This window comes from Escherichia sp. E2562, assembly GCF_005781075.1.
Lineage (GTDB): Bacteria > Pseudomonadota > Gammaproteobacteria > Enterobacterales > Enterobacteriaceae > Escherichia.
Genome location: NZ_VATM01000006.1, coordinates 1 through 113294 on the forward strand (window position 1 = coordinate 1; position 113294 = coordinate 113294).

120 protein-coding genes, 8 tRNA genes, 5 pseudogenes, 1 riboswitch and 1 other annotated feature (1 of these 135 running past the window's edge) are annotated in these 113294 nt (G+C 48.7%); of the genes and pseudogenes, 59 read left to right on the plus strand and 74 right to left on the minus strand.

The annotated features are described in order from the left end of the window. The 5 genes and pseudogenes from FEK43_RS11470 to wzzB all read left to right on the plus strand — a co-directional run. A pseudogene (locus FEK43_RS11470) lies at positions 1–259 on the plus strand (hypothetical protein); the annotation flags it as partial. A gap of 54 nt (positions 260–313) precedes the next feature. Then, positions 314–1942 (plus strand): sulfatase-like hydrolase/transferase, encoded by a 1629-nt coding sequence (locus FEK43_RS11475; protein ID WP_240780242.1) that lies wholly within the window; start codon positions 314–316, stop codon positions 1940–1942. Positions 1943–2075: 133 nt separating this feature from the next. Beyond that, on the plus strand, positions 2076–3482 hold the full coding sequence (gndA, locus tag FEK43_RS11480) for an NADP-dependent phosphogluconate dehydrogenase (protein WP_131161053.1): 1407 nt from the start codon (positions 2076–2078) through the stop codon (positions 3480–3482). Between the two features lie 245 nt (positions 3483–3727). After that, positions 3728–4894 carry a UDP-glucose 6-dehydrogenase gene (gene ugd, locus FEK43_RS11485; RefSeq protein WP_135407167.1) on the plus strand — a complete coding sequence of 389 codons (1167 nt, stop codon included), beginning with the start codon at positions 3728–3730 and terminating at the stop codon, positions 4892–4894. Positions 4895–5038: 144 nt separating this feature from the next. Next, positions 5039–6019 (plus strand): LPS O-antigen chain length determinant protein WzzB, encoded by a 981-nt coding sequence (gene wzzB / locus FEK43_RS11490; protein WP_131161202.1) that lies wholly within the window; start codon positions 5039–5041, stop codon positions 6017–6019. A 181-nt stretch (positions 6020–6200) separates the two neighbouring features. Here wzzB and hisIE read toward each other — a convergent pair whose 3' ends face one another. From hisIE to hisL, 9 genes are all read right to left on the minus strand, one after another. Next, positions 6201–6812, minus strand: a complete 612-nt coding sequence (gene hisIE / locus FEK43_RS11495; RefSeq protein ID WP_072650398.1) for a bifunctional phosphoribosyl-AMP cyclohydrolase/phosphoribosyl-ATP diphosphatase HisIE — start codon at positions 6810–6812, stop codon at positions 6201–6203. Next, entirely contained in the window at positions 6806–7582 is a 777-nt protein-coding gene (gene hisF, locus FEK43_RS11500; protein WP_000880156.1) for an imidazole glycerol phosphate synthase subunit HisF, read from the minus strand. The genes hisIE and hisF overlap by 7 nt, the downstream gene beginning before the upstream one ends. After that, a complete protein-coding gene (gene hisA, locus FEK43_RS11505) occupies positions 7564–8301 on the minus strand; it encodes a 1-(5-phosphoribosyl)-5-[(5-phosphoribosylamino)methylideneamino]imidazole-4-carboxamide isomerase (RefSeq protein ID WP_131161055.1) in 738 nt (245 codons plus the stop codon). Before hisA ends, hisF begins: the two co-directional genes overlap by 19 nt. Then, positions 8301–8891 carry an imidazole glycerol phosphate synthase subunit HisH gene (gene hisH / locus FEK43_RS11510; protein WP_130208705.1) on the minus strand — a complete coding sequence of 197 codons (591 nt, stop codon included), beginning with the start codon at positions 8889–8891 and terminating at the stop codon, positions 8301–8303. The genes hisA and hisH overlap by 1 nt, the downstream gene beginning before the upstream one ends. Further along, the gene (gene hisB / locus FEK43_RS11515) at positions 8891–9958 is read right to left on the minus strand and encodes a bifunctional histidinol-phosphatase/imidazoleglycerol-phosphate dehydratase HisB (RefSeq protein WP_000080085.1); all 1068 of its coding nucleotides are present in this window, start codon (positions 9956–9958) and stop codon (positions 8891–8893) included. Before hisB ends, hisH begins: the two co-directional genes overlap by 1 nt. Then, entirely contained in the window at positions 9958–11028 is a 1071-nt protein-coding gene (gene hisC, locus FEK43_RS11520) for a histidinol-phosphate transaminase (RefSeq protein WP_135407166.1), read from the minus strand. The genes hisB and hisC overlap by 1 nt, the downstream gene beginning before the upstream one ends. Beyond that, positions 11025–12329 (minus strand): histidinol dehydrogenase, encoded by a 1305-nt coding sequence (gene hisD, locus FEK43_RS11525; RefSeq protein WP_135407164.1) that lies wholly within the window; start codon positions 12327–12329, stop codon positions 11025–11027. The genes hisC and hisD overlap by 4 nt, the downstream gene beginning before the upstream one ends. Before the next feature lie 5 nt (positions 12330–12334). After that, on the minus strand, positions 12335–13234 hold the full coding sequence (gene hisG / locus FEK43_RS11530) for an ATP phosphoribosyltransferase (RefSeq protein WP_135407161.1): 900 nt from the start codon (positions 13232–13234) through the stop codon (positions 12335–12337). Positions 13235–13280: 46 nt separating this feature from the next. Next, positions 13281–13404, minus strand: a sequence feature (His leader region). Continuing rightward, entirely contained in the window at positions 13380–13430 is a 51-nt protein-coding gene (gene hisL, locus FEK43_RS11535; RefSeq protein ID WP_001364200.1) for a his operon leader peptide, read from the minus strand. It overlaps the preceding feature by 25 nt. A gap of 283 nt (positions 13431–13713) precedes the next feature. Between hisL and yefM the strand changes: the two genes are divergently transcribed. From yefM to plaP, 6 genes and pseudogenes are all read left to right on the plus strand, one after another. Continuing rightward, positions 13714–13965, plus strand: a complete 252-nt coding sequence (yefM, locus tag FEK43_RS11540; protein ID WP_001259255.1) for a YoeB-YefM toxin-antitoxin system antitoxin YefM — start codon at positions 13714–13716, stop codon at positions 13963–13965. After that, a pseudogene (gene yoeB / locus FEK43_RS11545) lies at positions 13962–14217 on the plus strand (type II toxin-antitoxin system mRNA interferase toxin YoeB). The gene yefM and the pseudogene yoeB overlap by 4 nt, the downstream one beginning before the upstream one ends. 82 nt (positions 14218–14299) lie before the next feature. After that, on the plus strand, positions 14300–15124 hold the full coding sequence (locus tag FEK43_RS11550) for an SDR family oxidoreductase (RefSeq protein ID WP_130208695.1): 825 nt from the start codon (positions 14300–14302) through the stop codon (positions 15122–15124). Positions 15125–15169: 45 nt separating this feature from the next. After that, on the plus strand, positions 15170–16099 hold the full coding sequence (locus FEK43_RS11555; protein ID WP_135407159.1) for a LysR substrate-binding domain-containing protein: 930 nt from the start codon (positions 15170–15172) through the stop codon (positions 16097–16099). 214 nt (positions 16100–16313) lie between these two features. Continuing rightward, a complete protein-coding gene (gene yoeI, locus FEK43_RS11560; RefSeq protein WP_010723108.1) occupies positions 16314–16376 on the plus strand; it encodes a membrane protein YoeI in 63 nt (20 codons plus the stop codon). Then, positions 16366–17724, plus strand: coding sequence for a putrescine/proton symporter PlaP (gene plaP, locus FEK43_RS11565; RefSeq protein WP_000019197.1), 1359 nt, complete (start codon positions 16366–16368; stop codon positions 17722–17724). The genes yoeI and plaP overlap by 11 nt, the downstream gene beginning before the upstream one ends. A 75-nt stretch (positions 17725–17799) precedes the next feature. Here plaP and sbcB read toward each other — a convergent pair whose 3' ends face one another. Beyond that, the gene (gene sbcB / locus FEK43_RS11570) at positions 17800–19224 is read right to left on the minus strand and encodes an exodeoxyribonuclease I (protein ID WP_135407157.1); all 1425 of its coding nucleotides are present in this window, start codon (positions 19222–19224) and stop codon (positions 17800–17802) included. Positions 19225–19435: 211 nt separating this feature from the next. Between sbcB and dacD the strand changes: the two genes are divergently transcribed. From dacD to FEK43_RS11590, 4 genes are all read left to right on the plus strand, one after another. Next, entirely contained in the window at positions 19436–20602 is a 1167-nt protein-coding gene (gene dacD, locus FEK43_RS11575; protein WP_135407155.1) for a serine-type D-Ala-D-Ala carboxypeptidase DacD, read from the plus strand. 116 nt (positions 20603–20718) lie between these two features. Further along, positions 20719–21192 (plus strand): DNA gyrase inhibitor SbmC, encoded by a 474-nt coding sequence (sbmC, locus tag FEK43_RS11580; RefSeq protein ID WP_131161063.1) that lies wholly within the window; start codon positions 20719–20721, stop codon positions 21190–21192. A 181-nt stretch (positions 21193–21373) separates the two neighbouring features. Beyond that, complete coding sequence (locus FEK43_RS11585) at positions 21374–22432, plus strand: FUSC family protein (protein WP_135407152.1); 1059 nt, start codon at positions 21374–21376, stop codon at positions 22430–22432. 171 nt (positions 22433–22603) lie between these two features. Then, positions 22604–22933, plus strand: a complete 330-nt coding sequence (locus FEK43_RS11590; protein ID WP_000450409.1) for a DUF496 family protein — start codon at positions 22604–22606, stop codon at positions 22931–22933. A gap of 109 nt (positions 22934–23042) precedes the next feature. Here the strand turns inward: FEK43_RS11590 and FEK43_RS11595 are convergent, their stop codons facing one another. From FEK43_RS11595 to pduA, 19 genes are read right to left on the minus strand one after another with little or no spacing between them, the layout of a single operon-like run. Next, positions 23043–23486, minus strand: a complete 444-nt coding sequence (locus FEK43_RS11595; protein WP_135407150.1) for a EutP/PduV family microcompartment system protein — start codon at positions 23484–23486, stop codon at positions 23043–23045. A 4-nt stretch (positions 23487–23490) separates the two neighbouring features. Beyond that, on the minus strand, positions 23491–23841 hold the full coding sequence (gene pduU / locus FEK43_RS11600) for a propanediol utilization microcompartment protein PduU (RefSeq protein ID WP_130259978.1): 351 nt from the start codon (positions 23839–23841) through the stop codon (positions 23491–23493). Next, on the minus strand, positions 23841–24395 hold the full coding sequence (gene pduT, locus FEK43_RS11605; RefSeq protein WP_135407148.1) for a propanediol utilization microcompartment protein PduT: 555 nt from the start codon (positions 24393–24395) through the stop codon (positions 23841–23843). The genes pduU and pduT overlap by 1 nt, the downstream gene beginning before the upstream one ends. Before the next feature lie 2 nt (positions 24396–24397). Further along, positions 24398–25741, minus strand: coding sequence for a 4Fe-4S dicluster domain-containing protein (locus FEK43_RS11610; protein WP_138158551.1), 1344 nt, complete (start codon positions 25739–25741; stop codon positions 24398–24400). Beyond that, on the minus strand, positions 25738–26850 hold the full coding sequence (locus FEK43_RS11615) for a 1-propanol dehydrogenase PduQ (protein WP_138158553.1): 1113 nt from the start codon (positions 26848–26850) through the stop codon (positions 25738–25740). Before FEK43_RS11615 ends, FEK43_RS11610 begins: the two co-directional genes overlap by 4 nt. A gap of 10 nt (positions 26851–26860) precedes the next feature. Then, positions 26861–28246: a CoA-acylating propionaldehyde dehydrogenase PduP gene (gene pduP / locus FEK43_RS11620; protein ID WP_135407145.1), complete on the minus strand. Its 1386-nt coding sequence runs from the start codon at positions 28244–28246 to the stop codon at positions 26861–26863. Beyond that, positions 28243–29250 carry a two-domain cob(I)yrinic acid a,c-diamide adenosyltransferase PduO gene (pduO, locus tag FEK43_RS11625; protein WP_135407143.1) on the minus strand — a complete coding sequence of 336 codons (1008 nt, stop codon included), beginning with the start codon at positions 29248–29250 and terminating at the stop codon, positions 28243–28245. Before pduO ends, pduP begins: the two co-directional genes overlap by 4 nt. Positions 29251–29261: 11 nt before the next feature. Further along, positions 29262–29537, minus strand: coding sequence for a EutN/CcmL family microcompartment protein (locus FEK43_RS11630; protein WP_130208669.1), 276 nt, complete (start codon positions 29535–29537; stop codon positions 29262–29264). A 3-nt stretch (positions 29538–29540) separates the two neighbouring features. Next, positions 29541–30032, minus strand: coding sequence for a microcompartment protein PduM (gene pduM / locus FEK43_RS11635; RefSeq protein WP_135407141.1), 492 nt, complete (start codon positions 30030–30032; stop codon positions 29541–29543). Next, positions 30029–30661 carry a phosphate propanoyltransferase gene (locus FEK43_RS11640; RefSeq protein WP_135407139.1) on the minus strand — a complete coding sequence of 211 codons (633 nt, stop codon included), beginning with the start codon at positions 30659–30661 and terminating at the stop codon, positions 30029–30031. The genes pduM and FEK43_RS11640 overlap by 4 nt, the downstream gene beginning before the upstream one ends. A 2-nt stretch (positions 30662–30663) precedes the next feature. Then, positions 30664–31086 carry a BMC domain-containing protein gene (locus FEK43_RS11645; RefSeq protein WP_165488980.1) on the minus strand — a complete coding sequence of 141 codons (423 nt, stop codon included), beginning with the start codon at positions 31084–31086 and terminating at the stop codon, positions 30664–30666. Positions 31087–31109: 23 nt separating this feature from the next. Beyond that, complete coding sequence (pduJ, locus tag FEK43_RS11650) at positions 31110–31385, minus strand: propanediol utilization microcompartment protein PduJ (RefSeq protein ID WP_001057752.1); 276 nt, start codon at positions 31383–31385, stop codon at positions 31110–31112. Positions 31386–31404: 19 nt separating this feature from the next. After that, complete coding sequence (locus FEK43_RS11655) at positions 31405–31755, minus strand: glycerol dehydratase reactivase beta/small subunit family protein (protein WP_135407136.1); 351 nt, start codon at positions 31753–31755, stop codon at positions 31405–31407. Next, positions 31745–33577, minus strand: coding sequence for a diol dehydratase reactivase subunit alpha (locus FEK43_RS11660; protein ID WP_135407133.1), 1833 nt, complete (start codon positions 33575–33577; stop codon positions 31745–31747). The genes FEK43_RS11655 and FEK43_RS11660 overlap by 11 nt, the downstream gene beginning before the upstream one ends. Before the next feature lie 9 nt (positions 33578–33586). Next, a complete protein-coding gene (gene pduE / locus FEK43_RS11665; protein ID WP_131161073.1) occupies positions 33587–34105 on the minus strand; it encodes a propanediol dehydratase small subunit PduE in 519 nt (172 codons plus the stop codon). A gap of 14 nt (positions 34106–34119) precedes the next feature. Beyond that, positions 34120–34788, minus strand: coding sequence for a propanediol/glycerol family dehydratase medium subunit (locus FEK43_RS11670; protein ID WP_138158555.1), 669 nt, complete (start codon positions 34786–34788; stop codon positions 34120–34122). A gap of 9 nt (positions 34789–34797) precedes the next feature. Continuing rightward, positions 34798–36462, minus strand: coding sequence for a propanediol dehydratase large subunit PduC (gene pduC / locus FEK43_RS11675; RefSeq protein WP_130259966.1), 1665 nt, complete (start codon positions 36460–36462; stop codon positions 34798–34800). 18 nt (positions 36463–36480) lie between these two features. Next, on the minus strand, positions 36481–37293 hold the full coding sequence (gene pduB, locus FEK43_RS11680; protein ID WP_064529394.1) for a propanediol utilization microcompartment protein PduB: 813 nt from the start codon (positions 37291–37293) through the stop codon (positions 36481–36483). Then, positions 37290–37574, minus strand: a complete 285-nt coding sequence (pduA, locus tag FEK43_RS11685) for a propanediol utilization microcompartment protein PduA (protein WP_001183614.1) — start codon at positions 37572–37574, stop codon at positions 37290–37292. Before pduA ends, pduB begins: the two co-directional genes overlap by 4 nt. Positions 37575–38085: 511 nt before the next feature. Here pduA and pduF point away from each other — a divergent pair. The 7 genes from pduF (at position 38086) to ldtA (ending at position 44446) form a co-directional block, all read left to right on the plus strand. Then, a complete protein-coding gene (gene pduF, locus FEK43_RS11690; protein ID WP_130257612.1) occupies positions 38086–38895 on the plus strand; it encodes a propanediol diffusion facilitator PduF in 810 nt (269 codons plus the stop codon). A 204-nt stretch (positions 38896–39099) separates the two neighbouring features. Next, a complete protein-coding gene (pocR, locus tag FEK43_RS11695; protein ID WP_135407131.1) occupies positions 39100–40014 on the plus strand; it encodes a regulatory protein PocR in 915 nt (304 codons plus the stop codon). Positions 40015–40097: 83 nt separating this feature from the next. Next, a riboswitch (cobalamin riboswitch) is annotated at positions 40098–40273 on the plus strand. Positions 40274–40490: 217 nt separating this feature from the next. Next, a complete protein-coding gene (locus FEK43_RS11700; RefSeq protein ID WP_135407129.1) occupies positions 40491–40925 on the plus strand; it encodes a cobalamin biosynthesis protein in 435 nt (144 codons plus the stop codon). A gap of 134 nt (positions 40926–41059) precedes the next feature. Then, complete coding sequence (cobU, locus tag FEK43_RS11705) at positions 41060–41605, plus strand: bifunctional adenosylcobinamide kinase/adenosylcobinamide-phosphate guanylyltransferase (protein ID WP_130222270.1); 546 nt, start codon at positions 41060–41062, stop codon at positions 41603–41605. Continuing rightward, on the plus strand, positions 41602–42345 hold the full coding sequence (gene cobS / locus FEK43_RS11710) for an adenosylcobinamide-GDP ribazoletransferase (RefSeq protein ID WP_135407126.1): 744 nt from the start codon (positions 41602–41604) through the stop codon (positions 42343–42345). The genes cobU and cobS overlap by 4 nt, the downstream gene beginning before the upstream one ends. A 24-nt stretch (positions 42346–42369) precedes the next feature. After that, complete coding sequence (gene cobT, locus FEK43_RS11715) at positions 42370–43449, plus strand: nicotinate-nucleotide--dimethylbenzimidazole phosphoribosyltransferase (protein ID WP_135407123.1); 1080 nt, start codon at positions 42370–42372, stop codon at positions 43447–43449. A gap of 61 nt (positions 43450–43510) precedes the next feature. After that, a complete protein-coding gene (ldtA, locus tag FEK43_RS11720; protein WP_130259961.1) occupies positions 43511–44446 on the plus strand; it encodes a L,D-transpeptidase in 936 nt (311 codons plus the stop codon). A 55-nt stretch (positions 44447–44501) separates the two neighbouring features. On the opposite strand, the gene FEK43_RS11725 is transcribed toward ldtA, so the two are convergent. Next, positions 44502–44577 (minus strand) — tRNA-Asn (locus FEK43_RS11725). A gap of 324 nt (positions 44578–44901) precedes the next feature. On the opposite strand from FEK43_RS11725, the gene nac reads away from it, so the two are divergent. Together nac and cbl are read left to right on the plus strand one after the other, a co-directional pair. After that, entirely contained in the window at positions 44902–45819 is a 918-nt protein-coding gene (gene nac, locus FEK43_RS11730; protein WP_130208639.1) for a nitrogen assimilation transcriptional regulator NAC, read from the plus strand. 101 nt (positions 45820–45920) lie between these two features. After that, a complete protein-coding gene (gene cbl / locus FEK43_RS11735) occupies positions 45921–46871 on the plus strand; it encodes an HTH-type transcriptional regulator Cbl (protein ID WP_130208637.1) in 951 nt (316 codons plus the stop codon). A gap of 36 nt (positions 46872–46907) precedes the next feature. On the opposite strand, the gene FEK43_RS11740 is transcribed toward cbl, so the two are convergent. Continuing rightward, a tRNA-Asn gene (locus FEK43_RS11740) sits at positions 46908–46983 on the minus strand. Between the two features lie 160 nt (positions 46984–47143). Between FEK43_RS11740 and yeeO the strand changes: the two genes are divergently transcribed. Continuing rightward, positions 47144–48601: a toxic metabolite efflux MATE transporter YeeO gene (yeeO, locus tag FEK43_RS11745; RefSeq protein ID WP_286364556.1), complete on the plus strand. Its 1458-nt coding sequence runs from the start codon at positions 47144–47146 to the stop codon at positions 48599–48601. A gap of 130 nt (positions 48602–48731) precedes the next feature. Continuing rightward, positions 48732–48807, plus strand: a tRNA-Asn gene (locus FEK43_RS11750). A 94-nt stretch (positions 48808–48901) separates the two neighbouring features. Here the strand turns inward: FEK43_RS11750 and amn are convergent. The 3 genes from amn to FEK43_RS11765 form a co-directional block, all read right to left on the minus strand. Next, the gene (gene amn, locus FEK43_RS11755) at positions 48902–50356 is read right to left on the minus strand and encodes an AMP nucleosidase (RefSeq protein ID WP_135407118.1); all 1455 of its coding nucleotides are present in this window, start codon (positions 50354–50356) and stop codon (positions 48902–48904) included. A 101-nt stretch (positions 50357–50457) separates the two neighbouring features. Beyond that, positions 50458–51774 (minus strand): shikimate transporter, encoded by a 1317-nt coding sequence (gene shiA / locus FEK43_RS11760; protein ID WP_130259959.1) that lies wholly within the window; start codon positions 51772–51774, stop codon positions 50458–50460. A 307-nt stretch (positions 51775–52081) separates the two neighbouring features. Further along, positions 52082–52171: transfer RNA gene (locus tag FEK43_RS11765), tRNA-Ser, on the minus strand. A 93-nt stretch (positions 52172–52264) separates the two neighbouring features. Here FEK43_RS11765 and mtfA point away from each other — a divergent pair. Then, positions 52265–53062 (plus strand): DgsA anti-repressor MtfA, encoded by a 798-nt coding sequence (gene mtfA, locus FEK43_RS11770; RefSeq protein WP_130259958.1) that lies wholly within the window; start codon positions 52265–52267, stop codon positions 53060–53062. A 100-nt stretch (positions 53063–53162) separates the two neighbouring features. Further along, positions 53163–53238 (plus strand) — tRNA-Asn (locus tag FEK43_RS11775). 83 nt (positions 53239–53321) lie between these two features. On the opposite strand, the gene FEK43_RS11780 is transcribed toward FEK43_RS11775, so the two are convergent. Beyond that, positions 53322–54386: a glycosyltransferase family 9 protein gene (locus FEK43_RS11780; RefSeq protein WP_135407270.1), complete on the minus strand. Its 1065-nt coding sequence runs from the start codon at positions 54384–54386 to the stop codon at positions 53322–53324. A gap of 291 nt (positions 54387–54677) precedes the next feature. Continuing rightward, a complete protein-coding gene (gene hchA / locus FEK43_RS11785) occupies positions 54678–55529 on the minus strand; it encodes a glyoxalase III HchA (protein WP_131161099.1) in 852 nt (283 codons plus the stop codon). A 691-nt stretch (positions 55530–56220) separates the two neighbouring features. Here hchA and FEK43_RS11790 point away from each other — a divergent pair. Continuing rightward, positions 56221–56625, plus strand: coding sequence for a universal stress protein (locus tag FEK43_RS11790; RefSeq protein WP_130208625.1), 405 nt, complete (start codon positions 56221–56223; stop codon positions 56623–56625). A gap of 89 nt (positions 56626–56714) precedes the next feature. Here the strand turns inward: FEK43_RS11790 and ompC are convergent, their stop codons facing one another. Further along, positions 56715–57896 carry a porin OmpC gene (gene ompC, locus FEK43_RS11795; protein ID WP_130208623.1) on the minus strand — a complete coding sequence of 394 codons (1182 nt, stop codon included), beginning with the start codon at positions 57894–57896 and terminating at the stop codon, positions 56715–56717. 648 nt (positions 57897–58544) lie between these two features. Between ompC and drpB the strand changes: the two genes are divergently transcribed. The 4 genes from drpB to vsr are packed head-to-tail and all read left to right on the plus strand — an operon-like array spanning position 58545 to position 61497. Continuing rightward, positions 58545–58826, plus strand: coding sequence for a cell division protein DrpB (gene drpB, locus FEK43_RS11800; RefSeq protein ID WP_246769576.1), 282 nt, complete (start codon positions 58545–58547; stop codon positions 58824–58826). A gap of 39 nt (positions 58827–58865) precedes the next feature. After that, a complete protein-coding gene (locus tag FEK43_RS11805; protein WP_135407115.1) occupies positions 58866–59585 on the plus strand; it encodes a phosphohydrolase in 720 nt (239 codons plus the stop codon). A 42-nt stretch (positions 59586–59627) separates the two neighbouring features. After that, positions 59628–61046 (plus strand): DNA-cytosine methyltransferase, encoded by a 1419-nt coding sequence (dcm, locus tag FEK43_RS11810; protein ID WP_135407114.1) that lies wholly within the window; start codon positions 59628–59630, stop codon positions 61044–61046. Then, the gene (vsr, locus tag FEK43_RS11815; RefSeq protein ID WP_130259948.1) at positions 61027–61497 is read left to right on the plus strand and encodes a VSPR family DNA mismatch endonuclease; all 471 of its coding nucleotides are present in this window, start codon (positions 61027–61029) and stop codon (positions 61495–61497) included. Before dcm ends, vsr begins: the two co-directional genes overlap by 20 nt. On the opposite strand, the gene yedA is transcribed toward vsr, so the two are convergent. Further along, positions 61486–62406, minus strand: a complete 921-nt coding sequence (yedA, locus tag FEK43_RS11820) for a drug/metabolite exporter YedA (protein WP_135407112.1) — start codon at positions 62404–62406, stop codon at positions 61486–61488. The two genes, vsr and yedA, sit on opposite strands and share 12 nt — an antisense overlap. A gap of 171 nt (positions 62407–62577) precedes the next feature. Between yedA and FEK43_RS11825 the strand changes: the two genes are divergently transcribed. The 3 genes from FEK43_RS11825 to dgcQ all read left to right on the plus strand — a co-directional run bounded on the left by FEK43_RS11825 (position 62578) and on the right by dgcQ (position 65766). Beyond that, the gene (locus FEK43_RS11825; protein ID WP_130216453.1) at positions 62578–63495 is read left to right on the plus strand and encodes a DUF808 domain-containing protein; all 918 of its coding nucleotides are present in this window, start codon (positions 62578–62580) and stop codon (positions 63493–63495) included. Positions 63496–63573: 78 nt separating this feature from the next. Then, on the plus strand, positions 63574–63756 hold the full coding sequence (locus FEK43_RS11830) for a DUF2158 domain-containing protein (protein ID WP_130208609.1): 183 nt from the start codon (positions 63574–63576) through the stop codon (positions 63754–63756). A gap of 315 nt (positions 63757–64071) precedes the next feature. Beyond that, positions 64072–65766, plus strand: coding sequence for a cellulose biosynthesis regulator diguanylate cyclase DgcQ (gene dgcQ / locus FEK43_RS11835; protein WP_130208607.1), 1695 nt, complete (start codon positions 64072–64074; stop codon positions 65764–65766). Here dgcQ and FEK43_RS11840 read toward each other — a convergent pair. Both FEK43_RS11840 and yodD read right to left on the minus strand, forming a co-directional pair. Then, entirely contained in the window at positions 65763–66578 is an 816-nt protein-coding gene (locus FEK43_RS11840) for a mannosyl-3-phosphoglycerate phosphatase-related protein (RefSeq protein ID WP_135407110.1), read from the minus strand. The two genes, dgcQ and FEK43_RS11840, sit on opposite strands and share 4 nt — an antisense overlap. Positions 66579–66874: 296 nt before the next feature. After that, positions 66875–67102 (minus strand): peroxide/acid resistance protein YodD, encoded by a 228-nt coding sequence (yodD, locus tag FEK43_RS11845; RefSeq protein WP_000844800.1) that lies wholly within the window; start codon positions 67100–67102, stop codon positions 66875–66877. Positions 67103–67265: 163 nt separating this feature from the next. On the opposite strand from yodD, the gene dsrB reads away from it, so the two are divergent. After that, a complete protein-coding gene (gene dsrB, locus FEK43_RS11850) occupies positions 67266–67454 on the plus strand; it encodes a protein DsrB (protein ID WP_000867217.1) in 189 nt (62 codons plus the stop codon). 43 nt (positions 67455–67497) lie between these two features. Here the strand turns inward: dsrB and rcsA are convergent, their stop codons facing one another. The 14 genes from rcsA to fliF all read right to left on the minus strand — a co-directional run bounded on the left by rcsA (position 67498) and on the right by fliF (position 78861). Next, on the minus strand, positions 67498–68121 hold the full coding sequence (gene rcsA, locus FEK43_RS11855; protein WP_130208603.1) for a transcriptional regulator RcsA: 624 nt from the start codon (positions 68119–68121) through the stop codon (positions 67498–67500). Between the two features lie 289 nt (positions 68122–68410). Then, positions 68411–69196 carry a flagellar biosynthetic protein FliR gene (fliR, locus tag FEK43_RS11860; RefSeq protein ID WP_135407108.1) on the minus strand — a complete coding sequence of 262 codons (786 nt, stop codon included), beginning with the start codon at positions 69194–69196 and terminating at the stop codon, positions 68411–68413. Positions 69197–69204: 8 nt separating this feature from the next. Beyond that, entirely contained in the window at positions 69205–69474 is a 270-nt protein-coding gene (fliQ, locus tag FEK43_RS11865; protein WP_000187358.1) for a flagellar biosynthesis protein FliQ, read from the minus strand. A gap of 9 nt (positions 69475–69483) precedes the next feature. After that, a complete protein-coding gene (fliP, locus tag FEK43_RS11870) occupies positions 69484–70221 on the minus strand; it encodes a flagellar type III secretion system pore protein FliP (RefSeq protein ID WP_130208599.1) in 738 nt (245 codons plus the stop codon). Beyond that, positions 70221–70586, minus strand: a complete 366-nt coding sequence (fliO, locus tag FEK43_RS11875; RefSeq protein ID WP_135407268.1) for a flagellar biosynthetic protein FliO — start codon at positions 70584–70586, stop codon at positions 70221–70223. The genes fliP and fliO overlap by 1 nt, the downstream gene beginning before the upstream one ends. Positions 70587–70588: 2 nt before the next feature. After that, complete coding sequence (gene fliN, locus FEK43_RS11880; RefSeq protein WP_130259942.1) at positions 70589–71002, minus strand: flagellar motor switch protein FliN; 414 nt, start codon at positions 71000–71002, stop codon at positions 70589–70591. Then, entirely contained in the window at positions 70999–72003 is a 1005-nt protein-coding gene (gene fliM, locus FEK43_RS11885) for a flagellar motor switch protein FliM (protein WP_130216469.1), read from the minus strand. Before fliM ends, fliN begins: the two co-directional genes overlap by 4 nt. A 4-nt stretch (positions 72004–72007) precedes the next feature. Then, complete coding sequence (fliL, locus tag FEK43_RS11890; RefSeq protein ID WP_135407106.1) at positions 72008–72472, minus strand: flagellar basal body-associated protein FliL; 465 nt, start codon at positions 72470–72472, stop codon at positions 72008–72010. A 104-nt stretch (positions 72473–72576) separates the two neighbouring features. Further along, positions 72577–73704 carry a flagellar hook-length control protein FliK gene (locus FEK43_RS11895; protein WP_135407103.1) on the minus strand — a complete coding sequence of 376 codons (1128 nt, stop codon included), beginning with the start codon at positions 73702–73704 and terminating at the stop codon, positions 72577–72579. Beyond that, the gene (gene fliJ, locus FEK43_RS11900) at positions 73701–74144 is read right to left on the minus strand and encodes a flagellar export protein FliJ (protein ID WP_130208591.1); all 444 of its coding nucleotides are present in this window, start codon (positions 74142–74144) and stop codon (positions 73701–73703) included. The genes FEK43_RS11895 and fliJ overlap by 4 nt, the downstream gene beginning before the upstream one ends. Positions 74145–74165: 21 nt before the next feature. Then, positions 74166–75536, minus strand: a complete 1371-nt coding sequence (gene fliI / locus FEK43_RS11905) for a flagellar protein export ATPase FliI (protein ID WP_130208589.1) — start codon at positions 75534–75536, stop codon at positions 74166–74168. After that, entirely contained in the window at positions 75536–76222 is a 687-nt protein-coding gene (fliH, locus tag FEK43_RS11910) for a flagellar assembly protein FliH (protein WP_130216477.1), read from the minus strand. Before fliH ends, fliI begins: the two co-directional genes overlap by 1 nt. Continuing rightward, positions 76215–77210 carry a flagellar motor switch protein FliG gene (fliG, locus tag FEK43_RS11915; protein WP_032184453.1) on the minus strand — a complete coding sequence of 332 codons (996 nt, stop codon included), beginning with the start codon at positions 77208–77210 and terminating at the stop codon, positions 76215–76217. The genes fliH and fliG overlap by 8 nt, the downstream gene beginning before the upstream one ends. Continuing rightward, the gene (fliF, locus tag FEK43_RS11920; protein WP_135407100.1) at positions 77203–78861 is read right to left on the minus strand and encodes a flagellar basal-body MS-ring/collar protein FliF; all 1659 of its coding nucleotides are present in this window, start codon (positions 78859–78861) and stop codon (positions 77203–77205) included. The genes fliG and fliF overlap by 8 nt, the downstream gene beginning before the upstream one ends. Positions 78862–79075: 214 nt before the next feature. Between fliF and fliE the strand changes: the two genes are divergently transcribed. Further along, entirely contained in the window at positions 79076–79390 is a 315-nt protein-coding gene (fliE, locus tag FEK43_RS11925; RefSeq protein ID WP_135407098.1) for a flagellar hook-basal body complex protein FliE, read from the plus strand. A 17-nt stretch (positions 79391–79407) separates the two neighbouring features. On the opposite strand, the pseudogene FEK43_RS23085 reads toward fliE, so the two are convergent. The 3 genes and pseudogenes from FEK43_RS23085 to FEK43_RS11940 all read right to left on the minus strand — a co-directional run. After that, positions 79408–79614, minus strand: a pseudogene (locus tag FEK43_RS23085) (integrase); the annotation flags it as partial. 128 nt (positions 79615–79742) lie between these two features. Continuing rightward, complete coding sequence (locus tag FEK43_RS11935; RefSeq protein WP_135407095.1) at positions 79743–80279, minus strand: DUF5384 family protein; 537 nt, start codon at positions 80277–80279, stop codon at positions 79743–79745. A gap of 15 nt (positions 80280–80294) precedes the next feature. After that, positions 80295–80813 (minus strand): glycine zipper 2TM domain-containing protein, encoded by a 519-nt coding sequence (locus FEK43_RS11940; protein WP_138158557.1) that lies wholly within the window; start codon positions 80811–80813, stop codon positions 80295–80297. 733 nt (positions 80814–81546) lie between these two features. Between FEK43_RS11940 and FEK43_RS11945 the strand changes: the two genes are divergently transcribed. Further along, entirely contained in the window at positions 81547–82224 is a 678-nt protein-coding gene (locus tag FEK43_RS11945) for a hypothetical protein (RefSeq protein ID WP_130259936.1), read from the plus strand. Between the two features lie 471 nt (positions 82225–82695). Here the strand turns inward: FEK43_RS11945 and FEK43_RS11950 are convergent, their stop codons facing one another. From FEK43_RS11950 to yedE, 4 genes are all read right to left on the minus strand, one after another. Then, positions 82696–83163 carry a DUF2846 domain-containing protein gene (locus FEK43_RS11950; RefSeq protein ID WP_130259935.1) on the minus strand — a complete coding sequence of 156 codons (468 nt, stop codon included), beginning with the start codon at positions 83161–83163 and terminating at the stop codon, positions 82696–82698. 551 nt (positions 83164–83714) lie between these two features. Next, positions 83715–84119, minus strand: a complete 405-nt coding sequence (locus tag FEK43_RS11960; RefSeq protein ID WP_130259933.1) for a DUF1398 domain-containing protein — start codon at positions 84117–84119, stop codon at positions 83715–83717. Between the two features lie 189 nt (positions 84120–84308). Next, a complete protein-coding gene (yedF, locus tag FEK43_RS11965) occupies positions 84309–84542 on the minus strand; it encodes a sulfurtransferase-like selenium metabolism protein YedF (RefSeq protein ID WP_000790504.1) in 234 nt (77 codons plus the stop codon). After that, positions 84539–85744, minus strand: coding sequence for a selenium metabolism membrane protein YedE/FdhT (gene yedE, locus FEK43_RS11970; RefSeq protein ID WP_135407093.1), 1206 nt, complete (start codon positions 85742–85744; stop codon positions 84539–84541). Before yedE ends, yedF begins: the two co-directional genes overlap by 4 nt. A gap of 185 nt (positions 85745–85929) precedes the next feature. On the opposite strand from yedE, the gene yedD reads away from it, so the two are divergent. Beyond that, positions 85930–86343 (plus strand): lipoprotein YedD, encoded by a 414-nt coding sequence (gene yedD, locus FEK43_RS11975; protein WP_064529329.1) that lies wholly within the window; start codon positions 85930–85932, stop codon positions 86341–86343. 120 nt (positions 86344–86463) lie between these two features. Here yedD and amyA read toward each other — a convergent pair whose 3' ends face one another. From amyA to fliD, 4 genes are all read right to left on the minus strand, one after another. Further along, positions 86464–87951, minus strand: a complete 1488-nt coding sequence (gene amyA / locus FEK43_RS11980) for an alpha-amylase (protein ID WP_130259932.1) — start codon at positions 87949–87951, stop codon at positions 86464–86466. A 70-nt stretch (positions 87952–88021) separates the two neighbouring features. Beyond that, positions 88022–88420, minus strand: a complete 399-nt coding sequence (fliT, locus tag FEK43_RS11985) for a flagella biosynthesis regulatory protein FliT (RefSeq protein WP_130208573.1) — start codon at positions 88418–88420, stop codon at positions 88022–88024. Further along, positions 88420–88830 (minus strand): flagellar export chaperone FliS, encoded by a 411-nt coding sequence (gene fliS / locus FEK43_RS11990; protein WP_130208571.1) that lies wholly within the window; start codon positions 88828–88830, stop codon positions 88420–88422. Before fliS ends, fliT begins: the two co-directional genes overlap by 1 nt. A gap of 15 nt (positions 88831–88845) precedes the next feature. After that, on the minus strand, positions 88846–90261 hold the full coding sequence (gene fliD / locus FEK43_RS11995) for a flagellar filament capping protein FliD (protein WP_130208569.1): 1416 nt from the start codon (positions 90259–90261) through the stop codon (positions 88846–88848). Between the two features lie 246 nt (positions 90262–90507). Here fliD and FEK43_RS12000 point away from each other — a divergent pair, with 246 nt between their 5' ends. The 4 genes from FEK43_RS12000 to tcyJ all read left to right on the plus strand — a co-directional run bounded on the left by FEK43_RS12000 (position 90508) and on the right by tcyJ (position 94340). Then, entirely contained in the window at positions 90508–91818 is a 1311-nt protein-coding gene (locus FEK43_RS12000; protein WP_135407091.1) for a FliC/FljB family flagellin, read from the plus strand. A gap of 317 nt (positions 91819–92135) precedes the next feature. After that, positions 92136–92855 (plus strand): RNA polymerase sigma factor FliA, encoded by a 720-nt coding sequence (gene fliA / locus FEK43_RS12005; protein WP_064529323.1) that lies wholly within the window; start codon positions 92136–92138, stop codon positions 92853–92855. Between the two features lie 45 nt (positions 92856–92900). Continuing rightward, positions 92901–93452, plus strand: coding sequence for a flagella biosynthesis regulatory protein FliZ (fliZ, locus tag FEK43_RS12010; protein ID WP_130260045.1), 552 nt, complete (start codon positions 92901–92903; stop codon positions 93450–93452). An 87-nt stretch (positions 93453–93539) separates the two neighbouring features. Then, entirely contained in the window at positions 93540–94340 is an 801-nt protein-coding gene (tcyJ, locus tag FEK43_RS12015) for a cystine ABC transporter substrate-binding protein (RefSeq protein WP_130208565.1), read from the plus strand. Between the two features lie 21 nt (positions 94341–94361). Here the strand turns inward: tcyJ and FEK43_RS12020 are convergent. From FEK43_RS12020 to FEK43_RS23090, 3 genes and pseudogenes are all read right to left on the minus strand, one after another. Next, positions 94362–94611, minus strand: a pseudogene (locus tag FEK43_RS12020) (IS3 family transposase); the annotation flags it as partial. Positions 94612–94630: 19 nt separating this feature from the next. After that, entirely contained in the window at positions 94631–98602 is a 3972-nt protein-coding gene (locus tag FEK43_RS12025; RefSeq protein WP_138158559.1) for an autotransporter outer membrane beta-barrel domain-containing protein, read from the minus strand. A 439-nt stretch (positions 98603–99041) separates the two neighbouring features. Then, positions 99042–99173: pseudogene (locus FEK43_RS23090) on the minus strand (integrase); the annotation flags it as partial. Positions 99174–99412: 239 nt separating this feature from the next. On the opposite strand from FEK43_RS23090, the gene dcyD reads away from it, so the two are divergent. The 4 genes from dcyD to sdiA all read left to right on the plus strand — a co-directional run bounded on the left by dcyD (position 99413) and on the right by sdiA (position 102783). Continuing rightward, a complete protein-coding gene (gene dcyD / locus FEK43_RS12035) occupies positions 99413–100399 on the plus strand; it encodes a D-cysteine desulfhydrase (protein WP_135407089.1) in 987 nt (328 codons plus the stop codon). A gap of 14 nt (positions 100400–100413) precedes the next feature. Next, positions 100414–101082: a cystine ABC transporter permease gene (tcyL, locus tag FEK43_RS12040; RefSeq protein ID WP_130223595.1), complete on the plus strand. Its 669-nt coding sequence runs from the start codon at positions 100414–100416 to the stop codon at positions 101080–101082. After that, the gene (gene tcyN / locus FEK43_RS12045) at positions 101079–101831 is read left to right on the plus strand and encodes an L-cystine ABC transporter ATP-binding protein TcyN (protein ID WP_130218658.1); all 753 of its coding nucleotides are present in this window, start codon (positions 101079–101081) and stop codon (positions 101829–101831) included. Before tcyL ends, tcyN begins: the two co-directional genes overlap by 4 nt. A gap of 229 nt (positions 101832–102060) precedes the next feature. Further along, positions 102061–102783 (plus strand): transcriptional regulator SdiA, encoded by a 723-nt coding sequence (sdiA, locus tag FEK43_RS12050; RefSeq protein WP_130208555.1) that lies wholly within the window; start codon positions 102061–102063, stop codon positions 102781–102783. A gap of 66 nt (positions 102784–102849) precedes the next feature. Here sdiA and yecF read toward each other — a convergent pair whose 3' ends face one another. Further along, positions 102850–103074, minus strand: a complete 225-nt coding sequence (gene yecF / locus FEK43_RS12055) for a DUF2594 family protein YecF (RefSeq protein WP_000106474.1) — start codon at positions 103072–103074, stop codon at positions 102850–102852. After that, positions 103061–103195, minus strand: coding sequence for a hypothetical protein (locus tag FEK43_RS12060; RefSeq protein ID WP_240731141.1), 135 nt, complete (start codon positions 103193–103195; stop codon positions 103061–103063). The genes yecF and FEK43_RS12060 overlap by 14 nt, the downstream gene beginning before the upstream one ends. Positions 103196–103533: 338 nt before the next feature. Between FEK43_RS12060 and uvrY the strand changes: the two genes are divergently transcribed. From uvrY to yecA, 7 genes are all read left to right on the plus strand, one after another. After that, positions 103534–104190 (plus strand): UvrY/SirA/GacA family response regulator transcription factor, encoded by a 657-nt coding sequence (gene uvrY, locus FEK43_RS12065; protein WP_064529316.1) that lies wholly within the window; start codon positions 103534–103536, stop codon positions 104188–104190. Beyond that, positions 104187–106019, plus strand: coding sequence for an excinuclease ABC subunit UvrC (uvrC, locus tag FEK43_RS12070; protein ID WP_130208553.1), 1833 nt, complete (start codon positions 104187–104189; stop codon positions 106017–106019). Before uvrY ends, uvrC begins: the two co-directional genes overlap by 4 nt. 56 nt (positions 106020–106075) lie before the next feature. Beyond that, complete coding sequence (gene pgsA / locus FEK43_RS12075) at positions 106076–106624, plus strand: CDP-diacylglycerol--glycerol-3-phosphate 3-phosphatidyltransferase (RefSeq protein ID WP_001160187.1); 549 nt, start codon at positions 106076–106078, stop codon at positions 106622–106624. Between the two features lie 151 nt (positions 106625–106775). Continuing rightward, a tRNA-Gly gene (locus tag FEK43_RS12080) sits at positions 106776–106851 on the plus strand. Between the two features lie 54 nt (positions 106852–106905). Further along, positions 106906–106979: transfer RNA gene (locus tag FEK43_RS12085), tRNA-Cys, on the plus strand. Between the two features lie 11 nt (positions 106980–106990). Continuing rightward, positions 106991–107077: transfer RNA gene (locus tag FEK43_RS12090), tRNA-Leu, on the plus strand. A gap of 193 nt (positions 107078–107270) precedes the next feature. Then, positions 107271–107936, plus strand: a complete 666-nt coding sequence (gene yecA, locus FEK43_RS12095) for a UPF0149 family protein YecA (RefSeq protein ID WP_130208551.1) — start codon at positions 107271–107273, stop codon at positions 107934–107936. Positions 107937–108029: 93 nt separating this feature from the next. Here the strand turns inward: yecA and tyrP are convergent, their stop codons facing one another. Further along, on the minus strand, positions 108030–109241 hold the full coding sequence (gene tyrP / locus FEK43_RS12100) for a tyrosine transporter TyrP (protein ID WP_130208549.1): 1212 nt from the start codon (positions 109239–109241) through the stop codon (positions 108030–108032). A gap of 189 nt (positions 109242–109430) precedes the next feature. On the opposite strand from tyrP, the gene FEK43_RS12105 reads away from it, so the two are divergent. Beyond that, positions 109431–109670: a YecH family metal-binding protein gene (locus FEK43_RS12105; RefSeq protein ID WP_130208547.1), complete on the plus strand. Its 240-nt coding sequence runs from the start codon at positions 109431–109433 to the stop codon at positions 109668–109670. 37 nt (positions 109671–109707) lie between these two features. On the opposite strand, the gene ftnA is transcribed toward FEK43_RS12105, so the two are convergent. Beyond that, positions 109708–110205 (minus strand): non-heme ferritin, encoded by a 498-nt coding sequence (ftnA, locus tag FEK43_RS12110; RefSeq protein ID WP_000917207.1) that lies wholly within the window; start codon positions 110203–110205, stop codon positions 109708–109710. A 178-nt stretch (positions 110206–110383) separates the two neighbouring features. Beyond that, on the minus strand, positions 110384–110707 hold the full coding sequence (yecR, locus tag FEK43_RS12115; RefSeq protein WP_130208545.1) for a YecR family lipoprotein: 324 nt from the start codon (positions 110705–110707) through the stop codon (positions 110384–110386). A gap of 253 nt (positions 110708–110960) precedes the next feature. Here yecR and azuC point away from each other — a divergent pair, with 253 nt between their 5' ends. Then, positions 110961–111047, plus strand: a complete 87-nt coding sequence (gene azuC, locus FEK43_RS12120) for a stress response protein AzuC (RefSeq protein ID WP_010723106.1) — start codon at positions 110961–110963, stop codon at positions 111045–111047. Between the two features lie 115 nt (positions 111048–111162). Next, on the plus strand, positions 111163–111414 hold the full coding sequence (gene yecJ, locus FEK43_RS12125; protein ID WP_064529310.1) for a DUF2766 family protein YecJ: 252 nt from the start codon (positions 111163–111165) through the stop codon (positions 111412–111414). 82 nt (positions 111415–111496) lie between these two features. Here the strand turns inward: yecJ and FEK43_RS12130 are convergent, their stop codons facing one another. Next, a complete protein-coding gene (locus tag FEK43_RS12130; RefSeq protein WP_130208543.1) occupies positions 111497–112000 on the minus strand; it encodes a non-heme ferritin-like protein in 504 nt (167 codons plus the stop codon). A gap of 791 nt (positions 112001–112791) precedes the next feature. Between FEK43_RS12130 and araF the strand changes: the two genes are divergently transcribed. Then, positions 112792–113294, plus strand: the 5' portion of a protein-coding gene (gene araF, locus FEK43_RS12135) for an arabinose ABC transporter substrate-binding protein AraF (RefSeq protein ID WP_130208541.1). 487 nt of this gene lie beyond the right edge of the window; 503 of the gene's 990 nt are visible here — the first part of the coding sequence; the start codon lies at positions 112792–112794; its stop codon lies beyond the right edge, outside the window.

Here is a 113294-nt window from a genome sequence, read left to right on the forward strand (position 1 = left end):
CTTTCGTAATCTTGCCCTGGAGAATAAGCTGCACTGGCGTCTGGACGTGGTAATGAATGAAGACGACTGCAAAATCAGAAGAGGAAACGCAGCAGAATTATTTTCAGGGATACGGCACATCGCTATTAATATTTTGACGAATGATAAGGTATTCAAGGCAGGGTTAAGACGTAAGATGCGAAAAGCAGCCATGGACAGAAACTACCTGGCGTCACTCCTGGCGGGGAGTGGGCTTTACCAGTCCTTCCTTGCTCAGTGACAGAATATTAAATGAATAGCATTATGATTATTAAATAATATGGTTTAATTTGACATGAACTTTACAAATATAATTAAAATAATACCACCTTTCTGTATCTTCTTGAGTATTTTACTTTACTCTGGAAGGACAGACTGTGTCTTTTTATTTACTATTGAATACACACTTACAAGTCTGGCAATACTTCTAATAAAAAGAAAGTCCATAAGCAATATCTTGTGGGGAATTTATCTCTCCATTTTAGGTGTGCAGGCAGCATCGCTATTTAGCTCAGGGCAATATTTGATGCCTCTTGCCTTGTCGAATGCCGCAGAAGTTGGATCGCTAGGCATTGGCGAGATAATCAAGGTTTTTTCCATTTTTATTTTATTTGTTATAATTTCATTCGTTACGATGCCTTCTGGCGCTCTAGTCGAACGTATTAAATATTATAAATTTAATCTTTTTTGTATAGTATTATTGCTTGTGTGTTCTTTCATAAGTGCGGGGCCGGTATATTCTTTTTATGAAACAGCAAAATTGTACTATTTACAGCAAACCTTTAAGCCTAGTGAGAAGATTGGTGATGCCGGGAAATCTTTTTTAAAAACAAGTGTTTTTATTAACCCTATACAGAATAACAACAACTTCAAAGGGCGTAATGTTATTGTAATCTTTGCTGAGGGATTTTCATCGGAGATTATTGGTAATTCAAAAACTGACGCATTTTCTATTACTCCTAATTTAGATAAGTTATCTACTGAAGCGCTAAGTTTTAAAAATTATTATAACCATACAGCAGCAACCTTTAGAGGTTTAAGAGGCCAGTTAACTTCTGGCTATCAATTTCGTGATGGGTTAACTGATACTGGTACTGGTATTGCACAATTATCTAACTCAGAAATTAATAATATTTATCTTCATCGTCAAACATCTTTACCGGATATATTGAAAGAGTATGGCTATAAAAGTTATTTTATAGCGTCTACAGAAAAAAATAGCCCACTTAACACTATGTTGAAAACGCTTAATTTTGATAAAGTTCTTGGTATGGGGGATTTTATTGGTTATCAACGCGACAGAATGACTGATAAGCAAACATTTAATGCACTGAAATATTTTTTACGTTCTCAAGAAAATAAAAACGAACACTTCTTTATTGGTGTGTACCCATCTGGTACTCATCATGGTCAAGATAGTCCAAATGAAAAATATTTTGATGGTAGCAACCCACTCTACAATAAATTCTATAACTATGATTTTCAGTTGGGGCAGTTCGTTGACTTTTTTCGGCGCAGTTCATTTTATGGCAATACGTTGTTGATAATAACATCGGATCATTCTACATTTCCTTCGACAGAATATAAGAAATCATTTAATAGCGATTCTCGTTTTTTTGTGGACAAGATACCATTTCTGGTCATTGGGAAAGATATTGCGCCTGAAGTTTTAGATGCAGGAGGTAAAAATTCTTTAAGTTTCGCGCCAACAATATTGCACATGTTAGGGATTCAGTATTCAATGAATTATTTTTTGGGGTGTTCTCTTCTTGATAAGATGTGCACATCACCATTCTCACATCTTTCTGCTATTGGCAGCGATTATTTCAATACAAGCAAAGAAAATCATGTTGAACTAATTCAAAATAATAGTAATAATGAATTAATAAAATTAGCCGAACTTTTTTATAACATTAGTGGTTAAATATAAGGCTGTACAAGTTACAAGCAATTTCCTAATTAGGAAATATATGACTGTAAAAGAAGATATAAATTAAGCTATTCTTTATCTTCAATAAGCCGCAACCCGCGGTGACCACCCCTGACAGGAGTAAACAATGTCAAAGCAACAGATCGGCGTCGTCGGTATGGCAGTGATGGGACGCAACCTTGCGCTCAACATCGAAAGCCGTGGTTATACCGTCTCTATTTTCAACCGTTCTCGTGAAAAGACGGAAGAAGTGATTGCCGAAAATCCAGGCAAGAAACTGGTTCCTTACTATACGGTGAAAGAGTTCGTTGAATCTCTTGAAACGCCTCGTCGCATCCTGTTAATGGTGAAAGCAGGTGCAGGCACGGATGCTGCTATTGATTCCCTGAAACCATATCTCGATAAAGGCGATATCATCATTGATGGTGGTAATACCTTCTTCCAGGACACCATTCGTCGTAACCGCGAGCTTTCTGCAGAAGGCTTTAACTTCATCGGTACGGGTGTTTCCGGTGGTGAAGAGGGCGCGCTGAAAGGACCTTCTATCATGCCTGGTGGGCAGAAAGAAGCCTATGAACTGGTTGCACCTATCCTGACCAAAATCGCCGCCGTGGCTGAAGATGGAGAACCGTGCGTTACCTATATTGGTGCCGATGGCGCAGGTCACTATGTGAAGATGGTTCACAACGGTATTGAATACGGTGATATGCAACTGATTGCTGAAGCCTATTCTCTGCTGAAAGGTGGTCTGAATCTCTCTAACGAAGAACTGGCACAAACCTTTACCGAGTGGAATAACGGTGAACTGAGCAGCTACCTGATCGACATCACTAAAGACATCTTCACCAAGAAAGATGAAGACGGTAATTACCTGGTTGATGTGATCCTGGATGAAGCAGCGAACAAAGGTACGGGTAAATGGACCAGTCAGAGCGCGCTGGATCTCGGCGAACCGCTGTCGCTGATTACTGAGTCTGTGTTTGCTCGTTATATCTCTTCCCTGAAAGATCAGCGCGTAGCCGCGTCTAAAGTACTGTCGGGTCCGCAAGCGCAGCCAGCAGGTGATAAAGCTGAATTCATCGAAAAAGTTCGCCGTGCGCTTTATCTGGGTAAGATTGTTTCTTACGCGCAGGGCTTCTCGCAGCTACGTGCGGCGTCTGAAGAGTACAGCTGGGATCTGAATTATGGTGAAATCGCGAAGATCTTCCGTGCCGGTTGTATCATTCGTGCTCAGTTCCTGCAGAAAATCACGGATGCTTACGCCGAAAATCCTAAGATTGCTAACCTGCTGTTAGCCCCGTACTTTAAGAAAATTGCCGACGATTACCAGCAAGCTCTGCGTGATGTTGTTGCTTATGCGGTGCTGAACGGTATTCCAGTACCTACCTTCTCTGCAGCGGTTGCTTACTATGACAGCTATCGTGCCGCAGTACTGCCTGCAAACTTGATCCAGGCGCAGCGTGACTATTTCGGTGCGCATACCTATAAGCGCATTGATAAAGAAGGTGTATTCCACACCGAATGGCTGGATTAATCTGATTTAATCAGTATTAAACTAAGGCCCGGCATTTATCGCCGGGCTTTTTTTTTACTATCAATCTTATTGATTTAATTTCATTGCTTAATACTAACTTAATAAATAGCAGCTATTCTTATAAAGAAAATCTGAAATGTTTTTCGTTTCGTTGACCAGACATCATCGTGGCGTTAAAACTTTTAACTCTTATCAGGGTGCTAAAACATCATGATTCATAGTTAAGTTAATTCTGAGAGCATGAAATGAAAATCACCATTTCCGGAACCGGTTATGTTGGCCTGTCTAATGGGCTATTAATCGCACAAAATCATAACGTTGTAGCATTAGATATTTTACCAACTCGCGTTGCAATGCTGAATGATCGGATATCTCCTATTGTTGATAAAGAAATTGAGCAGTTTTTGCAATCAGACAAAATACGTTTTAATGCCACGTTAGATAAAAAAGAAGCCTACCGGAATGCTGATTATGTAATCATCGCAACCCCGACCGACTATGATCCTAAAACCAATTATTTCAATACATCTAGCGTAGAATCAGTAATTAAAGATGTTACGGAAATAAACCCTCATGCAGTAATGATTATTAAGTCTACGGTTCCTGTAGGTTTTACGGCCGCGATGCAAAAAAAATTCAAGACTGAGAACATTATCTTCTCCCCTGAATTCCTCCGAGAAGGCAAAGCCCTTTACGATAACCTTCATCCTTCCCGTATTGTGATAGGCGAACGTTCTGAACGTGCACAGCGGTTTGCCGCGTTATTACAGGAAGGGGCGGTTAAGCAAAATATCCCGACTCTGTTTACTGATTCAACAGAAGCAGAGGCCATTAAACTTTTTGCCAATACTTACCTCGCCATGCGCGTGGCGTACTTTAACGAGTTGGACAGTTATGCAGAAAGCCTGGGATTGAACACCCGTCAAATCATTGAAGGTGTTTGTCTTGATCCGCGTATCGGCAATCATTACAACAATCCATCATTTGGTTACGGTGGTTACTGTTTGCCGAAAGATACCAAGCAGCTTCTGGCAAATTACCAGTCTGTGCCAAACAACATCATTTCTGCCATCGTTGAAGCTAATCGCACCCGCAAAGACTTTATTGCCGATGCTATCTTGTCACGTAAACCCAAAGTCGTAGGGATATATCGCCTAATTATGAAGAGCGGTTCAGATAACTTCCGTGCGTCTTCCATTCAGGGGATCATGAAGCGTATCAAAGCTAAGGGGGTAGAAGTGATTATCTATGAACCGGTTATGAAGGAAGAAATGTTTTTCAATTCACGACTGGAACGTGATCTCGCGACGTTTAAGCAAAAGGCTGATGTCATCATCTCTAATCGAATGTCAGAAGAGCTTAAAGATGCAGCAGACAAGGTCTACACCCGCGATCTTTTCGGTAGCGACTAACTATCTGTAATCAGATGATTTTTGGCGGTAGTTGGTATCGATGTTCATGTAATAATTCATTATATTTATTGTTTATCCTATGGCATTCATACTGATTATCGCTAAACTATGGCGACCTGAAATTTTCCGTCTGTTAGGGTAATGATGAGAGTTGAAAATAATAATATTTCTGGGCACAACAATGACCCGGAACAGATTGATTTAATTGATTTACTGGTACAACTGTGGCGCGGGAAGATGACCATTATCGCCACAGTCATTGTGGCTATCGTGTTGGCTATTGGATACCTGGCAGTAGCGAAAGAGCAATGGACATCAACAGCCATTGTCACTCAACCTGATGTGGGGCAAATTGCCGGCTATAACAACGCCATGAATGTAATTTATGGCCAGGCTGCGCCAAAAGTAGCTGATTTACAGGAGGCGTTAATTGGTCGCTTCAGTTCTGCTTTCTCTGCATTAGCGGAAACGCTGGATAATCAGGAAGAACGCGAAAAACTGACTATCGAACCTGCTGTTAAAAACCAGCCGTTACCGTTAGCTGTTTCTTATGTCGGGCACACTGCAGCGGATGCACAGAAAAAGCTGGCTGAATACATTCAACAGGTTGATGACCAAGTGAATGAAGAGCTGGAAAAGGACCTGAAGGATAATATCGCTTTGGGTATGAAAACCTTGCAGGACTCCCTGAAAACTCAGGAAGTGGTGGCTCAGGAGCAAAAAACGCTGCGTATCCGCCAGATTCAGGAAGCGTTGCAGTATGCGAATCAGGCGCAGGTAATAAAGCCGCAGATTCAGCAGACTGGTGAAAATATTACTCAGGACACGTTGCTTTTGTTAGGTAGCGAAGCACTGGAGTCGATGATTAAGCACGAAGCGACTCGTCCGCTTGTGTTCTCGCCAAACTATTATCAGACTCGTCAAAACCTGCTGGATATCGAAAGTCTGAAGGTTGATGATCTTGATATTCATGCCTACCGTTACGTTATGAAACCCACACTGCCAATTCGTCGCGATAGCCCGAAGAAAGCAATTACCTTGATTCTGGCAGTACTGCTGGGCGGCATGGTTGGCGCGGGAATTGTGCTGGGGCGTAATGCGCTGCGTAATTACAACGCGAAATAGTCTTTTCAGCTTTAAATAAAAAGGGCAGGGTGGTGACACCTTGCCTTTTTTGTTGCCGGATGCGATGCTGGCGCATCTTATCCAGCCTACGTGTGCAGAGCGAATAGTAGGCCTGATAAGCTTGCGCATCGGGCAATGGCTCAGGATGCGACAGCTACATCGCATCCGGTCAGCCTGCAACTCACTGATGCCGTTTACGCAGGTTCTCAATCACCGTCGTTAAGTCCAGATCCTGATCCTGCAGCAGCACCAGCAGGTGATACATCAAGTCCGATGCCTCGTTGGTCAGTTCAAAGCGGTCATGTACCGTCGCTGCCAGTGCGGTTTCCACGCCTTCTTCGCCCACTTTCTGCGCAATGCGCTTAGTGCCGCTGGCATACAATTTGGCTGTATAGGAGGTTTCCGGGTCGGCAGATTTGCGTTCGGCGAGCAGTTGTTCCAGTTGATACAGGAATAGCCACTGGTGAGCGGTATCTCCGAAGCAGCTGCTGGTGCCTTTGTGGCAGGTTGGGCCGATGGGATTCGCCAGCACCAGCAATGTGTCGTTGTCGCAGTCCGGCGCAATATTTACTACGTTGAGGAAATTGCCGGACGTTTCACCTTTGGTCCACAGTCGCTGTTTAGTGCGCGAGAAGAAGGTGACTTTGCCGCTTTCGATGGTTTTGTCCAGCGCTTGCGGATTCATGTAGCCCAGCATTAACACTTCGCCGGATACCGCGTGTTGCACAATCACCGGCATCAGCCCGTCGGTTTTTTCCCAGTCCAGTTCGCGACGTTGTTGTTCTGTTAACATATCCTGATCTCCACGCCCTGTGTTGCCAGGTACGCTTTTAATTCACCAATATTGATTATTTGTTTGTGGAATACGGAAGCCGCCAGCGCGCCGTCAACGTCGGCATCGCGGAAGGCTTCGAGGAAGTGTTCCATGGTGCCTGCGCCACCGGAGGCAATCAGCGGGACGTGGCACACTTCACGCACTTTTTTCAGTTGCTCGAGGTCGTAACCGTTACGCACGCCGTCCTGATTCATCATGTTGAGGACGATTTCTCCGGCACCGCGTTTTTGCACTTCCTGTACCCAATCGAGCGTTTCCCACTGAGTGACGCGGGTGCGGCTTTCATCGCCGGTATATTGATTCACATGATATTTACCGGTTTCGGCGTCGTACCAGGTATCAATACCGACCACAATACACTGCACGCCAAAGCGATCAGCCAGGCGAGTAATTAACGTCGGGTCCGCCAGCGCAGGGGAGTTGATAGAGATTTTATCCGCGCCAAAGGAAAGAATTTTCGCGGCGTCATCCAGCGATTTAATTCCTCCCGCCACGCAGAACGGAATATCGATCACTTCCGCCACGCGAGATACCCAGCTTTTATCTACCACACGTCCATCGCTGGAGGCGGTGATATCGTAGAACACTAGCTCGTCCGCACCTTCTTCGGCGTAGCGTTTTGCCAGCGGCACGATATCGCCAATGATTTCATGGTTACGAAACTGTACGCCTTTCACCACCTGACCATCACGAACGTCGAGACATGGGATTATGCGTTTTGCCAGCATGCGATGGCCTCCTTCACGGTGAATTTACCTTCCAGTAATGCCCGACCAACTATTACGCCGCGTACGCCAGTACCACGCAGGGCAGCGACATCATCAATGTCGCCAATGCCGCCGGAGGACTGAAATGCCACCTGCGGATATCTGGCGCAGACTTCCTCATATAAAGAGACGTTAGAACCTGCCAGCGTGCCGTCGCGCGAGATATCGGTACACAGCACATGTTTCAGGCCGACGGGCAGATAGGTTTCCACCAGTTGTTCCAGCGAAACGCCCGAGTTCTCTTGCCAGCCGCTAACCGCCACCTGCTTGTTGCCTTGCTCGTCAATGCGTACATCCAGCGCCAGCACTAACGCATCCGCACCGAAGCGTTCAAACCAGCCTTTCACCATTTCTGGTGATTTCACTGCGGTGGAGCCGACCACCACGCGCGCAACGCCTGCTTCCAGTAACGTCGCCACATCTTCTTCGCTACGCACGCCGCCGCCCACCTGAACCGGAACGTTAACGCCTGCGACCAGCGTTTTAATCAGAGAAATTTGTCGTTTAGCCGGATCTTTTGCCCCAGTCAGATCCACCAGATGCAGCACTTCGGCACCTTGTGCAGCGTAATCCTGTAAACGCGGCAGCGGGTCGTTACCGTAATCGCGCTGTTTGCCGTAATCGCCCTGATGGAGACGCACCACGGTGCCGTCGATTAAATCTAATGCCGGAATAATCATCACATCTCCAGGAAGTTTTTCAGCAACTTAGCGCCAGCGGTACCAGAACGCTCCGGGTGGAACTGCACGCCGTAGAAGTTATCTTTTTGTACCGCCGCGGTGAACGGTTCGCCGTAATTACACTGCGCGATGGTCCACGGATTGACCGGCATTGCGTAGCTGTGAACAAAGTAAAAGTACGCACCGTCTTCAATCCCCTGAAACAGGCGGTTGCCTGCCCGCGGGTAAACGCGGTTCCAGCCCATATGCGGCAGCGGCAGACCAAAGTCGGTCATTTTCGGCACGTCTTCGTCGATGATGCCCAGCAAGTCGACGCCGTTGCTCTCTTCGCTGCGTCGCCCCAGCAGTTGCATCCCTAAGCAGATGCCCAGCACCGGTTGGGTACAGGCTTTGATGAGATCAAACAGCTCGCGCTCACGTACCTGATCCATCGCCGCTTGCGCAGTGCCAACGCCGGGTAAAAACAGTTTATCGGCCAGCAACACTACGTCCGGGTCACGGCTGACTTTGGGTTCATAACCGTGGCGCGCAATGGCTGATTTCACCGAGTTCAGGTTGGCGCAGCCGGTATCCAGGATCACCACGTTCATTACAGCACTCCTTTCGACGAGGGCAGGGTGTCGCCTTCCACGCGGATGGCCTGGCGCAGAGTGCGACCAAAGGCTTTGAACAGGCTCTCTACACGGTGATGATCGTTTTTACCTTTAGTTTTCAGGTGTAACGTCACGCCCATGGTGTAAGAGAGCGAACGGAAGAAGTGCTCGATCATTTCGGTGCTGAGATCGCCTACGCGCTGGTAGGTAAATTCAGCTTTATATTCCAGGTGCGGGCGACCAGAGATATCCAGCGCGCAGCGGGCAAGGCATTCATCCATGGGCAGCACAAAACCAAAGCGGCAAATACCGCGTTTATCGCCGAGGGCTATTTTTAACGCTTCGCCCAGCGCCAGGCCGGTATCTTCGACGGTGTGGTGATCGTCGATATAGAGGTCGCCTTTGACGTTGATTTCCATACGGAAACCGCCGTGGGTGGCGATCTGATCCAGCATATGATCAAAGAAGCCAACGCCGGTGTTAATCTTGCTGCCACCTTCGCGATCCAGCCACACCTGAACGTCAATCTGCGTCTCTTTGGTGTTGCGCACTACATGGGCGTAACGGTCTCGTTTAGTGAGTTGCTCGCCAATCATCGGCCAGTTCAGGATTTCGCGGTCGTAGCGTAAACCATTAATGCCCATGTTTTCCGCCAGTTGAATATCGGTCGCGCGATCGCCAATCACATAACTGTTGGCGCGATCCATCGCTTGCTCAGCCAGATAACGCTCCACCAGTTTTACTTTCGGCTTACGGCAGTCGCACTCATCGGCGGGCAGGTGCGGGCAAATCAGCACTTCATCAAACTGTACGCCTTGCGAAGTGAAGATCTGCATCATCAGGTTGTGCGGGCCATCAAAATCCGCCTGCGGGAAACTTTGTGTTCCCAGACCATCCTGATTGGTGATCATCACCAGCTTATAGCCCGCTTTTTGCAGCTTCAGCAGCTCCGGGATCACGCCCGGTTCAAAGGCGAGTTTGTCAAAACGGTCCACCTGAAAATCACTCGGCGGTTCGCTAATCAGGGTTCCATCGCGATCGATAAAAAGATACTTCTGACTCATCAAACTTGCTCCGCACGTAAGGCGTCAATGACGCGCTGGCTTTCTTCACGGGTTCCGACGGTAATTCGCAGGCAGCCGCTTAAAGAGGGTTGTTTATTCTGATCACGTAAGATAATGCCCTGATCCCACAAAGATTTAAACACTGCGCTGGAGGCTTTAAAGCGCGCCAGAATGTAGTTGGTTTCAGAGTCGAAAACCTGATCCACGCAGGGGATCTCTTTCAGTGCGGCAATCAGGTATTCACGTTCAGCAATAATTTGCGCCACTCGTTCGCTCATGGCGACGATTCCCTGCGGGCTTAACGCCTGGGCCGCAATGTCGGCAACCGGCGTCGAGAGCGGGTAGGGGGCGATCACTTTCATTAGCAGGTTGATGACCTCTTCGTTTGCCAGCGTAAATCCGCAACGAAGCCCCGCCAACGCGAAGGCTTTCGACAGTGTGCGCAAAATAGCCAGGTGCGGATATTCAGCCAGCCAGCCAGCCAGCGATGCCTGCGGGCAAAACTCGATATAGGCTTCATCGGCAACTACAATGGCTTTACCGCGCGTTAACTCCAGCAGGGTGCGAAAATCCTGTGGATTGATCAGTTGCCCGGTCGGGTTGTTGGGGCTGCAAACATAGACCACTTTTACGCCGTCCAGCTTGTCGGAAATGCCCTGTAAGTCCAGTTGCCAGTTGTCCAGCGTCGGCACTATGCGGCACTCGACGCCAATGGTTTCAGCGCTGACGCTGTACATGCCGTACGTTGGCGGGCAGTAGAGGATGGCGTCTTTACCTGGTTCGCAAAAGGCGCGAATCAGCAGTTCAATACCTTCGTCCGCGCCACGGCTGACCAGCACCTGCTCCGGTTTTACGCCTGCATACTGCGCGTAATTTTCAATCACCGCTTTCGGCTGACATTCCGGGTAGCGGTTGAGCGTTTGCTGAGTAAGCTGAAACTCCACGGCTGTGGGGTATTCGTTGGCGTTCAGCCAGACATCGCCGTTACCGCCCAGACGACGCGCCGACTGATACGGCGTCAGGTTGCGGACGTTTTCACGCGCTAAATCGGTAATAGTCACGGTGCTCATGCTTGCTCCTTAAGGGCGTTAACACGCAAAGTAACGGCATTTTTGTGGGCGGTCAGACGCTCGGCGGCGGCCAGTGTTTCAATGGTCGACGCCAGCGCGGAGAAACCTTCTTTCGACAGTTCCTGCACGGTCATACGTTTCTGGAAATCTGCCAGTCCGAGACTGGAACAGGTGGCGGTGTAACCGTAAGTCGGCAGTACATGGTTGGTGCCGGAGGCGTAGTCGCCTGCCGATTCCGGTGACCAGTCACCAAGAAATACCGAACCGGCGCTGGTGATGCCATCGACCAGTTCGCGGGCGTTGCGGGTCTGAATGATCAGGTGCTCCGGGCCGTACTGGTTGGAAATCTCTACGCACTGCGCTAAATCGTTGGTTACGATCAGGCGGCTGGCGCTCAGTGCCTGACGGGCGGTTTCAGCTCTCGGCAGTTCTGCCAACTGGCGTTCGACAGCCTCGGCAACTTGATGCGCCATATCGGCGTCAGGCGTCAGTAAAATCACCTGTGAGTCCGGGCCGTGTTCAGCCTGAGAAAGCAAATCAGAAGCCACGAAATCCGGCGTAGCACCGCTGTCGGCAATCACCAGCACTTCCGACGGGCCTGCGGGCATATCGATCGCCGCACCGTCCAAACGCTGGCTTACCTGGCGTTTTGCCTCGGTGACAAAGGCGTTACCTGGCCCGAAGATTTTGTCTACTTTGGGCACGGATTCTGTGCCCAACGCCAGTGCGGCAATGGCCTGTGCGCCACCGACGTTAAACACATCCTGCACGCCGCACAGCTGCGCCGCGTAAAGGATCTCATCGGCAATCGGCGGCGGTGAGCACAGCACCACTTTTTTACAGCCTGCAATACGCGCCGGAGTCGCCAGCATTAATACCGTTGAGAAGAGCGGGGCGGAACCGCCAGGAATATATAAACCAACCGAAGCTACCGGACGCGTTACCTGCTGGCAACGCACGCCTGGCTGAGTTTCGACATCTACCGGCGGCAGTTTTTGCGCAGTGTGGAAGGTTTCAATATTCTTTACTGCCACCGCCATCGCCTGTTTTAGCTCGTCGCTCAGGCGTTCGCTGGCGGCGGTGATCTCCTCAGCAGACACCTTCAGCGCGGTAACCGTGGTTTTATCAAACTTCGCGCTGTATTCACGCAGGGCGTCATCGCCGCGTGCTTTCACGTTATCGAGAATATCGTTAACAGTGCGGGTAATGCTTTCAGAAGCGGAGATCGCCGGACGCATTAACAACTGGCGTTGTTGCTCCGCAGTACAGCTATTCCAGTCAATGATTGTGTTAAAGCTCATGGCGATCACTCCATCATCTTCTCAATGGGCAGGACCAGAATCGAACTGGCACCCAGCGCTTTCAGTTTTTCCATGGTTTCCCAGAACAGGGTTTCGCTGCTGACCATGTGCATCGCTACGCGCTGTTGATCACCCGCCAGCGGCAGAATAGTTGGGCGTTCGGCACCTGGCAGCAGGGCGATGACGTCATCCAGACGCTCGGTCGGTGCGTGCATCATGATGTATTTCGATTCGCGCGCCTGGATCACACCCTGAATACGGGTCAGCAGTTTGTCGATCAGTTGCTGTTTGGATTCTTCCATTTCGCCATCGCGCTGGATCAGGCAGGCTTTCGAGCGGTAGATAACTTCGACTTCGCGCAGGCCGTTGGCTTCCAGCGTGGCACCGGTGGAAACCAGATCGCAAATCGCATCCGCCAGTCCGGCACGCGGCGCAACTTCGACAGAACCGTTCAGTAAGCAGGATTTAAAAGAGATACCTTTCTGGTCGAGATAACGCTTGAGCAGGTGAGGATAAGAGGTGGCGATACGTTTACCGTTTAAGGAGAGCGGGCCGTCCCAGGCTTCATCAACTGGCGTTGCCAGTGAAAGGCGGCAGCCGCCGAAATCCAGACGACGCAGGGTAAAATAACGCGGATCTTCACCCTGGGCGCGGCGGTTAAGCAACTCTTCTTCCAGCACGTTTTCGCCGATAATCCCAAGGTCTACCACGCCGTCCATTACCAGACCGGGAATGTCGTCGTCACGCACGCGCAGAATATCAATCGGCATGTTTTCAGCCATTGCGATCAGGCGCTGGGTGTGAAGATTAATTTTAATGCCACAGCGCGCCAGCAATTCGCGTGAGTCATCACTTAAACGGCCGGATTTCTGCATAGCTATGCGTAAACGAGAGTTGTCTGTCATTTTCTTTTTCCTCTTTATACCTGTCTGAACCGTTATCAACCGCGCAATAAAAAAGCCCCCGGAAGGTGATCTTCCGGGGGCTTTCTCATGCGTTCATGCACCACTGGAAGATCTGAATGTCTTCCAGCACACATCGCCTGAAAGACTAGTCAGGATGATGGTGATGATGGTGGTGTTTAAATTGAACGCGTGTCATAAAAGTCTCTGTGAATGTTTATTCAACTGATGTCTTTTAACCTAAACCACTTTCACGTTAGAACGCAAGGGCTTTTTTATATATTTTATGTCGATGGATTTGTTTAATGAATGAGCGGGGAAAGGAGGGGGCTAAGAGGACTGTCCTCTAACCTGACGGCACCAAAAATAGCGAAGCCTGGATTTTTCGTCTCGCTGACAATGCTTTGAGCTACTGGCTAATTAATAAATAGTTTATTGCCACTCATCATTGCACAATGAACTGTACAAAAGAGGAGATTGACATGCGTACAATTAGCTACAGCGAAGCGCGTCAGAATTTGTCGGCAACAATGATGAAAGCCGTTGAAGATCATGCCCCGATCCTTATTACTCGTCAGAATGGAGAGGCTTGTGTTCTGATGTCACTCGAAGAATACAACTCGCTGGAAGAGACGGCTTATCTACTGCGCTCCCCCGCTAACGCCCGGAGATTGATGGACTCAATTGATAGCCTGAAATCAGGCAAAGGAACGGAAAAGGACATTATCGAGTGAAACTAATCGGGTCTGAGGAATCAGGGGGATGATTATCTGTACTGGCAGGAAACAGATAAGCGAATTGTTAAAAAGATCAATGAACTTATCAAAGATACCCGCAGAACGCCATTTGAAGGTAAGGGGAAGCCAGAACCCCTGAAACATAATTTGTCAGGCTTCTGGTCCCGACGCATTACAGAGGAGAACCGTCTGGTATGCGCGGTTACTGACGATTCACTGCTTATTGCAGCATGTCGTTATCATTATTGAAGAGATTCATTCATAGAATGAATTGTCAGTTTTGATACGCTGGCGTAGCCTTATAGATCTAAGGTGTATCAGGAGAAAACGGATGAAAAAGGTCGCAATTGTCGGGTTAGGGTGGTTAGGCATGCCGCTGGCGATGTCACTTTCAGCACGAGGCTGGCAAGTCACTGGGAGTAAAACTACACAAGATGGCGTAGAAGCGGCCCAAATGAGTGGCATTGATAGCTATCTGCTTCGCATGGAGCCCGATTTAGTTTGCGACTCTGACGATCTGGATGCCCTGATGGATGCTGACGCGCTGGTCATTACGCTTCCGGCACGCCGCAGCGGCCCCGGCGATGAGTTCTATTTACAAGCGGTACAGGAGCTGGTGGATAGCGCGCTGGCTTATCACATTCCCCGCATTATTTTTACCAGCTCAACATCTGTTTACGGTGATGCGCAAGGCACAGTGAAAGAAAACACTCCGCGTAATCCGCTGACCCATAGTGGACGAGTGTTAAAAGAGCTGGAAGACTGGCTGCACAATTTACCCGGTACTTCGGTTGATATTTTGCGTCTTGCTGGTCTGGTCGGGCCTGGGCGTCATCCCGGCCGTTTCTTTGCCGGAAAAACTGCGCCGGATGGAGAACACGGCGTCAATTTAGTCCACCTGGAAGATGTTATTGGCGCTATCACTCTGTTGTTACAGGCACCTAAAGGCGGGCACATCTATAATATATGTGCGCCAGCTCACCCTGCGCGTAATGTTTTCTATCCACAGATGGCCCGTTTACTGGGACTGGAACCTCCGCAGTTCAGGAATAGCCTGGACAGCGGCAAAGGTAAAATTATTGATGGCAGCCGGATCTGTAATGAATTGGGATTTGAATACCAGTATCCCGATCCACTGGTAATGCCGCTGGAGTAAAGCATCACGCCAGCAGAATGCCGCATACACCGCAAGGGGGCGTGTATGAAACCACTGCTGGACGTGTTGATGATCCTTGATGCCTTAGAAAAAGAGGGCAGTTTTGCGGCGGCGTCAGCCAAACTGTATAAGACGCCATCTGCCCTCAGCTACACTGTTCACAAGCTGGAAAGCGACCTTAATATTCAATTGCTTGATCGTAGTGGTCACCGCGCTAAGTTTACCCGCACCGGAAAAATGTTGCTGGAGAAGGGGCGGGAAATTCTCCATGCTGTGCATGAACTGGAAAAGCAGGCGATCAAACTCCATGAAGGTTGGGAAAACGATCTGGTAATCGGGGTTGATGATACCTTTCCCTTTTCACTGCTTGCGCCACTCATTGAAACCTTTTATCAACATCACAGCGTCACGCGTCTGAAGTTTATCAATGGCGTTCTGGGCGGTTCCTGGGATGCCCTGACTCAGGGGCGAGCGGATATTATTGTTGGCGCGATGCATGAACCACCATCTTCCAGCGAATATGGTTTCTCTCGGTTGGGCTGTCTGGAACAAGTTTTCGCGATTGCTCCTCATCATCCGTTAGCTCTGGAAGAGGAACCGTTAAATCGCCGTATCATTAAACGCTATCGGGCGATTATCGTGGGTGATACCGCGCAGGCTGGCGCATCTACGGCATCACAACTTCTCGACGAACAAGAGGCCATTACCGTATTTGATTTTAAAACCAAACTGGAATTACAAATCAGCGGTCTTGGTTGCGGTTATTTACCGCGCTATCTGGCGCAACGCTTTCTTGATAGTGGCGCGTTAATTGAGAAGAAAGTGGTTGCGCAATCCCTCTTTGAACCCGTATGGATTGGCTGGAATGAACAAACCGCAGGGCTTGCCAGTGCGTGGTGGCGTGATGAGATTTTAGCAAATAGTGCTATTGCTGGTGTTTATGCAAAATATGATGACGGAAAATCAGCCATTTAAATAAAAAATTATATGACAAGCCTCTCATTCTCTTGTCATTTACCCCCCATTTAGGCACAATGCGCCGCTGTCAAAAAATGACTAAAAACCGACGTTTCATCCGCGTCGGTTATTTTTTGCTTCAAACCAATCATTCATACCAAGAGGCCGGGCTTCGTACCGGATAGATATTTACTAAAAATCGACAGTTGTTGTCGCTGAGGAATCCAAAAAAATGGGGCAATTTTTTGCTTACGCGACGGTTATCACCGTAAAGGAGAATGACCATGTCGCATAACGTTACTCCAAACACCTCTCGCGTGGAATTGCGTAAAACGCTTACGTTAGTTCCGGTTGTAATGATGGGTCTTGCCTATATGCAGCCGATGACGCTGTTTGATACTTTTGGTATCGTTTCAGGCCTCACGGATGGTCATGTGCCGACAGCCTATGCGTTCGCATTGATTGCGATCCTGTTTACGGCTCTGAGCTACGGGAAGCTGGTTCGCCGCTATCCTTCTGCTGGCTCTGCATACACTTACGCCCAGAAATCCATTAGCCCGACTGTCGGCTTTATGGTGGGTTGGTCTTCTCTGCTCGACTACCTGTTCGCGCCGATGATCAACATTCTGCTGGCGAAAATCTATTTTGAAGCTCTGGTGCCTTCCATCCCATCGTGGATGTTTGTGGTGGCGCTGGTGGCCTTTATGACCGCCTTTAACCTGCGTAGTCTGAAATCCGTAGCGAACTTCAACACTGTAATCGTGGTGTTGCAGGTAGTGCTGATCGCGGTGATTCTGGGCATGGTTGTGTATGGTGTATTTGAAGGTGAAGGCGCTGGTACGCTGGCGAGCACGCGTCCGTTCTGGTCCGGTGATGCACATGTCATCCCGATGATTACCGGTGCGACGATTCTGTGTTTCTCCTTTACCGGCTTTGACGGCATCAGCAACTTGTCGGAAGAAACCAAAGATGCAGAGCGCGTGATCCCGCGTGCGATTTTCCTGACCGCGCTGATTGGCGGCATGATCTTCATCTTTGCAACTTACTTCCTGCAACTGTACTTCCCGGATATCTCTCGCTTTAAAGATCCGGATGCGTCACAGCCTGAAATCATGCTGTACGTTGCGGGCAAAGCGTTCCAGGTTGGCGCGCTGATCTTCTCCACCATTACCGTACTGGCGTCCGGCATGGCGGCGCACGCAGGCGTAGCGCGTCTGATGTACGTAATGGGTCGTGACGGCGTGTTCCCGAAAAGCTTCTTCGGTTATGTACACCCGAAATGGCGTACTCCGGCGATGAACATTATCCTGGTTGGCGCGATTGCTCTGCTGGCAATCAACTTTGACCTGGTAATGGCAACGGCGCTGATTAACTTTGGTGCGCTGGTGGCGTTCACCTTCGTTAACCTGTCGGTTATCTCGCAGTTCTGGATCCGTGAGAAGCGTAACAAGACGCTGAAAGATCACTTCCAGTATCTGTTCCTGCCGATGTGTGGTGCGCTGACTGTAGGTGCGCTGTGGGTTAACCTGGAAGAAAGCTCAATGGTTCTGGGGCTGATCTGGGCGGCTATCGGTCTGATTTACCTGGCTTGCGTGACTAAGAGCTTCCGTAACCCGGTTCCGCAGTACGAAGACGTTGCATAATCTTTAAATCCGGATGACATAATCATCCGGTAAATCTAAAAAAGCCGGAGTTTATATCGCTCCGGCTTTTTTGTTTCAGACGATCTCTTCCGCGTACTGCCAAAGCGCTTTTAACAACGCTCCTTTCTCTTTGTCATCGGCATATTGTTGTGCCAGCATCTGCAATTCATCAGCATAACCTTGCAAAAATTCTGCTGTGAAGACCTGACGGCGGTGCTCCAGCCAGCGTTGCTGCTCGGCGTAATCCAGCGTCCCCAGGAAGTTACGCGCCCGATAATTGAACAACAGTTTCTCAATACGTTTATCGACAAAGGTGATATCCAGTGCCGGTAAATTACGCGGCTCGGTTTCCAGGACAATTTTCATTGCGGCGCGATCGGCGTCACTGAAAAAGCCATTATAGAGCTGTGCATCGACGTTATCTGAAGGTGTAAATGGTTCGGCTTCAGCAAATATCGCAACCACTTTTTCACGCACTTGCGGGTGTTCACGCAGAATTTTCAGGTTATCGAGACAATGCTGACGATTAATTCCCAACCTGTCGGCATCTTCCGGGCGCAGCGTATTCGCCTGCGCCAGCACCGGGCATTTATTGATATGCACCAGCTTAACCGGGACTGCGGCGTTATCGCCCAGATCGGCCTTTGCGGTATACAGACGCTCGCGCAGCGTGTCGCTGTCCAGCTCCAGGAGTGGCGAGATATCTCCCGCCAAATCCACCATAATCACGGCATTGCGATTTTCCGGATGCCACGCCAGTGGCGCCACCCAGCTGGTATTACCGCGCCATGCGCCAAACATACCGGAAACATGTACCAGCGGTTTCATCTGCGGCACATCAATCAACGCCGTCAGTTTGTGCTTATTACGATGGGTAAAGAGATAATCAAACAGCCGTGGTTGACGTGTTTTCACCAACTTCGCCATCGCAATAGTGGCGTACACATCGGCCATCGCATCGTGGGCGTTGCTATGTTCAATACCATTAGCTTTGGTTAAATGTTCAAGTCGAAAGCTCGGTAAACCATCTTCATTTTCAGGCCAGTTAATCCCCTCCGGGCGCAGGGCATAACAGGCACGCATCACGTCAAGCAGATCCCAGCGAGAGTTATCATGTTGCCAACTCCAGGCATAGGGATCGTAAAAATTACGATAAAAGATATTGCGTGTAACTTCGTCGTCAAAACGCACATTGTTGTAACCAAGAATACAGGTCTTCGGTACGGTAAAAAGCGAGTGAATACGGGCGGCAAAGGCAGCTTCGTTTTCCCCTTTTGCACGCGCTTCCTGTGGCGTGATGCCGGTAATTAACACCGCCCCTGGCTGGGGTAAATAATCGTCCGCAGGCTTACAGTAAAAGACTTCAGGTTCGCCGATAATATTGAATTCGCTATCAGTGCGAATGGCGGCAAACTGCGCTGGGCGATCTAACGCGGGGTGCGTGCCAAAGGTTTCGTAATCATGAAACAAAAAGGTAGATTGTTGCTTACCGTCATTCATCGTTAGGTTAAATCCGTTATTTCTGTTGTAGGCCAGAGTATCAAATATCACCGTGCTAATCAGCTTTAGAGCGATATTTTGGCTGCGTGTGAAAACAGATAATGTCAGATTAAAATGAGATAAATGTCACATTTTCTTGCACTTTATTTCAGCCAGTTCATCAGGATTTCCGTAAAAAGAACAGCTATTGGAAACACCTGAGGATTTGCTGTTGAAACGCCGTCTTATTATTGCTGCTTCTTTGTTCGTTTTTAATTTATCGTCTGGTTTTGCGGCGGAAAAGATTCCCTTTTCACCCCAACCTCCGGAGATTCATGCGGGATCATGGGTTTTGATGGATTACACAACCGGACAGATCCTCACGGCGGGTAATGAGCACCAACAACGTAACCCTGCCAGCCTGACTAAGCTAATGACGGGCTATGTCGTCGATCGCGCTATCGATAGCCATCGCATAACACCAGACGATATTGTCACTGTGGGACGCGATGCGTGGGCGAAAGATAATCCGGTTTTTGTCGGCTCTTCACTGATGTTTTTGAAAGAGGGCGATCGCGTATCGGTACGTGATTTAAGCCGTGGATTAATTGTGGATTCCGGCAATGACGCCTGTGTGGCGCTTGCAGATTATATTGCCGGGGGGCAACGGCAGTTCGTCACAATGATGAACAATTACGCTGAAAAGTTGCATTTACAGGATACCCATTTTGAAACGGTTCACGGTCTGGATGCGCCGGGCCAGCATAGCTCAGCCTATGATTTAGCCGTGCTTTCTCGCGCCATCATCCACGGCGAACCTGAGTTTTACCATATGTACAGCGAAAAAAGCCTTACCTGGAACGGCATCACCCAGCAAAACCGAAACGGGCTATTGTGGGATAAAACCATGAACGTTGACGGCCTGAAAACCGGGCATACATCCGGGGCCGGGTTTAATCTCATTGCTTCGGCGGTGGATGGGCAACGCCGTCTCATTGCAGTGGTAATGGGGGCCGACAGCGCAAAAGCTCGCGAAGAAGAGGCTAGAAAATTACTGCGTTGGGGGCAGCAAAACTTTACTACGGTGCAAATTTTGCACCGTGGGAAAAAGGTCGGTACGGAGCGCATCTGGTATGGTGATAAAGAAAACATCGCACTGGGAACGGAACAAGAATTCTGGATGGTGCTGCCGAAAGCGGAGATCCCTAATATCAAAGCAAAATATACCCTTGATGGTAAAGAACTCACTGCGCCAATTGCTGCTCACAAGCGGGTAGGGGAAATTGAGCTGTACGACCGCGATAAATTGGTTGCGCACTGGCCATTGGTTACCCTGGAATCTGTCGGTGAAGGCGGTATGTTTTCCAGGTTGAGCGATTATTTCCACCATAAATCCTGACCTTTATTTAGCGCCGACTGGCAGGAGTGCGAGTCTGCTCGCATAATCAACACTCATTCCTTGTGGTATTTACATTGCAAAATACACTGTACAAAAAAACAGTGTGTGGAGGCGTCATGAACTACGAGATTAAGCAGGAAGATAAACGTACCGTTGCAGGTTTCCATCTCGTTGGCCCGTGGGAACAAACGGTGAAGAAAGGTTTTGAGCAGTTGATGATGTGGGTAGACAACAAAAAAGTTGTGCCTAAGGAATGGATTGCCGTCTATTACGATAACCCAGATGAAACACCCGCCGAAAAGTTACGTTGCGACACGGTGGTTTCCCTGGAGAACAACTTCACTCTACCGGAAAACAGTGAAGGCGTGATCCTGACGGAAATCTCCGGTGGGCAATATGCGGTTGCCGTTGCCCGCGTAGAAAGCGATGATTTTTCTACGCCATGGTATCAGTTTTTTAATACTCTCTTGCAAGACAGTGCTTATCAGATGTCACCTAAGCCCTGTTTCGAAGTTTATCTTAATAACGGAGCAGAAGACGGCTATTGGGATATTGAAATGTATGTCGCAGTGCAGCCGAAAATGGGTTAATGCTGGTGCAACAACAGGGTGTTAACCTGATTGCTTCGCTGTTTTTCGTCATGTAAAAGGGTAAAATTGACCTTCAGACTTCTGATGATCCCTTCGGGAATGTTCCTGATTACTGGTTGAAAGTCGGCTGGACAGCTGGTTTAGTGTCTGGCCGTTTATCCTTATTTTACGGAGTTGCAGCGTGCGAGCTGATAAGTGCCTTAGTCCGTTTGAAATTCGTGTGTACCGTCATTACCGTATCGTGCATGGTACTCGCGTCGCACTAGCATTCCTGCTGACTTTTCTCATTATTCGCCTGTTTACTATCCCGGAAAGCACCTGGCCACTGGTCACTATGGTGGTGATCATGGGGCCTATCTCGTTTTGGGGTAACGTCGTCCCTCGAGCATTCGAACGTATTGGCGGTACGGTGTTCGGCTCGATTTTAGGTCTTATAGCCCTGCAACTGGAGTTAATTTCGTTACCTCTGATGTTGGTCTGGTGCGCGGCGGCGATGTTCCTTTGCGGCTGGTTGGCGCTGGGCAAGAAACCTTATCAAGGCTTATTGATTGGTGTGACGCTGGCGATTGTTGTTGGTTCCCCGACAGGTGAAATTGATACGGCATTATGGCGAAGCGGCGATGTGATCCTCGGCTCTTTACTGGCAATGTTGTTTACCGGTATCTGGCCACAACGGGCGTTCATCCACTGGCGCATTCAACTGGCGAAAAGTCTGACCGAATATAATCGGGTCTATCAATCAGCATTCTCACTAAACTTACTCGAACGCCCACGTCTGGAAAGCCATCTGCAAAAACTCCTGACCGATGCCGTGAAAATGCGTGGGCTGATTGCACCCGCCAGCAAAGAAACCCGTATTCCAAAATCGATATATGAAGGTATCCAGACGATTAACCGTAATCTGGTTTGTATGCTGGAGCTGCAAATCAATGCTTACTGGGCCACGAGGCCCAGTCATTTTGTGCTACTGAATGCGCAAAAACTGCGCGACACACAGCAAATGATGCAGCAAATAGTGCTGACTCTTGTTCATGCCCTGTACGAAGGTAATCCACAGCCGGTTTTTGCTAATACAGAAAAACTGAACGATGCTGTGGAAGAGTTGCGCCAGTTGCTCGCTAATCATCATGATCTGAAAGTCGTTGAGACGCCGATTTATGGCTATGTATGGCTAAACATGGAAACGGCGCATCAACTGGAGTTGCTGTCAAATCTGATTTGTCGGGCTTTACGCAAATAAATTCCGACCTTCAGAATCAAATTGCTGCTGCTTCGATTCAGCAAGGATAAAGGGTATGATAGTGAATAGGGATAAAAGCATTGTCATCTGCGGCAGCTATGAGTAATGTTGGCCCTAACGAATAGCGGTTGCTTAAACGAATCCGACTCTCACATTATCAGGGGTATAAAAATGGAAACTACCAAGCCTTCATTCCAGGACGTACTGGAATTTGTTCGCCTGTTCCGTCGTAAGAACAAACTGCAACGTGAAATCCAGGACGTTGAGAAAAAGATCCGTGACAACCAGAAACGTGTCCTGCTGCTCGACAACCTGAGCGACTACATCAAACCTGGTATGAGCGTTGAAGCAATTCAGGGCATCATCGCCAGCATGAAAGGCGACTATGAAGATCGTGTTGATGATTACATCATCAAAAATGCTGAGCTCTCCAAAGAACGCCGCGATATCTCCAAAAAGCTGAAAGCTATGGGCGAAATGAAAAACGGCGAAGCGAAGTAATTTCTACTTTATTCAATGAGGATTGCCGGGCAATCCTCATTGTTCATTGATTCTTTTCTCACTGTTGTAAGTCATCATTCCCATCTCATAACATATTGAAATCTCTGGCTTAACGACTGCCTTCTTCTGTATGCAATAAGGCAAGAAGTTCTGCAACCCCGATGTTATCTACCGCACTGGTCATTAACACCTTTCGAGCTCCGGCTTCCCGTAGCCAGCATTTCACCAAAGATATCTGTTCTTCACTGGCTAAATCCACTTTGGTGACTACCCCAATGACCGGGCGATTCATTGACGTGGTAAAGCCTGGCGAAAAAGGGGACCACGGCGCGTCTGCATTAAGCACCAGCGCGATAATGTCCGCTTCGCAGGCACTGACCAGCAGTGCGCTGTAAAGGTTACGGTTTTCGAGGTATTCTCCGGGCGTGTCAATAGTTGCCGGGGACCAGACGATTGCCTGCGTTTTCTGATACTGAATATTCTCCCCGCGCAGGCATTGTGTGAGTGATGTTTTTCCGCACTGGCTGGGGCCAATGAGCATCATGCGTCGCATAGTGTCAGGTCCGAGTAATGGGGCAGGCGGTAAAGTGCATCATTTCGCCCAGCGTGCGGGTGACCTGGCTAAGCGCATATTCGATGGCGGAAACATCGCCAGTCAGAACTACCGCGCCGGTAAAACGATCAAGAAAACCAATCTCTACAGCGCCTGATTTTGTAGCGATATCACATGCGATGATAGATGCTTCGCTGGGGGTAATCGTCAGAATGCCAATAGCAGAAACGGTGTCCGGTAAGCCTAATTTTTTAAACAGATCCTTTCCAGGATTGGCAATAACATGTGCCAACGTGACCTGTTTACCGGGGACATATTCCTGAATCATTCGTTCAGTCGTGTGCTGAGTTGACATTATCCCTCCACCATCTGACGCCACATGGCTTCATGCGGACGGGCAATTACCGAGCGATAGACCAACAAACCTTTTTCCCCCGCTCGCTCGCTGGCGACAGATACCGCGTTATTAACATCAGAAATATCGCCTGCCACTACCATGTAGCATTTACCGCCAATACCAAAGGCCATATGTACCCGTACGAGCGTGACGTTTGCCGCTTTCACTGCACAATCGGCAGCGTCAATGCAGGCCGCTACACTCCAGGTTTCGACTACACCGACAGCCCGTCGCTGGTCAACATGGTTCAGACCGCTGATTGCGGGCAGGATAGTGGGATGAATATTAGGAAGGACCAGACTGTCGACCAGCATTTCACCTGCAAGGGAAGCGCCGCTGCTGATGGCCTGCTGTACTGCACCGACATTGCCTCCGAGCATCAGCAGAAATTTACCGGGGCAAAGCGTTTTGCTGACCAGTAATTCAACGCTGGCGCTTTTCAGCATGGCATCGCCGGTTTCCATCCCTTTCGCGATACTGCTAAGTTCTAAAATACCTACCGCTTTCGACATGGTTAACCTCTCACTATCGTAATCGCGTTTTCTGTCACATCACTGACCATGCCATCAATACTGGCATGAACAGGGGCGCCTAATGTGCCGTGTGGAATTTGACCTACGCACTGCCCACGAACGACGCGATCGCCGTTTTGTACACACGGAATTGCGCTGGCACCGATGTGCTGACGTAACAATAGTGTCACTTTTTCGGGTTGTGGTACGTGTTCAGACAATGGCGCGTCCTGATACCACGTGGCTAATCCCAATCTTGCCACCAGCCGTTTTACTGGAATCAGCCGATAATTTGCCATGGCATCCTCAGGATTTAAGGCACCTTCGTAGCGGAGGTTTTTTGCGCGTAGTTCCTGCTTAAGCAGGCGGTTTATGCGCATGGGTGAAATACCTACCGGGCAGGCAACGTTGGCGCAGACGTTGCACTCCGAACAGGTGAGCGCTGTCAGTAACAGTTGCGGCGTAGCGAGCTGTTGGTAGTTAACTGCACGTACTAACAAATGTGGTGATAGTTCGTGACCAATTAAATGGCGTGGGCAGAGATCGGTACATAAGCGGCATTGTTCACAAACGGTTTTCGCGACGGCAAGTACGCTACGGTCATCCTGCATTCGACGTTGGAGCAGTGAATGAGAGTTGGGTAAAACCAGCAGGCCGCCAGTGGTTTTGCTGACTGGCGTATCGAGCGATGTGATCAAACTCCCCATCATCGGACCGCCATTGATAAAACCAGGATTATCTACCGTTGCGCCTCCCGCCAGCGCCAGTACCTCGCGTAAAGAGATCCCGATGGGAACGGTCACCGTTACGGGTTTAGCAACTGCACCATTAACGGTTAGCGTGCGGCGCGTTACCGGATACTGCTGCTCAACAGCTCTGGCAATATTCAGCACAGTCTGGACGTTATTGACGACTACGCCGACGCTAACGGGCAACGCGGCTGGTGGAACGCGGCGACCTGTTGCCATCCAGATGGTCAGCACTTCGTCTCCTGCGGGGTAAACGTCGGGCAAAATATGCAGGCGGATATCAGGCGGTAGTAATGGTGTGAGGGCGTTTATTGCCAGTTGATACTTTTCTTTCAGCGCGATGATTCCGCTACTGGCCCCGGTGGCTTTCATTGCATAGTGAACACCGCGAAGCAGGCGGCTGGCTTGCTGTGCCATTAACTGCTGGTCCACTTTCAACATGGGTTCGCATTCCGCCGCATTCACCAGGAACGTATCAACACGTGCTTGTAGCTTGATATGTGTCGGAAATCCTGCGCCACCAGCACCAACAACGCCTGCTGCTTGTACTCGCTCGCGGATCGTCTGACCGTCGCAGGACGTAAACTCGACGTTCATAACAACTCCTCAAGCAATTCTGCAATAGCATTGGTATCAGCCACACGTGGGTTGGTACGCAATGTAGCATCCGCCAGCGTCGCCTGAACCATATCGGGAATACGTGATGACCATTCTGCTTTTTTTTCTTTCAGCGCATTGGCGAGAGTCGGTATTGAACACGCTTTTTTGAGCTGTTCAATATGTTGAATGAGTGCATTCAGGCTTGCGGTGTCATTGGCATTGTCCGGGCATAAATGACACGTTTTAGCCAGCCGGGCGTAGCGTTTGGCGGCGCGAGGATCGCCAGCATTAAAACGAATAACTGACGTCAGCAGGAGCGCATTCGCCAGACCGTGGGGCAAATGAAACTGCCCACCGAGTTGATGGGCAATCGCATGATTTAATCCCAGTCCGGCCTGGCTAAAGGCCATTCCGGCAAGTGTAGAGGCATTATGCATTTTACCGCGGGTGGCAATACAATCGCCTTTCTTCACTGCAGTGGGCAGGTATTGAAAAACAATTTGCACGGTTTTTTCGACCAGTGCATCCGTGAAGTCACTGGCGCGGGGAGAAACATAGGCTTCAAGCGCATGGGTTAAAACATCCATTCCGGTATTGGCCGTTATTGCGGGTGGCACGCTGACGACCAGCGAGGGATCGAGGACTGCGATATCCGGATAAAGTGCGTTATCGAAAAGGGGATATTTAATTCCTTTCTCAGGATCGCTGATGACACAGGCGCTGGTCACTTCTGAACCGGTGCCGCTGGTGGTGGGAATAGCGACGCAGGTTTCAATTTCGATAGCACACTGGCGACTAAACCAGACAATTGCTTTTGCGGCGTCCAGTGCAGAGCCGCCGCCAAAACCGATAACCACATCCGGGCGCAAAGTTTGCATCTGAGAGATGCCTTTTGCCACTGTCTGGATAGTTGGATCGGGCGTTATTTCGCTAAAAATACTGAGGCGATTGCTGTCGGGTAGCGCCAGGCGCAAGGTATCAATCAATGGCGATCGCGCCAGAAAGGCGTCGCAAATAATCCAGATGTGCTTATTGGTGAAACGACTAAGCACTTTGAGACTTCCCGGTCCGCTGTATAAACGCGTTTGTAGTGAAAAAGTATTCATTTCCGTTTCTCTAGCGAATGGAAAAGCCGCTGGTTAACACACAGCGTCGTGAGCGGGCAAAAGTCCGGGCTGACGTTGTCCCTTCTCCGGTCGGTGTAGCAATGGTGAAGGTCGTAAAACCTTCGCCACCGACGCCAATACCAGCCCAGGAGGGGCCATTTTTGACAAAGATAGAGGTTTGCATAACGCGCGCAGCAAGGTTGAGCCGTGAGATGTTCTGCGAGTGCATAATTGCGGTGTGATGCAAACTGTCTTCTACATTCAGCGCCAGTGTGAGGGCGCTATCAAAATCGTTGACCTTCACAATGGGTAGCATTGGCATGAGTTGTTCGCTGGTAACCCAGCTATCATCGGCGTCAACAACGGCAATCAGTAAGCGCGGCGCTTTTACCGGCAAAGGGAGGCCTGCGGCCTCGAGCAAGGTTGATGGACTTTTGCCGACCAGTTTTTTGTTGGCGACGCCGTCTGGCAGGCAAACAGCACGCAATTTTTCAGTTTGTTCATGGCTAAGAAGAAGGGCGCCAAAACTTTGCATCTGTTGAAGTAAATAATCAGCCACTGAGGTCACGACGATCAGGCTTTTTTCAGCGATACACGGCAGGTTGTAATCAAACGAGGCTCCATTGATGATGTCTTCGGCAGCTTTCACAATATCTGCCGTTTCATCGACGATGCAGGGGGGATTACCCGCACCGGCACCAATCACTTTTTTGCCACTTTTCATTCCCATGGCGACGATACCCGGACCGCCGGTAATCGCCAGAACGCTGATTTTAGGGTGCACCATCATCTGTTCGGTTGCGGCAAAGGTCGGTTCAGATACAGTAACGATCAGGTTATGAATGCCACTACAGCGAAACGCGATGTCTTCGATTATGGCGATCAATTTCAGCGAGACGTTTTGGGCTCCCGGGTGTGGACTGAAGTAGACGCTATTACCAGCTGCCAGCATGCTGATGCTGTTGTTAATGATGGTTTCCGTGGGATTGGTACTTGGCGTGACCGAGCCAATAACTCCAAACGGGGAGTATTCAAACAAAACCATGCCACCATCACCGGTCAGTGCGGTGGTGGTTAAATCTTCAATTCCAGGTGTGTTATCGAGTGCCGCTTTGTTTTTTAAGTACTTATCTTCTTTATTTCCCATTCCCGTTTCGTTAGCGCTCTCTTCCGCCAGTTCTGTAAGACGGGGCGTTAATTCTTCGCGAATAGCGCTGATAATGGCGCTGCGGGTTTTAAGAGGACACTGTTGAAAACGCAAAAAGGCCTGGTGTGCAGCGCTGATAGCTTCATCGACAGTCTGGAAAATACCGTTTCTTTGCGTTTGTGATGTCGTGGGTGCTAGCTGCTCGCGCAGAATATTGCGGATCAGTGTTTCTAATTCAGAGTTATTCATTGGTTTTCTCCCACGTTAATTGCCGTCATTGCGCTTTGGGCAATATCCATGTCTTGTTCAACGCTACCACCACTAATACCAAGCCCTCCAAGCAGTTTTCCGTCACGCCAGAGGGGGAAGCCGCCACCAAAAGTGACGACTTTGCCTTGCATATGGCTTTCGAGTCCGTAAAGTGGCGCCCCCGGTTGCACGGTATCCGTAAGCTTGTGTGTTGCCGTTTTCATCGCCACGGCGGTCCAGGCTTTTTTCGGTGCCAGTTCACTGCTAACCAGAAGTGCATCAGGCATCCGCCAGGTAACACTTTCTGTTCCGTTGGCATCTACAATGCTGATGACAACGGGAATATGCAGTTCATCCGCGCGCATTGCCGCGCTACGAATGAGCTGATGAAGATCCTGAAAAGTGAGCGACATCGTGCGTTCCTTCAATGCTGGAATGTGGTTGGCTGCGTGATAACGTTTTGTGATTTCCTGAATCATCAGGTTCTGATGAGCAACGTTGTCTTCCACGCGGGCGAGGGCATACAGGCAATCGGAAAGCCGGTTAATATAGTGCAGCAAAACATGGCGGACGGAGGCTTCCGTTGTCAGTTCAACCAGACGCCTTTCAGCTCTCCGGGCCACGGTGCGGGCGAAATGCATGCGGCTCGCGGCTTCACAACGTCCTGGCAGAATGAAACAGTGAACTGGAGGAACAGCGCTCATTGCGCTATCGATCGCTTTTTCAAGTGCGGCAATTTCTTCCGTACTGATGTAACGCTGCTGCGCTGATGGCTGCTCGCTTTCACTGGCGAGTTCGGCGCTAAACCAAAATATCTGTTGCTGAATGGCTTCCAGTAATATGCGATGGCTTTCGATGGCGGTGGCGCAATAACACAGACTGAGTGTCGCGTTCAGTTCATCCAGTGTGCCGTAGGCTTCGACGCGTAGATGAGTTTTACTCACGCGTTGTCCGGTAAATAGAGACGTACTTCCTGAATCACCTGTGCGGGTATAAATCGCCATCTTTCAACTCCTTAGCGCGAAATCGTATCTACAATGCCGACCACTGCCAGGTCGATGGCTTCGTTGGGGCCGCTAAAAACATGTCTGGCGCTGGAGCCGCTGCTGAGGAGTACCAACTCACCGACGCCTGCACCGACTGAATCAACGGCAACTTCGTCACCGGTTAATGGCGTGAGAGGCAGTTCGCCGTCAGCACTGACCCGGCGAACCAGCAGCAGTTTTTTCCCGACCAGGGAAGGCGATTTTTGCGTGGATACCACCGCGCCTGTGACTCGAGCCAGATGCATGGGTTACTCCTGCCTGATTAATTGAATGTTTCGGGTCATTGCCGCTTCACGCGCAAGTGCGGTCACACAACATTTCCGTTGCAACACCACTATCCCTGCGCATAACTGCACTACGTCGGCATAACTTAAAAGTTGACCACGATGAAGGTAGATTGGTTGTCCTTGTTCGTCGCACCAGGTTAGCGGTAGATGGGCGAGAGACTTCAATTTGATGGCGTTCAGGAAATGACTCTGCAACGACAATTGAATGTGTATTCCCCAGGCTAACGCCTCGTGAATGTGGATTACCGCTCGATCTGACGTTTCGTTCTCCGCAAGTTGTCGCAGCAACGGTAAATCGACGAATCGAATTTGTAACGAAGCATACTGATGAACTATTTCGTTAACGCTGGCTTCTCGCAGTTGCGAAACCGTCAGCGCGAGTGTTTTCCCCGCACGTTGTTTCAGGCGAAAAATCACTTCTTCAACAATGTGTTGCATCAGTTTGTTATTCATGGCAACGACACCAGCGTGGCAAAAACGGCTGGATTATCAGCGCCTGCGGCGTTGGCCTCGTCGGTATCAATATGCATTTCAAGGCGCATATCTGGTGAGACGCGAACAGCAACGTTATCGAATATCAGTCGTCGTTTATCACCTTCAATGGCGACCGCCACTTTATCGCCATGTGTAACGCCATAAATCAGGGCATCTAGCGAAGACATATGAATGTGCCGTTGTGCGACAATAACGCCAGAAGCGATTTCCAGCTCTGCAAACGGGCTTATCAGACGAATCCCCGGTGTGCCGCTGAGATCGCCAGACATACGTAGCGGGGCGGTGATCCCTAATGTTCTGGCGTCAGTCCGGGAAATCTCCACCTGGCTTGAGTTACGTAGTGGCCCTAACAAGCGAACGTTGTGTAATTTGCCTTTTGGACCCACCAGCGTAACAACCTGTTCAGCAGCGAATTGACCAGGTTGCAGTAATGACTTTTTCTCGCTGATCGGTTGTTCAGGAAAAAGGCGCACATAATCCGCCGTTGAAAGATGAATATGACGACTGGAAATGCCCAGAGGGATAGGGCGCTCGCGCATTTCATCCAGAACCTGGCTAACAGTCTCCTGCAAGGTTTGTTTATCCATTGCTACTCCCCTCGCTTATCAGAGTGCAGACAAAGTGAACGTGGCTCACCTTTTTGCCGTTGACACGCGGGATCAAGACACAAATTACAGCTGATAATCTCTGGGGGGGCGACTGTTGCTGGCGTTTCGCTTACTGCCACCGTCATATTCATTGTTTCTGTTGGGCGGGGCAGTATTCCCTCACCCGGGCGGGCAATTACTTTGTGTGCGACGAGGCCATTTCGCTGTTCGGCGAAACTGGCACCCGTCGCGATCGCCGCATTAACCGAGGCGACGTCACCGGTGATTTTAATGAGCGTCCAGCCTGAGCCATTGGTCTTCTCAAGGCCAACCAGCGTGATGGACGCGGCTTTTGCCATAGCATCTGCGCAACTGATGGCGAGTGCCAGACCACTGACTTCAAGTAATCCCAGTGATTGCTTCACGCTGTGCTCCTTAGCGAATGGGGTTATGCAGATTTAGGTAAAATGGCCTCAACATCGCTGTGTGGCCGCGGGATGACATGGCAGGATTTCACTTCGCCAACGGCGCTTGCGGCGGCGCTTCCTGCATCAACGGCGGCTTTTACTGCGCCAACATCGCCACGTACCATCACCGTAATCAGACCCGAACCAATCTTTTCATAGCCAACCAGTTGCACGTTGGCGGATTTAACCATGGCATCTGCGGCTTCAATTGCGCCAACTAACCCTTTTGTTTCAACCAGTCCTAGTGCGTTGTTCATACAGCGTTTCTCCTGTGGATTATGAGTGGCATTCCCTGAAGGGAATGCCTTTTACCAGGCGGGCAGCGTTATTGCCGATGCTGCGCCGGGCATGGTTATCTTGTTGATACATCAGCGTAAACAGTGGCGCTGATGCCGGTAAGTTTTTGTAATGCACAATCAGCTTTTCCCGGTCGCAGGCTATGCCAACCAACAGGGGGGACTGACGAGCAGCCTGCCAGGCGCTATCGATGACTTCGCCTGACGGAATATGTTGAATGCGAAAGGGGATACCTTCCTCTTCAATGCCAAGAAGCACCTCAGTCCATGTACTGATACAGTCACCTATTTCCGTAACGACAATAGCGGGCGTATGTTCTTTACTTTCCATGAGCCAACTCCCTGTGCCAGGAAATCAGTAGCCCGGTAGCTACCGCATTGCGCGGGCCTTCACTACCACGGATATTCCCCCGTCCGGCGACCAATCGATAATGCGCCAATGCATCGGTGACTAACTGCGGTACTTCGAAATCCAGCGAAGAACCGCCGACCAGAACGACGAACGGAATATCGCGAATATTTCCGCCTGGACTTACCTGACGTAGCGCGCGCAGGGCATTGGTTACGAAGACGCGCTCTTTCGCACTGCGGCGAACAGCACGTACTTTTTCCAGTGTTAAATCGCCGGGAATAGGCACCAGTTCGTCAGGTTTCACCACACAAACGCGGGCAAATACATGAGGGGACAGCGGAGTAGGGAAGAACTGAACGCTGCCGTCTTCATGGCGTAAATGGAACAGGCTTTCTACTTTTGCCAACGGGTATTTTTTGATTTCTTCTGCCAGATAACGATCATTTAAGCCCAGTTCCCTGGCAATAATCATCGTCACCATGTCGCCCGCTCCCGCAAGGTGAGTGGCTATCATTTCCCCTTTCTGATTGATGATGGAGGCATCGGTAGAACCTGCGCCTAAGTCCAGAATTGCCAGAGGGCGTGTGGTTCCTGGGGTAGTCAAGGCTCCCTGAATTGCAGCTTCTGCTTCAGCGCCTCCGACCTGAACATCAACATGCAGTTTTTGCTTAATTTCACTGGCGATCATCGCCATTTGCAGTCGGTCAGATTTCACCATTGAAGCGATACCCACTGCCTGCTCCAGTGAAAATTCACCAGCCAGCCCACCGGTTACGCTGACGGGAACAGAGGTATCTATCGCCAGTAAATCCTGAATAAAAATTTCGTGGCTGGGTTTATTGGTCAGTTCCGCCATAGTCTGGCGAACATGTTCCAGCATACCGCCGATGTTGGTGCCCGGTTCTCCCGTTACGTTTTCCAGTTTTGAGCACTCGCCGACCGCTTTCATAATGGCATCGGCACCAGCAGCAACATCAACTCGTATTGTACGTCCGGCAGAAAGCAGCTCGATGTTTCCGGCGGGTATCGAACGGGCTTTAACGTCGCCAGAAGGTGTTTTCACCACTACTGCAGAACGGTTGCCTATGAGTGCTCGTGTAACAGGAACGATATTTTTAGTCTCTTCAGCATTGAGGGCGAAAACAGTGGCAATCCCATACGGATTAGACAGGGTTTCGATAACCTTCCCGGGAACGGCGACTTCAATAGCGGCCAGCATGCCGAGCGGAATACGATCGATGTAGAGGACTTCATCAACAATGGGTAAAGGGATTTCCAGGCGGTTACTGACAAGCACGCCATCATCACGTTGCAGAATAACGCCAGTCAGTTGATATCCGGCACGCACGGAGGCGTTTATCATGGTCGCGATATCGGCAAAATCAAATGCCGATGACACGACCAGAATGTACGGTGTATCCGCCGGACGTGTTAACAACTCTTGTGGAGTGATGGTGAGCCCCACGCCCAGTCCCACTCCGCCTGGCGTTTTTGGGTTGTGACCAATCATGGTTGACTCGGTGATGATGGTTTCCGTAATGGTTTCCATCGCCACATCGCCAATGACAGGAGTTGCTTCGTTGATACGAATAAGCGAAATATCGCTGACATTGATGCCGACTTTTTTCGTTGCCTGTGCGAGCGCCTCCTGAATGCCATATACGTTACGCAACGTACCTTTAATTCCGGTGGTTTCCGCAAGGGCGCTGCTCACGAATGACAATTCTCCAGACGTACTGAGCGTCGCCAGAGCAACTTCTGTAGATGAATTGCCGATATCAATGCCTGCTATATATCGCATAGTTCGTCCTTAATCGTCGCCTTTCAGTTTTTTACGCTCGACATAAAGTTCTGCGGCTTCGCGGACAAATGCAGCGCAAATTTTGGCCTGATAACGACGTTCAAGATCGTCAGCAATGGCAATGAGTTCTTGCTTAGTTGAACGATAAGGGCGTAACGCATTATAGATTTCAAGGATGCGATCATCCGGCACTGAGGTAAGCTCGGCGGCACGTTCAAAATTCATCGCCAGACGATCGCGACCAGCATCTCTGGCAATCGCGGCCTGAATACGCAATGTTTCAGGGGTTATGCGCATGTCCTGGGCGGTGACTTTATCGCTGAGTACATTCTCCAGAGTGAAATCGTCGAGCGTTTTATTGGTCGCCGTTTTAACCCATTCCGGATGTTTATTTGCCAGCGGATAATCCGTCACTTTGGCGTTCTGTATTGACGCGTTGGGTGTCGCAGAAACAGGAGCTGCATCCTGTAGACTGTTCATGCGGTTCAACACGTCCCTGACCATCGACTCAATTGCATCGGTATTCATGAAGGTTTCCTTTGTTAAAACGTCACGCGCAGTTCTTGCGGTTTTTTGCCAGTGATCACGTACTTCGTCTCTTTGATATGCAAAATGGCTGATTTGGCCTGGTATTTAGGCCGCGCCATTTGATCGTTGAGGGTCGGAACTGGTTGTGGAGACTCACGCTTCGCATAACGCGCGGCGTTTTTACCAATCTGGCGATAAGTTTCCAGCGTCAACAAAGGCGCTTGCGGGAAAAGTTCCAGGTTAGACAAAGGGGGAAGCCCCTGCTGGTGGATAACCGTGGTGCCTTTTGACTGAATACCAATAGCAATGCCGGAACCACTAAGGCGATCGCCTTCGACTGCTACGAATGCGACATCGGACGATTTAAAACAACGAATCACACGCGCTTTAATGCCTTCTTCTTCAATACCGGCAATCACTTCACGCAAGATGTTTTTATGCGGAATACCGATAATATTGACGGTCTGCGCCAGGCCAAATGCCGGGCCTACAGCAATAATGACTTCATCCTGCTGAGTGCCTTGTTGGGCTTCGCCAATTTCAGTTAAAAAATTTCCGGTATCCGGCGCGGAAGAGACTGTTGCGGCGACAGGTGCGCGAAATGAAACGGACTTGTCGCTGGTTTGCATTTCTGCCAGCACGTCTTCGATAATCTGACGCAGTAATTTTTCGTTAATTTCCATTTCTCACCCTTAGTCAATTTCGTTGGGATCAAGTGCACCGGGAATATTTTTGATCTCTTCCCAGCGTTCCCCTTGCAGGCGGTAACCTGTAGCCGGTCCGGCGTAATCATTGACATCATTGACCGCAGACAGCACTTGTCCGTCATCGACGATAATGGCTGAGGTATGGAGATAATCGCCGGTCAGTTTCGCTTTTTGCATGTTGAGCATGTCCTGAGCGACATCGGTAAAACCGCCTTGCGCCAGGGCTTTCACCACTTCCAGGCTGTTACGGTTTTTATTAATAATTTCCTGGGCGAACTTAATGTCTTCTACGATGTTGCGCTCTGGCATATCTTTCGAACCGTGGGCATAGGTCGCCGCTTCGACCTCTTCATCGGTAATAAGGGGTAATCCCATACCGGCAAAGACAGCCTGTAAGGCGCGTGCGGCTTTATTGCGGATAGCGACAACATCTTCTTCGCGCACCGGTCGCAGACCTCCATCAACCTTCAGGTCACGCTGAATGACGTTGTAATCATCGAAGTCTTCGGCGTCTTCGTTTGAACCGGCAAACATGTTGTCGTAGTTCGGCACAGCGGAAAAACCGGAAGAGATAAAGTCAGTACCCGGCAGAAACTGCATCAGGAAACGCGCGGTACGGCGCATATCTGAGTGGGTAAAGGTCTGGTCATTACTGGAGGCACATTCCAGATCCAGCGATGAGCAAATTAGGTTTTCCGCCAGCACTGCGCGGATGCCTGACGGCACAGCTGATGGAACACCAATGCAGCTTACGGAACCATTCTGCAGCCCCTGTACGCCTGCGGCTTTGGTGATGTAAATGCAACGAGCCTCGAGATAAAGCATTGATTTGCCTTCCGCGTAACCCATCTGTACTTCAGAGCCGGAGCCGGAAGTAAAGCGCATTTTTAAGCCGCGAGAAGCATAAGATGACGCGAGAAATCCTTTTGACCACGGGGTATCATCGCCATCGGTGAAAACAGGTTCCGTGCCGTAAACAGAAATCGTTTCGGCGTAACAGGTGTGGCCTAACATACCGAGTTTCAGTTCGGTGGCTTCTTCCAGTGAACACTGGGTCAAGACGCCCGGGCGCCCTACCTGGGAACCTACCAGCAGAGCGATGGCGTTGAACGGCGCATAGCGAGCCACGGCAACGGTGGTTTCCTGTTCATCAAACCCGCGCCATGCGCCTTCAGCTGCGTCAGCGGCAATTTGTACCGGGTTATCTTTGACGTTAGTGACGTGAGCCTGTTGTGATGGTGTTCGACGGGCGCGCATTTTCTGCATCGCCATCATCATCTCTACCACGTTCATCTGCGAAACCACTTCGACGATTTTGGCGGGCGTCATTGCTGTGGTAAGGGGAACGATATCGCTACGTTTGACATTTGGATCGCACAGCATATTGGCAAGTTTGACCGAATCCATCGCGATGACTTCTTCGGCGCGCGCGAGATTGATGCCGTAACGGGCGATAAAGTGGTCGATCAGGTCAAACTGGCTGGCGGGTTTTCCATCCAGCTCGGTGACGACGCCGTTAACAATTTTGATTGACGGTTTTGGATCGTTCGGGCTTTCCATCGCAATGAAGCCTTCTTCAATCCACTCTTTAACGAAACCGTCCTGGTTGACTGGGCGTTTGGCCAGTGCTTCAAATCTTTTCGATCTCATGAATCAGCCTCAGGGAATTCAGATGTAGGAAGGGCGATCGTTTTTCGGTGTATCGCCGAGAGTCGAAAGTACGGTTTTACCGATTTCGCGTGCGGAGATGACCGCCTGACGGACTGCGCCGGAGTCACCCGAGATAATCAGAATGACTTCATTGCTGTAGCTGGTGCCATGAGCAGGCGAGCTGTATGCCACCACGTCCACATTGGCGGACTTCAGCGCGGTGTCGGCCATCAGAACACCCACAGCGGCTGGAGCGCCAACAATAACGCCGCAAGCCCGTCCCAGTGGTGCACCAAACGCTTTTTCCAGTGCATAGCTGGCGCGGGCGGTATATTGCAGTTCAAGATGCCCGGCTTCGTTGGCATAGACATCACCAAAGGTCCGGTCGAGTTCTTTCAGGGCAACTTCAATACCGCGTTTCACGTCGGAAACATCGTTGCCACCTAAGAGGATTAATGAGCCGTGTCCGGCACCGCCTTTGGTATCGCGAGGAAGTTCAATGCTAATAACTTCAGTGTTCGTAGCTTTTACCGCTTCATCAGCGGCCATAATGTGTGGACCTGCGCCAATACGTGCACCCAGAATGCCAATGGAGCGATAGCGTTTTTCAAGTTTCATCGCGTCCAACAGGGCGCTATCAACGTTCGCAATGACCAGACCTACAGTGTCGCCAATAGCGGTGCCAACAAATTCCGTTAACGTGCAGCTTTTTTCTGCCATAGCCGTCTCTCGTGTTTGATGAGTGGTTTCCGGGAGAACCTCATGCTCTGGCGTCGCTACGCGAGCGATGACCTGCGCCATGATCTGTTCGACCAGTTCATTGCTACTCATGGGTTAATTCCCTTTGGTAAGATTTTTTCGACATCGGTATGTGGGCGGGGAATAACGTGTACGGCTTTTACTTCACCGACGTTACGCGCGGCGGCGGCACCTGCGTCTGTTGCCGCTTTTACAGCCCCGACATCACCACGAACGATGACGGTCACCAGCCCGGAACCTATTTTTTCGTAGCCAACCAGCAATACATTTGCCGACTTCACCATGGCGTCTGCGGCCTCTATGGCGGCAGTTAAGCCTTTGGTTTCTACCATTCCTAACGCTTCTTGTTGCATAAAGACCTCGCCTGGATTTTTTGACGATATGACTATAAAAAAAAGCGAGGAAAAAGAATGGCTGACTTAATCGGCCAATGAGAAAAATAAATAGAGGACAAATATTATAAAATTGCTTTTATAAACTATATGTTATTAATTTATTGGTTGTTTTGTGGGTGTTTCAATGTGAATTAATTGCGTTGGCTGAGCGGGTTAATCGCGAATAATATTTCGTTGGGTTTGGTTCGCGGAAGGGAACTGTGATATTTGTTTAAATTTTATTATGTCATGATGACAATTTTTTATTGTGAAAGTTTGGCGGTAATTATTACTTTCAACACTGATTAACGCTGTGTTGCATGCTTAGGCAATGACAATAATTTGCTATGTCAGCACGATTTTTCCACGAGTCTGTCATGCATGTTGGCAATATTTTCCGCAGAGCAATTTTTATAGTTGCCCTCGATATACACAACAATCAGCAATTCTGTTGGCTGATAAAGAAAAACTTTGTAAAAAAGGTGTCACTATGAATGATTCACTCAAGGCGCAATGCGTTGCCGAGTTTTTGGGCACCGGACTGTTCCTCTTTTTTGGCATTGGTTGTTTGTGTGCCCTCAAACTTGCTGGGGCAAGTCTGGGGCTGTGGGAGATTTGTATTATTTGGGGGTTAGGTATTTCACTTGCTGTTTATCTTACGGCAGGAATTTCCGGCGCTCATCTCAACCCAGCGGTTACGATTGCTCTATGGTTGTTCGCCGCTTTTCCTGGCCGTAAAGTGCTGCCATTTTGTGTGGCGCAATTAGCGGGTGCCTTTGGTGGTGCGGTTCTGGCATATTTTTTATACAGCAATTTGTTTACCGATTTTGAATCTGCCCACAATATGGTTCGTGGAAGTGCAGAAAGTTTACAACTCGCCAGTATCTTCAGTACTTACCCGGCAGCGGCAATAAATGTATGGCAGGCGGCACTGGTTGAAATAGTCATCACGTCTATGTTGATGGGATTGATTATGGCGTTGACCGATGACGGCAACGGTGTACCGAAGGGGCCTCTTGCACCTTTACTGATTGGTATTCTGGTTGCTGTTATTGGTGCTTCTACTGGACCATTAACCGGTTTTGCCATGAATCCAGCGCGTGATTTTGGGCCAAAAATTTTCACCTGGCTTGCGGGTTGGGGAGAAATAGCGATGACTGGCGGACGCAATATTCCTTATTTCATTGTACCCATTATTGCCCCGGTCATTGGTGCCTGCGTTGGTGCGGCGATTTATCGCTTTCTCATTGCACAAAATTTACCTGTCAATAGTGTTACGCCTAAAGATATCCGCGAATAGCGAAATAACCTGGCGGTTATAAACGTTTATTTTTTTACTGTTTGTGATCTGCTTTCCGAACTTATTAAAAAGTCTCCCGCTTCATGGAGGCTTTTGTTATTGTCCTTTGTGCTTCTCGTCAGTAAATCATCAGGGATGATGTGAAGATTAAATGTAAAACAATTGTTTTTTACAATAACAATAAATTAACTGGGAGGTTTTATCATGATTTCTGCGGCGACACTTAATTCAGAACTCATTAATAAAATCGCGCAGGATTTTGCGCAGGCGACCAGCCTTGCGGTTGTCGTGGTCAATATCCACGGTGATGAAATTTCCGAACTTTTTAACTTCACCCCGTTTTGTCAGATGATGCGGCAACACCCACAGCTTAGCACTCGCTGCCGCATGAGCGATCGTTGTGGAGGCCTGGAAGCTTCTAAATCCGATCAACCTTGTATTTACCGTTGCCATGCAGGATTAACCGATTTCTCTATTCCTTTGGTGATTGCCGGGCATTTAGTCGGCTTTGTGTTGTGTGGACAAGTCCGCCTGCGTAATGGTGATGTCGATTTGATCGATATTCTGAATGTCGATGATCGTTGGCAAGCAGATCCCGAATTACTTAATGAATTTCGCAAAGTCCCGGAGATGGATTACTCGCGAGTTATGGCCTCTGCTGATTTGTTGAAGTTGATTGTGGAAAATTGCCTCAAAAAGCAACTCAATTTTGTCGTTATTAAAGAGAATAAACCTCATTCGGATTCAGTTCGTCAGACCCGTGCGTCTAATCCCCACGATAATAAAATGAAAAAAGCATTGCGCTATATTGATGCGCATTTATCAGACGATTTACGCCTGGAGGATGTTGCCTCGCATGTTTATCTAAGCCCTTATTATTTCAGTAAATTGTTTAAGAAATATCATGGGATTGGTTTTAATGCATGGGTAAACCAACAACGCATGGCCAGCGCCCGTGAGTTGCTGTGCCATAGTGACTGGAGCATCGCCAGCATTGCGCGTAATTTAGGCTTCTCTCAAACCAGTTATTTTTGCAAAGTTTTTCGACAGACCTATCAGGTAACGCCGCAGGTTTTCCGTCAGCAAATTAGCGAAAATACGGCTGCGGAAACGGCATAAATTCAATGTAAAAAATGAGGGATGATTAAATATACTCTGGCAGTAATAATTCATTTACGTGTTATGGGAAAATTGAAATCAGCTCATAACATACGCTGACATGTTTGGCACATTTGTGCCTGGGAAGAGGGTGGAAATCCCTCGCAGCCCCCGCTGCTGTAATGCTGACAACCCCGAAAATGCCACTGATCGTGAGATCGGGAAGGTCGGGGGAGGATGACGCTAAGCCAGAAGACCAGCCTGTCAGTTAATACCAACAACTTCGGTGGGAAGTGGGTTGTCTGGAAGCGCCCGGTTGAGCACTGGCGCGTCTTTATACCCCTACCACCCTGAAAGGATCAGGGGATGGCGGCAGCATTTATTTCATTCATCGTCGTGTCGACAGGCACCAGGGCTGCACTTATGGTGTGGCAATCTTTTTTTGTGGCATATCAACCTGACCGTTATTACAGGAAACTAAGCGGAGGGTGGTGGTCATGAAAACGATAAAACCTGAATCGATAGCTCTTTTTTGCCTCTCATCTGGCGATATTGAACTCGCTAAACATCTGGCTGAAATGTTGCCTATTACCTGTTTTGTCGGTGAGGATTGGCAGCAAGGTTTCCTGCCTTTTAACGGTGGGCCAGAACAATCATTATCAGATGCGTATAGCGATTATTCAGTGCTGTTATTGATTGCTGAAAGCGGGACACTCATCCCAGAAAGGCTCCCTCTGCCTGATGGCGTGACGGTAATCTTAATAGCAGAGCACAATACTCGTTTGCTGAATGGCACGGCTGGTGGGGCTGTAGCGTTAATCCATTATCTGAATGAAATGTGTCAATTCAGAGAAACCGTTGCTAATGACACATTTTGTCGGTCGTTAACGCAGGGGAATTGGGCTATTTCACAATGCCTCCCCCATTCGTAATGGATTGAGAATGCTGGATTTTTATTTTTAATACGCGCAGTATTAATCGAAGAAATGTTATTACGGTCAGTAACAGTGGAACATCCATTGCTCTGGTCAATGAATACCATCATACAATTGAACCGGGAGTCCGTATGATGATTTTGGTGACGGGGGGCGCACGGAGCGGGAAGAGCCGGCACGCCGAGGCGCTTATTGGGGACACTCCACAGGTCCTGTATATCGCTACTTCGCAAATTTTTGATGATGAGATGGCCGCACGGATTGAACACCATCGGCAAGGCCGCCCGGCGCACTGGCACACGGTGGAACGCTGGCAAAATCTTGATGAGTTAATTAACGCAGACATTAACCCGCAGGCTGCCGTGTTGCTGGAATGCATTACAACAATGGTGACTAATCTTTTGTTTGAATATGGCGGCGATAAAGATCCTGAAAAATGGGATTATGACGCGATGGAGCAGGCGATTAACGGTGAGATTCAGTCGTTGATTGCCGCCTGTCAACGTTGTACTGCAAAGGTCGTATTAGTGACCAATGAAGTGGGCATGGGGATTGTGCCGGAGAATCGTCTGGCGCGACATTTTCGTGATATTGCCGGGCGGGTAAATCAGCAGCTGGCCGCTGCGGCAGATGAAGTATGGCTGGTGGTTTCGGGTATTGGAGTAAAAATCAAATGAGTAAATTATTTTGGGCGATGCTCTCTTTTATTACGCGTCTGCCTGTACCGCGTCGTTGGTCCCAGGGGCTGGATTTCGAGCATTATTCTCGCGGTATCATTGCTTTTCCCTTAATTGGTTTATTGCTTGGCGCCATTAGTGGAGTGGTCTTCATGGCGTTGCAGGCATGGTGTGGCATACCGCTGGCGGCTCTGTTTAGCGTGCTGGTGCTGGCGCTGATGACAGGGGGATTCCACCTGGACGGCCTCGCAGATACCTGTGATGGCGTATTTTCTGCACGTAGCCGCGATCGCATGTTGGAAATCATGCGTGATAGCCGTTTGGGTACTCACGGTGGTCTGGCGCTGATTTTTGTGGTTCTGGCAAAGATTCTGGTGCTAAGCGAGTTGGCACTGCGTGGCGAACCGATCCTTGCATCGCTGGCGGCTGCATGTGCGGTTAGCCGTGGGACTGCCGCATTGTTGATGTATCGTCATTGTTATGCCCGGGAAGAAGGGCTTGGTAATGTGTTCATTGGCAAAATTGACGGGCGACAAACCTGTGTCACCCTCGGTTTAGCCGCTATTTTTGCTGCCGTATTATTGCCGGGTATGCATGGTGTGGCTGCTATGGTGGTGACGATGGTGGCGATTTTCGTCCTCGGCCAGCTTCTCAAACGGACTCTGGGCGGGCAAACCGGCGATACGCTAGGAGCAGCCATAGAACTTGGTGAACTGGTCTTCCTGCTGGCACTGCTATAAGACTGATTACCGAAGAGACGCTACATGCAAACACTCGCCGAATTATTGAATACGATCCCTGCCATCGATCCTGCCGCTATGTCGCGTACCCAACGGTATATTGATGGGTTACTCAAACCTGTCGGTAGTCTGGGAAGACTGGAGGCGCTTGCCGTACAACTGGCAGGAATGCCGGGACTGAATGGTGTGCCTCATGTGGGCCAAAAAGCAGTGCTGGTTATGTGTGCCGATCATGGCGTCTGGGATGAAGGTGTCGCTATTTCTCCGAAAGCAGTGACAGCCATCCAGGCTGAAAATATGACACGTGGAACAACTGGTGTGTGTGTGCTGGCAGCACAAGCGGGCGCTAAAGTTCACGTGATTGATGTTGGGATTGATACCGTTGAGCCTATCCCAGGGCTTATTAACATGCGTGTCGCACGAGGTAGCGGTAATATTGCCTCGGGTCCGGCAATGAGCCCCTGTCAGGCTGAAGAGTTGCTTTTGGACGTCATACAATATACGCGCGAGTTAGCGAGAAATGGCGTCACGCTGTTTGGTGTGGGTGAACTGGGGATGGCAAATACCACACCGGCAGCGGCGATAGTCAGTGCGATTACTGGACGCGATCCTGAAGAAGTGGTCGGTATTGGCGCAAACCTGCCGACAGATAAACTGGCGCATAAAGTTGATGTTGTTCGTCGGGCAATAACATTGAATCAACCGAATCCACTGGATGGTATTGATGTGCTGGCCAAAGTCGGTGGGTTTGATTTGGTCGGAATGGCTGGCGTAATGTTAGGTGCCGCTTCCTGCGGTTTACCCGTGTTGCTGGATGGATTTCTTTCTTACGCCGCTGCACTTGCCGCCTGCCGGATGTGTCCTGCAATCAAACCGTATCTCATTCCTTCTCACCTGTCGGCAGAAAAAGGGGCGCGTATAGCGCTGTCACATTTGGGGCTGGAGCCTTATCTCAATATGGAAATGCGTTTAGGTGAGGGGAGTGGCGCAGCGCTGGCGATGCCCATCATCGAAGCCGCCTGCGCGATATACAGCAACATGGGAGAACTTGCCGCCAGTAATATTGTTCTACCGTGGAAGACGACTTCTGAATTGAACAGTTAAAAACGAAAAGTCAGATAAAAGCTATAATTATCGGATAGCTTTCGCGACTTAGGAAAGGGACATGATGCGTCGTGTAAATATTCTTTGTTCATTTGTTCTGCTTTTTGCCAGCCATAATAGTCTGGCGGTAACTTATCCACTCCCTCCAGAGGGTAGCCGTTTAGTCGGGCAACCACTGACAATAACGGTTCCTGATCACAATACCCAGCCGCTGGAAACCTTTGCTGCACAGTATGGGCAAGGTCTGAGTAATATGCTGGAGGCGAATCCAGGGGCTGACGTTTTCTTACCAAAGTCTGGTTCGCAACTCACCATTCCGCAGCAACTGATTCTGCCTGCCACTGTACGCAAGGGGATTGTGGTTAACGTCGCTGAGATGCGTCTTTATTACTACCCGCCAGACAGTAATACTGTGGAAGTGTTTCCTATCGGCATTGGTCAGGCCGGGCGTGAAACGCCGCGCAATTGGGTGACGGCCGTTGAACGCAAACAAGAAGCACCAACCTGGACACCGACCCCTAATACTCGCCGTGAATATGCAAAACGAGGGGAGAGCCTGCCCGCATTTGTCCCAGCTGGACCCGATAATCCTATGGGGCTTTATGCCATCTATATTGGTCGGCTTTATGCCATCCACGGTACCAATGCCAATTTTGGCATTGGCTTACGGGTGAGTCAGGGTTGTATTCGTCTGCGCAATGATGACATAAAGTATTTGTTCGATAATGTTCCAGTCGGGACGCGCGTGCAAATTATCGATCAGCCGGTGAAATACACAACGGAACTGGATGGCTCAAAGTGGCTGGAAGTTCATGAACCGTTATCGCGTAATCGGGCGGAATATGAGTCCGACAGAAAAGTGCCATTGCCGGTAACGCCTTCATTGCAGGCATTTATCAATGGACAAGAAGTTGATGTAAATCGCGCAAACGCAGCTTTGCAGCGTCGATCGGGAATGCCTGTGCAAGTTAATTCTGGGGCGAGGCAGATGTTTTAAAATAGTTGTTACGTAGAAAGCAAAAAGCCTGCTTGAAAGCAGGCTTTTTTGAATTTGGCTCCTCTGACTGGACTCGAACCAGTGACATACGGATTAACAGTCCGCCGTTCTACCGACTGAACTACAGAGGAATCGTGTGAACGGGGCGCATATTAATGGCAGCGTTCCGCGATGTCAAAGGGGGAAATGCATTTTTTTGTTCGTTTGCTGGCAATTTCGACAAAGCGATGAACATTCAATCATTTTTGTAATGTTCCATTGTAGTGCATGCCATCCTTTTATGGGGCAATGAACGCTCGTTCTGTAACCCGGACGAAAGGACAAAACAATCATAATCTCTTATTTGACAGGCGATTAGCTTTCGCATTAGCGCTAAATTTAAACTGGCAAGCATCTTGCAATCTGGTTGTGAGTAATACCGGCACTTGGGCCGATTTTTAAAAACCGGAGGCAACATGAACTTCAGACGCCTGAAATACTTCGTAAAAATTGTAGACATTGGTAGCCTGACCCAGGCTGCTGAAGTGTTACATATCGCGCAGCCTGCGCTCAGTCAGCAGGTCGCCACACTGGAAGGCGAGCTGGATCAACAACTTTTGATTCGCACTAAACGTGGCGTTACTCCAACAGATGCCGGAAAAATTCTCTATACCCATGCGCGGGCAATTTTACGTCAGTGTGAACAGGCCCAACTGGCAGTTCATAACGTAGGTCAGACATTATCGGGTCAAGTCTCAATTGGCTTTGCGCCAGGAACCGCCGCGTCGTCTATCACCATGCCCTTATTACAGGCGGTACGTGCTGAATTTCCGGAAGTGATTATCTATCTACATGAAAACAGCGGCGCTGTTCTTAATGATAAACTTATAAATAGCCAGCTTGATATGGCGATAATTTACGAGCATTCCCCTGTGGCAGGTGTATCCAGCCAGGCTTTGTTAAAAGAAGATCTTTTTCTTGTCGGAACACAGGATTTTCCAGGGCAAAGCGTTGATGTTAATGCTATAGCGCAAATGAATCTCTTTCTTCCCAGCGATTACAGTGCCGTAAGACTCCGCGTTGATGAGGCTTTTTCTTTACGGCGACTCACGGCAAAAGTCATCGGTGAAATTGAGTCTATCGCCACGCTTACCGCAGCGATTGCCAGCGGCATGGGGGTTGCAGTGTTACCAGAATCAGCCGCGCGCTCGTTATGTGACGCAGTTAACGGATGGATGTCACGTATTACCACACCGTCAATGAGTCTCTCTTTGTCATTAAATTTACCTGCCAGAGCAAAACTGTCGCCACAGGCACAAGCAGTGAAAGAGCTGTTATTGTCAGTGATCACTCCTCCAGTCATGGAAAAAAGACAATGGCAATTGGTTAGCTAAACGTTATATCTGGATGGAATAAGATGCGGGTTTTTATTATTTGTTATGCCGGGCGTTAGACTTTAACAATAGCGGAATGTCTGATCTGCCCGGAGTTTACCGTGAATTTCCAACAACTAAAGATAATCCGCGAGGCTGCACGTCAGGATTACAACCTGACAGAGGTTGCGAATATGCTTTTTACCTCACAGTCAGGTGTCAGCCGTCATATTCGAGAGCTGGAGGATGAGCTTGGTATAGAAATATTCGTTCGTCGGGGAAAACGACTGCTTGGTATGACTGAACCGGGCAAAGCATTGCTGGTAATTGCAGAACGCATTCTGAATGAAGCCAGTAATGTTCGTCGACTTGCCGATCTCTTTACCAACAATACATCTGGCGTTCTCACTATCGCAACGACGCATACTCAGGCACGCTACAGCTTGCCAAAGGTCATTAAAGCCTTTCGCGAACTTTTCCCGGAAGTGCGGCTTGAGCTTATCCAGGGAACACCACAGGAAATTGCGACGTTGCTGCAAAATGGCGGGGCCGATATTGGCATCGCCAGTGAGCGTCTGAGCAATGATCCGCAACTCGTCGCCTTCCCATGGTTTCGTTGGCATCATAGTTTGCTCGTTCCAGATAATCATCCCTTAACAAAAATTACGCCATTGACGCTGGAATCAATAGCGAAGTGGCCGTTGATCACTTACCGACAGGGGATTACTGGTCGCTCGCGGATTGATGACGCATTTGTCCGCAAAGGTTTGCTGGCAGATATTGTATTGAGTGCGCAGGACTCTGATGTTATCAAAACCTACGTAGCCCTTGGCCTGGGGATTGGATTGGTCGCCGAACAATCCAGTGGCGAACAAGAGGAAGAGAATTTAATCCGTCTGGAAACGCGCCATCTTTTCGATGCTAATACCGTCTGGTTGGGACTAAAACGAGGACAATTACAGCGTAACTATGTCTGGCGTTTTCTGGAACTGTGCAATGCAGGACTGTCGGTTGAGGATATTAAGCGACAGGTGATGGAAAATAGTGAAGAGGAAATTGATTATCAGATATAGCAAAAAGCCCGCTATAAAGCGGGCTTTTCAGAAATTTGGCTCCTCTGACTGGACTCGAACCAGTGACATACGGATTAACAGTCCGCCGTTCTACCGACTGAACTACAGAGGAATCGCTGTTGAGGCACATCTTAACGGCGAAAAATCTTTTGTCAAACCTGATTTTTAAATTTCTCAACCGTTTGCCGTTTCTATCAACAGTTTGTTGCATTTGCAGACAATTTGCTGGCGAAAATCTTTGCAGCTTTGCTGATTCTCCCTCATTATTTGAAATGTGGTTTCACTTTCTGCAATTAAGGTCAGTTTTGAATATCTCCTCAGCTTTACGCCAGTTTGTTCACGGCACTCGCTGGCACGCAAAACGTAAGAGCTACAAGGTGTTGTTCTGGCGTGAGATAACCCCGCTTGCTGTTCCTATCTTTATGGAGAATGCCTGTGTCCTGTTGATGGGCGTACTGAGCACGTTTCTGGTCAGTTGGCTGGGAAAAGATGCGATGGCAGGCGTTGGATTGGCGGACAGTTTTAATATGGTCATTATGGCTTTTTTTGCAGCTATCGACCTTGGTACTACAGTCGTTGTGGCATTTAGTCTCGGTAAGCGTGATCGACGGCGAGCGAGGGTAGCGACACGGCAGTCATTAGTGATCATGACATTGTTTGCCGTACTGTTGGCAGCGCTTATTCATCATTTTGGTGAGCAAATTATCGATTTTGTTGCAGGTGAGGCCACACCGGAGGTAAAAGCACTGGCGCTGACTTATCTGGAGCTGACAGTCATCAGTTATCCTGCGGCGGCAATTACCTTGATTGGCAGCGGAGCACTTCGCGGCGCAGGGAATACGAAAATACCGCTTCTTATAAATGGTAGTTTGAATATCCTTAATATCATCATTAGCGGCATATTGATTTACGGTCTTTTCTCCTGGCAGGGGTTAGGGTTTGTCGGGGCAGGACTGGGATTAACTATTTCCCGTTATATTGGCGCAGTCGCCATTTTGTGGGTTCTGGCGATTGGTTTTAATCCTGCGCTACGGATCTCGTTAAAAAGCTATTTTAAGCTATTGAATTTCAGCATTATCTGGGAAGTCATGGGGATTGGTATTCCTGCAAGTGTGGAATCCGTATTATTTACCAGTGGCCGGTTATTAACACAAATGTTCGTTGCCGGGATGGGGACGAGTGTTATTGCCGGGAATTTTATCGCTTTTTCGATTGCAGCTCTTATCAATTTACCAGGAAGTGCACTTGGATCTGCTTCTACAATCATTACGGGTCGAAGGTTGGGGGTAGGGCAGATAGCACAAGCAGAAATTCAATTGAGGCATGTTTTCTGGCTGTCCACTATTGGATTAACGGCAATAGCCTGGTTAACCGCCCCCTTTGCCGGGATTATGGCGTCGTTTTATACCCAGGATCCGCAGGTTAAACATGTCGTTGTGATTCTGATTTGGTTGAATGCTTTATTTATGCCGATTTGGTCCGCCTCCTGGGTACTACCTGCTGGTTTTAAAGGTGCTCGAGATGCTCGCTACGCCATGTGGGTTTCTATGCTGAGCATGTGGGGATGCCGGGTGATAGTCGGTTATGTGCTGGGAATCATGCTTGGCTGGGGTGTGGTTGGCGTCTGGATGGGGATGTTTGCCGACTGGGCCGTGCGGGCGGTGCTGTTTTACTGGCGAATGGTGACAGGGCGATGGCTATGGAAATACCCTCGTCCTGAGCATAAATAGTATGAAAAAAAGCCAGATGTGTCGGAATAAACGACAAAGCGCAGATTATTTCAGCAAACGAATTCAAAATTAAAAAACAGGCTTTGACATTGTGGATGGGCATCGTTAATATTCGCCCCGTTCTCGCGATTCCTCTGTAGTTCAGTCGGTAGAACGGCGGACTGTTAATCCGTATGTCACTGGTTCGAGTCCAGTCAGAGGAGCCAAATTTCTGAAAAGCCCGCTTTTATAGCGGGCTTTTTACTTTGTTACTTAATCAAATCCTTCACATCTTTTCCTGACGCAAAGGATCTGAACTCATTATCGGAACGGTGGTTCATTAAAGGTCCGCAGTTTACGCGAATGCAGTCGGTCGCCTTCTGCGCGCAGCAAGTCTATCGCCCGAATGCCAATTTGCAGGTGCTCGGAAATAGCGCCTTCATAAAAACGGTTAGCCTGACCGGGAAGTTTAATCTCACCATGCAACGGTTTATCTGAAACACACAGTAGCGTCCCGTATGGTACGCGGAAACGATATCCTTGTGCTGCAATGGTGGCACTTTCCATATCAATTGCCACGGCCCGACTTAAATTAAAACGCAGTGCAGAAGCTGAGTAGCGTAGCTCCCAGTTCCTGTCATCAGTGGTTACTACAGTTCCAGTGCGTAGCCGCTGTTTAACTTCCTCACCCGGCCTGCCGCTGACGAGTTTGGTGGCGTCATAAAGTGCACGTTGTACTTCAGCAATGCTCGGAATAGGAATATCGGGAGGCAGAACCGCATCAAGCACGTGGTCATCGCGTAAATAAGCATGCGCAAGTACGTAATCTCCAATAGCCTGGCTTTCACGTAATCCTCCGCAGTGACCAATCATCAACCAGACATCCGGGCGCAGCACCGCCAGATGATCGCAGATAGTTTTGGCATTTGACGGCCCCACGCCAATATTAACCAGAGTAATACCCTGACCATCGGTAGTGATTAAATGCCATGCGGGCATCTGGTGTTTTTTCCATGCGAGGTCGGAAATTGCTTCTTCCGGTGCTTCGGTTTCAGCGGTGATCCAGTTCCCGCCAGCACAAGAAAGGGCAATGTAGGGGCTATGAGGATCAAGGATCTGGCTGCACCCCCAACGAACGAATTCATCCACATAACGTGTGTAGTTGGTAAACAAGACGAACGGCTGAAAATGTTCGACTGGCGTACCCGTATAATGGCGTAACCGTGCTAGGGAAAAATCTACCCGGCGTGCATCAAAATGCGATAGCGGGGAGAATTCCGTTGGATGATAAATGCCGTCTGCCGTTTCATCGCCAATTTGTGCCAGTTCGGTTGTCGGGAAATAACGAGTTAATCCGGCGCTCATTGAGCGATCAAGCGTCAGCTCTGAGCCGTCGATGACATAGGGATAAGGAATTTCATGCTCTGACGGTTGCACGGAAATATGTGCACCATAATCCTGGTACAGCAGAGTTAATTGTTCATTAAGATATGAACGAAAGAGAGCAGGGCGGGTGATGGTGGTCGTGTAGCTGCCAGCGTGAGTAAAACGACCAAACGCGCGTGTTTTGGGAGGGTTTGTTGCGCTACCGTCCCAGGTCACGGTCAGCGATGGATAGACAAAAAGACCGTGTTTTCGGGCGTTTTCATCAGGCAGTTCGCCACTTTTAATATATCTGCCAATGGCGTTGCGTAAAGCGACTACAGATTTTTCATACAGCGCGTCAAGTTTATCCAGTGCCTGAGCTGGGGTCAGACCGGAGCCCTTATTATTCATACGTCTCTCCTGTTCCATACAATTACCGCATTTCCGATAGTATGTCACAGGAATGTGAAACAAAAGTGTAAGGCGAAGATCGGACGATCTTCGCCAGGCTATCAAGCGTGTTGATTGTCTTTCATTAACAACGCAGTTATTGCGGAAATCAGGCAGCCTGCCAGCAAATAAATGGCGACGCTATGCCAGTCTCCTGCAAAATAAGTAATCAGAGCAGCAGCAATAAAAGGTGTAAATCCACCGCCTACCACGCTGGCAACCTGATATCCGACGCCAGCGCCGCTGTAGCGATAACTGGCACCAAACATCTCGGTGAACATCGGCTGTTGCACGCAAACCACCATGTCATGCGCAATGTTCGCCAGCATAATGGAGAAGAAAACGATCCAGAAAATGGACTGTGCCTCAAGCGCTATAAAAAAAGGAAATGCGCTTAACGTTCCGATTATTGCGCCGCTGATATAAACCCTACGGCGACCAAAACGATCGGCAAGCCAGGCAAAACAGGGAATTGTCAGGCAGCTTAATCCACCCACCAGCAAACCAATATTGAGGAATAATTCGCGCGGCAGCCCCATATTCTGGGTCGAATAGTTAAGTGCAAAGGCGGTAACGATATACATCGTCAGCAACTCGCACAGTCGCAGTGCAATAATCTTAAGGAAAGCACCGGGATGTCGTAACAGAGCTTCGATAACCGGGATGCGTTTTTGCACCGCCGCTTGATTATGCTGCTGTTGTTCAAATTCAGCGGACTCCTCCATGCCATTGCGCACCCACAATGCACCCAGCACCAGTACGATGCTAAACAGGAAAGGAATGCGCCAACCCCAGCTCAAAAATTGCTCGTCAGTTGTCGTCATACTGATCAATGAAACCAGTCCGGTTGAAAGGAGTAGACCTACTCCGTAACCAACCTGCACGCCGCTACTGTAAAAGGCTTTTTTGTTTTTTGGCGCGCTCTCAACGGACAGCAACGCAGCGCCTCCCCATTCTCCGCCAACAGCAAATCCCTGAATAGCTCGCAGCATCACAAGCAAAATTGGAGCCCACCAGCCAATAGTTGAAAACGAAGGGAGAATGCCGATCAATGCTGTGGCGATGCCCATCATCCAGACGGTAAGCATCAACATGCGTTTACGCCCCAGTCGGTCGCCGAAATGGCCGAAAATGACACCACCGAGCGGACGAAAAAGGAAACCGACACCAAAGGTAGCAAATGCAGCGAGCGTTCCCATTGCCGGGCTTACCTGCGGGAAAAACTCGCGATTAAACACCAATGCGGCAGTAATGCCATAGAGTAAAAAATCATACCAGTCGACGACGGCACCCGCGAAACTGCCTAACGCAGCGCGTCGGGCGCGACTTAACGAAAGCGTTCCTTCATCGGGACGCGTGGAGATGAGCGTGGAGTCCATAGTGATCCTGTTTGTACTGTCTTTTTATAATTAGTATGGAAAAGGTAACTCACATTGCCGTCGATCTATAAACGAACCTTATGAGACTACCGCGACAGAAAGCATCTGCAAATGTTTTTATGCCAGGAACTGAGGATGAAGGGCCGGGAGGGGCAGTTACATATTACAACCGCGTTGAACAGAAAAATGTGAATGCTAAAGCCGCAACGCACGCTCGGCTGATGCTATTTTTCTCTGATGGATTTTTTTGAATTTTCCTAATGGGATTTGTGTCACTGACACCAGGCGAGCTAATTGCTTGAATGATTGGCGGAGAGAGGGGGATTTGAACCCCCGGTAGAGTTGCCCCTACTCCGGTTTTCGAGACCGGTCCGTTCAGCCGCTCCGGCATCTCTCCGTTCAGATGGTTGCCATGATGCCAGGAAATTTGGCATTTTAACAGTCCCTGTCCGTGCAATTTTGTTCAAGTGACGAGTTTGCGAGCAAAACGATGATTAAGTGGCCCTGGAAAGTACAAGAAACAGATCATGAAGATACGCTGCCATGGAAGGAAGCTCTGGCGATACCTCTTTTGACATGTCTGACAGAGCAGGAGCAAAGCAAACTAGTCACTCTTGCCGAACGTTTTTTGCAGCAAAAAAGACTGGTCCCGCTGCAAGGATTTGAACTTGATGCATTGAAAAGTAGTCGCATCGCCTTACTTTTCTGCTTGCCTGTTCTGGAGCTTGGACTGGAATGGTTGGATGGTTTTCATGAAGTGCTAATTTACCCTGCGCCATTTGTGGTAGACGATGAATGGGAAGACGATATAGGGTTGGTGCATAATCAACGTATCGTTCAATCAGGACAAAGCTGGCAGCAAGGCCCAATCGTGCTGAACTGGCTCGATATACAAGATTCTTTCGATGCCTCGGGCTTTAATCTGATTATCCACGAAGTTGCACATAAGCTGGATACACGAAATGGCGATCGCGCCAGTGGGGTTCCCTTCATTTCTTTGCGTGAAGTCGCTGGATGGGAACACGATCTTCATGCGGCGATGGATAACATTCAGGAAGAAATTGAGTTAGTGGGCGAAAATGCCTCCAGCATCGATGCTTATGCTGCCAGTGACCCTGCAGAATGTTTTGCCGTACTTTCCGAATACTTTTTTAGTGCACCGGAACTTTTTGCGCCACGCTTCCCCTCGCTGTGGCAACGTTTCTGCCAATTTTATAAGCAGGATCCATTACAACGGCTACGAAATGCCAATGGGCGAGACACCAATTCAGTACCAAATGTTCATTAAATATAAATTTTGTTGCTTAATTAACCGATTGAAATGACTTACGAATTTTAGTGTTGACACTCGCTGCGCTGCTAAGTAATATTCGCCTCGTTCTCACGATTCCTCTGTAGTTCAGTCGGTAGAACGGCGGACTGTTAATCCGTATGTCACTGGTTCGAGTCCAGTCAGAGGAGCCAAATTCAAAAAAGCCTGCTTTCGAGCGGGCTTTTTGCTTTTCTGCAAACGTACTTTAGTGTTTGAATTTTTGTTAGAGCTTTCATTACGCTGTGACTGAAATTTTCGCGATAATCCTTTTCAGCGCATTGCTGAATTCATCCAAATTTAGATGATCAATAGCCTTTCCTACCACAATCGTCTCTGAAATGCCGGCCATGGCAGGCCAGCGAGTCTTATAATCAGCATACACGGCGATGACAGGAACATTATAAGCACTTGCCATGTGTAAAATAGATGTGTCTGGCGTTATTGCAAGGAAGGCATCTCTTATGATTGCTGCAGACCGCATTATTGAAGGTGATAACGACAAATGATAAACGTTATCAAAAAGCCGGGTTAGTTCCAGGGCTGTTTCCGAACCTTTCGGACCATGAACAATGACAATTGGCATGTCTGATTGTGTTTTAATCATCTCAATGATTCTTTGTGCCATTGCTAATGAAAATGTTCTCTCTTGCACGCTACCTTCTAAATTAAGAGCAATATATGAACCTAATGAATGCATTTCACAACGTACTTCTTTTAGCACTATTTCGCTGAGGGGCAATTCAAATATGGGCGGGGGCGCCGGAAATCCTACTTCTCGCATCATGAAGGCCCATGTCAGCGGTACTGGGGCGCGTAGTGACTGATCCATTTTCGACGCTGACTTACATATCGGTGAATAACATTTCATTGTTAAACCCACAACCTGTAAATTTGTATTGGCTCGTAAATGGCTAATAAATATCATCGTCTTCAGGTTTTTCTTGCGCATTGCTTCAATACAAAGATCAGGAGTTCCATATTGTTCATTGATGTTTTTTGCTAATTTTTTTATTTCTTTAATACTGGCATGATCCTGCATTGTCATACTGATCAATGTTAATTTTGTTTGTTCCAGATGAAGTGCATCAAAAACAGATCTATTAATTGTTGATGTGACAATTAATAAGTGTTTTATTTTATGCATTTCAAACGATCGGATTATTGGGTAAATAGCCATTGCATCCCCAATTTGATCGGGAATGTGAATAACTACGAATTCACTTTTAGCAATATCAGTATTTTTGCAGCGATAATCATAACACGCAAATGCAATACGTCTGAAAAATGATACAAATGACATTTCCAACCTCGCTTCCATTCTGGTTAAAACGTGGTGAAGTTTAACAGAAATGATTGATTTCTAAAATCGATAAATAATAACGTGGAATATACTATATATTTATTGTTTATGTGTTAATCATTTTCGAGAATTATCATTTTGTTTAAAAACAGCTTGTGTCGCATTCTTCAGTCTGGGGTGCATAAAGTGAAGGGAAGCGTTAAAACGTCAGTAATTGGAGGTGGTCGTTTTCATGTTTGTTAAGTGGGGGAGAGTTACCCCCACTTTTATTCCACAGTAAGTGTCAGCCGATTAACCTACGTATGCGGCCAGCATCTCCTGTGCTGCCAGTTTGCCTAACGCATTTGCTGCGAAAGGACTGTCACCGGTTAAAAGTTTACGATCTTTGTGTACCCGGCCGGTAATATCATCATTGACGATGTTCATGCCCATTTTCTTCAGTTCTTCACCAAAGTACCAGGTCAGATGACCCGGCATGTAGCCAATCTCTGGTGTTTGTTTGTCTGCAGCGTCAGGGAATGCGCAAATTGAATAACCATTTAATGGGTTATCGCCGTGGCGAAGCGCCAGAAAGGCTGCCGGACCGTGGCAAAGGGAGATAACAAAACGGTCATTTTCGATTGCCCACCGCAGAGCGGCAGCCACGTCTTTGCTTTCTGGTAAACCAATGAGTGCACCGTGACCGCCAGGAACAAAGATTGCTGCGTACTCGCTGTCTGCGTTGAGGCTGGCGACAACATCTGCCAATTTTTTCGGATTGCGGAACAGAGATTTGTGCTGCTCAAAGAATGGCATCACTTTTTCATCTTTACGCGGCATAGCCCAATATTCAAATTTTGTCATCAGGCCAGAAAGCGTCGCAACCTCGAACTCGAAACCAGCAGCATGCAGATGATATAACGGCAGCAACGTTTCAATCGGATGGTTTCCTGTTGAGAAGAGCTTACCATTATCAGTTGGCAAATAGCGTTCATCGGCGGCGATTACCAGAATTTTTTGCTTTCCGCTATACGATTTTGGATAGTCTACCCCATCAAGATCAGAAATCGGGCTGGTATATTGGCCTAACGAATATTCTGACGGGAAGAAAGCATTATCTTCAGCCATATCGATTTGCGGATTCTTACTTTGTTGAACAGTCATAGTGTATTCCTTGTTGTTACTTATGTAGGTTAGTCACTATATTCGCGACTGAGCTGGTTGCTATTTTTAACCAAGTGGTAAATTGGAGTCAATATATCGAAAGCGGTATGCAAGGGGGGAATGTGCGATGATTATGCTGCACTTGTGTCGAATATTAATCATGCCGATTTCTCCTTATTGCGTAAAGTGGTCGTAATTGGTGTTAATTTATTTTAGTCTATTTTTCAGAAATCAGGATATTGATTCACGGTAGCACAATTTTTAATTGTGGTGATTTTTTGTGCTCACGTGAAGTTTAGAGCGGCGCCAGATGTGCCTACAATAGGAGGATTCGCCTGAGGCCTGCTTAAAACAGGTAAATGCTGAAGCGAAGAATCTCGCCGGGCCATGCTATGAGAGTGTAAGTTAAGAAAATGAGATTATTAGCAAAAAAATAATCGTAAAACTGTCTGGCACGAGAGATTATCGCGAAAGAATGATGATCCAGATTAAGGTTTAACTGATGACAGATATGATTAATTACTTGTCATCAGATGTACTCTTTGCACAATTTGTCAGAGGGAATGGCCTGGAGACTAAAGTGGGGCAGCAACGATAACTTTTCCAAAAAAACGACTTAAATATAGTATTAGAAATATGCACTAATAATTCAAGTGCAGTTGATTATATTGAATTTTTTCAGGGAATACCTATGTACCGAAATATTGTTATTCCGGTGAATGTTTTTTCTCGGGATGATAGAGAGCAAGCGTTTTTGCACGCGCAATTTTTCGCCAATGTTTCTTCTGGACATGTTCACTTACTTGGCTTTATACCGGAATATTTAAGAGTTCTCGAGCGTGGGTATATTTCTGATATGCATCGTTTTAAAGAAGGTCTACGTGGGCAGGCTGTGTGCCGTTTAGCTCATATAGCAGAACAACTGGTTTTGCCTGAAGGATTTATTCATACATATGTTCATTTCGGCACTCTTCCGGAAGGGATAAAGGAACTTGCTGAACAACAACTGGCTGATGTTATTGTGCTGGGAGCTACGCAGGAATTAGGGTTTATCGACATGCTACGGCAGTTTAGCGTGCCGCTGTTGGTGATTTGATGTGGGATATAAAAAAGCCTGAGTTCGATGAGGGACGAACTCAGGCCGATATTATGTTTTACAGTTACGTGCCGCGGCGCGTTGGCTGATTAGAACTGGTAGACTAAGCCCACAGCAACGATATCGTCGGTCGCGATGCCGTTTTCTTTGTAGAAGTCGTCGCCGTTGTCCAGCAGGTTGATTTTATAATCAACATAGGTGGACATGTTTTTGTTGAAATAGTAGGTCATACCGATATCAACATATTTAACCAGGTCTTTGTTGGTGTAATGATGATTACCTTGGCTGTCAAAGTTATCACTATTTACACCGCCTAAATCCTTACCTTTTGATTGCAGGTAAGCGATGGACGGACGCAGACCGAAGTCGAACTGATACTGAGCAACAACTTCGAAGTTTTGGGTTTTGTTAGCGATAGCATCAGCATCACCGTAACCAGTCATGTTACGGGTTTCAGCATACATGGCTGCTAAGTAAACGTTATTAGCGTCGTATTTTGCACCAACGGTCCATGCTTCTGCTGTTTGACCGCCAGCAGTTGCATCGAAGCGATCCCCGTAACGAGTATCATGCAAACCTTTGTGAACCTGGTTATCGGTACGGTCAGAGTTAGAATATGCAGCACCCAGACTTAAACCGAAGTCGAAGTCATAGGAAGTTGACATACCGAAACCATCACCATTTTCTTTGGTAATGCTACGTCCCTTACCAGAACCTTCCTGACCGAATGGTCCACTGCTTTCATTATTACTCTGATATTGCAGAGCAAAGTTCAGGCCATCAACCTGACCAAAGAAACCATTGTTACGGTAGGTTGCAACACCATTAGCACGACCGTTCATGAAGTTGTCGGCACCAGCGTAGGTATCGCCACCAAATTCTGGCAGCATATCGGTCCATGCTTCAACGTCATATACGACACCGTAGTTACGACCATAGTCGAAAGTACCGTTCTGACCGAAACCTAAGCCTGCAAATGCCAGACGAGTTGCGGTATTGCCCTTGTCGCTCTCAGCGCCATTTGCGCCAATGTTAAACTCCCACTGACCATAGCCAGTGAACTGGTCAACGATCTGGGTTTCACCTTTGAAACCGATACGGGCATATGACATGTCGCCATCACTGCCTGAGTCATCAGAGAAGTAGTGCAGACCTGCTACTTTTCCGTATAAATCCAGTTTATTACCATCTTTATTATAGACTTCAGCCGCATTTGCTGCGCCAGCAACTAATAACGCCGGGACCAGCATTGCCAGAACTTTTCTTTTCATTATGTATTCCCTTGTGATTATAATCTTCATGAATATATCAATAAGTGCCGTTATCCAAAAAAAAGCACATTTGGATACTATTCTATGAAGTTCATTTTATTTTAAAGATTACATGTAACAAATGTATTTAAAAGATTTCAAAATATTTCTATTCTATTTAATATAATTCATAATTATGAATTTCAGACATAAGTATTCATCATATTTATATTTGTATATCAATTGGTTATTGTTCTTTTGGAAGGATGGATTACATCAATGATTGTTGAACTAAAGACTGAGTGTGATCTACTGCACATTAATGAACGCATAAAAAAAGCCGGCATCATGCCGGCCCAAAAAATATAAACAAGACGATAAAAGGCTAATAACGTAGTCATCATGACACAGAAAACAAAAAAGGTATAATTGTATTCAATGCCAATATATTCAAAATATGAATTAATCAATTATGCCCAAACAAAAAACAAATGCCTTCCGACTTGTTTTTTCTGCACATAATGTCAGTGGTTAAGATTCATATATTTGTTCAAAAAATGAGTGAGACTTGACTGGCTCGACCGATGTGGAAAAATGTGACTTTTATCACATAACAGTATAAGTCTGATTTTTCCGGGTTATCTCAAAATGGAGTATGGTTCGACAGCAATGGAAGAAAGACTCTCTCGTAGCCCTGGCGGCAAACTGGCTTTATGGGCTTTCTATACCTGGTGTGGTTATTTTGTCTGGGTAATGGCGCGTTACATCTGGGTAATGAGCCGCATCCCCGATGCCCCCGTGTCTGGATTTGAAAGTGATTTAGGTTCAACTGCGGGGAAGTGGCTAGGTGCGTTAGTGGGGTTTTTGTTTATGGCCATGGTCGGTGCGTTGTTAGGCGGCATTGCCTGGTACACGCGACCTCGCCCCGTACGTAGCAGACGCTATGAGTAAAAACTGCTAAGGTTGCGGCTCTTTGGCCGCGGAGCGCATATGGACTTACAACACTGGCAGGCACAATTCGAGAACTGGTTGAAGAGCCATCATCAGTATCAGGACGCGGCCCATGACTGGTGTCATTTTCGCCGCGTCTGGGCGACGGCACAAAAACTGGCGGTAGATGAAGACGTGGACATGCTGGTGATTTTAACCGCCTGTTATTTTCACGATATCGTGAGTCTGGCGAAAAATCATCCGCAACGGCAGCAATCTTCAATGCTGGCAGCAGAAGAGACGCGTCGCCTGCTATGTGAAGAGTTTGCGCAATTTCCAGCGGAGAAAATAGAGCCCGTTTGTCATGCCATTGCCGCACACAGTTTCAGTGCGCAAATTACGCCCTTAACGGCGGAAGCTAAAATCGTGCAGGATGCGGACCGGCTGGAAGCCTTAGGCGCGATTGGCCTGGCGCGTGTGTTTGCGGTTTCAGGCGCGTTAGGTGTGGTGCTGTTTGATGGCGAAGATCCGTTCGCGCAGCATCGCCCGCTCGATGATAAACGTTACGCGCTGGACCACTTCCAGACCAAGCTGCTAAAACTACCTCAAACGATGCAAACCACAAAAGGTAAACAACTGGCGCAACACAACGCCCGTTTTCTGGTGGAGTTTATGGCCAAACTTAGTGCTGAACTGGCGGGGGAGAATGAAGGTATCGATCACAACGTGATTGATGCGTTTTCGCCAGCTGACTGCGCGCGTGGCCCTAAACCGATGTAATTATGTTAACCTGTCGGCCATCTCATATGGCCGGTTAAATCTATGCAGGAAAATATTTCAGTAACCGATTCATACAGCACCGGGAATGCCGCACAGGCAATGCTGGAGAAACTGCTGCAAATTTATGATGTTAAAACGCTGGTGGCGCAACTTAATGGTGTGGGTGAGAACCACTGGAGCGCGGCGATTTTAAAACGTGCGCTGGCGAATGATTCGGTATGGCACCGTTTAAGTGAAAATGAGTTCGCCCACCTGCAAACGTTGCTACCCAAACCGCCAGCACATCATCCGCATTATGCGTTTCGCTTTATCGATCTCTTTGCCGGGATTGGTGGTATCCGTCGCGGTTTTGAGTCAATTGGCGGTCAGTGCGTATTTACCAGTGAATGGAATAAACATGCGGTGCGCACCTATAAAGCCAACCATTATTGCGACCCGGCGACTCATCATTTTAATGAAGATATCCGCGACATTACCCTGAGCCATAAAGAGGGCGTAAGTGATGACGCGGCGGCGGAACATATCCGTCAGCACATTCCTGAACACGATGTTTTACTGGCCGGTTTTCCTTGCCAGCCGTTTTCACTGGCTGGCGTATCGAAAAAGAACTCGCTTGGGCGGGCGCACGGTTTTGCCTGCGATACCCAGGGGACGTTGTTCTTTGATGTGGTGCGCATCATCGACGCTCGTCGTCCGGCGATTTTTGTGCTCGAAAACGTTAAGAACCTGAAAAGCCACGACCAGGGTAAAACGTTCCGCATCATCATGCAGACGCTGGACGAACTGGGCTATGACGTTGCCGACGCAGAAGATAACGGCCCGGACGATCCGAAAATCATCGATGGCAAACATTTTCTACCGCAGCACCGCGAGCGCATCGTGCTGGTGGGCTTCCGTCGCGATCTTAATCTGAAAGAAGATTTCACCCTGCGTGATATTAGCGATTGTTTCCCGGTGCAGCGAGTGACGCTGGCGCAGTTGCTGGACCCGATGGTCGAAGCGAAATATATCCTGACGCCGGTGCTATGGAAGTATCTCTATCGCTATGCGAAAAAGCATCAGGCGCGCGGTAACGGCTTCGGTTATGGGATGGTTTATCCGAACAATCCGCAAAGTGTCACGCGCACGCTTTCAGCCCGTTATTATAAAGACGGCGCGGAAATCTTAATCGATCGCGGCTGGGATATGGCGACAGGTGAGAAAGACTTTGACGATCCGCAGAATCAGCAACATCGCCCACGCAGATTAACGCCTCGCGAATGCGCGCGCCTGATGGGTTTTGAAGCGCCGGGAGAAGCAAAATTCCGTATACCGGTTTCTGATACGCAAGCCTATCGTCAGTTCGGTAATTCGGTGGTAGTACCGGTTTTTGCCGCGGTGGCAAAACTGCTCGAGCCAAAAATCAGACAAGCGGTGGCGTTGCGTCAGCGAGAAACACAACATGGCCGACGTTCACGATAAGGCCACGCGCAGCAAAAATATGCGCGCGATTGCCACGCGCGATACGGCAATCGAGAAACGTCTCGCCAGCCTGTTAACTGAGCAGGGGCTGGCGTTTCGTGTTCAGGAAGCCAGTCTTCCCGGACGTCCGGATTTTGTCCTTGATGAATTTCGCTGTGTGATATTTGCCCACGGTTGCTTCTGGCACCATCACCATTGCTATCTGTTTAACGTCCCCGCCACGCGAACAGATTTTTGGCTTGAGAAGATAGGTAAAAATGTCGAGCGCGATCGGCGCGATATCAGTCGTTTGCAGGAACTCGGCTGGCGTGTGTTGATTGTCTGGGAATGTGCGTTACGCGGGCGGGAGAAATTAACGGACGCGGCACTTACCGAGCGTCTGGAAGAGTGGATCTGCGGCGAGGGCGCCAGCGCGCAGATCGACACTCTGGGGATTCATTTACTCGCTTGATGCATCCTGAATGACGGGAGCGACAACGGGTTTAGCCAGAAAGAGATATTTCCCCAACGTGACCAGTACCACGGCGAAAACAATCACTCCTAGCGCCAGCCATTCAATCTTCGACAGCGTTTCGCCGCCCAGACCCGTACCCAGCAATACCGCGACCACGGGATTAACATAGGCGTAGCTGGTGGCCAGAGCCGGACTGACATTGCGGATTAAATACATATAAGCGTTGATGGCGATAATCGAGCCAAACAGCGTCAGATAGCCGACTGCAAGGAAACCAGAAAGCGAAGGGACTGCTGTCAGTTTTTCACCCGCAATCATCGACGCAATCATTAACACTACGCCTGCTGCCAGCATCTCAATGGCGCCTGCCATCATCCCTACCGGCAAGGTAATGCGCGAGCCATAAACCGACCCAAACGCCCAGCTAATTGAGCCGATTAAAATCAGCATTGCACCCCACGGGTTACCGCTTAAATTACCGCCACTGTTGAGCATGATGATCCCGGCAAGCCCAATGGCGATACCCACCCATTCCAGTTTGCGCGTTTTAATGCCAAACAGGCGGCTGAAGCAAAGAGTAAAGAGTGGCACAGTTGCTACCACCACGGCGGCAATGCCGGAAGGGACGTTTTGATGTTCGGCAACCGTCACCATACCGTTACCGACAGCCAGCAGTAACAGGCCAATAAGCGCGGCGTTGAGCAGGGGACGTAGCGGCGGCAATTTGTGCCCACGCAGCAGTAAAAATGCCATCAATAAAAGACCTGCTGCCAAAAATCGCACCCCCGCCATCATTAACGGTGGCCAGCTTTCAACGCCAATCCGAATGACAAAATAGGTCGAGCCCCAAATGATATACAACGCAAACAGCGCGCCAAAAAGCGGTAACAACTGGCGGAAACGCATAATCCCTCACGGTGGAAATAAAAAGGTGGTTCATAGTAAACGTGAAAATCATTCTGCTGGCGAGAGATATAATTGTGCTTGATTGTTAAAAAAATGTTGACCTGTGAAGCACAGTATCAGGCAAGCCGATTTTGCTTCATACTTAGCGCGTCAACGAAAAAATGAGAGGGAATGCTTTTGGCCGGGAGTAGTTTATTGACGTTGCTCGATGATATCGCCACTTTGCTGGACGATATCTCCGTGATGGGCAAGCTGGCGGCGAAGAAAACCGCCGGCGTATTAGGGGATGACTTGTCGCTCAACGCGCAACAAGTTTCAGGCGTGCGTGCCAACCGGGAACTTCCTGTGGTCTGGGGCGTGGCGAAGGGATCGCTAATCAATAAAGTGATTCTGGTGCCGCTGGCGCTGATCATCAGTGCATTTATCCCGTGGGCAATTACGCCACTGTTGATGATTGGTGGTGCGTTTCTCTGCTTTGAAGGGGTAGAGAAAGTGCTACATATGCTGGAGGCGCGTAAACACAAAGAGGATCCGGCGCAGAGTCAGCAGCGTCTGGAAAAACTGGCGGAGCAAGACCCGCTCAAGTTTGAAAAGGACAAAATAAAAGGGGCCATTCGCACCGATTTTATTTTGTCTGCGGAAATTGTCGCCATAACGCTGGGTATTGTGGCGGAAGCGCCGCTGATTAATCAGGTGCTGGTGCTCTCAGGGATAGCTCTGGTGGTAACGATAGGCGTGTATGGCCTGGTGGGGATTATCGTTAAGATTGATGACCTGGGCTACTGGCTGGCAGAAAAGTCCAGTACGTTGATGCAGGCGTTGGGTAAGGGGCTGTTGATTATCGCGCCCTGGCTGATGAAAGCATTATCGGTTGTCGGCACGCTGGCGATGTTCCTGGTTGGTGGCGGCATTGTGGTGCATGGCATCGCGCCGCTGCATCATGCCATTGAACATTTTGCCGGACAGCAGAACGCGCTGGTGGCGATGATATTACCGACTGTTTTAAATCTGATTCTTGGATTTATCATCGGTGGCATCGTGGTGCTGGGAGTGAAAGTGGTAGCGAAAATGCGCGGCCAGGCACATTAAAATTCACATTGGCTGTTATGCAAAATTCGCCATCCTCGACTAAGGTGAACAAGTTTCACTCGAAAAAAGGAGGCGAGTATGAGCTTTATGGTTAGTGAGGAAGTCACGGTAAAAGAGGGCGGCCCGCGGATGATTGTCACCGGGTATTCCAGCGGTATGGTTGAGTGCCGGTGGTATGACGGTTATGGGGTCAAGCGGGAAGCTTTTCATGAAACCGAGCTTGTTCCGGGGGAGGGGAGTTGTTCGTCGGAAGAAGTTTGAAAATGTGCAATTAACACCAGGCCGGATGTGGCGTTCACGCCGCATCCGGCAGTTGTGCCAGCGTCTGTATGGAGTGCCTGATGCGACGCTGTCGCGTCTTATCATGCCTGGGTTATACAAATAATCGATATCTGGCGATAGAATCAAAAGTAGGCCGGATAAGGCGTTCACGCCGCATCCGGCAGTCCTGCCAGCGTCAATATCGAAGGCCTGATGCCTCGTATCATGCCAACATTATAAAATTATCGTTGTTTGGCGGTACGCTATCGCCAGGTTATGCCAGAATCATTAAAAAGCAGGTTGGGAGTCGTCAGGGTGCAGCACGAGACAAAAATGGAAAACCAGAGCTGGCTAAAAAAACTCGCGCGCCGCCTGGGGCCAGGTCATGTCGTTAATCTGTGTTTTATCGTGGTGTTGATCTTCTCCACTTTGCTCACCTGGCGTGAAGTCGTGGTGCTGGAAGACGCCTATATCTCCAGTCAGCGTAATCATCTGGAAAACGTTGCCAACGCGCTCGATAAGCAATTGCAATATAACGTCGATAAACTGATTTTTTTGCGTAATGGAATGCGTGAAGCCCTTGTTGCGCCGCTGGATTTCACCTCTATGCGTAACGCTGTTGTCGAGTTTGAACAACATCGCGACGAGCACGCCTGGCAAATCGAACTCAACAGACGACGCACTCTGTCAGTAAACGGTGTCTCGGATGCGTTAGTGAGCGAGGGAAATCAGCTTTCTCGCGAAAATGAATTACTCGACAATGAAATTACTGCCGCACTGGAAGTCGGCTACTTACTACGACTGGCGCACAACTCTACTTCGATGGTTGAACAGGCAATGTATGTCTCGCGCGCCGGATTCTACGTTTCGACGCAGCCGACGTTGTTTACCCGAAATATCCCTACGCGTTACTACGAATTTGTCACGCAACCCTGGTTTATCGGCCAATCAGAACGAGAAAATCGTCAACGTGGCGTACGATGGTTTACCTCTCAGCATGACCATAACAATGTTACTGAACCGCAGGTCACCGTAAGCGTACCGGTCGACAGTAATAATTACTGGTATGGCGTGTTGGGAATGAGTATCCCTGTGCGCTCGATGCAGCAATTTCTAAAAAACGCTATTGATAAAAAACTGGATGGCGAATACCAGCTCTACGACAGCAAACTAAAATTATTGACTTCATCTAACCCGGAACACTCGGCGGAGGACCTTTTTGATCCTCGAGAGCTGGCATCTCTGGCGCAGGCTATGGAACACGATACGCGCGGTGGTATTAGGATGAACAGTCGCTATGTTAGCTGGGAGCGACTGGACCATTTTGACGGCGCATTAGTGCGCATTCATACGCTTAGTGAAGGTGTGCGTGGTGATTTCGGCAGCATCAGCATTGCGTTAACCCTTCTGTGGGCGCTCTTTACGACGATGTTACTTATCTCCTGGTATGTGATTCGCCAGATGGTCAGCAATATGTATGTCCTGCAAAGCTCGTTGCAGTGGCAGGCGTGGCATGACACCTTAACGCGCTTGTATAACCGTGGCGCATTGTTCGAAAAAGCGCGTCCGCTTGCCGAATTGTGTCAGATACACAAACATCCGTTTTCTGTCATACAGGTCGACCTTGACCATTTTAAAGCGATTAATGACCGCTTTGGTCATCAGGCAGGCGATCGTGTGCTGTCGCATGCTGCCGGATTAATCAGTCGTTCATTGCGTTCACAGGACGTTGCAGGCCGCGTGGGCGGCGAGGAGTTTTGTGTGATTCTGCCTGGCGCTAACCTGGCGCAGGCAACGGAAGTGGCCGAACGTATTCGCCTGAAGCTGAATGAAAAAGAGATGTTGATCGCCAAGAGCACGACCCTACGCATCAGTGCTTCGCTGGGGGTGAGTAGCAGCGAGGAAACCGGCGATTATGATTTTGAGCAATTACAGTCTCTGGCCGACCGGCGGTTGTATCTCGCAAAACAAGCGGGGCGCAATCAGGTCTGCGCGAGTGATAGCCTTTAACTGGCCGTGAAAAAGTGATCCAGCCCTTCGCGCCATCCTTCCGGTCCTTCTCGCTGTGTCCGCCAGACACGGGCCGGATCCTCATTTTGCAAATGCACGCCTTCCCGGTTTAGCCCTTTTACGATCACCGCATAATCCATCACTTCCAGTAATGGTGCGTCATTTGGGCCGTCGCCTAAGCCAAGCGTGGTCGGACGTTTTCCACGCGATTGCTGATATGCCGCAATGATCCAGTTGGCTGCCTGATCTTTCCCGGCTGAGACATCCAGCACATGCCAGAAACGCGCACCTTGCACAAACTGCAAGCCCAGTTCATTCAGGCGAGCGGTAAATTGTGCCATCCGCTCGTCACTGTCGCGCCAGATAAGCGTGACCGAAGCCTCATGCAACTGCGTCAGTGCGGCCTGGCTGCGGCTTAAGCCAGTCCATTCAGCGATGGTTGTATCATCGACGTCATCAAAGGTGGTGAATTTGAAGTGTTCTTTCTCACGCAGCGTATTTAATACCTGGCTGATCTCACTATGAGCAATACCCGAGATGATGCGCGGAAAATCGTCCAAATCCTGCCATTGTTGATCCAGTTGGATCACCGCGCCGTTCTCTGCAATGAGTGACAACCCTTGCAGACCTAACATCTTTTGCAGGTACAGCATTTCAGCCGAGGTTTTACTACTACACAGGATCACGGGGATCTCCGCTTCCCGCAGGCGGATTAACCAGGAGGCGGCAGGTTGCCAGTCATAGCTATGACTGTCCAACAGGGTGCCATCAAGATCGGTGAAAATCAGCAGCGGTTGATGAATTGAAAGCATGATCGCGCAGTACTCCCTTTGCCGGATATTTCTTAAAACAGCACGAATTATAAAAAATCGTTTTTTGGGAGCGATCACGTGAACGCCAGAGCCTCCAAGGGGTGACGCGGATCACACTTCCATTCATTAGTGACGTTAATCATTCATATCAAGAATATTTTCTTGTCAGCCTAAAAAATTGCGGATAAGGTGATGAACGCATCAGATTTCCTGGTGTAACGAATTTTTTAAGTGCTTCTTGCTTAAGCAAGTTTGATCCCGACCCCAACAAGGGTCGGGATTTTTTTATCACGCATTTAGCGATTCACTTCAGAGACGCTAAAGTCATGAATATCAAGTTCAAAGGCATCGGCTAATTCACGCCATGTATGATATTCACGGCCATCGACGCTAACGTGTTCCGAATCGTTCTGGCTGCGATGAACTTCGCTTTCGCTAATTTCATTGATCGCCGCCAGCAGGGCATCGACATCGACGCTGACCTCACGTTTTGCGGTATCGCTGTACTCTTTTGCGGTTTTCATCATCTTTCCTCGCAACCGTTGCTTATATGTTGCTGCCGACACGTCAAGTCAGCCAGGCATTTCTTAAGTATAGACCGTTGAGAAAATCAGCACTCGCACGCGCCCGGCGCTGTCAGAAAAACGAAATTGTTCTAAACTGGCACAAAGCCACAGGAGGAAAACGATGAAGGTGAATGATCGGGTAACAGTCAAAACGGATGGCGGTCCGCGTCGTCCTGGCGTGGTACTGGCAGTTGAGGAGTTTAGTGAAGGCACAATGTACCTGGTTTCGCTGGAAGACTACCCGCTCGGCATCTGGTTCTTTAATGAAGCAGGGCATCAGGATGGTATCTTTGTGGAGAAAGCCGAGTAATTTCTGCCAGCCTGACTGGTGGTATCCCACCAGTCAGTATGCCTTAGCGCATGTTAACAAAAATACCATTTGTCACATTATCCGTCAGTCGGACGACATGGTAGATAACCTGTTTATTATGCGTTTTGATCTTACGTTTAATATTGCCTTTATGCGATGAAACGGTCTTGGCTTTAATATTCATTTGGTCGGATATTTGAATCGTTCCCTGGCCAGCCATCCACATTCGCAACATACTTGATTCGGTCCGGCTTAATGATAACGTTGGCATATTTAAAATGCTGGCCATCGTTGTCTCTTTTTTCAGAATATCGCCAAGGATATCATCAAGAGATTCCGGCTTAATCGATTTTGAACTGATCAATAAATTTTTTCTGACCAATAGATATTCATCAAAATGAACATTGGCAATTGCCATAAAAACGATAAATAACGTATTGGGATGTTGATTAATGATGTGCTTGATACGTTGACTGTTAGAAGCATCGTGGATAAAACAGTCCTCATTAATAAACACCACTGAAGGGTGCTGTGAATCACAAGCGATGGCAAGGTCATCAACGGTTTCAATGTCGTTGATTTCTCTTTTTTTCACCCCTCTACTCAACAGATACCCGGTCAAACCCAGCCGGGTGTAACTACATAAATCCATAATAATCGTTGACATGGCATACCCTCACTCAATGCGTAACGATAATTCCCCTTACCTGAATATTTCATCATGACTAAACGGAACGACATGGGTCACCTAATGCGCCACTCTCGCGAATTTTCAGGCGGACTTACTATCCCGTAAAGCGTTGTATAATTTGCCTGGAATTGTCTTAAAGTAAAGTAAATGTTGCGATATGTGAGTGAGGTTAAAACAAATATTTCGCCACAGGAGTATCCTGGAAGATGTTCGCTGGTATTATTTTTCGGATAATCCTTAGGATAACAAGATAAACATTAGGGAATCATATTACAGGTAATTCGCTGATAATATCTGCCAGCAAATTAAAAATTTCACTAAATAAATGTTCGCAAAAAGGAGCAATTAACGGCATTAATGCCGCCATTAATGAGATGCCGACAGTCAACGTTAATGGAAAACCAATAACAAAGATTGATAATTGCGGGGCCATACGATTCAGTAAACCTAATGCGAGATTCAGCGTCAGCAACAGGGTAATGAGCGGTAACGCCAGCATCAACCCGTTAAGAAAAATCAAACTCCCTGCCCTGGTGAGTGCCAGGAATGCATTGCTGTTCAGCGGTTCGCCACCAATGGGTAGAGTGTGAAATGTATCGACCAGCAACGAAATCAGCCATAAATGACCGTTAAATGTCAGGAACAACAGTAGCGCCAGCATATCCATAATGCGCGCTAAGACGGGCATATTGAGATGACTGCCAGGATCGACAAACGTCGCAAATGACAGCCCCATTTGCAGACCGATAATTTCGCCAGCGGTGCGCACAGCGGCGAAGGCAAATTGCATGGTAAAGCCGAGAGCAATGCCAATCAGGATTTGCTGCACCGCCAGCCATAGGGCATAGAACGAAAAAACGGCAACATCGTTGGCGGGTATTGCCGGAGCAATGGCGAACGTGATCATCATTGCGAGGCCCAGTTTTACCCGTTTTGGCACGCTGCGTTCGCTCAAAATGGGCGCGGTGGAGATCAGCGCCAGCACGCGCAGTAATGGCCAGAAATACAGGCTTAACCAGGAAAGCCATTGATCGCTTGTTACCTGCAACATTGCATCGATTACCCGATGATATACGGTAGGTTAGTGAATAAGGTACGAACGTAATCCAGCAACAGGTTGAGCATCCACGGTCCGGCAATAATAATGGCGATAAATACGGCGATGATTTTCGGAATGAACGACAGCGTCATTTCGTTAATCTGCGTGGCGGCCTGCAAAATGCTGATGATAAGACCGGTGACCAGCGCCACCAGCAACAGCGGGGCAGCCAGTGCCAGCGCGACTTTCATCGCTTCTGTCCCCATCATCATGACCGATTCGGGTGTCATTTGGCCTCTCTAGCTGTAAAAGCTTTGTGCCAGCGAGCCGACCAGCAATTGCCAGCCATCCACCAGTACAAACAACATCAGTTTAAACGGCAGGGCAATGGTCGCGGGGGGAACCATCATCATCCCCAATGCCATCAACACACTTGCAATAACCAGGTCGATAATCAAAAACGGAATGAAAATCGTGAAGCCTATCTGGAAGGCGGTTTTCAACTCGCTGGTCACGTAGGCCGGGAGCAAAATGCGCATCGGTACTGCTTCAGGTCCCTGCAACGGGCCGGTATTCGCCAGCCTGGCAAACAACCCTAAATCCGCCTCGCGGGTCTGGCGCAGCATAAACTCACGCAGTGGCTGCGCCCCTTTTTCCAGTGCCTCCTGCATTGAAATTTTCTCTTCGCTGAATGGCTGGTACGCATCGACATAAATTTTGTCGATTACCGGAGACATAATAAAAAAGGTCAAAAACAGCGCCAGCCCCAGCAAAACCTGGTTGGGCGGCGCGGAGGGCGTTCCCAGTGCGTTACGCAATAAACCAAAAACAATGATGATGCGGGTGAAGCTGGTCATCATCAGTAAAATTGCCGGAATAAAAGTCAGCGAGGTGATGAACACCAGCGTCTGCACCGGGAGTGACCAGCTTTGTCCACCGCCAGGCAGCGGCTGGCTGGTGATGCCAGGCAGTTGAGCAAAGGCGAGGGGAGTAAGCAGCCAGAGAAGGGCCGGTGCGACAGACAAGAGGCGACGCATCAGGCTCTCCCGCCACGCTTAAGCAAATTTTTCATGACCGACTGAAAATCGGCTTGAGGTAACTCTTCCGTTGGCGCAGAAGGGGGAAGTTTATGCAGCAGATTGATTTGCCCGGTAGTAACACCGAGCACCAGTCGCGCATCTTCCACATCGACCACCACAACCCGTTCACGCGCCCCCAACGAGGCACTAGCGCTGACTTTCAGCCCGTTCGTGCCATTACGTTTGGGAGCAAATCCCAGCCTTTTTACCAGCCAGGCCGCAGCGAGGATCAGGACAATAATGGCAATTAGCGCTCCGCTCACCTGAAGGAGCGGAGCAGCAGAAACCGGCGCGGAAGGTTGTACAGTAGCGTGGTTATTCATCACTAACGGCTCAGGCGGCGCATCCGCTCGGACGGGGTAATGATATCGGTGATCCGCACGCCATATTTATCAGCGACTACGACAACTTCGCCCTGAGCAATTAAATAACCGTTGATCAGAATATCCAGTGGTTCGCCCGCCAGACCGTCCAACGCCACGACTGACCCTTGCGTCAGACGCAACAACTCTTTGATGGTCATTCGTGTGCGGCCCAGTTCGACGGTCAGCTTAACCGGAATATCCATAATCAGGTCGATATCCTGCAATGTTCCACTGACGTCGCCGCCGCCAAGCTGCTGGAACACGGCCTCAGCCGCGCCTTTGCCGCTTGTTGATTTTTGTTCGCCTAACGCTTCAGCCCACAGATCGTCCATTGCGCCGTTGTTGTCATCGGCCGGATTATTCAAGTCACTCATTTGGGCTGTTCCTCGTTCAGAGAATTCAAAATCGGGTTAATCAAATGTTCTATCCGTAACGCATACTGACCGTTGATGGTGCCGTACTGGCTGGTCAGTACCGGAACGCCGTCAACATGGGCGATAATGCGATCGGGTTTTTCTATCGGCAGGACATCGCCGGGCTTCAGCTTTAAAATCTGCGACAGGCGCAGCGAAATATCGGCAAAGTTGGCAACCAGCTCCAGCTGTGAATGCTGAACCTGGCGCACCAGGTTATCGCGCCAGTTCTGATCTTCATTACGCGAGTTTTCCAGCGGCGGGTTAACCAACAATTCCCTCAGTGGCTCGATCATGCTGAATGGCAGGCAGATATTAAATTCGCCGGTCAGGTTGCCAATCTCCACATGGAACGGCGTGTTAACCACAATGTCGTTCGGTGAGGTGGTGATATTGGTAAATTTCACCTGCATTTCGGAACGCACGTACTCGACTTCCAGCGGATTAATCGCCTTCCACGCGTCGCTATAGCCTTCAAGTGCCAGCTTCAACATGCGATTGATGACGCGCTGTTCGGTATGAGTAAACTCACGACCTTCTACTTTGGTAGGGAAGCGACCATCGCCGCCAAACAGGTTATCCACGGCGATAAACACCAGACTCGGCGAAAACACCACCAGCCCTGTGCCGCGCAGCGGTTTCAGATGGATAAGGTTCAGGTTGGTTGGCACCGGCAGGTTGCGGGCAAATTCATGGTACGGCTGAATGCGAATGGCCCCGACGGTAATGTCCGGGCTACGGCGCAGCAGGTTGAACAGCCCCATACGAAAATGGCGGGCAAAACGTTCATTGATGATTTCCAGCGCCTGTAACCGTTCGCGCACAACCCGTCGTTGGGTATTAGGATCGTACGGACGAATGTCACTTTCGCCGCTAACACTGGTTGTCGGTTCGTCTTTGACCTCGCTGTCACCATTCAACAGCGCATCAATTTCAGCTTGAGAAAGAATACTATCGCCCATGTCGTTATCGCAGAATAAAAGCGGTATACAGCACGTCGGTGACATCCTGTTTCGGTTGCCCGGCAACAAGCGGGGGGGAAAGTGTGGCTTTAATTGCGGCAATCAGTTGTTGCTTGCCTTCTTCCGTTGCCAGCACGGCGGCATCCTGGCGCGAAAACAGTAACAGCAAACGACTGCGGACTTCCGGCAAATACTCGCTCAACCGCGAACGGGTGGCTTCATCTTTCAGTCGCAGCGTTATACCGATATAAAGCACGCGATCTGCATCGCCAAGATTGACCGTAAAAGTGTCTAGCGCATAGAAGACAGGTGAGAGCACGACGTGTTGCTGCACTTTGTCGCCAGCGGTCACTTGTTGCGAATGCCAGTAGCTGTAACCCGCGCTGGCACAAGCCGCGAGAGTGATGAATACCAGGATCGGGAGCCAAAGCGATCGCCTGCTTTTCTTGCTTATCGCGTAATCAGTCATGTGTTGCGGTCTTCCTGTGTCGCTACTGCTTATCGGCTAATTATCCTGCGTCTTAAGTGTGGCAAAGCGGGGAAAAGACGCGGATTAAGGTGCTACCTCTGACGTTAGGCGAAAATATCGACGCCACTATTGCCCGATGAAACTCTCTGAAGAGTTGTTGGAACTGGCAATGCATCGTCATCCTCGGTTGTCAGGCGTTCATGGCCTGCTGTGCGTGGACTTTGTTGTTGCTCGGAAGCTGCCTGCTGCTGACCGCTAAAACTCTCACCGCTGATATTGCTCTGCCCCAACTGAATTCCGCTTTCTGCCAGTTGTGTGCGCAGTACCGGCAAAGCCGCTTCCAGAGCGGCGCGCACGTGCTGATGCGGTGAAACCATCTGAATTTGCGCCTGGTTGTCATCCACCTTAAGGGAGATTTGCACTTCGCCTAAATCTTGCGGATGCAAACGCAGTTCGGCACTTTGTTGCCCCTGGCGGGTAAACAGCGAAATATGCTGGCTTAAGGATTGTTGCCATTCGTGGGAACCCAGCGGTGCGCTCAAAACAGGCGCTGCGACGGTGGGCAGTGGCTGCGTCTGGTGCGGAGTAATTAGCGGACTGGTGACAGTAGTAACAGGTGAAGGCGTGCTGATGATCTCCGCTTTACTCTGGGCTTCAGCGACCAGCGTTGTTAATGGCTGATCTGGCGCACCAGGGGCGTCGTCAGGTTGTGCTGTTGCGAGTTGCGCGGTAGTCAGTTTTGTTGAGAGTGCTTGCTTCTGCGTCGGTAACGCTGTGACAGGCGCATCAGTCACTTTGGGGGTATTGTCAAAACCGGGCAGCATAGCAAAAAGGGCGCTCAGGCTGGCGACAGCATCTTCATTAAGGTCATCAGTTTTATCGTCGGCGACCGTCTCCTTTTCTGGCATGGCTGCCAGCGTATTAACCAGAGCCGTCGTCAGCGGCGTTGTATCGGGTCGTGCTGCGGTTATTTCAGCCAGCGTTTCGTCAGTAGCGATGTGTAAATCAGACGGCAATACCCCGGCCAGAATTTCGCTGGCGCGTTCTTTACCTTGCGCGTGTGGGGTATCCACTGCAACCTGAAGCAATGGCGAAGCTTTGCCTGGTGCTGCATCTCCTGCTAATGCCCCGCTCAACAACGCAAGAAAATCCTGTGCCGTGTCAGTGGCGCTAGCACCGGGCAATGTGGATGTGTCAACGTCAGCGGTAATCAAGGGCGCTAAACGAATCATTCAGTTTTCCTCATGGCGGCGCGCTGGGCGAACTCGTCCATCTTTTTCTGATCGAGGCGGTTTTCTGCTAACAGGGCCGCCGTGGATTGCCGTTCCTGGAGGGTCTGCCAGGCCTGCAAACGTTGTTTCTTTTCTCGCCAGCTGTTCAGAGCAATGTCAACTTTCTGCGTCCACTGATTAAGCTGCTGGCGGTGCTGGGTAATGGCCTTTTCCAGCGTCTGAATGAACTGCTGGTAGTTGATCCAGCGATTACTGGTCATTCCTGCACTCATGTCGTTGTTCAGGTTACTGCGATATTCGTTTTGATAATCGATCAGCATTTTGAGTTGTTCTTCCGCCTGCTGACATCCGCGACGCATTTCACCCAGCAGGCGGGCCGCATTATCCACCTCTTTTTCTGCCAGATCTTTCAGGGTCGCCAGGGCGCCATGTTCTGCCATCTGCTGTTATCTCCTGCGTAATCACACCGTCGGAAAAATACGTTCCAGCCCCTGGAGAGAGTCTTCCCAGTCCGCGCGTTCAAAAATGCCTTGTTGCAAATAGCCCTCCAGCTGCGGCCACAAGGCGATAGCTTTATCGAGCATTGGATCGCTGCCTTTGGCATACGCGCCGACGCTGACCAGATCGCGGTTACGTTGAAAACTCGACAACAGCTGCTTGAATGTGCGTACCCGCGCGTAATGCTGCTCGCTGATCAACGCCGTCATTGCACGGCTGATTGAGGCTTCAATATCAATTGCCGGATAGTGCCCGGCTTCAGCCAGACGACGAGAAAGCACGATGTGACCGTCGAGGATCGCCCGCGCGGAGTCGGCAATCGGATCCTGCTGGTCATCGCCTTCGGTGAGCACGGTATAAAACGCGGTAATCGAGCCGCCGCCGCTGATTCCGTTTCCGGCACGTTCGACCAGCGCCGGTAATTTGGCGAATACCGACGGTGGATAACCTTTGGTGGCGGGTGGTTCGCCAATCGCCAGCGCAATCTCACGTTGGGCCATCGCGTAGCGGGTGAGGGAGTCCATAATCAGCAATACATGCTGACCACGATCGCGAAAATCTTCGGCAATGCGCGTGGCATAGGCGGCACCCTGCATTCGCAGGAGCGGAGAAACATCCGCCGGAGCGGCAATCACCACGGAGCGCGCACGCCCTTCGGCACCGAGAATATTCTCAATAAAATCTTTTACTTCTCGCCCACGTTCACCAATCAAACCAACGACGATCACATCGGCACGCGTGTAGCGTGCCATCATTCCCAGCAGCACACTTTTACCAACGCCAGATCCGGCAAACAGCCCCATACGCTGCCCGCGCCCAACGGTAAGCAGGGCATTAATTGGGCGCACGCCCGTATCCAGCACATGCTCAATCGGTGTACGTTGCAACGGGTTAAACGGCGGGGTAATCAGGGCGCCAGTTTCAGTCGTGTCGGGGGAGGGCAGACCATCGAGCGGTTTACCACCGCCGTCCAGAACGCGACCTAATAACGCCGGACCGAGCGGTAACTGCTTGCCGCTTTGCAGCCCATCGCCGGAGATATTTCTGGCGTAAACGCGTGCGCCGGGCAGCACGCCTTCCACTTCCTCCAGCGGCATTAAAAACAGCCGTTGACCGTTAAAGCCAACCACTTCGCTTTCTACTTCGTGCGTTTCAGTGCCGTTCTGACGTTCAATGACACAGGTTGCGCCGAGCGGCAGTTGCAATCCGGTGGCTTCCAGCACCAGCCCGGTGGCGCGGGTTAATCGCCCGTAGCGACGCACCGCAGGCAACTGCGCCATTTTGGCTTCGAAGTTATCCAGCGAGGTTAGCCAGCGAGTCAGCCGCGTGGTCATTACACCACTCCTGGCGCTGCCAGACGGCAGAGTTCTTGCCAGCGGGTGGCGACACTGGCGTCGAGATCGCCTTCATCAGCGGAGACTTTACAACCGCCAGGATGCAGGGTCGGGTCGCCGCGCAAGCGCCAGCCATGCAAACTTAAGGTTGCGCCGAGCATCTCATCAACACGTTGTAGATCATCCGGGTGCACGCGTAGCTGCGGTTTGCCGCTGAATAACGGTTCTTGCTGCAACAACTGTTGGATCTGTTTGATCAGTGCCGAGTTGTCCACCGTTGGCGTCTGGCCGATCACCTGACGCGCTGCCTCCAGCGCCATCTGCATCAGGCGTGAAGCAATCACGCTATCCAGCGCGTCAAGGGTGGTCTGAAACTCGCTGACCAGTTGCTGCATCCGGGCATGAATCGGCGCTTGCTGGGATTTTGCTTGTGCCAGTCCTTGTTCCAGCCCCTGAGCCAGACCTTCCTGATAGCCTTGTTCATGGCCTTGCTGGCGACCTTCGGCAATCCCCGCCTGATAACCTTGCTCGTGGGCCTGCATTTGCAGTTGTGCCAGTTGCTGCTCAAGGCTGGGTTCGGCCTCTTCAGTGACGGTTTCTTCTGGCTCCATCAGCGGCACAAACTCCGCCTGTGGTGGCGCGAGATCGTCCGGTGTCCAGGTTTTCCACGGCAGATTATCAGACATAGGTATCCTCGCCGCTGCCAATCACCATCTCGCCGGTTTCGGCAAGGCGGCGCACAATCAGCAGAATCGCTTTCTGTTCGTTTTCCACCTGCGACAGACGCACCGGACCACGGTTGGCGAGATCGTCGCGCAGTATATCGGCGGCACGCTGCGACATATTGCGCAGGAATTTCTCGCGCAGTGGCTGTTCTGCACCTTTCAGCGCGATCAGTAACGATTCGGAATCCACTTCCTGCAACAGACGCTGGATGCTGCGATCGTCGACATCCACCAGATTTTCGAACAGGAACATCTCGTCGATGATTTTCTGCGCCAGCTCGCCGTCAAATTCACGCACGGCGGTAATAACCGCTTCTTCCTGCTGAGTTTTCATCAGGTTGATAATTTCCGCTGCTGTTCTCACGCCGCCCATTTTGCTGCGTTTGAGATTCTGGCCATCGAGCAGGCCATTCAGCACTTCTGTCAGTTCAGCCAGCGCGGCAGGTTGTACGCCGCCAAATGTGGCGATACGTAGCATCACGTCGTGGCGCAGACGTTCATCGAACAACGCCAGAATATCGGCGGCTTGAGCGCGTTTCAGATGCACCAGAATGGTGGCGATAATCTGTGGATGTTCATCGCGAATCAGATCGGCGGCGCTCTGTGGCTCCATAAAGTTGAGCGTTTCAATACCGCTGGCAGTGTCGCGGGTTTCGAGAATATCTTCCAGCAGACTGGCGGCACGCTCTTCGCCCAGCGCTTTGACCAGCACTGAACGCAGATAATCATTGGCGTTAATATTCAGTGCGGCAAACTGTTCGGCTTCTTGTTCAAACTCTGCCAGTACTTCAGTTAATTGTTTGTTGGAGATCTGCGAGACGTTCGCCATTGCCGCGCTCAGGGTTTGCACTTCTCGTTGGGACAGGTGCTTGAATACCTCTGCCGCCCGGTCTTCGCCAATGGTCATCAGCAGAATGACGCTTTTATCGGTGCCTGTCAGGTTACTCATGATCGTTATTTATCCACTGGCGAATGACCAGCGCCACTACGCGCGGATCGTTATCAGACATGTCGCGGATGCGCTGGCTCATTACCTCAGCCCCCAGACGTTGGTTAGCGCGGCGTTGTTGCAGTTGTTCGTCTTTGCTCAGGCGTACTTCCACTGCATCTTCCGTCTCCTGGCGAGTTTGTGTCTGTTGCTGAACGGCTTTCACCACCTCAGCGCGGCGGATTAATTGCGGACGCACCGCTTTACGCCACAGCAGCCACGCCACCAGTATCACCAGCAACCAGCGTCCGGCAGCCAGTAACTGATCGATAAACGCTTGTTGTTGCCAGAACGGCAACTCACCACCACTTTCATCACTACTGGTAAACAGCGAGTTGACGACATTGAGCGAATCACCGCGTTTTTCCGAAAAGCCCATTGCCTCGCGGGTCAGATCATCAATTTGTTTCATCTGTTCGGCGCTCAGTGGCAACGGTTTGCCATCCGGCAGCGTTTTGTAATTCACCACTACCGCGACAGACAGACGTTGAACGTCGCCGACGTTCATTTTGGTATGACGAATGGTGCGATCGACTTCGTAGTTGCTGGTTTCATTACGCTGTGTGCTGCGCGGTCCACTATTGCTGGTGGTACTCGTCTGTTGTTGGCGATTGTTTTGATTTGCCGGAGGCGTACTGATCGGCGCGTTATTTGCGGGCGCGGGCTGATTAGATAATGCCCCCGGCACGCCGCCCGGATAACCGGAACCGCTTTGCTCGCTTTCATTCAGTTGACGGGAACGAAGTGCTGCCTGTGACTCATTGCCATTAGGGCGATACTGCTCTTCTGTTTGCTCTTTATTGGCGAAATCTAGCTGCGCTGTGACTTGCGCATGAATATTGCCGTTGCCGACAATAGGCGACAGAATTGCTTCAATACGACGCTGAATGCGGCCTTCGACATCGCTGGTATATTTCAACTGAACATCATTGAGATCGCGCCCGCTGGTGTTGGACTGGGTTAACAGATGCCCACCTTGATCCACCAGTGTAACGTTACCCGGTGGCAGCCCAGCTACTGCACTGGAAACCAGATGCACAACGGCGCTAATTTGCCCTTCATCCAGCGCACGTCCTGGCAATAAATTCACCGTTACCGATGCGGAAGGGGATTTTTGCTCACGGACAAATAAAGACGGTTTCGGCATCGCCAGATGCACGCGCGCCCCTTTTACCGGGCCGATAGTTTCGATGGTACGAGAAAGTTCGCCTTCCAGCGCTCGCTGATAATTCACCTGTTCGCTGAACTGGCTGATACCAAACTTTTCCTGATCGAGCAGCTCAAAGCCGACCGCTCCGCCTTTAGGTAAGCCTTGCTGCGCCAGACGCAGACGCAATTCGTGAACCTTATCCGCCGGAACTTCAATTGCACCACTGGCTTCACTAAAGCGGTAAGGGATGTTCATCTGCGTCAGTTGGCTGACAATCGCGCCACCATCCTGATCGGAAAGGTTGCTGAATAACGTGCGGTAATCAGGGGCTTTTGCCCATAGAACTAACGCGACTATCACTGCCACTGCAGCGGAACCAGCAACAATCAAAGGGATTCTCGGATTCGCGCGTAGGCGATTAAGCCACTCAAGAGATTTTGTCTGGGCTGCAGTCGTATTCATCGCGCACCTCGCGGCAGATGAAAGACGGCGTTATTGGCAAAGTGGAACAAGACGCACTCCCGGGTCAGCAAACTCGAAAAATTGACGGCCTCATTATTTGTGGTTTTATTTTTTTCTATGCGCCAATTAACCCGGTTTTTTATCGTTATTTAACGCCTTTATCTTATTGACTTACTGTTAATCTCTGCTACCAGAAATGGTCCAGGAGATGAATATGTCAGCCATACAGGGGATTGAAGGGGTTATCAGCCAGTTACAGGCTACGGCGATGAGTGCCCGTGCGCAGGAATCACTACCACAACCTGGCATCAGTTTTGCCGGACAGTTTCATGCCGCGCTCGATCGTATAAGTGATACGCAAACCGCCGCCCGCACCCAGGCAGAAAAATTCACCCTCGGCGAACCCGGCGTAGCGCTAAACGATGTGATGGCCGATATGCAAAAAGCCTCAGTTTCAATGCAAATGGGGATTCAGGTGCGTAATAAGCTGGTGGCGGCGTACCAGGAAATGATGTCCATGCAGGTGTAGGTTTTGTAACCTGTTGACTATGCTTGTTTAATTACATCCGATCCCACAGCGTGGGGCATGGATGGGGCAAACTCACTCAATTTCTGGTTTAAAATTGATACCTGATCCTGATTGTTTTCTGCCATCCACGATCCGTAAACGCGATAAACCATCTGAGCATCAGAGTGTCCCATTTGCTTCGCGATGAAGTTAGGGTTAGCTCCAGCGGTCAAAGACCAACATGCAACTATGATACCGGAAGTTCACGCAATTTTATGATTGCTGTAAGGCTGCCAATGGTTTGACAGCCTTTTATATATTCCATTAACAGAAGAATATATTTTATGTGCACTGATTATAACCATGAATGAAATTAGTTAAAGAATCCTCTAGCTTCTTTTTCTTTGGCTTTTCCAGTACTTTTCATTAACTCCTTTCCACCTTCAGAAATATTTCTATTTGCATCTGCGTTGGATTGAAGGATGTCTGTCTGTGCAGCTTTGTTCTTCAGTTCTTGATCTATAAAGTCATTCTCTCTTTTGACTCGAGCTTCTTCTCGAGCTAAAGCCAATTTTAGTTTTTGAATCTCTAAGCTTCGTAATTCATTTTCATATGCGATGTCTCGTTTCTTATCTTCCTTAATTTCAGATTCTAACTTTTCGCGTGCGGCTTTTCTGTCTGCAGCAATAGCTGCAGCTTTTCTATTTTGTGCTTCAATTGCACTAGCACGTCGTTGCTGCTCCAGACGGGCTTCTCGCTCTAGATTTTCCTTATGTGCGTCATTTGCTCTTTTTTCTTCAGCGATTCCTTGTTGTTCTGCTTCAGCTACTGCCGCAAGTTGACTTTGTAAGGAACTGGCAAAACTGAGAGAGAAAGGTATAGCAACAAGAGCTATGAGTATTTTTTTCATGATGGATACTGTGTGTTATGCTTTTTCAGGGCAAGAGGCATTAGGCTGAATTCTGGTTTCATTATTTTTTGTCGAAATGACTACAGCTAAACCTGGGGTAAATTGACAAGATTTGCCCACTTGGGTTGATGTAAACATTTTTGTTCCATCTTTGTAGGTTAAAGAAACACCCTCTACAATAGATTTATCTTTTACAAGTGTACCCGCAGCTGCTCCAACTGCTCCCCCACCCACAGCTCCTGCTGCGGTTCCCAGATTACTTCCGGTTCCAACGTTATGTCCAGCCACCCCCCCAGCAACGGCGCCTAAAATAGCTCCGAAAGTTTGAGCTGCTTGTTTATTTGCAGTGTTGTCAACAGCAACTTTAGCGGGAAGAACAGAAATGATATTAACTGTTTTAGTTTCTTGCTTTGAATTTAATTGATTGGCTTCGTAAACGTCAGCAGCATACTCATCAGCATTTGATTGACATCCAGAGATGCCGGCAGATAGGCATAACATGATGATAGTTATTGATTTTTTGTGTGTAAACATTACGTTTCTCCTTTTTAGGTAAAATTGTTAAAGCGCGTATTTTTAGGATTAATCTCAAAAAAGTAAAGAAATAAATTATATTCGGATAATAAAAACAAATAAAATGTTGCCTAATTCGATATGGCTCACATTTTTCTGATGTAAAAAATGAATAATTATATGTGTCAAGTCATTATATTAATAACCTGAGTAGTAACAGATAATAAGTGGTTAATTTGCGTTAAGGCAGGAAAAATAGTTATCTATTAAGGTAGAAAAGATGTTTGTAACATTTGTTATAATTTACTGCAGGGATTTGTTTGCTATTTAATGTAAGTTTGCAATTAGTTGAAATATAGCATATGCATTTCTGTAATTTACATGGTCGATATTTGTTCACTTATAATGCAATATGCTAATTTCATGTATCTGCAGATATCTACTGTTTGACTGAGAAATGTAGTTTTTTACGAGAGGATTTATCTACAAGACCCCATGGCAGCGCGGCACTATCACATGGGGACTGCTTTGTGCCAGAGGCGGAAGTTCCTAACATCATGCTGCATTAGTTTAAGGGGAGTAGGTCGGCACGCGTAACGAAGTTTCTCATACTGAATGTGAGCGCATCGATGTTTGTCGATGTAGTATGCTTGGAACTTGTTTGATTTTATTTCCTGTGATGCTTTTCAGCATAATAACTTCCTAGTTTACCTAGGAATATATGATGAACTATTTTTATATTTAAGGATTTACTTTGAAATTAAAGTCTGCTGCAGAGAGAATAAGAAGAGATAGTTTAAATGCATATTTTAAACGCATAAATTGGAGGTTTATGGACGATCGAGTTCAAAGGGAGTTTGAAATTTTAAATGCTGACACTCATAGTGCCGATATCTTTGGAAGCCTTTACATTAGCAGATCAAAAGATGATGAACCAATCAAATCATCTAATCTTATTAGTTCACAATATATTAATTCGACTCATATTTTTACTGGGGTCAGATTCTTGGGTTTTAACATATCATCCTCTGACAACAAAAGATTAGAAGTTGCATTCGAAAGGAATGCTCAATTATGGTATTCGCAGGGACCATCCGGTGATGTTCTTGTGTTTGTTGCGCCTTATCAATCTAATGCTGGGAAAATCAATGAAACTGAAATAATAATAGGTAAGTATCAAAACCCATCCCAAATAACACCCAAACACATAAAAAAACATTTTTCCATATATTGTAGGTATTGTACATCCACTGCACAGCATTCTGCTTCCAATATGAGCAATTATATTTATAGGCAATACCTTATTTTTAATGACTTTAGATTCAAGTCAACATATAGATATAAAGTTATCAAAACGGTTGAGAGATTTTTAGTTCTTATCTTGGCAGGGGCTGCTATATGGGCCTCCCTTTATGCTGGAGGAAAACTATAGTGAATCAATACTCACCAAAATCTCGGACTGAGACAAGTATTAAACTTTTAAAAGCACTCCTTTGTCTGCTTCTCGCTCACAGCGGACCTTCAGACCAGCAGATTGTCCGTTCCATACCTGGAGCGGAAGTGGCCGAGGGTCATAAAGAGCTAAACCCCCGGCATTGCTTGTCAGCTGTTTATCGCCGTTCCTGGGTACAAGTGAGCACTAAGGCGAGCATTGTTAAAATCACCAACACAACCACCAGTTGTGTACAGATTCTGACCGCAAAGCGAACTCTCCGGCATGCAGGTTGGAAAAAGCACAGTTGACCTAAAATGCTCCTCCAGCCAGAAACCAAAGGCAGCTGATAATTCGAAAGCCAAAAAAGATAAAGTGGGGAATGTGCCCGCAAATTCTTAACAATATAGCCAAACCGAGAAGCGAATGATATCCGGCCCTGATGCGGGCTGGATATTAAATTTCCGCCGCTCAGTTATCGCAATGACCTGGCACTGCTAACTTAACTTCAGGTTTAGAAACGACGCGGATACCTTCGTTTTCGGAAACCTGTTCAAGTCCAGCTCCACCAACAAAAACGCCCATTTTGATGTACTGGCGAACAAAGTAGTTTTTCCCGGACGTGACATTGATTGTCAGATTATTAGGTGAAAACTCAGATTCAGTTCCCAGCGTATGTGGTTGGCTGGTCGATATTTGCTGATAGAAAAAGACTCTGTCAGCCGTTTCACCAAGACAACGGCCGTCAAGATAAACATCCTTTTTTAACGCTTTACCAACAAAACTGTCTCTGTAAACGTATAGACCGGCTTTACCATTTTCCGGGATCGGGAAAGACTTAGCTGTCTCGTTTTCAGTATTACTGGCCAGAGGAACCGATGCACACCCCCCCAGAAGCACAGAGGAAAGAATGACTGCAGCAATTGTAATTTTATTCATTGAATTCTCATGGAGTTAAGAAAATCGCCTAATGAGAATAATCTTATTTTACACTCATGTCATTAAAGGAGGCATTGAATCACGACAACATCAATGTTCATCCCGGAACCGTCAACTTCCGCGATTCGCTCATAACAGACATTCACTTCAGTTGTGGCAGGCAGGCTGGGTGGGGGAAAGCGTGAAAGAAAAGAAGACAGCTGCGTCGTTTGACATCACTGCTATCTTCTAACTGGTTATGCAGGTCGTAGTGGGGGGCACACAAAGCTTTGCACTGGATTGCAAGGCTTTGTGCTCTTCGATGCTGAGTGGTGGGGCATATATGGGGTAAATCACATCGTTATATCTACGGCGAACTACGATGCTTGATGTTTCAGTCAACTCTGACTGCCTGTTATCTGGTGCGCCCCAGGGCTTTCTTTGTCATCAACGAAAAATACATGGTCACAGGCATGAACATGAAGGTGTTAGTTAATCGCTATTTCGGAACCGTTCATTTAAAAAATTTTATTAATAACCAGTCACTGTCAGAGCTGAGCTGGCGAGAACAGCTAAATAAGTGGTTTGTTGTTCTCGATATCTTCAATATATAAAAGTGTATTATCGATAGAATAGTAACGACGCTTATTATCACCAACGTCAGTAACCCACCGGAAAACGCCAGCCTTTGCAAGCGTTATACAATATTCCCGAAATGTTGACTGTCTTGAAATGTGAGTCCGGGCTGCTTTTTTGACTTGCTCAGGATCCTTGATGGCACTGACTTTTAATAGACTTCTGCTCCCTCTGATTAACAAAACATTGTCATCGTGCGTGACGATCCTGATGTTATCTGTGGCAAGATAGTAAATATAATGTGCAATACGATGACGTTTTAACTCAGCATAAAACCAGGAAAAGTTTAGCTCCGTTCTCACTTGCTCAAACATCTTTTGAAAATTAGCAACCTGATCCATCAGGGAAATAATCTCTCGTCAGTTGTGAGGGAGAGTAGTTTGCATGATCGGTGTTATTCCTTCAATCTGGTCCGATCACTTAATGCTGTGTCTGTGTGAATCAATAATAATCTAACTGCGGTACGGAAAATAGACAACGGAGTATTCGTAGCAAGTGACTCCCGCTGCCTGAAACAGCGGGAGAAAAGATTACTTCTGAATTAGATAACGAATGGTCGGCCCGTCTTGCTGAATATCCAGTACCGTATAGCCGTGATTACGCGCATCCAGCGGAATATTGTTAATCGACTGTGGACAATCGCTGACTACTTCTAGGATCTCGCCTTTTTTTAACTGCGGCATCGCCTCAAGGGTTGCAACCGCCGGGTAAGGGCAGGGCTCGCCCACCATATCAAGACGGTAATCAGGAACGATATTTTTCATGCGATCTCCTTAGCTGTCTGCGGCGCCGCACGGCGGAAGAAGCGTTTTTCCCAACCGATAATCAACATCAGCGCAGCGAACAATAGTAAATATGTCACCAGCAGGCCGCCCATTGGACCAAAGGTTTTTAGCAGGTTGCTTTTGTCCCAGTCGGTTGCCAGCGCCGGGGCGAAATCATCCCAGTAATACGCCAGAATCGTGGAGCCAATAACGTTGCCCAGACCGACCCACCAGTAATGTACCTGGCCTTCCACCGCGCGGTACATCCATCCCGTTTCGCAGCCGCCCGCCAGCACAATACCAAAACCAAACAGTAATCCACCAATTACCGCGTTCGGACCCGCCCACATGATTTTAGGTTCTACGCCTAACTGTACATAACTGAAAATCCCGATGGCACTTACCGCCATACCGAAAATGATCGCTTTCGCCATGTGGGTTCGTCCGGTGATCCACATGTCGCGGAACGCCGAAGTAAAGCAGATTTGTGCACGTTCTATCAGCAAGCCAAAGCCGACACCAAACAGCATCGCCAGCCCCAGCTTTGGTTGGTTCATCGCCGTCAGCAGCGCCCAGCCAAGCATGCCGAAAAAGACCAGCATCCCGAGACGAAAACGGCGCCGCGCCTGATCTGGTTTCTGCGTCAACGGTGAGGCGGCAGAGACTTTCTGCATTTTCACGGGGGTACGAAAGACAGGCAGCAGGGTAAAGCGCGCGCCAAACCATGAGCCGATGGCGGTAGCGATGGCAAAGAACCAGGCGTGCAGCGAGAACTGAGGAATGCCGGTAAAGAACGCCGCCAGGTTACAGCCCATCGCCAGACGCGCACCAAAACCAGCAATAATCCCGCCAATAATGGCCTGCATAATGCGGATACGGCTACGCGGCATGCGTAGTTTGACGTTGTTGGCCCATAATGCCGCGGCAAAACAGCCGCCGAACATACCGAGAATCATCATCCCGTCAATGCGGGTTAATGGCGATCCTTCCAGATGGATGATTTTAAAATAGCCCCACTCTTCAGCATGGACGCCAAACAGTTGCAGGAGCTGACCGCCCCAGCGGGTAAATTCACCCGTAACTGCCCAAAAAGTGCCGGTAATGCCAAAATAGTAAGTGGAGAGAATGCCCGCCGCGATGACCGCAGGGATTGGCGCCCAGAATTTAATCAACCAGGCTTGTTTGAATTGCTGCCATGACATGTATGTAGCCTCTGAACTCAGAAGGTTTAAACAAGAGTCGCGAATCATACATCAGGAGAATTTATTTGCGTGGTAATAATTCACAAAAATAATAGTTAGATCAAATTTCTCTTTGGGCCTGGAAAGGCTGGCAGCGTCAGGGCTTTAATGCCACAATCCACTTTTCTTCTCATGCAGGATGAATGATGAAAAAACTCGCAATTGCAGGCGCACTCATGTTGTTGGCGGGCTGTGCCGAAGTCGAAAACTATAATAATGTTGTAAAAACCCCTGCGCCAGACTGGTTGGCAGGGTACTGGCAGACCAAAGGGCCGCAACGTGCGCTGGTCAGCCCAGAAGCGATTGGTAGCCTGATTGTCACTAAAGAGGGTGATACCCTGGATTGCCGTCAATGGCAGCGAGTGATTGCGTTACCGGGTAAGCTGACGCTGATGTCTGATTCTCTCACAAACGTTACTGTGAAACGTGAGCTGTACGAGATTGAGCGTGACGGTAACACCATTGAGTATGATGGCATGACGATGGAACGCGTGGCTCGTCCGACGGCAGAGTGTGCCGCCGCGCTGGAAAAAGCGCCGTTACCGACGCCGCTGCCGTAATGAAATCCCCCTGGCGTTGGGGGATTTTCATGTCAAAAAAAGTGCCCGATACGCAAGCTTATCGGGCCTGGAACTGTAACGGCGCCGCAATAACGATGCGTGTATTGTCAGCGATCGGTTTTAAATCACCTCTTCGATAACCCAAACGCTGACGCTGCCGCCGTTGCAAAAGAATGTCGCTTCGCCATTTTCATCGGTAACTATGCTCTCTTGTCGATTACCGAGAAAATCGCGCCAGGTTTTATTGCCGTAGTTCTCACCCAGTTTTATCGTCTTTTCGCCATCGTCGCCGTTCGACATAACCACAACGCAGCCAGGATATTCATCGGTGCCACTGCGACTAAAGGCAATACAGTTCGGATGATCGAAAAATAGCGTCTGTACACCGTGGGCAAAACGCTGGCGGGCGAGGATTAGCTCATCAAGTTGTTCGATTATTGGCATATCGATTGGATAGGTCTGTCCGTCACCGCCGACATCTTCGTAATGAGCCCCGTACAGATCAGGGTAAAACACCGAAGGCACGCCATTTTCCCGTAGCAAAATAAGGGCATAAGCCAGAGGCTTAAACCACGGCTCCACCGGAGCTTCAAGGGCTTGTAACGGCTGGGTGTCGTGGTTGGCGACCAGCGTCACAGCGTGGAAAGGATCGACTTCAACCAATGTGCCGCTAAAAATCTCAGTCATATCATAATCACGCCCCATACGAGACGCTTCGTGGAATTTCATCTGCAGCGGTGCATCAAACAGCATAGTTTTACCTTCCACTTGGTCAATATACGTTTGCAGTTTCTCGACCTCGCGCGACCAGTATTCCGCCACAATAAAGAGTGGTTTCGGCGCAACTTCTTGCACATGCTCGATCCACTCTTTATAGAACCACGCCGGAATATGTTTTACCGCGTCGAGACGAAAACCATCGCACTGAGTTTGTTCCATTACCCAGCGCGCCCAGTATTTGAGCTCTTCGGTGACGGCATGGTTACGAAAATCGATATTTTCGCCCATCAGATAATCGAAATTGCCTAATTCATCATCGACCTGATCATTCCAGCCTTCGCCAGTGTAATCGTTGACGATTTTAAAGATGCCATCTTCATGCGGGTTTTCGATATGGTCGATACCGCTAAAACATTTGAAGTCCCATATAAATTGTGAATATTTTCCGGCTCGTGCAGGGAAGGTGTAACGGGTCCAGCCTTCGCATTCGATAATTTCATCATCAATTTGCGTGCGACACTCTTCGTTAACTCGCTGAACGCGAATCGCTTCTTTTTCGTCGGCACCCATTTTGTGGTTCACCACCACATCCAGCAGTACGGCGATGTCGTTGCGTTTAAGCGCGTCGATGGCCGCCAGCAATTGCGCTTTATCACCATATTTCGTCGCGACAGTGCCTTTTTGATCAAACTCGCCTAAATCAAATAAATCATAGGAGTCGTAGCCGACAGAATATCCGCCCGATGCGCCTTTATAGGCAGGTGGTAGCCAGACCATATTGATACCAATATCATTTAAACCGTCGGCGCGCTCGGCAAGCTCGGGCCAGAGCTTGCCGCCTTCAGGGTAATACCAGTGAAAGCATTGCAACAGCGTGGGATTACGCATTCTTCGACTCCACATGAGGGGAACATTAGAAGCGTAGCCGTAATCAGGTTATTCGCGAGTAATCCAACTTTTATGCTTTGCCAAAATGCAGATGGGGAGAAAAATTGACGATATTCTCCTGCGGCGCCAGTACGTAGCCGCCCTGGTCGCCGTAAGCACTTAATACGGATTTTTGCATCGATGACTGACCAACCAGCTTCGCCAGCTCATCCATTCGCCCCTGCAATAACTGCTTAACGTTGCTTTCGTTGTCCAGGACGAGGCGTAGCATCGGTTTGAGTTGTTCCTGCATCATGGCAGAGGGTGCCATCTCTTCCGTCAGGTGTGCGATTTGTTGCACCGCATTCACATAATCCATTTCGCTGGCGATGAGTTCATCCCATCGTCCTTCTGTCGCCAGGCGTAACATGAGCTGGCTTTTTTCGACAAGTTGCTGCCAGGCAAAATACAAGTGCGGTGCATGGTTCATCAGACAGGGTCCTGAATCAAAGAAGGGGAGAGTAAAGTCTCTTTCCAGGCATCGGCAATATTGCGCATCAACGTTTCCACTTCTTCGACTGCGGAGACATCGTTACGCAAATTCGCTTGCAGCAAACGCCTGACCATATAGCTATAGAGCGCAATTAAATTCTGGGTTAATTCATCCTGGCTTTCTTCTTCGAGGCTCACCTTCAGCCCATTCTCAATGATGTTGATAGCTTTCGATAAAGAAACGCCTTTACCTTCCAGGTTGTTGTCCTGCATAAACAGGCGTGCTCTTACCAGCGCACTCAACACGCCGTCAAATAGCATGGTAACCAGTTGCTGTGGACTGGCGCTCATCACGGCGCTCTCAACGCCAATTTGTGCATAGGCCTGCGTGCCTTTTGCGCTGTACATAGTCTCTCCTGAAGATTATTTCGAGCTGCTATTTGAGGTGTCGAATTGCTGTGTCAGATAGCTACTGGTGGAGTTAAGCGAGTTCATTAACACATCCAGTTGGGTGAACTGGGCTTTGTAGCGCGCCATTAATGTATCGATACGTTCACTGGCAGCGTTGTACTGATCCGTCAAATTGTTCAGCGTTTTGCTTACGCCATCTTTTGCAGCCTGGATTATCCCGGTGGAGGAGAGCCAACTGGTCAGGTTGCTGCTAATGCTGGTGGTTACGCCAGTGCTTTTACCGTCACCAATAAACATTTCACCTACGCCAGTGGCATCTTTCTTCAGGGCCGTTTGCAGCTTGTCAGTCGCTATTTCCAGCTTACCGGTACTGGCGTCGGTGGTAATACCGATCTGTGCCAATGTTTTATAGGCCGAACTGCTATGCGTATTGGCAAGCAGCGTTTTTAACTGGGTCTGGATGGTGCGCAGCGTGGAGTCACCGAGTAACGCGCCGTTGCTGGAGTCCTGACTCTCTGCCCCGGCATCGACTGCGGTGTATTTTGTTAAGCTGCTGAACGTATCCTGTAACGTGTTATAGGCATCCACCCACGCTTTAACCGCATTTTCAGCTTTGGAGGTGTCTTTGCTGATGGTGAGGGTCTGATTACCAGTGGTGACGTCATTCAGGTTGAGAGTGATATCTTCCAGCGCGTCACTGATAGTGTTGCTGCTGTTTTCAATCTCAACGTTATTAACCGTCAGTTTGGCGTTCTGCGCGGTGACGCTTTCAATCATGCCATTACTGCTATCACCCGACGTTCCGTTGTAACCCATAAAACTTTGCAGGGCGCTGTCGCCGCTGACGCTCAGTTTCATGGCGTTATCGCTACCGGTATCATTGGCGGTGATAGACAAACGATACTCGCCGTTACCCACATTGATGATACTGGCGCTGACGCCGGCTTTGGCGTTGTTAATTGCATCGCGGATGCCAGAGAGTGACGAGTTAGCCGCGCTGATATCAATCGTGACGGGATCTTTTCCACCGCCTTGCTGGATGGTCAGTACGCTATCGCTGGTGGCGATGGCGGCTTTGTTGTCTTTTTGGCTGTTTTGGGTCGTGAGCGTCTGTGCCTGTGCCAGTTGGCTGACACTTATGGTGTATTTTCCGGCAATTGCGCTGCCCGTGGTGGTGGCGCTAAAAGCTGAGGAACTGCTGGTGGTTGAGGTAGCAGTAAATAAGTCGGCTTTATTCAGTGCCGTGTTGGCGGTCTGAAAACTCTCCAGCGCGCTTTTCAGCGTCCCGTAGGCGCTCAGTTTCGCGGTGTACGAGCTTTGCTGTTTTGATATCGGCGTCAGGGTAGATTTTTCTGCCGCCTCAAGACTGTCGAGGATGCTGCTTAAGTCCAGCCCCGACCCAACCCCGAGCGTTGAAATACTAGCCATATATATTCCTTAATCATGCGACATGTAGAACGAATACCGGGGTTATCGGCGCAAGCGGGGCAAAGTTTACGATTTATTTTTGGGCCTAATGACACGAACAGCAACGAGGAAGGGGAGTATTTCGACGGCTAGAAAAAAATTCTAAAGGTTGTGAGTGACCAGACGATAACAGGGTTGACGGCGACGAAGCCGAAGGGTGGAAGCCCAATACTTAAACCGTAGAGCTAAAAAACAGGAATAAAAATTATGGCACAAGTCATTAACACCAACAGCCTCTCGCTGATCACTCAGAACAACATCAACAAAAACCAGTCTGCGCTGTCGACTTCTATCGAGCGCCTCTCTTCTGGTCTGCGTATTAACAGTGCGAAAGACGACGCCGCTGGTCAGGCGATTGCTAACCGTTTCACCTCTAACATTAAAGGGCTGACTCAGGCCGCGCGTAACGCCAATGACGGTATTTCTCTGGCGCAGACCGCAGAAGGCGCACTGTCTGAAATCAACAACAACTTGCAGCGTGTGCGTGAGTTGACCGTTCAGGCGACGACCGGGACTAACTCTGATTCCGACCTGTCTTCTATTCAGGACGAAATCAAATCCCGTCTGGATGAAATTGACCGTGTTTCCGGTCAGACCCAGTTCAACGGCGTGAATGTGCTGGCGAAAGACGGTTCGATGAAGATTCAGGTTGGCGCGAATGATGGGCAGACCATCTCTATCGATTTGCAGAAAATTGATTCTTCAACATTAGGGTTGAATGGTTTCTCCGTTTCGGGTCAGTCGCTGAATGTTAGCAGTTCCATTACTCAAATTACGGGTGATGCAGGAACGGAACCCGTTGGTGTTGATTTCACTGCTGTTGCGAAAGATCTGACTACTGCGACAGGTAAAACAGTCGATGTTTCTAGCTTGACGTTACACAATACACTGGATGCGGAAGGGGCTGCCACTGCACAGTTCGTCGTACAATCCGGCAGTGATTTCTACTCCGCGTCGATTGATCATTCAAACGGTAAAGTCACGTTGAATAAAGCCGATGTCGAATACAAAGACACCGATAATGGACTAACGACTGCGGCTACTCAGAAAGATCAACTGATTAAAGTTGCCGCTGACTCTAAAGGTGCGGCTGCGGGTTATGTAACATTCCAGGGTAAAAACTACGCTACAACGGTTTCAACGGCGCTTGATGATGACACTGCAGCAACAGCCACAGAGAACAAGGTTGAAGTTGAATTATCTACAGCAACTCCGACTGCACAGTTCTCAGGGGCTTCTTCTGCTGATCCACTGGCACTTTTAGACAAAGCGATTGCATCAGTCGACAAATTCCGCTCCTCCCTCGGTGCCGTACAAAACCGTCTGGATTCTGCGGTCACTAACCTGAACAACACCACCACCAACCTGTCTGAAGCGCAGTCCCGAATTCAGGACGCCGACTATGCGACCGAAGTGTCCAACATGTCGAAAGCGCAGATCATCCAGCAGGCGGGTAACTCCGTGCTGTCTAAAGCTAACCAGGTGCCGCAGCAAGTTCTGTCTCTGCTGCAGGGTTAATCACCAAAACCTGACTAACCGATAGTGACAGCAAACGCCAAATTGCCTGATGCGCTACGCTTATCAGGCCTACGAGGTGAATCGCAATTAATTAAATTTGCATATTCGTCTGGGCTGGATAAGGCATTTACACCGCATCCGGCAAGATGAAGCGTACGTTGTCAGATCTCTTAACCCCGCGTCCGGCGGGGTTATTTTGCTCATTATTTACCGATCACTCTAAATAACCGCTTATTTCACCCATTAATCGTCCGATTAAAAAACCTGCAGAAACGGATAATTATGCCGATTACTTATATAACGCAGGGTTGTTTATCGTGAAATCACTCTATACCGCTGAAGGTGTAATGGATAAATACTCGCTGTGGCAGCGTTATATCCCGCTGGTGCGTCACGAAGCATTGCGCCTGCAGGTCCGACTGCCCGCGAGTGTAGAACTTGATGATCTCCTACAGGCGGGCGGCATTGGATTACTTAATGCCGTTGAACGTTATGACGCCCTGCAAGGAACGGCATTTACAACTTACGCAGTGCAGCGAATCCGTGGCGCTATGCTGGATGAACTTCGCAGCCGTGACTGGGTGCCACGAAGCGTGCGACGCAATGCGCGTGAAGTGGCGCAGGCAATGGGGCAACTGGAGCAGGAACTTGGCCGTAACGCCACAGAAACTGAAGTGGCAGAACGTTTAGGGATCGAAATCGCCGATTATCGACAAATGTTGCTTGATACTAATAACAGCCAACTCTTTTCCTACGATGAGTGGCGTGAAGAGCACGGCGATAGTATTGAACTGGTAAGTGACGATCATCAGCGCGAAAACCCGTTACAAAAATTACTGGAAAGTAATTTGCGTCAACGGGTAATGGAAGCCATCGAAATGTTGCCGGAGCGTGAACAGTTAGTATTAACGCTCTATTACCAGGAAGAGCTTAATCTCAAAGAGATTGGCGCGGTGCTGGAAGTCGGTGAATCGCGGGTCAGTCAGTTACACAGTCAGGCCATTAAACGGTTACGCACCAAACTGGGTAAGTTATAACTTAAGTAAATGCCGCACATTAATTTTGAATACCAGGAGTTCTTAATAATGATGCAGCACCAGAAAAGGCGGCCATTGAGTCGCTATCTTAAAGACTTTAAACACAGTCAAACCCATTGCGCATTTTGCCGTAAACTACTTGATCGCATTACGCTGGTTCGCGACGGCAAAATAGTGAATAAAATCGAGATTTCCCGTCTCGATACACTGCTTGATGAAAATGGTTGGCAGGAAGAACAAAAATCATGGTCCGCGTTGTGTCGTTTTTGCGGCGATTTACACTGCAAAACGCAGAGTGATTTTTTTGATATTATCGGCTTCAAGCAGTTTCTCTTTGACCATACTGAAATGAGCCCCGGTACTGTGCGCGAGTATGTGGTACGTCTGCGTCGTTTGGGTAATTATTTAAGCGAGCAAGATATTTCCACCGACCTGCTGCAGGATGGTTTTCTTGATGAAAACCTGGCGCCTTGGCTACCCACCACAAGCACCAATAATTACCGCATCGCATTACGTAAGTATCAGTGTTACCAGACGCAAACCCGCGGTGATCTTGCGCAGATATCCCCCTGCATGTCAGCTTCTGATATATATTAAATAAGAATAAGATGTAGCAGAGTTGTTTTTGTGTTTACAAACAATGGCTCTACACTGCAAACCAACAAAACAACATTCGGGGTGAATATGAAACTAGCACATCTGGGACATCAGGCGTTGATGGGCGTTATGGCCGTGGCGCTGGTTGCGGGTATGAGCGTGAAAAGTTTTGCCAACGAAGGCCTGCTCAATAAAGTAAAAGAGCGTGGCACGTTGCTGGTGGGACTGGAAGGGACTTACCCGCCGTTTAGCTTTCAGGGCGATGACGGCAAGTTGACTGGTTTTGAAGTGGAATTTGCCCAACAACTGGCAAAACATCTGGGCGTTGATGCCGCATTAAAACCGACCAAATGGGACGGGATGCTGGCGTCACTGGATTCTAAACGCATCGATGTGGTGATTAACCAGGTCACCATTTCTGATGAACGCAAGAAAAAATACGATTTTTCTACCCCTTACACCATTTCCGGTATTCAGGCGCTGGTGAAAAAAGGTAATGAAGGCACAATAAAAACCGCAGACGACCTGAAAGGTAAAAAAGTTGGTGTTGGTTTAGGCACCAACTATGAAGAGTGGCTGCGTCAGAATGTTCAGGGTGTTGATGTGCGCACTTATGATGACGACCCGACCAAGTACCAGGATCTGCGCGTAGGCCGTATTGATGCCATCCTGGTTGACCGTCTGGCGGCGCTGGATTTGGTGAAGAAAACCAATGATACGCTGGCAGTAACTGGCGAAGCCTTCTCCCGCCAGGAGTCAGGTGTCGCGCTGCGTAAAGGTAACGAAGACTTGCTGAAAGCAGTTAACGATGCCATTGCAGAAATGCAAAAAGATGGAACCTTGCAAGCCCTTTCCGAAAAATGGTTTGGTGCTGATGTGAGCAAATAATCAACGTATTGACTGGTCCTGCTATAAGTTGACAGATTTCTGTCTGTAAAACGCCTGATGAATTTCATCGGGCGTTTTGTCTTTCAGTGCCAGGTGTGGCCGCTCATGGTTATAAATTGCCACGGATTTTTTACTATTATCCGGTCCTGCAGGACGCGAGTTTTTCAGGAGCCCGTTTATTCGTTCAGCCAGCGCATTCTGGTCGCAGTCATAACCAACGGTCATTGAGCAGGTTATCCCGTTTCTCTCATGCACTGACTGATAAAGCGCTGGCTACTCCACTACCCGGTTCAGAATGTATACTTCGCTCCCAGCATGGCAGAGGCGTCACTGTATCCCTCGTCACCGATCTGTACACCCACATTGCCCCACAGGTTCAGATGGTCATTAATCTGTCCCTCAACACCGGTTTTTACTTCTCCGATATTGCTGGCGCCGTCCTGATGTACCGTCACACCGTTCATGCGGGTGCCAAAATCACGGGTGTTGTGCAGCCAGTTCACCTCAACGAACGGACGGAACTCATGGGATTTGCCGTCATTCATTCTGTTGTGTTCCTTAATCCAGGTTTTCACGCCCAGAAGGGTATGGACGTTACCGTCACCAGTGCTTTCAACACGGGTACCATTGCGTTCGCGGTGCTCATCAGCTTTTACGCCCATCCAGATAACCTGAGCCTGAGGCTGGACATACCATTCGTTCAGACTGCCATGGCTACCGGTAAACTCACCGGTTTTCCAGACATAACCGGTTTCCAGTGAGGCTGTCAGACCTTTTGATTTCCAGGATTCCCCCGGTAGTCCGTCACCTTTCACATCGTTATCGAACCAACTGTACTGTGCCCAGCTATCCAGATAAGCCCCGCTATGTATCTCATCATTAGCATACCAGGTGGCATACAGACCTGTGTTGTATCCTTTCACACTGCCTTTTGAACTGTATCCGGTACGTACAGAATCTGTATTGTTATGGTCATTACCGTAACCAGCCATAACCCCCAGATGCCAGCGGTCAGATCTGTTCCGGCGCCACTGGGCCAGGTCACCGCCCATCTGCAGGACGTAACGGTTACCCTGTGTTTTCAGTTGACCTGTACCGTCACGCCAGCGGTTGTGTCCCCCTTCATGGCGCATCCACATGCTGGTTTCTTTCTGCTCACCGGTAATCACATCGGTGTAATGCATTGGCCCCAGGCGTTCATGAAGACGGGTCACGAACAGAGTGTTTGCGGCAGCAATGTTCGCCGTGTAGGAGCCAGCTTCCGGGCGCAGGTCGTTGTCATGACCACCCGGAGCAGGTTCAGGGGCAGGGGGTTGCATTGCTTTCAGAGCGCGCAGCAGGAACGGAGTGTTTTTACCACTGGTCAGATACCAGTTATCACGGTTGCTTCCCTGACCACGTCCCAGCGTGTAGTCATAAGCCCCGGCGGCAATACGCCCGGCCTGAATAAATGCAGCACTGTCAGCATTTCCGTCGACATGAATCAACTCAATACCGTTCAGTGTCTGTGCTCCGGTACCACCTGCATTTATAACAACCACTCGGGTCTGACTGGAAGCATTGCCTTTAATAACCAGTTTGTCTGTTGCGGAGCTGTCATTCCCCAGAGCGGTGTTCATGAGCAGTAAGCCATTATTACCGGTATAGTTACCTCCGATCGTCAGTACATTACCCGGAGCATCGGCTCTCAGGTCAAGAGTACCGCTGTTGGTTACGTTCCCGGCGACACCACCAGAGCCGGAGAGTGTCCCCTGCTGAGCGATGGTGACCTGGCTGTTGGCAAGCATGACAGGTGCATCAGCCTTGCCCAGAATCAGTGTGCCGGCAGTGTTAACCAAGCCTGTTCCCAGTCCGTCAGTATTAAGCACTTTCACCATTGCCTTTTCTGCGATAGTGGTGGTGGCATTCAGGGCGCGGCTGGTACCAGTAATATCGAACACGCCACCGCTGATGTTCAGGGAGCCAGAGCCGATGAGGGTACCTGCAGACAGGCCTCCACCTGTGAGGGTCAGATTACCGCCATTAATGTTCAGTATGGAACCTGCTGCGCTGTTCAGTTTACCTGCGGTCTGGCTGTGACCGTTCATGTCCAGCATGGTGTCGTCTGCCAGGCGAATCTCGCTGGTCTGCCCCAGAGCACTGTTGCTGTTCATGCGGACATTGCCGCCGCGGATGTCTGTTACACCCGTGTAAGTGTTTTTGGAAGACAGAATCAGTGTTCCTTCGCCTGCTTTGGTCAGCGTTTTTCCATCCCAGCCATGAGATAACTGAACAGCATTGTTATCTGCAAGTCGCACCTTCAGCTCTAACACCGCGCCTTTCCTTAGATCAAACGTGCCATATCCATTTCCTGAGGGGTCATTCCACTTCAGGGAAGAACTAACCTCTTTTACTGTCTGCCCGTTACCACTAAGTGATGTTAAAACATAGTCTTCAGCACCATCACTCAGTAGATTATTATGCTGATAAATATTATTTTCAGAGAGCCCTGTTATGCCGTCGGAGGTCGTCAACAAGCCGTACTCATTTTGCTTCCATATTGTCATGGCAGTATCAACATTAAGCACTGCACCGTTATTGAACTGGATATTGTTGGCAGTTAAATGACTGGAACCTGTACTCATACTCAGCGATGAATCTCTGTCAAATACCGAACTTCCGCTAAAGGTGACATCAGCTCCCGAAACGGAAATATGTGTACCTGTACCCGCACTCAGATTGCCTTTGATCTCAGAGCTGGCGGAGTCTTTATTTGTAATGGACAGAGAATTACCATCAGCATTATTTTCAACATTATTCAAAACAATATCACCTTGAATGACAGAACCAGCGAAGAGATTCAACGAGTTAGTTCCACCATTCAGAGATATTGCGGTATCACAATCTTGCCCTCTGTTACCAGATACTCCTCCGGAGAAGATAACGTTACTTTCACCTTCCTGTCCGCCACTCCCAGGCAATATCCTGCCATGATTATTTATCGTGATATTACTCCCGGAGATAGCAGTACCACCATTACCTCCGTTGCCACCATTACCTCCGGCACCAGTTTTATTATTTTCAAGGGAACGCCATCCATCGCCACCATCACCACCAGTGCCGCCATTTCCACCAATAATATTTCCATAATTATTTATTTCCATATTATTTCCAGATATGGCAATCCCCCCGGTGCCACCAATACCTCCCGTACCACCAGAACCAAGGGGCGCTGAGTCAGTGTAATCATATTCATCTGTACCACCGCTACCACCTTCACCACCAGTGCCTCCCTGTCCGCCAGTTATATCTCCCGTATTATTTATCTTAATATTATTACCATATATAGCAGACCCTCCAATACCACCACTACCACCGGTACTCCCATTAATATTCGGAACGGTAGAAAATTCGACACTACCTTCACCACCGCGAGCACCATCCCCCCCCTGGCCACCTGTAATGTGATTATTATTTGTTATCTCCATATTATTTCCGGATATTGCCGTGCCTCCGTTCCCTCCGGTGCCGGCAGAAGCCCCCCATACCGCCCACCAGGCACCACTACTACCTTGCCCGGCAGTGATATTTCCGTTATTGCTTATTTGAAGATTATTGCCAGATATGGCAGCCCCACCAACAGCAGGAGTCCCCGTTAAACCACCGCTCTTATCGCCATAACCACTGGCTCCAGGCATTCCGCCATTGCCACCCTTAATGCTTCCGTTGTTCGTAATGGTAAGATCATCTCCGGAAATAGCGGTACCCGCTTCACCTCCATCGCCCCCGCCATTACCATAACCTCCCCAACCACCCTTACCACCGGAAATATCACCATAATTAACAAGAGTAAAATTATTTCCAGTAATAGCTGTGCCGCCCTGGCCTCCTGCAGACCCCATCTTAGTAACATCATCATCACCAGCCCATCCGCCTTCACCGCCACTAATGCGAGTTCCGCTGTTAATTGTCAGGATATTTTCATCCTGTAACGAACCAGGTACAACATTAACAATGAGAGCATCTTCACCGGCTTCCCCATCATCATTACCCGGGGGGTGACGCACGCCATCAGCACCAATGATATTTTCAGATATTTCAGCAGGGTTTCCTTCAGAAAGAGTAACTTCCTTTTTAGCTCCCAAAGCAGGCTGAATGGCCAGAGTGGCAGATATAAGGCTGAATAGTAATGTTGTCTTCATTCCCTCTTGCGTTATGCCGAATGTTTTTCTGTTGTTTATATATATATTAAACATTTCTTTTTTATTAATTCTGATTTTCACAAAAGCTCCATTTTTTTGTTTAAGAATGGTGGGTTAAATGTTTTGACTGTGTAATGTCATTGGGAAGTAATATGCATCATCCAATCATCATACAAATGATCGATGCGAGCATTATTGCAAATAAACAGAGAAAATCCATCTCAAGCAATCAGGTCGATTTTTTTTGGCGAGTAATTTGAAATTGTAATGTTTTCTGGATGTTAGTTTGTTTATTGGTCGGTGTAATTTTAGATAGTGAGTGTTTCTCTGCTTTTTTATAAGAAAAGTGCCTGAAAATACCGTCATGGAATATAATATTTTTATCCTAAAAACAGACATGGATATAAATAATAATTAATATAAAGATAATGGTTTCCTTATTAATGAATGGGTATGGATAACCAGGCTTGATCAACCTAAGATGCCAGGAGAAGTTATCCCCGCAACCAGGGGACATCAGATTTTCTGCTTTATGGACATAAGCAGCCTTTACACCGTTACGTTCCTGATGACCCATCGGATATTCAACAGCATCACGGGACCACAAATCTGATTCTATTAACACACTACCTGCTATCGCCCGGAATCCATGAGTACTACAGTTGCCATATGCTCAACGAAAGACCGAGAAAACTCCAGAGTACGAATCACTCACAGAACGGTTCAACCAGTGTGTTGCATCCCTCGGTTGAACTCACAGTCGGGAACGTGTCAACGCTATTCTGGACGGGCATAATGACAAAAAAGGGCGCTTTAATCGGTGCATTTTTTATTTATACGTTTCCAGCGTGCATAATAACAAGATCACAACAACACACATCGGAGGCTTTTATGCCATTGCATAATTTAACTCGTTTTCCACGGTTGGAGTTTATCGGCGCACCGACACCGCTCGAATATCTGCCACGTTTTTCTGATTATCTCGGGCGGGACATTTTCATCAAACGGGATGACGTCACCCCGTTGGCAATGGGCGGAAATAAGTTACGCAAACTGGAATTTCTCGCAGCAGACGCCTTGCGCGAAGGTGCCGATACACTGATTACCGCCGGAGCGATTCAGTCTAACCATGTGCGCCAGACTGCCGCAGTAGCCGCAAAACTTGGTCTGCACTGCGTGGCGCTGCTGGAAAATCCCATTGGTACTGCCGCAGAAAACTATTTAACCAACGGCAACCGCTTGTTGCTGGATCTGTTCAATACTCAGATTGAAATGTGCGATGCGCTGACCGATCCTGATGCCCAACTGGAAGAGTTAGCGACTCGCGTCGAAGCGCAAGGCTTTCGCCCATACGTCATTCCGGTTGGCGGTTCCAATGCTTTAGGGGCGTTGGGCTATGTGGAGAGTGCGCTGGAAATTGCCCAGCAGTGTGAAGGGGCGGTTAATATATCGTCGGTGGTGGTGGCATCAGGCAGTGCCGGAACTCACGCCGGGCTTGCTGTAGGGCTGGAACAACTGATGCCTGAAACAGAACTGATTGGCGTGACTGTTTCACGTTCTGTTGCTGACCAGTTGCCGAAGGTGGTTAGCCTACAACAGACGATCGCGAAAGAACTGGAGCTGACTGCATCAGCGGAAATTTTACTCTGGGATGACTATTTTGCGCCTGGTTACGGTGTGCCGAATGACGAAGGCATGGAGGCGGTGAAACTGCTGGCGCGTCTGGAAGGCATTCTGCTTGATCCCGTGTATACCGGAAAAGCGATGGCGGGGCTGATTGATGGTATAAGTCAGAAACGCTTCAAAGATGAAGGACCGATTCTGTTTATTCATACCGGGGGCGCGCCTGCACTGTTCGCCTATCATCCCCACGTTTAGCGCCGGAAATGCTCATGCAAGAAAGTATACAACTGGTTATTGATTCTCTGCCGTTCCTGTTGAAAGGGGCAGGGTATACGCTGCAACTCAGCATCGGCGGCATGTTTTTTGGCTTACTGCTGGGATTTATTCTCGCGCTGATGCGCCTGTCGCCCGTCTGGCCAGTGCGCTGGCTGGCGCGTTTTTATATCTCCATTTTCCGTGGTACGCCACTCATCGCACAGCTGTTTATGATCTACTACGGCTTGCCGCAGTTTGGCATTGAATTAGACCCGATTCCGTCAGCGATGATTGGCCTGTCACTGAACACCGCCGCCTATGCAGCCGAAACGCTGCGGGCAGCGATTTCGTCCATTGATAAAGGTCAGTGGGAGGCGGCTGCCAGTATCGGCATGACGCCGTGGCAAACCATGCGTCGTGCTATTTTGCCACAGGCCGCGCGGGTAGCACTGCCGCCGCTGTCGAACAGTTTTATCAGCCTGGTAAAAGATACTTCTCTGGCTGCGACGATTCAGGTGCCAGAGCTGTTCCGTCAGGCGCAGTTGATTACTTCACGCACACTGGAAGTTTTCACCATGTATCTGGCGGCTTCGCTCATCTACTGGATAATGGCGACGGTGTTATCGACGTTGCAGAACCATTTTGAGAATCAACTTAATCGCCAGGAGAGGGATCCAAAATGAGTGCCATTGACGTTAAAAACCTGGTGAAAAAATTCCACGGTCAGACGGTGCTGCATGGCATAGATCTGGAGGTTAAAACCGGCGAAGTAGTGGCGATTATAGGTCCAAGCGGCTCCGGGAAAACCACGTTGCTACGCAGCATAAATTTGCTGGAACAACCAGAAGCGGGGACGATTACCGTCGGGGATATCACCATTGATACCGCGCGTTCGTTAAGTCAGCAAAAATCCCTGATTCGTCAGTTGCGCCAGCACGTTGGTTTTGTTTTCCAGAACTTTAATTTGTTTCCGCATCGTACGGTGCTGGAAAACATTATTGAAGGGCCGGTGATTGTCAAAGGTGAACCTAAAGAGGAAGCCACGGCGCGCGCACGTGAGTTGTTGGCGAAAGTTGGCCTTGCAGGCAAAGAAACCAGCTATCCACGTCGTTTATCTGGCGGTCAACAGCAGCGTGTGGCGATTGCCCGGGCGCTGGCGATGCGCCCCGAGGTGATTTTGTTTGATGAGCCAACGTCGGCACTGGACCCAGAGCTGGTGGGCGAAGTCCTGAATACTATCCGCCAGCTGGCACAGGAAAAGCGCACAATGGTCATTGTTACGCACGAAATGAGCTTTGCCCGTGACGTTGCTGACCGCGCGATCTTTATGGACCAGGGGCGGATAGTAGAGCAGGGCTCGGCGAAAGCGTTATTTGCTAATCCACAGCAGCCCCGTACCCGCCAGTTTCTCGAGAAGTTTCTACTGCAATAATAAGAAAAAATCAGCCCCGGTGAGTTAGTGACCGGGGCGAACCACTCTTTTGAAGACTCAATAAACGGTCAATAAATCAGCATAACTCATTAATAACATAAGAGAATGCGATGTCTTGCAAAAGTAATTCATTATCTGAATAATATAAATTATATATAAATCTTATTTATGTGATAGCTTGAGTTTTCAGTATAAATGATACTCACTCTCAGGGGCATTGCGGTTTACTATGCAGGATACGGATTTTTTTAGCTGGCGTCGCACAATGCTGTCGCGCTTTCAGAGGATGGAGGCCGCAGAAGAGGTCTACCATGAAATAGAGCTTCAGGCTCAGCAGCTTGAGTACGATTACTATTCGTTATGTGTTCGCCACCCGGTGCCATTCACGCGACCCAAAGTGGCTTTCTACACCAATTACCCTGAGTCGTGGGTTAGTTATTATCAGGCAAAAAACTTTCTCGCTATTGATCCCGTGCTCAATCCTGAAAACTTCAGTCAGGGCCATTTATTGTGGAATGATGACTTATTCAGTGAAGCCCAGCCATTATGGGAGGCTGCGCGTGCGCATGGTTTACGCAGGGGAGTCACTCAGTATTTAATGCTACCGAACCGGGCGTTGGGATTTTTGTCATTTTCTCGTAGCAGTACGCGCGAAATACCTGTTCTTAGTGATGAGCTGCAATTAAAAATGCAGTTACTGGTGCGCGAAAGTCTGATGGCGCTGATGCGTTTAAATGATCAAATAGTGATGACGCCGGAGATGAATTTCAGTAAGCGGGAAAAGGAAATTTTGAAATGGACCGCGGAAGGTAAGACATCGGCAGAGATTGCGATGATCTTGTCAATCTCCGAGAACACGGTTAATTTTCATCAGAAAAACATGCAGAAAAAAATCAACGCGCCGAATAAGACCCAGGTTGCCTGCTACGCTGCCGCAACTGGCTTAATATGACCTCTATTACATTCTGCGTGCCAGGTGTAAAACCGGCTGAAAGGTGTGCTTTCAGCCGGTTTTATATTACTGGCGGTAGGCCTGTTTAATTTGCTTAACCGTTTTGGAAAATACCGCAGCCTGGGTTTCGTCTTCGATCAGCGCAAGCTGTTTTTCCATCTTTAACATCACGCGGCCCGCGTCAGCTTGTCCCATCGCCTGCAGCATCAGCGTCAGCATCGCTTTCAGGCAGGAGACTTCATTTGCCAGTTCTTGATTATTCTCGGCAGTAGAAAAATCAGGCGTACTCATTTATTTTCCTCGTCATGTTGCAATGAAAATTTGCAGTAAAAAATGTTAAGGCAGCGGAGTATACCATAAGCTTTGCTAAAAATAGCAGTGGTTGTTTTTTGGTCGCTGAATCATCATTGATATTAAATTAGTTAATATAGTGGTTAATAAATATTTATATCATGAATGTTTTTTGTGCGTATTTATTGAGTTAATTAATGTTACATATTCATGCTGATGATTTTTCATTTGTGCTGAATGAAGTCAATTTTTGTCACATTTCAGTCTAACAGATAGGTTACAACGCCCCGGAAGCTTTTTGGTGACGGACGTGATCATAACTGTGGACAATCGAATTATCAAAAATGAGAGAAAAATCGAATACCCACCATTTTTAACGTTTCAAAGTTGCAATAAAACCCGCTAATATACGGATGACTAACTATCAGTAGCGTTATCCCTATTTCTGGAGATATTCCTTTGATCAACGTTCTACTTGTTGATGACCACGAACTGGTGCGCGCAGGGATACGACGCATTCTGGAAGATATAAAGGGTATTAAAGTCGTTGGTGAGGCTTCCTGTGGTGAAGATGCCGTTAAGTGGTGCCGGGCAAATTCCGTCGACGTGGTGCTAATGGACATGAGTATGCCTGGCATTGGCGGCCTTGAGGCGACGCGTAAAATCGCCCGTTCAACCGCAGATGTCAAAATCATCATGCTTACGGTTCACACCGAAAACCCTTTACCAGCAAAAGTCATGCAGGCTGGCGCTGCGGGCTATCTAAGCAAAGGTGCGGCCCCGCAGGAGGTGGTGAGCGCGATTCGTTCTGTCTATTCTGGGCAGCGTTATATTGCTTCTGACATTGCGCAACAAATGGCGTTAAGCCAGATCGAACCAGAAAAAACAGAAAGCCCATTTGCCAGTTTGTCTGAACGCGAATTGCAGATTATGCTGATGATTACCAAAGGCCAGAAGGTCAATGAGATTTCAGAACAGCTTAATCTCAGCCCGAAAACGGTGAACAGCTATCGCTACCGTATGTTCAGTAAATTAAACATTCATGGCGATGTTGAGCTGACTCACCTGGCTATTCGCCATGGTTTGTGTAATGCGGAGACGTTAACAAGTCAGTGAGTGTTCAGTTTGACGCAAAAGCGTTTTTAAAAACCGTCACCAGCCAGCCGGGCGTATATCGCATGTATGATGCTGGTGGTACGGTTATTTATGTCGGTAAAGCGAAAGACCTGAAAAAACGGCTTTCCAGCTATTTCCGTAGCAATCTCGCTTCGCGCAAAACGGAAGCGTTGGTCGCCCAGATCCAGCAAATCGATGTCACGGTGACTCATACTGAAACCGAAGCATTATTGCTGGAACACAACTACATCAAACTCTATCAGCCGCGTTACAACGTTTTGTTACGCGATGATAAATCTTACCCCTTTATCTTCCTCAGTGGCGATACACATCCACGTTTGGCGATGCATCGCGGTGCAAAGCACGCCAAGGGAGAGTATTTCGGCCCGTTCCCGAATGGTTATGCGGTGCGTGAAACTCTGGCGTTGTTACAAAAGATTTTCCCCATTCGCCAGTGCGAAAATAGCGTTTATCGCAATCGCTCGCGTCCATGCCTGCAATACCAGATAGGGCGCTGTCTTGGGCCGTGCGTGGCCGGGTTGGTTAGCGAAGAAGAGTATGCCCAGCAGGTTGAATATGTGCGCCTGTTTTTATCGGGTAAAGACGATCAGGTGCTTAAGCAACTGATTAGCCGCATGGAAACAGCCAGCCAGAATCTGGAGTTTGAAGAGGCAGCTCGTATTCGCGACCAAATTCAGGCGGTGCGACGCGTCACCGAAAAACAATTTGTCTCTAATACGGGCGACGACCTTGATGTTATTGGCGTGGCGTTCGATGCTGGCATGGCATGTGTCCATGTTTTGTTTATTCGTCAGGGCAAAGTGCTCGGTAGCCGTAGCTATTTCCCGAAGGTGCCGGGCGGTACGGAACTGGGCGAAGTCGTGGAAACCTTTGTTGGTCAGTTCTATTTACAGGGCAGCCAGATGCGCACTCTCCCGGGTGAGATCCTGCTCGATTTTAATCTTAGCGATAAAACGCTGCTCGCCGATTCATTATCAGAACTGGCGGGGCGCAAGATAAACATTCAGACCAAACCGCGTGGCGACAGGGCGCGTTACCTGAAACTTGCGCGGACGAATGCAGCAACAGCGTTAACCACCAAACTTTCGCAGCAATCAACCGTTCATCAGCGACTGACAGCGCTTGCCAGCGTGTTGAAATTGCCGGAAGTGAAACGGATGGAATGTTTCGATATCAGCCATACGATGGGCGAACAAACCGTTGCCTCGTGCGTGGTGTTTGATGCTAATGGTCCACTGCGTGCGGAGTATCGGCGCTATAACATCAATGGCATTACGCCGGGCGATGATTATGCGGCGATGAATCAGGTGTTGCGTCGGCGTTATGGTAAAGCCATCGATGACAGTAAGATTCCGGACGTGATCCTGATTGATGGTGGCAAAGGACAACTTGCGCAGGCGAAAAATGTCTTCGCCGAGCTGGACGTCCCCTGGGATAAAAACCATCCGTTGTTACTTGGCGTTGCCAAAGGGGCCGACCGTAAGGCTGGGCTGGAAACATTGTTCTTCGAGCCTGAAGGAGAGGGCTTTAGCTTACCGCCAGATTCGCCTGCGTTGCACGTCATCCAGCATATTCGCGATGAATCACACGATCATGCGATTGGCGGACATCGCAAAAAACGGGCGAAGGTAAAAAATACCAGCACCCTGGAAACCATTGAAGGCGTCGGGCCAAAACGTCGACAAATGTTGTTGAAATATATGGGCGGTTTGCAAGGTTTACGTAACGCCAGCGTCGAAGAAATTGCAAAAGTGCCGGGTATTTCGCAAGGTCTGGCAGAAAAGATCTTCTGGTCGTTGAAACATTGATGTCTCTGTAGCAACATAGGGGTAATCTTACTGACAACAGATAGTTACCCGTCATTATGCAATTTAATATCCCTACGTTGCTCACACTGTTCCGTGTCATCCTTATCCCATTCTTTGTATTGGTTTTTTATCTACCTGTTACTTGGTCGCCGTTTGCTGCCGCGCTCATTTTCTGCGTCGCGGCGGTGACTGACTGGTTCGATGGTTTTCTGGCGCGTCGCTGGAACCAGAGTACCCGTTTTGGTGCCTTCCTTGATCCAGTAGCAGACAAAGTGCTTGTCGCCATCGCCATGGTGCTGGTAACCGAGCATTATCATAGCTGGTGGGTGACCTTACCGGCGGCAACGATGATTGCCCGTGAAATTATCATTTCTGCTCTGCGTGAATGGATGGCTGAACTCGGTAAACGTAGCAGTGTGGCCGTATCCTGGATTGGTAAAGTCAAAACGACTGCCCAGATGGTCGCGCTGGCCTGGTTGCTGTGGCGCCCGAATATTTGGGTTGAGTACGCCGGTATTGCCCTTTTCTTTGTGGCTGCGGTGCTGACACTCTGGTCAATGTTGCAATATTTGAGCGCTGCTCGCGCAGATTTGCTTGATCAGTGATCGTTTCGACGCAAATTTCAGCAAACGATCAAAAGTGATGAAAAATATCGTTGACTCAACGCGTCAGGTAAGTAGAATGCAACGCATCGAACGGCGGCACTGATTGCCAGACGATAATAAAATCAAGTAATTAGCTGATTGCTTGATGATTGCGGGAATAGCTCAGTTGGTAGAGCACGACCTTGCCAAGGTCGGGGTCGCGAGTTCGAGTCTCGTTTCCCGCTCCAGTTTAAACGACATCGGCATTAAGCGGGTGTCTGGCTGAAAAGCCTGAAGAATTTGGCGCGTTAACAAAGCGGTTATGTAGCGGATTGCAAATCCGTCTAGTCCGGTTCGACTCCGGAACGCGCCTCCAATTTTTCCCGAGCCCGGATGGTGGAATCGGTAGACACAAGGGATTTAAAATCCCTCGGCGTTCGCGCTGTGCGGGTTCAAGTCCCGCTCCGGGTACCATGGGAAAGATAAGAATAATCAAAGCAATAAGCAGTGTCGTGAAACCACCTTCGGGTGGTTTTTTTGTGCCTGCAACTTGTCGTTACACCCTCTCTGATTTTTAATCTCCGGGTAATCCACTCGAAAAGTATCTCTATGCCAGACCGACATGTAAGATAGGTGCTGGCGAGTCGAGATCCACAAGGAAAAGCGTATGAAAACTGGACCGTTAAACGAAAGTGAGTTGGAATGGCTGGATGATATCTTGACCAAATACAACACAGACCACGCCATCCTTGATGTGGCAGAGCTGGACGGTTTGTTGACGGCGGTGTTGAGTTCTCCGCAAGAAATTGAACCAGAACAGTGGCTGGTTGCTGTGTGGGGTGGGGCGGATTATGTGCCGCGCTGGGCGTCAGAGAAAGAGATGACGCGCTTTATGAACCTGGCGTTTCAACATATGGCCGATACTGCAGAGCGCCTCAACGAGTTTCCTGAACAGTTTGAACCGTTATTTGGTCTACGAGAAGTTGACGGTAGCGAGCTGACGATTGTCGAAGAGTGGTGCTTTGGCTATATGCGTGGCGTTGCGCTTTCTGACTGGTCAGCATTGCCTGACTCATTAAAACCAGCGCTTGAAGCGATTGCGTTGCACGGTACTGAGGAAAACTTCGAGCGCGTAGAGAAGATGTCGCCAGAAGCGTTTGAAGAAAGCGTGGATGCCATTCGACTGGCGGCGCTTGATTTGCATGCTTACTGGATGACGCATCCTCAGGAAAAAGCTGTTCAGCAACCGATTAAAGCTGAAGAAAAACCTGGTCGTAACGACCCTTGCCCATGTGGTAGTGGCAAGAAATATAAGCAGTGCTGCCTGCATTAAGAGGCTATATTGGGTGTCAGAATTAACTCTGGCACCCATGTTTTAAGGATGCGGACAAAAATCTGGACTATGTCCATATACACGGCAAAGCATTTATCCCACTTCTGGCAACAATCCTGCCGCAATCAAAAATTGCACGCCAATCACGCCAATGCCACAGATAAACACCAACACCAGTGCGGGACGTCCACCTTTCACCCGATAGCTTGCTTGTGGATTATGCTTCCTGCTCTGCCAGGTCAGCAGTGAAGGAATTATCAACGCTAATACTGCCAGCGCTACGCCAGCATACCCGAGCGCCATTACAAAACCACGTGGATAAAACAGCGCGAACGCCAGTGGCGGCAGAAAGGTAATTACACCGGTTTGCAGTCTTCCACCAACAGTATTGGAACGCTGAAACAAATCCGCCAGATAATCAAATAAGCCTAACGCTACGCCCAGGAAAGATGTGGCGAGGGCTAAATCAGCGAATAAATGCACTGCCAACTCGACATGCGGCGAGGCCACCACTTCGCGTAATGCCTGTAACAGCCCATTTAATCCAGCATGATTCGCCAGCAGTCCCATAAAGGTTGTTGAATCAATACTGCCCAGTGTCGCCAGTTGCCAGAAAATGTATGCCACCAGAGGGATCGCGCTACCGGTAATAAACACCCAGCGCAATTTACGAATGTTGCCATCCATATAGCTGACGATGCTCGGTACGCTACCGTGAAAACCAAACGAGGTAAAAATCACCGGAATTGCAGACAATGCCAGACCCTGTTGCAGTGGCAGCGTTAGCAGATTGATTTTATGAATATGTGGTAGCAGCAATACCAGCATTAGTACCAGGAAAATAATCTTGGCGCTGAACAGAAAACGGTTAAATAAATCGACCAGCGATGTCCCAACACAAACCACACCACCGGCAACAAAAGTAAACAACAGCACGCCAGCGGTTGTGGTCATTGAAATGCCTGTCCAGTCGCTGATGCTGGAGGCAAGTAATTCACCGGCACCGCTGATATATGCTGCGGTCAGGGCATACATTAAAAACATCATACTGAAGCCGGTCAGCCACTGACCGTAGCGGCCCAGATAGCGTTTTGCCAGTGTGCCTAAGCCGGTATCTGCAGGGACATGCTGATACACTTCCAGCAGTAACAGCGCGGTGTAACACATCAAGGCCCACAAGCCGATTAACAATGTCAGAGTGACGGTAAAACCGACGCCAGCCGCTGCCAGCGGCATTGCCAGCATACCTGCGCCAATTGTGGTTCCCGCCACGATAAAAACACTTCCCAGAGTTCTGTTTTTCACGCTTTCTTCTGTCCTGACGATCTTTATGAGTGATATCTGCGGCGCAGGTTAAGGCATTATCCATATTTCGTCAAATCGACGTTACATTTGGTGTAAATAAAAATGTACGATAAATGCATTCAGAACTGAGCTGGCGCAAAGCCATAAGGCGCGGGGATCGTTACGCTATGTTTTTTTTGAGGAGGAACGATGGAATCGATTCACGGTCATGAAGTGTTAAATATGATGATTGAATCAGGTGAGCAATATACGCACGCCAGCCTGGAAGCGGCGATCAAAGCGCGTTTTGGTGATCAGACACGTTTTCATACTTGCTCGGCTGAAGGGATGACAGCGGGAGAGTTGGTGGCTTTTCTGGCGGAAAAAGGCAAATTTATTCCCTGCGAAGAGGGGTTCTCAACCGATAAAAGTAAGATTTGTCGTCACTGATCTGAAACGGCGGCAGAAAATCTGCCGCCAGAGAAGATTAGTTTTGTGCGTCGAGGGTAGAGAGTTCTTTATCGATGAAATAAAGTCCTTCGCCGCTTTTCCCCGCCAGGCTCAATTTATCAATAATAGATTTGAACAACTTCTCTTCTTCGTGTTGCTCAGACACATACCATTGCAGGAAATTGAACGTTGGGTAGTCCTGATTAGTCATGGCAGCGTGAGCGAGTTCGTTAATTTTTTGCGTAATTAATTGTTCGTGTTTATAAGTTTCCTGGAATAATTCATCAAGTGAAGAATATTCAGCAAACGGTGATTCAACGGTATTAATTCGCGGTAAATTTCCGGTATCGGTCAGGTAATCAAACAGACGCTGCATATGCGTCATCTCTTCCTGGGCGTGGCGACGCAGAAACGCGGCAGCACCTTCGAAGGTGTGATAGCTGCACCATGCGCTCATTTGCTGATAAAGCAGTGAAGAGTAGAGTTCCAGGTTCATCTGCTCATTAAGTTTTTCAATCATTTCTGGTTTCAGCATGATAGTGCTCCACAAAGGTTATATTTGTTGCTGTGGCGCCACTATAATTTGTTATTTTATTATTTGCAAAAGGTAAAATATTAAAGTCAATTATTAAAAATGCGAATGTGAATAAAACGCATTAACGCTATTTGAGATGGTAATTAACCAGCGAAGCCTCCCTCGCTGATTAAAATCTTTATTGATAAGCCGAGGGGGTTAAGTATCGGCACTGATACGACAGTGTAAATTGCGTATTCAGACATAATGATCCTGCAAACAAACTACAGTTACTTACAGGTTGCCCAAACGCAAAGGCGCGGGTAAATCCAACCTGCTGACATGCGCGGTTCGCGATTCCCTGATCGAGATAGTTGTCAGTGCGGGCGTGTTGTAAAAAAGCCTGATTATAAACGAGGCGTACAATGCCACTCGTGGCATCAACATCGCTGAGGTGAGCCTGACGAGTTACGGTACAGCCCGCTACTGTTAAAAGTGAAAAAACAATTATCAGATGTTTCATGTCACAGCCTGAAGAGGGAGAAGAAACAGGTATTGTACTTGTGGACACAGCCAGGTTATGGACAGAAAAGACGACGGATTAGCGCTATTCCTTGCTTTCTTCAGAACGCACACATCTTGTGGTTATCATTTATGTAACATTAAAGGGGTATTTATGTGATTTGCATCACATAAAGATTGATTTTTGTGATGGATGTCATATTATAAGCAGCAAGAACAATAACACCTGCATAACAAATAATCGGAGTGGCGCGATGAAACTGCGTAAGATCCTGAAAAGCATGTTCAATAATTATTGCAAGACGTTCAAAGACGTACCGCCAGGCAATATGTTCAGATAATAAAAAAACCTGCTCCGGCAGGTTTTTTTATACCCTGATGCGGGCTGATGTGACTATCGTTGAGGAAGGGAAGCCGCTACTATAACGGCTTTCAAAATGCTATCAGGAGTTTAGGATGTCCCAGCCGCTGAATGCCGATCAGGAACTGGTTTCTGATGTTGTTGCTTGCCAGTTGGTGATCAAACAAATTCTCGACGTGCTCGATGTGATCGCGCCTGTTGAGGTTCGTGAAAAAATGTCCAGCCAGCTGAAGAATATTGATTTTACCCACCATCCGGCTGCTGCTGACCCAGTCACTATGCGTGCTATTCAAAAAGCCATCGCGTTGATTGAGCTAAAGTTTACCCCACAAAACGAATCCCATTAAAAAACCGCCGCCTCAGCGATGTGAGGCAGCGGTTTTCACCACTTTTTGTGTATTCGGCGCATCTTTTCATGCGCCGATTTTATTAATGTATCTGATGCGACACGACATTCAGAACATGCTGGTCGGTCTGGACAGGGCACATACCGGCCAGTTTCGCACTGCGCACTTCATCAAGAATGGTTTGCAGTAAGAGACCATCGTGCTGCTGTTCTTTTTCCAGATCGCGCAGAAAATCGACAGTAGAATCATCATTCAATTCTTTAGCTTCATTTGCTAATTGCGCCAGCGTGCTTGAACGCTGCTCATATTCTTCCAACGTTTTTTGGAAGAGTTCTTCCAGAGAGTTCAGTTTTTCGCCAGGTACATCAATGGCTTTAACGATGGGCGTCGCTCCGACGCTTTTCATGAAGTTAAACATGCGCATCATTTGAGTCACGTTACTTTGTGCCTGGGAGCGAAGAAAAGTCGCGGTGCCATTCAGACTTTGTTCAGAACACCAGTTGCTCAGGTGGAGGTAGAGATTGGATGCATAAAACTCGCGGTTCATTTGAGTGTTGAGTTTGAGAAGCATTCCAGTGGTTGCCATACCTAATATCCTTATATCCAGAAGACGAGAGGTGCAAGATAAATCAAAACACCGTAATTACTGTTTGCAGAATAATTCCTTTCTGCGGGTCCGAAATGTGATCCTGGAGTCAATTCTGACGATGATCTGAAATAAGCATAACGTCTGAAGCATTATAAGAAAATCCTTAAATCACCAAGTTTATATTTTTTTACATTTCATTGATTAGAGTTATTGATTTGCAATAACTCTCAATGTTGTGAATTTTTGGATGTTATTGATATTAAATGAATTTATCAATTTCATGATGCTGTTCTTATATTTTTAGGTATTTTTTCAGTTTTGCGATGATGCTCGCATTATGGATTTATCCTTCATTAATGAAGGTGGTGATAATTAACAGCGAAAGGAATTTTGTCTGGAATTTTTATTCTTCTTACATCATTCACCATTCAGCTGTAATGAGCAGCTTCTTGCCCGAGCAAATTAGATTAAAAAGAAGACACGCCAGAGCTATCAAATGATGCCACAAGGATTTCCAGGCTAATCTTATGGACTAATCTGCTAAGTCATTTCTCATTTGTCATACAATTGACGTCTTCCGTATGTCTTTTATTGCTAAATTCATGCACGTTCTCACTGTAATTCTGCGGTGTGATATTGCTCTCCTATGGAGAATTAATTTCTCGCTAAAACTATGCCAACACAGTCACTTATCTTTTCGCCAAAGGTAATGCTTTGTTTTCCGATTGAATTAACGAAAGTTCTTAGGTTTTGCCCTACACAAAATGATGCTAAAGCTGGAGATAACCATGCACAAATTTACTAAAGCTCTTGCAGCCATCGGTCTGGCTGCCGTTATGTCACAATCCGCTATGGCGGAAAATTTGAAACTCGGTTTCCTGGTGAAGCAACCAGAAGAACCGTGGTTTCAGACTGAATGGAAGTTTGCCGATAAAGCCGGGAAAGATTTAGGCTTTGAAGTTATTAAGATAGCCGTACCTGATGGCGAAAAAACACTGAACGCTATTGATAGCCTGGCAGCCAGTGGCGCGAAAGGTTTTGTTATCTGTACTCCGGACCCGAAACTGGGTGCAGCCATCGTGGCGAAAGCGCGTGGCTACGATATGAAAGTTATTGCCGTGGATGATCAGTTTGTTAATGCCAAAGGTAAGCCGGTTGATACCGTTCCATTGGTGATGATGGCGGCGACGAAAATTGGCGAACGTCAGGGCCAGGAACTGTATAAAGAGATGCAGAAACGTGGCTGGGATGTGAAAGAAAGCGCCGTAATGGCGATTACTGCCAACGAACT

Bases quoted from the DNA above. Each gene is read 5' to 3' on its own strand.
- FEK43_RS11555 (WP_135407159.1), top strand. From the start codon at position 15,170: ATGAAACCACTGCTGGACGTGTTGATGATCCTTGATGCCTTAGAAAAA.
- hisD (WP_135407164.1), bottom strand. From the start codon at position 12,329: ATGAGCTTTAACACAATCATTGACTGGAATAGCTGTACTGCGGAGCAA.
- FEK43_RS11640 (WP_135407139.1), bottom strand. From the start codon at position 30,661: ATGGATAAACAAACCTTGCAGGAGACTGTTAGCCAGGTTCTGGATGAA.
- fliS (WP_130208571.1), bottom strand. From the start codon at position 88,830: ATGTACAGCGCAAAAGGCACGCAGGCCTATGCACAAATTGGCGTTGAG.
- nac (WP_130208639.1), top strand. From the start codon at position 44,902: ATGAACTTCAGACGCCTGAAATACTTCGTAAAAATTGTAGACATTGGT.
- pduT (WP_135407148.1), bottom strand. From the start codon at position 24,395: ATGTCGAAAGCGGTAGGTATTTTAGAACTTAGCAGTATCGCGAAAGGG.
- FEK43_RS11700 (WP_135407129.1), top strand. From the start codon at position 40,491: ATGAAAACGATAAAACCTGAATCGATAGCTCTTTTTTGCCTCTCATCT.
- hisG (WP_135407161.1), bottom strand. From the start codon at position 13,234: ATGACAGACAACTCTCGTTTACGCATAGCTATGCAGAAATCCGGCCGT.
- cobT (WP_135407123.1), top strand. From the start codon at position 42,370: ATGCAAACACTCGCCGAATTATTGAATACGATCCCTGCCATCGATCCT.
- hisF (WP_000880156.1), bottom strand. From the start codon at position 7,582: ATGCTGGCAAAACGCATAATCCCATGTCTCGACGTTCGTGATGGTCAG.
- yecJ (WP_064529310.1), top strand. From the start codon at position 111,163: ATGTCCCAGCCGCTGAATGCCGATCAGGAACTGGTTTCTGATGTTGTT.
- FEK43_RS11670 (WP_138158555.1), bottom strand. From the start codon at position 34,788: ATGGAAATTAACGAAAAATTACTGCGTCAGATTATCGAAGACGTGCTG.
- fliE (WP_135407098.1), top strand. From the start codon at position 79,076: ATGTCAGCCATACAGGGGATTGAAGGGGTTATCAGCCAGTTACAGGCT.
- fliH (WP_130216477.1), bottom strand. From the start codon at position 76,222: ATGTCTGATAATCTGCCGTGGAAAACCTGGACACCGGACGATCTCGCG.
- fliG (WP_032184453.1), bottom strand. From the start codon at position 77,210: ATGAGTAACCTGACAGGCACCGATAAAAGCGTCATTCTGCTGATGACC.
- hisIE (WP_072650398.1), bottom strand. From the start codon at position 6,812: ATGTTAACAGAACAACAACGTCGCGAACTGGACTGGGAAAAAACCGAC.
- yedA (WP_135407112.1), bottom strand. From the start codon at position 62,406: ATGCGTTTCCGCCAGTTGTTACCGCTTTTTGGCGCGCTGTTTGCGTTG.
- fliT (WP_130208573.1), bottom strand. From the start codon at position 88,420: ATGAACCATGCACCGCACTTGTATTTTGCCTGGCAGCAACTTGTCGAA.
- FEK43_RS11805 (WP_135407115.1), top strand. From the start codon at position 58,866: ATGGACTTACAACACTGGCAGGCACAATTCGAGAACTGGTTGAAGAGC.
- FEK43_RS11550 (WP_130208695.1), top strand. From the start codon at position 14,300: ATGAAAAAGGTCGCAATTGTCGGGTTAGGGTGGTTAGGCATGCCGCTG.
- FEK43_RS11830 (WP_130208609.1), top strand. From the start codon at position 63,574: ATGAGCTTTATGGTTAGTGAGGAAGTCACGGTAAAAGAGGGCGGCCCG.
- tcyL (WP_130223595.1), top strand. From the start codon at position 100,414: ATGCAAGAAAGTATACAACTGGTTATTGATTCTCTGCCGTTCCTGTTG.
- tcyN (WP_130218658.1), top strand. From the start codon at position 101,079: ATGAGTGCCATTGACGTTAAAAACCTGGTGAAAAAATTCCACGGTCAG.
- fliI (WP_130208589.1), bottom strand. From the start codon at position 75,536: ATGACCACGCGGCTGACTCGCTGGCTAACCTCGCTGGATAACTTCGAA.
- fliP (WP_130208599.1), bottom strand. From the start codon at position 70,221: ATGCGTCGCCTCTTGTCTGTCGCACCGGCCCTTCTCTGGCTGCTTACT.
- hisB (WP_000080085.1), bottom strand. From the start codon at position 9,958: ATGAGTCAGAAGTATCTTTTTATCGATCGCGATGGAACCCTGATTAGC.
- FEK43_RS12000 (WP_135407091.1), top strand. From the start codon at position 90,508: ATGGCACAAGTCATTAACACCAACAGCCTCTCGCTGATCACTCAGAAC.
- FEK43_RS11940 (WP_138158557.1), bottom strand. From the start codon at position 80,813: ATGTTTACACACAAAAAATCAATAACTATCATCATGTTATGCCTATCT.
- rcsA (WP_130208603.1), bottom strand. From the start codon at position 68,121: ATGTCAACGATTATTATGGATTTATGTAGTTACACCCGGCTGGGTTTG.
- dsrB (WP_000867217.1), top strand. From the start codon at position 67,266: ATGAAGGTGAATGATCGGGTAACAGTCAAAACGGATGGCGGTCCGCGT.
- cobS (WP_135407126.1), top strand. From the start codon at position 41,602: ATGAGTAAATTATTTTGGGCGATGCTCTCTTTTATTACGCGTCTGCCT.
- FEK43_RS11655 (WP_135407136.1), bottom strand. From the start codon at position 31,755: ATGGAAAGTAAAGAACATACGCCCGCTATTGTCGTTACGGAAATAGGT.
- shiA (WP_130259959.1), bottom strand. From the start codon at position 51,774: ATGGACTCCACGCTCATCTCCACGCGTCCCGATGAAGGAACGCTTTCG.
- yedF (WP_000790504.1), bottom strand. From the start codon at position 84,542: ATGAAAAATATCGTTCCTGATTACCGTCTTGATATGGTGGGCGAGCCC.
- FEK43_RS11615 (WP_138158553.1), bottom strand. From the start codon at position 26,850: ATGAATACTTTTTCACTACAAACGCGTTTATACAGCGGACCGGGAAGT.
- pduC (WP_130259966.1), bottom strand. From the start codon at position 36,462: ATGAGATCGAAAAGATTTGAAGCACTGGCCAAACGCCCAGTCAACCAG.
- FEK43_RS11590 (WP_000450409.1), top strand. From the start codon at position 22,604: ATGGAAACTACCAAGCCTTCATTCCAGGACGTACTGGAATTTGTTCGC.
- FEK43_RS11790 (WP_130208625.1), top strand. From the start codon at position 56,221: ATGTACCGAAATATTGTTATTCCGGTGAATGTTTTTTCTCGGGATGAT.
- pduJ (WP_001057752.1), bottom strand. From the start codon at position 31,385: ATGAACAACGCACTAGGACTGGTTGAAACAAAAGGGTTAGTTGGCGCA.
- FEK43_RS11780 (WP_135407270.1), bottom strand. From the start codon at position 54,386: ATGTCATTTGTATCATTTTTCAGACGTATTGCATTTGCGTGTTATGAT.
- pduU (WP_130259978.1), bottom strand. From the start codon at position 23,841: ATGTCAACTCAGCACACGACTGAACGAATGATTCAGGAATATGTCCCC.
- FEK43_RS11840 (WP_135407110.1), bottom strand. From the start codon at position 66,578: ATGCTTTCAATTCATCAACCGCTGCTGATTTTCACCGATCTTGATGGC.
- FEK43_RS11610 (WP_138158551.1), bottom strand. From the start codon at position 25,741: ATGAACGTCGAGTTTACGTCCTGCGACGGTCAGACGATCCGCGAGCGA.
- sdiA (WP_130208555.1), top strand. From the start codon at position 102,061: ATGCAGGATACGGATTTTTTTAGCTGGCGTCGCACAATGCTGTCGCGC.
- pduF (WP_130257612.1), top strand. From the start codon at position 38,086: ATGAATGATTCACTCAAGGCGCAATGCGTTGCCGAGTTTTTGGGCACC.
- pduM (WP_135407141.1), bottom strand. From the start codon at position 30,032: ATGAATAACAAACTGATGCAACACATTGTTGAAGAAGTGATTTTTCGC.
- ompC (WP_130208623.1), bottom strand. From the start codon at position 57,896: ATGAAAAGAAAAGTTCTGGCAATGCTGGTCCCGGCGTTATTAGTTGCT.
- yeeO (WP_286364556.1), top strand. From the start codon at position 47,144: ATGTGGTTTCACTTTCTGCAATTAAGGTCAGTTTTGAATATCTCCTCA.
- fliO (WP_135407268.1), bottom strand. From the start codon at position 70,586: ATGAATAACCACGCTACTGTACAACCTTCCGCGCCGGTTTCTGCTGCT.
- fliN (WP_130259942.1), bottom strand. From the start codon at position 71,002: ATGAGTGACTTGAATAATCCGGCCGATGACAACAACGGCGCAATGGAC.
- tcyJ (WP_130208565.1), top strand. From the start codon at position 93,540: ATGAAACTAGCACATCTGGGACATCAGGCGTTGATGGGCGTTATGGCC.
- cobU (WP_130222270.1), top strand. From the start codon at position 41,060: ATGATGATTTTGGTGACGGGGGGCGCACGGAGCGGGAAGAGCCGGCAC.
- yecA (WP_130208551.1), top strand. From the start codon at position 107,271: ATGAAAACTGGACCGTTAAACGAAAGTGAGTTGGAATGGCTGGATGAT.
- yecR (WP_130208545.1), bottom strand. From the start codon at position 110,707: ATGAAACATCTGATAATTGTTTTTTCACTTTTAACAGTAGCGGGCTGT.
- fliL (WP_135407106.1), bottom strand. From the start codon at position 72,472: ATGACTGATTACGCGATAAGCAAGAAAAGCAGGCGATCGCTTTGGCTC.
- vsr (WP_130259948.1), top strand. From the start codon at position 61,027: ATGGCCGACGTTCACGATAAGGCCACGCGCAGCAAAAATATGCGCGCG.
- hisC (WP_135407166.1), bottom strand. From the start codon at position 11,028: ATGAGCACCGTGACTATTACCGATTTAGCGCGTGAAAACGTCCGCAAC.
- yedE (WP_135407093.1), bottom strand. From the start codon at position 85,744: ATGTCATGGCAGCAATTCAAACAAGCCTGGTTGATTAAATTCTGGGCG.
- FEK43_RS11595 (WP_135407150.1), bottom strand. From the start codon at position 23,486: ATGCGACGCATGATGCTCATTGGCCCCAGCCAGTGCGGAAAAACATCA.
- amyA (WP_130259932.1), bottom strand. From the start codon at position 87,951: ATGCGTAATCCCACGCTGTTGCAATGCTTTCACTGGTATTACCCTGAA.
- FEK43_RS11475 (WP_240780242.1), top strand. From the start codon at position 314: ATGAACTTTACAAATATAATTAAAATAATACCACCTTTCTGTATCTTC.
- fliJ (WP_130208591.1), bottom strand. From the start codon at position 74,144: ATGGCAGAACATGGCGCCCTGGCGACCCTGAAAGATCTGGCAGAAAAA.
- pduO (WP_135407143.1), bottom strand. From the start codon at position 29,250: ATGGCGATTTATACCCGCACAGGTGATTCAGGAAGTACGTCTCTATTT.
- ldtA (WP_130259961.1), top strand. From the start codon at position 43,511: ATGATGCGTCGTGTAAATATTCTTTGTTCATTTGTTCTGCTTTTTGCC.
- FEK43_RS11825 (WP_130216453.1), top strand. From the start codon at position 62,578: ATGCTTTTGGCCGGGAGTAGTTTATTGACGTTGCTCGATGATATCGCC.
- FEK43_RS11960 (WP_130259933.1), bottom strand. From the start codon at position 84,119: ATGGATCAGGTTGCTAATTTTCAAAAGATGTTTGAGCAAGTGAGAACG.
- amn (WP_135407118.1), bottom strand. From the start codon at position 50,356: ATGAATAATAAGGGCTCCGGTCTGACCCCAGCTCAGGCACTGGATAAA.
- plaP (WP_000019197.1), top strand. From the start codon at position 16,366: ATGTCGCATAACGTTACTCCAAACACCTCTCGCGTGGAATTGCGTAAA.
- mtfA (WP_130259958.1), top strand. From the start codon at position 52,265: ATGATTAAGTGGCCCTGGAAAGTACAAGAAACAGATCATGAAGATACG.
- hisA (WP_131161055.1), bottom strand. From the start codon at position 8,301: ATGATTATTCCGGCATTAGATTTAATCGACGGCACCGTGGTGCGTCTC.
- yecF (WP_000106474.1), bottom strand. From the start codon at position 103,074: ATGAGTACGCCTGATTTTTCTACTGCCGAGAATAATCAAGAACTGGCA.
- fliM (WP_130216469.1), bottom strand. From the start codon at position 72,003: ATGGGCGATAGTATTCTTTCTCAAGCTGAAATTGATGCGCTGTTGAAT.
- pduA (WP_001183614.1), bottom strand. From the start codon at position 37,574: ATGCAACAAGAAGCGTTAGGAATGGTAGAAACCAAAGGCTTAACTGCC.
- ftnA (WP_000917207.1), bottom strand. From the start codon at position 110,205: ATGCTGAAACCAGAAATGATTGAAAAACTTAATGAGCAGATGAACCTG.
- pduP (WP_135407145.1), bottom strand. From the start codon at position 28,246: ATGAATAACTCTGAATTAGAAACACTGATCCGCAATATTCTGCGCGAG.
- pocR (WP_135407131.1), top strand. From the start codon at position 39,100: ATGATTTCTGCGGCGACACTTAATTCAGAACTCATTAATAAAATCGCG.
- fliQ (WP_000187358.1), bottom strand. From the start codon at position 69,474: ATGACACCCGAATCGGTCATGATGATGGGGACAGAAGCGATGAAAGTC.
- yedD (WP_064529329.1), top strand. From the start codon at position 85,930: ATGAAAAAACTCGCAATTGCAGGCGCACTCATGTTGTTGGCGGGCTGT.
- FEK43_RS11660 (WP_135407133.1), bottom strand. From the start codon at position 33,577: ATGCGATATATAGCAGGCATTGATATCGGCAATTCATCTACAGAAGTT.
- pduE (WP_131161073.1), bottom strand. From the start codon at position 34,105: ATGAATACCGATGCAATTGAGTCGATGGTCAGGGACGTGTTGAACCGC.
- dcm (WP_135407114.1), top strand. From the start codon at position 59,628: ATGCAGGAAAATATTTCAGTAACCGATTCATACAGCACCGGGAATGCC.
- fliD (WP_130208569.1), bottom strand. From the start codon at position 90,261: ATGGCTAGTATTTCAACGCTCGGGGTTGGGTCGGGGCTGGACTTAAGC.
- wzzB (WP_131161202.1), top strand. From the start codon at position 5,039: ATGAGAGTTGAAAATAATAATATTTCTGGGCACAACAATGACCCGGAA.
- yodD (WP_000844800.1), bottom strand. From the start codon at position 67,102: ATGAAAACCGCAAAAGAGTACAGCGATACCGCAAAACGTGAGGTCAGC.
- FEK43_RS11630 (WP_130208669.1), bottom strand. From the start codon at position 29,537: ATGCATCTGGCTCGAGTCACAGGCGCGGTGGTATCCACGCAAAAATCG.
- sbcB (WP_135407157.1), bottom strand. From the start codon at position 19,224: ATGAATGACGGTAAGCAACAATCTACCTTTTTGTTTCATGATTACGAA.
- fliF (WP_135407100.1), bottom strand. From the start codon at position 78,861: ATGAATACGACTGCAGCCCAGACAAAATCTCTTGAGTGGCTTAATCGC.
- FEK43_RS11895 (WP_135407103.1), bottom strand. From the start codon at position 73,704: ATGATTCGTTTAGCGCCCTTGATTACCGCTGACGTTGACACATCCACA.
- pduB (WP_064529394.1), bottom strand. From the start codon at position 37,293: ATGAGTAGCAATGAACTGGTCGAACAGATCATGGCGCAGGTCATCGCT.
- FEK43_RS12105 (WP_130208547.1), top strand. From the start codon at position 109,431: ATGGAATCGATTCACGGTCATGAAGTGTTAAATATGATGATTGAATCA.
- ugd (WP_135407167.1), top strand. From the start codon at position 3,728: ATGAAAATCACCATTTCCGGAACCGGTTATGTTGGCCTGTCTAATGGG.
- pgsA (WP_001160187.1), top strand. From the start codon at position 106,076: ATGCAATTTAATATCCCTACGTTGCTCACACTGTTCCGTGTCATCCTT.
- FEK43_RS12130 (WP_130208543.1), bottom strand. From the start codon at position 112,000: ATGGCAACCACTGGAATGCTTCTCAAACTCAACACTCAAATGAACCGC.
- gndA (WP_131161053.1), top strand. From the start codon at position 2,076: ATGTCAAAGCAACAGATCGGCGTCGTCGGTATGGCAGTGATGGGACGC.
- hisH (WP_130208705.1), bottom strand. From the start codon at position 8,891: ATGAACGTGGTGATCCTGGATACCGGCTGCGCCAACCTGAACTCGGTG.
- FEK43_RS11935 (WP_135407095.1), bottom strand. From the start codon at position 80,279: ATGAAAAAAATACTCATAGCTCTTGTTGCTATACCTTTCTCTCTCAGT.
- FEK43_RS11950 (WP_130259935.1), bottom strand. From the start codon at position 83,163: ATGAATAAAATTACAATTGCTGCAGTCATTCTTTCCTCTGTGCTTCTG.
- yefM (WP_001259255.1), top strand. From the start codon at position 13,714: ATGCGTACAATTAGCTACAGCGAAGCGCGTCAGAATTTGTCGGCAACA.
- sbmC (WP_131161063.1), top strand. From the start codon at position 20,719: ATGAACTACGAGATTAAGCAGGAAGATAAACGTACCGTTGCAGGTTTC.
- dcyD (WP_135407089.1), top strand. From the start codon at position 99,413: ATGCCATTGCATAATTTAACTCGTTTTCCACGGTTGGAGTTTATCGGC.
- drpB (WP_246769576.1), top strand. From the start codon at position 58,545: ATGGAAGAAAGACTCTCTCGTAGCCCTGGCGGCAAACTGGCTTTATGG.
- hchA (WP_131161099.1), bottom strand. From the start codon at position 55,529: ATGACTGTTCAACAAAGTAAGAATCCGCAAATCGATATGGCTGAAGAT.
- azuC (WP_010723106.1), top strand. From the start codon at position 110,961: ATGAAACTGCGTAAGATCCTGAAAAGCATGTTCAATAATTATTGCAAG.
- fliR (WP_135407108.1), bottom strand. From the start codon at position 69,196: ATGTTGCAGGTAACAAGCGATCAATGGCTTTCCTGGTTAAGCCTGTAT.